Origin of the sequence: Bradyrhizobium jicamae (assembly GCF_018130695.1) — a bacterium.
Taxonomy (GTDB): domain Bacteria; phylum Pseudomonadota; class Alphaproteobacteria; order Rhizobiales; family Xanthobacteraceae; genus Bradyrhizobium; species Bradyrhizobium jicamae_B.
Genome location: NZ_JAFCJX010000015.1, coordinates 50,001 through 161,875, shown reverse-complemented (window position 1 = coordinate 161,875; position 111,875 = coordinate 50,001). Strand labels below are relative to the sequence as shown.

Sequence of the window (111,875 nt, the reverse complement as noted above, 5' to 3'; positions counted from 1 at the left end):
GCCGGCGATCCTGCCGCATGTCAGAAGCGGCGCGCTGCGGCCGATCGCGCTCGGCGCGCCGGAACGTGCGGCGACCGCGCCCGACGTGCCGACCACGGCCGAGCTCGGCATGCCCGACGTCCGTGCCGAGAACTGGTACGGCATGATCGCTCCAGCCGCGACGCCGCCGGCCGTCATCGCCACGCTGAACAAGGCCGCAGCGACGGCGCTCGCCGATGCGGGCGTCAAATCAAAGCTCGCCGAGCAGGGCATGACCCCGGTCGGCGATACGCCCGATCACTTCCGCGCCTTCATCGCCGGCGAGACGGCGAAATGGGCCAAGGTGATCAAGGATTCCGGCATCGCGACGACGAAGTAGCGTCAGCGCTGAACTTCAGCGCGCAGATAATCCACCAGCTGCTTCGCCGGCCGCGGCAGCGCCTTGAAACTGCGGGCGCAGATGGTGAGCCGGCGATTGGCCCAGCCGTCGCGGATCCGGATCGCGACGATCGGCATCGATCGCGCGCATCGGCGTGCCGCGGTCTCCGGCACGACGGCAACGCCGACATCGGCCGCGACCATCTGGCAGATCGCATCGAAATCGCGCAGGCGAGCGCGGAAACGCAGGCGGGCGCCGAGCTTGGCGGCGTGGCGGGAGATGTGAACCTGCAGCGCGGTCGAGGCCGTGAGCCCGACGAAATCGCGCCCGACCACCTCCTGGAAGTCGATCTGGCGGCGATTGCCGAGATCGCTGCGCTTCGCGGCCACCAGGGTCAGCCGGTCCTCGCTGAACAGAAAGCGCTCGACACTGTCGGGCAGCGCGTGCTCGGCGGCGAAGCCGAGATCGGCGGCACCGCTGGCGATCGCGGCCGCGATATCGGCGCTCTCGCGCTCCTCGACGTCGACATTGATGTCGGGATGCGCGTGCAGGAAGGCGGCGAGCGCGCGCGGCAGATGCTCCGACAGCCCCGAGGTGTTGGCGAGCAGCAGCACGCTGGCGCGAACGCCGGTGGCATAGGCCGACAGATCGCCCTGCAGCGCCTCGACATTGTGGATCACGATGCGGGCGTGATCGAGCAGGCTCTCGCCGGCCGCGGTCAATTCGACGCCGCGGCGGCCGCGTTTCAGGAGCGCGACGCCGAGCGCGTCCTCGAGCCCCTTGATGCGCTCGCTGGCGGAGGCCAGCGCCATGTTGGCGCGCTGCGCGCCTTGCGTGATGCTGCGCGCGTCCGCCACCGCGATGAACAGCTGCAAATCGACCAGATCAAACCGCATGTCCGCTTTCTGCCTACGGAGGAACCGAAGGCTCGCTCCGTAACCTCCAGATTGTGCCGATCCGCTCCTTCGGTCAATGTGCTGACATGATCGACCACATGCTGATCCTGATCGCCTTCGCCTTCCTGCTCGCCGGCTTCGTCAAGGGCACGCTGGGGCTCGGGCTGCCGACCGTCTCGATGGGCCTGCTCGCGGTCACCATGCCGCCGGGCCAGGCGATCGCGATCGTGATCGTGCCGGCGATCGTCACCAACATCTGGCAGACCTTCGTCGGCCCGTATCTGCGCGACATCGTCAAGCGGCTGTGGCCGTTGATGCTCGGCACCGTCGTCGGCATCTGGCTCAATGCGGGACTGCTGACCGGTCCCTATGCGCCCTACGGCACCGTGGTGCTCGGCGCGCTGCTCGTGATCTACGCCGTCGTGGGCTTAAGCAAGTTCAGCTTCAAGGTCGCGCGGCGCGACGAGAAGTGGATCGGCGGCATCGTCGGCGTTCTCACCGGACTGATCTCGGCCGCGACCGGTGTGCAGGTGATTCCCTCGATGCCCTTCATGCAGGCGATCGGGATGGAGAAGGACGAGTTGGTGCAGGCACTCGGCGTGTTCTTCACCACCGCAACCGTCGCACTCGCCTTCAACCTGACGAGCTCGGGCCTGCTGACGGCCGCAACCGCGCTCCCGGGCGCGGTCGCGATGGTGGCGTCGTTCGTCGGCATGTTCATCGGCCAGTCGGTGCGATCGCGGATGCAGCCCGAGGTATTCCGCCGCTGGTTCCTGATCGCGATGATCCTGCTCGGCCTCTACCTCGCCGGCAGCGCGCTGCTGAAATTGCACGGTTAGCTTTTTGGTTTTGACGCGTTTTCTTCACGCGAACCGGAAGCCACTTCGCTCGAAAACGCTATTGTCAGCGCGCTTCGAGCAGCGCGACGCGGATACCGAGATAGACGAACAGGCCGCCGAGCGTCCGGTTAATCCATGCGATGGCATTGCCGGAGTTGCGGATGCGGCTGGCGGCGCGGGCGGCAAACGCTGCCACACCGAGGCACCACAGCGTGCCGTTGAAGATGAAGATCAGCCCGAGCAGCAAAAACGCCGCCGTCTTGTGCGGCGAATCGGCGGCGACGAATTGCGGCAGGAAGGCGAGGAAGAACAGCGCCACCTTCGGATTGAGGATGTTGGTGAGCGCGCCCTGCCAGAACACCCGCGAGATCGAGGTCTCGCCACGCTGACTAGCGGCATCCGCGATCGGCTGCGTGCGCGACAGCAGCATCTGCAACCCCGTGATCACGAGATAGGCCGCGCCGACCAGCTTGACGACGGTAAAAGCCGCCGACGACGCCATCAACAGCGCCGACAGGCCGATCGCCGCGCCAAACACATGCACCAGGCAGCCGCAGCAGATCCCGATCGCGGCGGCCGCGCCGCCCCGCCAGCCGAGCTGGACGCTGCGGCCGATGATGTAGGCGGTATCCGGACCCGGCGTGATGTTGAGCAGCAGACCGGAGAGGGCGAACAGCCAGAGTTCATGGATGCCGAGCATGGGGCGCCATTAGCACAGGGAATCACCAGCCGGAACGGCTTTCCGGCCACGCTGCGCCATGCCGGCGACATATCAATTCATTAGTATCCCGGCGGATAAGATCATTCGCCGCAGGCGAATTCCTGTTAGAATGCAATAAGGTTGCGTCCGGGCCGGACTTCCGCCAGATACAAGATGTCTTGGAAGGATTGGAATCGGTCGTTGCGGCTCGCGTGACCCGCTCCGGGACCTAAGGGAATCATGGAAAGACGGCTCGCCGCCATCCTCTGCGCTGATATCTCCGGCTATTCCCGCATGATGGGGGCCGACGAGGCGGGCACGCATGCCTCTTTCAAGGCCCATCGCAGCGCGATCTACCCGATCATCCTCAATCATGGCGGCCGCATCGTCAAAAATACCGGCGACGGCTTCCTGCTGGAGTTTCCGAGCATCATCGGCGCGATCGAAGCCGCGGTGGCGATGCAGACCGTGATGGCCGAGCGCAACGAGCATCTGCCGGCCGATCGTGCCATGCACTTCCGGATGGGCGTCCATATGGGCGACGTCATGGCCGACGAGGACGAGGTGTTCGGCGACGACGTCAACATCGCCGTCCGCCTCGAGACGGTGGCTGCACCCGGCGGCATCGCGGTATCGGACAAGGCCTACACCGAGGCCGGCAAGCGTCTCGCGGTGACGCTGGTCGACGCCGGCCCGCACCGCTTCAAGAACATCAGCGAGCCGATCCATGTCTGGACCTGGATGCCTGAAGGCACCGACGGCCACGAGGAAGCCCCGAAGGACGGACCGCATCTGCCCGGCCAGTACCGGACCGCGATCGTCGGCGTGCTGCCGTTCGACAATCTGAGCGGCAGCGCGGACGAGTATTTTTCCGACGGCCTGACCGAGGACCTGATCCACGCGCTGTCGCTGCAGTCCTTCTATCGCGTGCTGAGCCGCAACTCGACCTTCGCGTTCAAGGGCAAGAATCTGAGCACGCGCCTGATCGCGCGCGAGATCGACGCCACCTATCTGATCCAAGGCTCGGTGCGGCGCGCCGGCAGCAAGATCCGCGTCACCGCCGAACTGATCGCACCCGAAAAGGGCGAGCAGCTGTGGACCGGCCGCTACGACCGCGACATGGGCGACCTGTTCGCGATGCAGGACGAGATCACGTCCAACCTCTCGGCCGCGATCGCACAGGAAATCTATCGTGCCGAAGCTTCTGCGCCGGCGCGCTCGCCATCGTCGGAGCTGACGGCCTGGGATCGCTTCCTCAAGGGCCTGTCGCACTATTACCATCAGACCAAGGATGATTTCGAAGCCGCGATCGCGCTGTTCAAGGAAGCGATCGCACTCGATCCTGCCTTGTCGATCGCGCGCGCCTATCTCGCGACCATCCAGATCCAGGGCGCCCAGTTCGGCTGGATCGCGAGCACGCGCGACTTGTGGGCCTCCTCGGTCGCCCTGGCCGAAAGCAGCGTACGGCTCGATCCGCGCTCGTCCTTTGCGTTCTCGCTGCTGGCCTATCTGCACGCGATGCAGGGCCATTACGAAGCGGCGATGGACGCCATCAAGCGGGCGATCGAGCTGAACCCGTACGACATGGGCGCGCGCGGCGTGCTCGGCATCTGCAACATGGTGATCGGCGACCACCGCAAGGCGATCGAGCTGTTCTCGATGGCGGTCCAGCAGCGCGGCAACAGCGACCCGCGCTATCAGTGGGCGGCGCTGAGCGCGTTCAGCCATTATCTGCTCGGCCAATATGATGCGTCGCTGTCCTGGTCGCGCGAGGCGCTGGTTCTCAACCCGAACCATCTGCAGGGACTGGCGGTGCGCGCCGCCGCGCTCGCGCAGGCCGGCCGGACCGACGAGGCCAAGGAAGCCGTGCAGTCGCTGCTCGGCAATTATCCCGACCTCACCGTCGAGCGGCATTTGCGGAACTTCCATTGGAAGAACCCCGCCGACATCGCGCATTATCGCGATGGCCTCTTGAAAGCCGGCGTGCCCTACGGCAAGCTATCTCTGGTTGCACCGGTGATAAAGCTCGCTGCAGAATCCTGACGGCCGCCTAACCCATCGGTAACGCATTGCTTTCTATAGAGAATGCTTTTCTGGATGTGGTTTCATGCAAGACATCGCGACAAACCGGGCGCCGGCTGCGCCGGTCGAGGTTTCACCCGATAATCCCTGTCCGTTCCTGCGTGGGCTGGTGGCCAACGGCTATGTCGGCGGCCACATCGTGCCGCTGCCGGAGCTGACCGACACGATCAAGCGCGCCACCGGCAAGACCGGCCTCGCCGCGCTGTTCGCCGGCGCGCAGATTTTCGGCGTCGCGATGATTGCGAATGGCGCGCCGTTCCGGAGCCTGCGCGAAGGCGCGATCCTCGACCAATTGCGCAACGGGCCGCTCGACAAGCACGGCGCCGGCTCGCGCATTCTCGATCAGCACGCTGTTGTCCACGAGGACGAGATCGCGCGGCTCGCGACGTTCGGCAGCGATTACAGCAATCCCGACGGCGGCACCGAACGCGGATTGAACGCAGCGGAGATCAAGACCTTCATGCGCGCCAACTTCCAGCGCGCCAAGGATGACCATCCCTGGTACTGGGGAATCCTGCACGGCTACTACCGCATCATGATGCTCGGCGAATGGCCGGTGCTGCTCGACATCCTCGGCAAGGGCGACGGCAAGGACCGCTATCTCAGCGTCGCCGAGGTGAAGACGCTGTTCGTCGAGCGCAGCTTCCCGGCGCGGATCGTCGCGCTGCTCGATCGCAAATAAAGCTGTTTGATCAGAGAGCCTATTTGAACAGCGGCGTGCCCGGCACGAAGGCGTCGAACGCCGCCCAGAACTGCGCGCGATAGCGATCCTGCTCCTGCAGGATCTCGTGCTTGGAGCCGGCGATCACCAGATGCGAGCCGGCGCGCAAATGATAGGCGAACTCCTCGATCGCCGCTGTCGACACCACCTCGTCATTGCTCGCCGCCAGCATCAGGATCGGCTGGCGGATGTCGGACGGATAGGAGGCGCCGCGGAAGGTCCGCATCGCGCTGAACGCCGTGTCGGCCCAGGCCACCGTCGGCGCGGCGATGCCGAGCGTCGGGTCCTCCTCGAGGATCGCGGCGTTGCGCGCATAGCGCACGGGATCGCTGGTCAGGGGATTGTTGACGAAGGAGGAGATGCCGGTCAGCTCATCGCTGCCGCCGGGCACGTAGCGTCCGCCCTGCCCGGCCAGCCGCAGGATCCGCAACAGCGCGGTCGGAACGAACGAGGTGCGCCGCCGCGGCAGGTCGATCATCGGCGCCGACAGCACCATGCGGTCGAACCAGCGCTTGCCGGCATGCGCGACGCGCAACATCACCGCGCCGCCCATCGAATGCGCCAGCGCGAAGTAAGGCGGCGGACAATCCGGCAGCACCACCTGCTGCACGAAGGTCTCGACGTCGGTCTCGTAGTCGGCAAAGGAGCGCACATAACCTTTGCGGGAATCGCGCAGCCGCCGCGACGAGTGGCCCTGCCCGCGCCAGTCGATCATCGCCACCGCAAAGCCGCGGTCGCGCAGATCGCGCACCGTCTCGAAATATTTCTCGATCATCTCGCCGCGCCCGGCGAATACGCACACCGTGCCCTTGCGGCCGGGCGGCGGCGCCCAGCGCGCGAAGCGCAACTCGGCGCCATCGGGAGTCTTGATCGTGCCGCTGACGACGTCCTCCGGAACCGGATTTGCGGGAATCGAGACGAGCGTCATGCAGGGGACCGGCTTAGGTGGAACAGGCTGGGAATCAAGGGCGTGCGCGCCAAAAAGGGACGTTGTTTCCGCCTCTTGAACGGATGATCACCCCTCCCATATCACCTCAGTGCAGGCCGCTACCAGTGTTTCGGAACCGGAACATCAGGCTGCACACATCTAAGCCCGGCCCGATGGCGGGCGGGTCATTGAAACAGTCGCTCAAGAGAGGACTTCCCTATGCGTAGCTACGATCTCACCCCGTTTTATCGTTCCACCGTCGGCTTCGACCGCCTCTTCAGTCTGCTCGACCAGGTCACCTCGGACGGCAGCCCCGGCTATCCCCCCTACAACATCGAGCGTACCGGTGAGAACGCCTACCGGATCAGCGTCGCGGTCTCCGGCTTCTCGCAGGCCGAGCTCTCCATCGTCGCGAAGGAAAACACGCTGACGATCAAGGGCGAGAAAGGTGCCAACGAGAATACCGGCGCGACGTCCGAAGTGCTCTATCGCGGCATCGCCTCGCGCGCCTTTGAGCGCGTCTTCCAGCTCGCCGACTTCGTGCAGGTGAAGAACGCCTCGCTCGAGAACGGCCTGCTCCATGTCGATCTCGTCCGCGAGATTCCCGAGGCCAAGAAGCCGCGCAGCATTCCGATCGGTTCAGTCGAGAAGGCCCCGCAGGTCGTCGACAGCTCGGCCGGCAAGGTCGCCGCCTAACCACGCCCCCCGCGTCAGCAGATATTGGCTGAACGCGAAAACGCCCCGGGAAACCGGGGCGTTTTTTATTTGTGTGGTAGCCCGTAGCCCGGATGAAGCGAAGCGCAATCCGGGGCCGCTTCATCCGCGGATGGAGTTTCCCGGATTTCGCTGCGCTCCATCCGGGCTACGCGGTCGTATGCGTTACTCCAGCCCCTGCACCTTCGGCATCTCCTGCGTCGGCAGTGGTGACGCTGCGGCGACGGGCGCCGGCGTTGGCGCCTGACCGATGGTCGGAGCCGCAGCTTGCGGTGTCGCCTGCGCCTCGACCGGCTTTGGCGCGACCACGGCGGCCTGCTGCGTGGGCGCCGGCTGAGCGGGCGCAGGTGCGGCGGCCTGTGCGGGCGCAGGAGCGGGCGCCGCCTTGCCCGCCAGCGGGCTCGGCTTCGGCACCGGCACGCTGCGGCTTGCGACATGGGGCACCGCACCCGGCGGACGCGGCGCGCGGGCATGGACCGGCGGCAGCAGTGCCGACGACGGGCCGGGGACGACGCTCACGTCGAGGTCGTCATTGAAGCCTGCGCCCATCCGGTAGGCCGGCACGAAGCGGATGATGCGGCCATTGCGGGCATCGATCACCAAGCGGCCGTCGTCGCCGCCGCGGTCGATCACCGAGATCACGTAGACAAAACCGCGCTGGCGCGGGATGCCGAGCGGCGAGAAGCCGGCCTCGCGCAGCACGGTGTAGACCTCCGTTGGCGGCAACAGTGTCGGGCCGTAGCCATAGCGCGGCGGCGGTGCAACCTCCGGCGGCGGCATCGCTGCATAGGGTCCGGGTCCCGGCCCCTCGAAGTCGGAGGTCCGGGTGATCTGCTGCGCCTCCGCGCCCGTCGCGGCGAGCGCCAGAGCGGCGGCTGCAACCCATCCTGTGAATAACTTCATCCTGTCACTCCTGTCTGCCCCAGGGGCCTGGAAGCGTTCCCGCTCTCTTGCCGGCCATCCCTGACCAAAATTTCATTTTGAATTCCGGCGGTCCTTGGCCAATCCTTAGGCCGGATCGCGGCGCGTTTGCTAAGAATCCGGGGCGGCAGACCGGGCCGAGAGGCCGGTTCGAGCATGCAGGCGAGGACTTGCGCGCGCTTGTGTGTTAGACAAAAATTTGGCAAGGTCGGAGTTAGGACAGCAAGACTGTCTCAATTTCGGGGCCATCCCGGCACAGGGATTGCAACGAAAATCGGCGCTAAAGGCTCCGAGAAAGCTGCAGGCAGGGGCCGTTCCTCAGGGACGTCGAACGCCCCTCGCCTGAATTAAGGAAATTTGCGGCTCGCGGCGGACGAGCGGTGGCCCAGCGGGTGCCGCAACGCCCAAGGTGCGCCAAAGTCGGTGAGGCCCTTACGAAGGGGAGAGGACACATGAGCGGGTCGGAATTCGAGCGCGAAATCATCGTGGCAGGCAACCTGTCGGCGACCGCGGACTCGAAAGCCACCGAGCCGAAGCGCGAGCTGCATACGTGGCGACCGCAGGCCGAGGGCCTCTACGACCCGAGCATGGAGAAAGACTCCTGCGGCGTCGGCTTCATTGCCAACATCAAGGGCAAGAAGTCCCACCAGATCGTCTCCGACGCGCTGAACATCCTCTGCAACCTCGAGCATCGCGGCGCCGTCGGCGCCGACCCGCGCGCCGGCGACGGCGCGGGCATCCTGGTGCAGATCCCGCACGCCTTCTTCGCGCGCAAGGCGACCGAGCTCGGCTTCAAGCTGCCGGCGCCCGGCGAATACGCGATCGGTGCGCTGTTCATGCCGCGCGACGCGGCGTGGCGGAACGTGATCAAGAGCATCATCGCCGACGAGATCAAGAACGAGGGCTTCAAGCTGCTCGGCTGGCGCGACGTGCCCAGCGACAACTCCTCGCTGGGCGTCACCGTGAAGCCGACCGAGCCCTACCACATGCAGGTCTTCATCGGCCGCAACGGTGTCGGCAAGACCGAGGACGAGTTCGAGCGCAGGCTTTACATCCTGCGCAAGTCGATCTCGCAGGCGATCTATCAGCGCCGCGACCGCGGCATGGCCGGCTATTATCCGTGCTCGATGTCGTGCCGCACCGTGATCTACAAGGGCATGTTCCTCGCCGACCAGCTCGGCAAGTACTATCCTGATCTGCACGAGGCTGACTTCGAGAGCGCGCTGGCGCTGGTGCATCAACGCTTCTCGACCAACACCTTCCCGACCTGGTCGCTGGCGCATCCGTACCGGATGATCGCCCATAACGGCGAAATCAACACGCTGCGCGGCAACGTCAACTGGATGGCGGCCCGCCAGGCCTCCGTGCATTCGGAAGCCTACGGCAAGGACATCAGCCGGCTGTGGCCGATCTCCTATGAGGGACAAAGCGACACCGCCTGCTTCGACAATGCGCTCGAATTCCTGGTGCAGGGCGGCTACTCGCTGCCGCACGCGGTCATGATGATGATTCCGGAAGCGTGGGCCGGCAATCCCTTGATGGATGAGCAGCGCCGCGCCTTCTACGAATATCATGCCGCGCTGATGGAGCCGTGGGACGGCCCCGCCGCGATCGCCTTCACCGACGGCCGCCAGATCGGCGCGACGCTCGACCGCAACGGCCTGCGTCCGGCGCGCTATCTCGTGACCAAGGACGACCGTATCGTGATGGCGTCCGAAATGGGCGTGCTGAAGATTCCGGAGGAGCAGATCGTCACCAAGTGGCGGCTGCAGCCCGGCAAGATGCTGCTGGTCGACCTCCAGCAAGGCCGCCTGATTCCCGACGACGAGATCAAGGCCGACCTTGCCAAGAGCCATCCCTACAGCGACTGGCTGCATCGCACCCAGATCGTGCTCGAGGAGCTGCCGGCGGCAGCCGCCAAGAGCGCGCGCTCCAACCTGCCGCTGCTCGATCGGCAGCAGGCGTTTGGTTACACCCAGGAAGACATCACCATCCTGATGACGCCGATGGCGGCCACCGGTGAGGAAGCCGCGGGCTCGATGGGCAACGACACGCCGATCTCGGCGCTGTCGGACAAGCCGAAGCAGCTGTTCACCTACTTCAAGCAGAATTTCGCGCAGGTCACCAACCCGCCGATCGACCCGATCCGCGAGGAGCTCGTGATGAGCCTCGTCTCGATCATCGGGCCGCGGCCGAACCTGTTCGACCTGCAGGGCCTCGCCTCGACCAAGCGCCTCGAAGTGCGCCAGCCGATCCTGACCGATGCGGACCTGGAAAAGATCCGCTCGATCTCCGATGTTGCCGAGACGCATTTCCGCTCGCGCACGCTGGACACCACCTTCCACGCCGGCCTCGGCGCGTCGGGCATGGACCAGGTGCTCGACGAGCTCTGCGCGCGCGCCGAGGGCGCGGTGCGCGAGGGCATCAACATCATCATCCTGTCCGACCGCATGACCGGCACCGACCGGATCCCGATCCCGTCGCTGCTCGCCTGCGCGGCCGTGCACCATCATTTGATCCGCACGGGTCTCCGCACCTCGGTCGGCCTCGTGATCGAATCCGGTGAGCCCCGCGAAGTGCATCACTTCGCCTGTCTCGCCGGCTACGGCGCGGAAGCGATCAACCCCTATCTCGCGTTCGAATCCATCCTCGCGATGAAGGACAAGCTGCCGGGCGCGCTCGACGACTACGAGATCGTCAAGCGCTACATCAAGTCGATCGGCAAGGGCCTGCTGAAGGTGATGTCCAAGATGGGCATCTCGACCTACCAGTCCTATTGCGGCGCGCAGATCTTCGATGCGGTCGGCCTCAAGGCGGACTTCGTAGCCAAGTATTTTGCCGGCACGCATACCCGCATCGAAGGCGTCGGTCTCGCCGAGATCGCGGAAGAGACCGTGCGCCGTCACACCGACGCGTTCGGCGACGTGCAGATCTACAAGAACGCGCTCGACGTCGGCGGCGAATATGCCTACCGCACCCGCGGCGAGGACCACGCCTGGACCGCCGAGTCGGTCTCGACGCTGCAGCACGCCGCGCGCGGCAACTCGCTGGAGCGCTACAAGGCGTTCGCCAAGATCCTCAACGAGCAGTCCGAGCGTCTGCTGACGCTGCGTGGCCTGTTCAGGATCAAGACCGCCGAGGACGAGAAGCGCAAGCCGGTGAAGCTCGAGGACGTCGAGCCCGCCAAGGACATCGTCAAGCGTTTCGCCACAGGTGCGATGAGCTTCGGCTCGATCTCGCGCGAGGCCCACACCACGCTTGCGATCGCCATGAACCGGATCGGCGGCAAGTCGAACACCGGCGAAGGCGGCGAGGAAGCCGATCGCTTCAAGCCGCTGCCGAATGGCGACAGCATGCGCTCGGCGATCAAGCAGGTCGCCTCGGGCCGTTTCGGCGTGACGACGGAGTATCTCGTCAACTCCGACATGATGCAGATCAAGATGGCGCAGGGTGCCAAGCCCGGCGAAGGCGGCCAGTTGCCCGGCCACAAGGTCGACGCGACGATCGCGCGCGTGCGGCATTCGACGCCGGGCGTCGGCCTGATCTCGCCGCCGCCGCATCACGACATCTACTCGATTGAAGACCTCGCCCAGCTGATCTACGACCTGAAGAACGTCAATCCGGACGGCCAGGTCTCGGTCAAGCTGGTCTCCGAGGTCGGTGTCGGCACGGTTGCGGCCGGTGTTGCCAAGGCGCGCGCCGACCATGTCACCATCGCGGGCTTCGAGGGCGGCACCGGTGCGTCGCCACTGACCTCGATCAAGCATGCGGGTTCGCCGTGGGAGATCGGGCTTGCCGAAACCCACCAGACGTTGGTGCGCGAGCGGCTGCGCAGCCGCATCGTGGTCCAGGTCGACGGCGGCTTCCGCACCGGACGTGACGTCGTGATCGGCGCCCTGCTCGGCGCCGACGAGTTCGGCTTCGCCACCGCGCCCTTGATCGCGGCCGGCTGCATCATGATGCGCAAGTGCCACCTCAACACCTGCCCGGTCGGCGTCGCGACCCAGGATCCGGTGCTGCGCAAGCGCTTCACCGGCCAGCCCGAGCATGTCATCAACTACTTCTTCTTCGTCGCCGAGGAAGTGCGCGAGATCATGGCGCAGCTCGGCTACAAGAAGTTCAACGACATGGTTGGCCAGGTCCAGATGCTCGACCAGACCGCTCTGGTCTCGCACTGGAAGGCCAAGGGCCTCGACTTCTCCAAGCTGTTCGTGCGGCAGAAGGAGGAGAAGGGCCAGAAGATCTATCACTCGGAGCGCCAGAACCACCATCTGGAGGCCGTGCTCGACCGCCGTCTGATCGAGAAGGCGCAAGCCGCGCTCGATCGCGGTGCGCCGGTCAAGATCGAGGAAGAGATCAACAACACCGACCGTTCCGCCGGCGCGATGCTGTCGGGCGCGGTGGCGAAGATCTACGGCCATAATGGTCTGCCGCTGGACTCCATCCATGTCAGCCTGAAGGGCACCGCCGGGCAGGCTTTCGGCGCCTGGCTCGCCAAGGGCGTCACCTTCGAGCTCGAGGGTGAAGGCAACGACTATGTCGGCAAGGGCCTCTCGGGCGGCCGCATCATCGTCAAGCCGCCGAAAATCTCCGGCATCGTGCCGGAGGAGTCGATCATCGTCGGCAACACCGTGATGTACGGCGCGATCGAGGGCGAGTGCTACTTCCGAGGCATCGCCGGCGAACGCTTTGCCGTGCGCAATTCGGGCGCGGTCGCGGTCGTCGAGGGCGCCGGCGATCATTGCTGCGAATACATGACCGGCGGCATCGTGGTCGTGCTCGGCAAGACCGGGCGCAACTTCGCGGCCGGCATGTCCGGCGGCATCGCCTATGTGCTGGACGAGGCCGGTGACTTCTCGAAACTGTGCAACCTCGCGATGGTCGAGCTCGAGCCGGTGCTGTCGGAAGAGCTGATCAACGCCGGCACCTATCATCACTCCGGCGATCTCGAGGCGCATGGCCGGGTCGACGTGTTCCAGAACCTGCTCGACTCCGACGTCGAGCGGCTGCACGTCCTGATCTCGCGTCACGCCAAGCTGACCGGCTCGGCGAAAGCCGTCGAGATCCTGGCGAACTGGAAAGCCTGGCTGCCGAAATTCCGCAAGGTGATGCCGGTGGAGTACCGCCGCGCACTGAAGGAAATGAAGAAGGCCAACGCCGACGCCGAGCCGAAAATCGCGATCGGCGCGTAAGCTTCACGAGCCCGTCATTGCGAGCGCAGCGAAGCAATCCATAGCACCACACGCTGAACCATGGATTGCTTCGTCGCTACGCTCCTCGCAATGACGGAGGATGACGGAACAGAACAGACGAACGCTTAAGATGCAGGGGCATCAGGTTTAATGGGCAAGATCACAGGTTTTCTCGAGATCGAGCGGCACGACCGCAAGTATGCGCCGGTGGCCGAGCGGCTGAAGCACTTCAAGGAATTCGTCGTTCCCTTGAGCGAGAAGGACACACGCGACCAGGCGGCGCGCTGCATGAATTGCGGCATCCCCTATTGCCACGGCACCGGCTCGGCACAGCCGGGCACGCCGGGCTGCCCGGTTAACAACCAGATCCCCGACTTCAACGACCTCGTCTATCAGGGCAACTGGGAAGAAGCCTCGCGCAACCTGCACTCGACCAACAATTTCCCGGAGTTCACCGGCCGCATCTGCCCGGCGCCGTGCGAGGCGTCGTGCACGCTGAACATCGACGACAACCCGGTGACCATCAAGACGATCGAATGCGCGATCGTCGACCGCGCCTGGGACAATGGCTGGCTGAAGCCGGAGATCGCGCCGAGCAAGACCGGCAAGAAGGTCGCCGTGATCGGCGCCGGCCCCGCCGGCATGGCCTGCGCGCAGCAGCTCGCGCGCGCCGGCCACGACGTGCATGTCTACGAGAAGTACGCCAAGGCCGGCGGGCTGCTGCGCTACGGCATTCCCGACTTCAAGATGGAAAAGGGCGTCATCGACCGTCGCGTGACGCAGATGGAAGCCGAGGGCGTCACCTTTCACTATGGCAAGGCCGTCGGCGGCACCTCGCCCGGCGCCATCGATCCGCGCGACCTGCTCAACGACTATGACGCGCTGGCGCTGACCGGCGGCGCGGAAGCCCCGCGCGACCTGCCGATCCCCGGCCGCGATCTCGCTGGGATTCATTTCGCGATGGACTTCCTGCCGCAGCAGAACCGCCGCGTCTCCGGCGAGTCCCTGAACGGCACCGCCGACATCCTCGCTGAAGGCAAGCATGTCGTCGTGATCGGCGGCGGCGACACTGGAAGCGACTGCATCGGCACCTCGTTCCGCCAGGGCGCGGAGTCCGTGACCCAGCTCGAGATCATGCCGGCCCCGCCCGAGCACGAGAACAAGGGCGTCACCTGGCCGAACTGGCCGCTGAAGATGCGCACGTCCTCGAGCCAGGCCGAAGGCGCCGCGCGCGAATTCGCCGTGCTGACGACCAAGTTCGAGGGCGTCGACGGCAAGGTCAAGAAGCTGCACTGCGTCAAGGTCGACGACAAGTTCAAGCCGCTGCCCGGCACCGAGTTCAGCCTCGACGCCGAGCTCGTGCTGCTGGCGATGGGCTTCGTCCACCCCGTGCACGAGGGCCTCTTGAAGACGCTCGCAGTCGACCTCGACCAGCGCGGCAACGTCCGCGCCAATCTGCAGGACTACCTGACCTCCCGCCCCAACGTCTTCTCCGCCGGCGACATGCGCCGGGGACAATCGCTGGTGGTCTGGGCGATCCGCGAAGGCCGCCTCTGCGCGCGGTCGATCGACACGTTCCTGATGGGGAAGACGGACCTGCCGCGGTAAGCCCGCGGCTAGTCCCACATTTTCACTGTCGTCACCCGCCTCCTTGTGCGGGTGACCCGGTATTCCAGAGACCACGGAAGCGCCGCCGCGTACTGCATGTCAACAAAAGGCCCCGGTCGATGCCGGGGCCTGAGTTGCTGGAGAGAAATAGCGGTCAGTAGCGAGCCGTGACCGGCGCGTTGTAGCCGCCGAAGCGGTAATTGAAGCGTATGGTGAGCATGTCGACGTCCTGGCTGATCCGGCTATTGAGGAAGCCGACAAGGCGCGGATCGGTCGCGGTGAAGGAGTTGTTCGCATCCCCCATCCACAGATGGTCGTATTCAAGACCGACCGACCAGTTCGGCGCGAAGCCGTACTCAAAGCCGACGCCGAGAACACCACCCCAGCGCGTGGCACTTGCCGAGGCCAGACCAATGCCGGTGGCCGTATCGAATATGTCGAGACGATTGCTGGTCACGGCCGCGCCGCCCTTGACGTAGAGCAGTGCCGCGTTCCAGGCCCAGCCGATCTGGCCCGTGAAGAGGCCGATGCCGTCGGTCTTCACCCGGGTTGAGAGCGTCGCATCGAACAGGCTGACGCGCGTGTTGCTGAGATCAGCCCAATCGCCTTGTGCTTCCAATCCGAACACGAACTGATTGGACTGCCAGCGGTAACCAAGTTGCCCGCCGATAACGCCTCCGGAACGATCGCGGCAGCCGCCGACGACTGTTCCCGCAAGCGTAACGAAATCGACGCAATTGTGGCTCTCACCCCAACCACCGTTGCCGCCGATGTAGAAGCCGCTCCAGTTGTAGATCACGGGAAGCGGTGCCGGCGGCGGAGCCTTGACGGCCATGTCAGCGGCCAGGGCAGGCGTGGCGATCGTCGCGGCCATGGCTACGGAAGTTAAGAATTTCTTCATCATCGATGTCCCTCCAATTCCTCATCCCAAGTTCTGACAGTGACAGGTCCCGTCCAAATCAGTGTTGCCAACGATAGGCATGGCTCGCGAAAGGCCATGTGCCAAAATGGCAACATCCAGAAACAATCGGGCAATAATCGTATTTTCGGTAATATCTAACCGCGCTGATCTTCGTTGCTCTCGATTTGCTCTTCCAGCCAACCCGCAACGTCGTGGGAAAGGATCAGTCGCTTGGGGGAGTATGGATTGATCGTGCCGGCAAATACGACCAGTCCCTCTTCCAGTTTCATGCCGGCGAATCTCTTGGCTTCGGCTTCGGTCGCAAATGTTCGGGTTTCGCGGGGGCTACGCTCTCGCTTTTGCAGCAGACCGCGTTTACGGATTTGAACAGTCACAAACCAGGTGGGCAGCACCACGACACCGAGCTGGATCGACCAACACGGACGATGTGGCAACGGACGTGACGTATCGCGTTTGATCTATGTCAAACGACGTTCGCGCAGAGCGCCTTCTGCACCGGCCTTTCGCGTGTGACCATCAGTTTCGCGCATTGCCGTGATTGTCATCGTATCCGCGACGCTGTTCACGCTCACGGGCATATCCATTTCAAACGCATTCACGGGATCGACAGCGATAGCGGTATCCCGCTGCATCTGCTTGCGCGATGTCTTTCATCCCCGCGGTAACGCTTAATTCTGCAGCCGCACGCCCAGCATCACCACCGTCGCGTTCGAGCTCGATCCCGGTGACGACGAATCCAGCCAGTCGCGCCGCACGGTGCCTTTGACCCAGAGGCTGCGGGTCATCTTGTAGATGAGGTCGCCGGACAGCGAGTAGATCTTGTCGGTGCGGTTGTCGCCCTGGTAGTCGAGCGTGCCGTAGGTGAACTTGCCGATGCCGGTCAGCCAGCGGCGGAAGTCGTGGTCGACCTCGACCGTGTAGGTGCGCGACAGCACGCCCGAGGTGCCGGGCAGCGTGGTCTCGCCGAGCTGGGTATCGGAATAGAATTTTGCCGTGGTCAGCGGCGTCGCGGTCCAGGTCAGCGAGGCCGTGGTCAAGAGGCCTTCGAGACGGCTCAGCCGCGTGTCGGCATAGTCGCGCGCGGCGTAGCCGATCGAGACTTCGCCAAACAGGAGGCGGGTGAACTCGAAGGAGGTACCGGCCTTGACGTAACCGCCCGACGAGTCGCGCGCATAGCCGTTGCGGTCGAGCCTCAGATCATGCACGCGGCTGTCGCCCTGCACCTCGACGAACGGCTTCACCGCCGGGGTCAGCTCGTAGCTCATGCGGCCGACGCCGCCATACTGGCTGAAGTTGCGGTCGTCATTCGAGGTCGAGGTGCCGTCGGTCAGCTTCGACCATTGATAGTCGGTGCGGTCGACGGTGGCGCCGGCGGAGATCTGCAGGCGGTTGAAATTCTGGTCGATGCCGAAGGTCCCGCCGACCGTCGAGTAGAGCGGATATTTTGCAAGGCCCGCCTGCACGTTCGGGCTGCCGGGATTGTCGGTCGCGACAAGGAGGCGCGCCTGCCCGGTCAGCCGTGTGTCTCGGCTCACGTCGAGGCGGCCATCGATATGGCCGGTGAAGTTCGGACGGTCGACATCGAGCGGCGCCGACAGCGCCGTGCCGTCAGCGTTCGGCGTCAGCTGGCCGCCATAGCCGGTGAAGGAGCCACGCAGATCGGCGACCACGGCGTGGCGCTGCCAGTCGGAGACGGCGAGGAATTCCGGCGCGACGACGTAGAGCGGCCTGCCCTGCGGCGAATTCAGCCGGCCCGGATTGGTGTCATAGCCGCCCATGAACTCGACGGCGGACTTCACCATGAAGCCGCCGACGTAATCGCCGACCGCGCCGAAGGGATCATTGTCGATCGGGAGCCGCTTGCGCGCCGGCTGGCCTGGCACGGTGCCGGCCATCGACGGCGGGATCGGCGATTTGTTGGCGGTCTCCGACGGCGGGATCGACAGCCGCAGTGCGCCGGTGACGTTGCGCTGCGGCGGCGTGGGCGCCGGCGTGCCGGGACCGGGCGACGGCTTTGGCTTGGCCTGCCCAGGATAATATTTCGGCTTCTGGCCCTTGCGGTTCAGCGAGTCGTAGCCGGAGGTCGAAGCGCCGTTGGCGGCGGGCAGCCCATAGGTCGGTACCTGGCCGGCGCGGGACGGCGCGCGGCGCTCGCGATCGGGATCGCGCATCTTGTAGTCGTTGAGGGGGTCGGCGGCCTCGGCGGTGGTCCGCCGCAGCGGCGAATCCGGGCTGACGATGACGCTCTGCCGGTTCGGGCTGAACAGATCGGGGGTGACGGTCTGGGCCCAGGCCGGGCCGGCCATCGCGGTCAGCGCAAGGCATGGCAAGGCCACGCGAACGAGGCGTGCGCGCCTGCTTCGGCCCTCGACTGGACCTCGACCCACGATGGAAATACTCCAACAAATTCATCGACTTGCATGACGAACTCCAGCCGGACCGGAAATCGTCGTTAATGGAGTTAAAACAATTATGGTTAATGACCGGTTGAGGGCCGCCCGCCGCGCGTCGCATCGCTGCCGGGGCCGTGCTAAGGGAGACGCCCCGGGCGCATCGCGCCTCCCTGGAACCCGACATGGCCAAACCGAAACCGCTGATGACCAAATCATCCGGCCGCAACGACGATGCCATTCAATCGGCGCTCCGCACGCTCGATGCGGAAGGAAGCGGCGTCGCCGCGATCGCGGCGGCGCTGCAGTCCGATCTCGGCGCGCCCTTCACGGCGGCCACCGATCTCGTCCGCAAGGCCAAGGGTCGGCTGATCGTCACCGGGCTCGGCAAGTCAGGTCACATCGGCCGCAAGGTCGCCGCGACGTTTGCCTCGACCGGCACGCCGGCGTTCTTCGTCCATGCGGCGGAGGCGAGCCACGGCGATCTCGGCATGATCACGCCCGACGACGTGATCCTGGCGCTGTCATGGTCCGGCGAGCAGCCGGAGATGCGCAACCTGATCGCCTATGCCGCACGTTTCGGCATTCCGCTGATCGCGATGACCGCGGACAAGGACTCCACGCTGAGCAAGGCCGCGGACGTGCAGCTCACGCTGCCGAAGGCGCGCGAGGCCTGCCCGCACAATCTGGCGCCGACCACCTCGTCGCTGATGATGCTGGCGCTCGGCGATGCGCTGGCGATCGCGCTGCTCGAAGGCCGCGGCTTCACCTCAACGGATTTCAGCGTGCTGCATCCCGGCGGCAAGCTCGGCGCGATGCTGAAGTATACGCGCGATCTCATGCATGGCGGCGACAAGGTACCGCTGAAGCCGCTCGGCACCAAGATGTCGGAGGCGCTGGTCGAGATGAGCGCGAAAGGCTTTGGCTGTGTCGGCATCGTCGACGCCCGCGGCCTGATCGCCGGCATCATCACCGACGGCGATCTGCGCCGGCATATGCGGCCGGATCTGATGACGCTAACCGTCGACGAGGTCATGACAAGAGATCCCAAGACCGTCGGCCGCGATACGCTCGCCGGCGAGGTGGTGGAGATTCTCAACTCGGCAAAGATCACCACGCTGATCGTGACCGACGCGAAGAAACCGGTCGGGATCATCCATTTGCATGATCTGCTGCGTGCGGGCGTGGCGTAGGCCTTGTAGGGTGGGCAAAGGCGCACTTGCGCCGTGCCCACCATCCCCGGCGTGCTCGTGATGGTGGGCACGCTTCCGTCTTCGCTCGTTGAGCTACGGCGTGACGGGGTCGCTTTGCCCACCCTACGAATTCACCTTGGAAACCGCGCCGCCCCCTCCTCCAGCGGCAGCGCCAGTGCGTTCGCGAGATACGACACCGTGCGATAGAAGCCGCAGAGCTGGATGATCTCCAAAATCCTGTCCGCATTATAATGCGCCGAGAGCGCCACGAACTCGGCCTCGCTCAACGTCGACCGCGCATGCAGCGCATCGACGGCTGCGATCATCGCCTGCTCCGCCGGCGACCAGCAGGCATCGGCGGCGTCGCTTAACACCGTGGCGCGAACTTGCTTCTCGGTGAGCTCGGCGGCCTGGCCAAACGCCCTGACATGCACGCCCCATTCGTACTCGCAGCGGTTCAGCGCACAGGTGCGGTCGATCACGATCTCGCGCTCCCGCAAGCTCAGCGGCCCGCGGTCCAGCAGGCTGCCGCCGCGAAACTTCTCCCAGGCGCGGGCGTGCCCGGCCATGACGCGGAACAGCATCAGCGGCGGCGCACCGCGCATGATGCGGTCGAATTGCTGTTGAATGTCGGCGGCATAGGGCGGCTCGAGCGGCGCGATGCGTGACATGGCCAGATCCTCTTGCTACAAATACTGTAGCAACACGCTACAATATCTGTAGCGGCGCGCAAGAGGGATCTTCATGGCCAAATCTGTCCGCGGCTCGCGCTCCGGCCGTCCGATCATGGCGCTGCTCGACCTGCTCGGCCGCCGCTGGAGCTTGCGGATCATCTGGGAATTACGTGAAGCGGCGCTGACCTCCCGCGCGCTGCGCACCGCCTGCGACGAAGCCTCGCCGACGATCCTGCAGACGCGGCTGACGGAACTGCGCGAGGCCGGGTTCGTGGAGCTGGCGGACGATGGCTATCGGCTCACTGATCTCGGCCGGGAGCTATTCCAGACGTTCACGCCGTTGCATCGCTTCGCGGAGCGATGGAGCAAGGCACAGCTCTAACCATTCCCCTCTCCCCGTTCTTCACGGGGAGAGGGTTAGGGTGAGGGGCTCTCTCCGCGCAATGATTTATCGCAATTGGCGTTCGTGGTTCAGCGAGTCGGAGGGGTCATCTTTGCGGCGATGCCCCGCCATGCCCCTCACCCGGATCGCATCTGCCGATGCGATCCGACCTCTCCCCGCAGAAGAGCGGGGAGAGGTGAAGAAGCTAAGCCGCAGCGACCGTCAGGCTCGCACCATCGGCACGAACGATCTTCACCCGGCTTCCTGCGGGCGCATCGGGGCCCGCGACGCGCCAGATGGTGTCGTCGATCCGCACCGTGCCGGAGCCGTCGACGATCGGCTTTTCCAGAGTGAACTCACGGCCGATCAGGGCCTCGGTGCGCTTGTTGAGGAACGGGTTGCTCTTGCTGGCCTGCCGCGTGCTACGCGCAAAGTGCCGCCATAGCGGCACCGCGGCGACGGCAAACACCGCGAACATCAACAGCTGGGTCTGCCACGATGGCGTGATCGCGAATGACACGAGGCCAACCAGCAACGCGGCCAGCCCGAGCCAGAACATGAACACCCCGGGCGCCGCCAATTCCAGCGCCATCAGGATGAACCCGAAGATCAGCCAGTTCCAGGTACCCAATGTCGAAAACATCTCGGCCATGACACGACCTCTGCAAGTGCGATGCTATCACGTCCTCGGCGGCACCGCTGGCGGCGTCGGGCCCGTGGGCGGCACCGAGCCGCGACGCGCAGCGGCGGTCGCGGAAGCAGAGCTCTCGCCAAACGTGGCGCGGGCGATCTCGCCGATGCCGGCGAGCGAGCCGAGCACGCTCGAGGTCTCGATCGGCAGCATCAGCACTTTCTGGTTCGGCGACTCCGCGAGCTGGCCAAACGCCTTGATGTATTTGTCGGCGATGAAATAGTTCAGCGCGGCGACGTCGCCCTTGGCGATCGAATCCGAGACCATCTGCGTCGCTTTGGCTTCGGCTTCGGCAAGACGCTCGCGCGCCTCGGCGTCGCGGAAGGCGGCTTCGCGGCGGCCCTCGGCCTGCAGCACCTGCGCCTGCTTGGCGCCCTCGGCGCGCAGGATCTCCGACTGCCGCTGGCCTTCCGCCTGCAAAATGTCGGCGCGCTTGACGCGCTCGGCCTTCATCTGCCGGCCCATCGCCTCGACGAGATCGGCGGGCGGCACGATGTCCTTGATCTCGATGCGGTTGACCTTGACGCCCCAGGGCGACACCGCGGCGTCGACGACGCGCAGCAGCCGCTCGTTGATCTCGTCGCGATGCGACAGCACCTGGTCGAGATCCATCGAACCCATCACCGAGCGGATGTTGGTCATGGTCAGCACGGTGATCGCCTGGTTGAGGTTGGCGACCTCGTAGCTCGCCTTCGCGGCGTCGAACACCTGGTAGAACGCGACGCCGTCGACCGTCACGGTGGCGTTATCCTTGGTGATCACCTCCTGCTCGGGAATGCTGATCACCTGCTCCATCATGTTGATCTTGCGCCCGATGCGATCGAAATAGGGCACGATCAGGTTGAGGCCGGGAGACAACGTGCGGGTGTATTTGCCGAACCGCTCGATGGTCCAGTCGAACCCTTGCGGAACGGTCTTGACGCCGGCGAACAGGGTGATGATGACGAGCAGGACAAAGGCAATCGCGAAAATATCAAAACCAGTCATAAAGTCCTCCAGGGCCGGCAGAAAGCGTCGCCGGTCATACGGTCGTGCATTGGTCTGCAGGACCGTTCCGCCGGTTCAGCCGGCTGTTCTTCTAACACTTACGTAGGAAGCGGTCTCGCCGGCCGCCAGATGGTTGGCGGCTGAATGGGCGGTCACAGACCCGTTAACGATTAGACCCAACCCTGCAGCTCGCGCAGCACCAGCTGCCGGATCACGTCCATGCCGGGCTCGCTGTCGTTCAGGCAGGGGATCGCGGCGAACTGCTCGCCGCCGGCATGCTTGAAGATCTCGGCGTTCTCCTGCGCGATCTCCTCCAACGTCTCCAGGCAGTCGGCGGAGAAGCCGGGCGTCACCACCGCGATACGCCGCACGCCGTCCTTCGCCAGCTTCTCGATGGTCTTGTCGGTGTAAGGCTGCAGCCACTCGTCATTGCCGAAGCGCGACTGGAAAGTGAGGATCAGCTTCGACGGATCGAGCCCCAGCCGCTTGCGCAGCGCGTTGGTGGTGGCGATGCACTGCGCCTCGTAGGGATCGCCCTTCTCGACATATTTCTTCGGCATGCCGTGGAAGGACGCGACGATCAACTCCGGCTGGAACGGCAATGTCGCCAGATGCGCATTGATCGAGACTGCCAGCGCCTCGATGTAATCGGGGTCGTCGTAGTAAGGCGGCGTCACCCGCAGGATCGGCTGCGCGCGCATCGCGGCCAGCACGCGAAACACCTCGTCGCAAACCGTCGCCGAGGTCGCGGCGGAATATTGCGGATAGAGCGGCACCACCAGCAGGCGGGTGCAGCCCTGTGCCGCCAGCGCGGCGATGCGCGCCTCGATCGAAGGATTGCCGTAGCGCATCGCCCAGTCGACCACGACGTGCTTGTGATCGGCGATATCGGCGGCCAGCTTCTCGGCCTGCGAGCGCGTGATGGTCTTCAGCGGCGATTCGTTGTTCGCGGTGTTCCAGATCTTCTGGTAGTCGCGCGCCTTGCGGCCGGGGCGGACGCGCAGGATGATGCCGTTGAGGATCAGCTTCCACAGCAGCCCCTGGTCCTCGATCACCCGCGGATCGGACAGGAATTCCTTGAGATAGACCCGCACGCCCGCGGCATCGGCCGTATCTGGCGTGCCGAGATTGACCAGCAAGACGCCGACACGCTCCGGCCTCGCTTCCGCGGCCGCTTTCGCGCTCTCGAAGGGAATGACCGTGCTCATGATGCTCAGGGCTTCGCGCGGTTGCGCAACCTTGTCAAGCCGCGTCCGGGTTGGTTAGGTTGGCTCCCAAAAATGAGGGGAACCATGACGGTTGCCGAATGGTGTGTGTTCGGGGCGGTACTGCTCTATCTGCTGACGCTCGCGGCGGCAAAATTGACGGCGATCCGCCGCTTCGACAATGCCAACCCGCGCGATCCCGCTTTCTTCCAGGATCCGGTTCGGGCGCGTGCGCTCGGCGCACACCAGAACGGCATCGAGACCTTTCCGTTTTTCGCATTCGCGGTGGTGCTCGCCGAATTCCGGCTCGGTTCGTTGCGGCTGATCGACGAACTCGCGGTGCTGTTCCTGATCGTGCGGATCGCCTACGTCTTCACCTATGTCGGTAACCGCCCGACGCTGCGCTCGATCCTCTGGAACATCGGCTTTGCGATCAATGTCGCCATCTTCTTCCTGCCGGCGATCAAGGGCTATCTGCCGGCTTGATCTAGAAGCACGTCACTCGCTCGGCGGCGACGTAGCCGAGCAAGAGCCCGATCCCGAACAGCAGCACCAGGCCGGCAGCACCGAATTCGAGGCCGCGCATGATCAGCATGCCGCCACCGTCGCGGGCCGCGCTCAGTCTCTCCGCCATGCCGCGCGCCGAGACGGCGACGATGGCGATCGCCGCCACCGTGATCGCGGTGCCGAGCCCCATCACGAAGGTCGCGGCGATGCCGGCCCAGAACAGGCCTTGCGCCAGCGCGAACACCAGCACCAGGATCGCGCCCGAGCAAGGCCGCAAGCCCACGGCAAAGATCGCGCCGAGACCGCGCTGCCAGCCGCCGGGACCAGCGAGCTGATCCGGCGTCGGGCCGTGTGAATGGCCGCAATGCTCGTCATGGACATGGTTCGCATCGTGCGCATGCGCATGGTCATGCCCGTGATCATGGTGGGCGTGATCGTGATGATCATGCGTGTCACGATGGTGATGATGGTCGTGGTGGTGATGATCGTGACCATGGTGATGATCATGGCCGTGATCATGCCGATGCCCGGCCACCGCCAGCGCCGGGCGCGGCACCTGCAGCGCGCGGATGAAGCCGCCGCCCTTGACCCAGACCAGCCGGGCCCCGAACGCCGCGATCAGGGCGTAGCTGGCGATCTCGATCGCCTTCTCCGCCCCGCACATGGTTTTCGCCGTGGCATTGAGCAGCCAGGCGCAGATGCCGACGACGATCACGGCGACCAGCGACTGCAGCAACGCCGAGGCGAACGACAGCACGATGCCGCGCCGCGCGGTCTCGCGGTTGGCGACGAGATAGGACGAGATCACCGCCTTGCCGTGACCGGGCCCGGCGGCATGGAATATCCCGTAGGCAAAGGAGATCGCGAGCAGCGTCCACACCGCCGAGCCGTCGGTCTTGGCGGCGCGGATGGTCGAGGAGATCTCCCGATAGAATTCGGACTGCTTTGCCAAGAGCCAGCCGACGATGCCGCCGGCCTGCGGCTCGGCGGCTGCACGCGGTGCGCCGAACGGATTCTGCGCCAGCACGGCATGCATGGCGCTGTCCAGCACGACCATGGCGGCCAGCACCGCAACGGACGCCGCAAGACCGCGAGCGAAGCGCGAGGACATCATCATGGGCAATCCACCACGATCTTGTTGGCGAACATGAGGCCAAATCCGCCGCCGTCGCCGCCGGCAAAATTCTGCTCGCCGAGCTTCTGCGCGGCGGCCGTGCCGTCGCCTGGCCGGATGAACTGCATCTTGCAGTCCGCCGGCACGCCGGTGAGTTTGATCGGATCCTTGTCGGCATATTTGAAGTCGATGAAGAAGCTCGGATCGAACACTTCGAGCGACAGCTGCTTGGCCTTGAACGGCGTCTTCGCCGGCAGGGTGAAGTGCAGGGTCAGCGCCGTATCCTTGTATTCGAGGTAGTAGTCGACCGGCTCGGAGAACTTCTGCTTCTTCCCGTCAGCCTTGGCGAAGGTGAAGTAGGCGAACTCCTTCAGCGACTCCACATTGGTCTGGGCCAGCGGCGCCAGCTCCTCGCGGGTGTAGACGCCCTTGGTCTTGGACTCCGTGCCCTGCAGCGCATAGGTCGCGAACATCTCGTCGAAGGTCCAGGCATGGCGGACACCGGTGACGGTCCCGTCGGGTGCGTAGATCACTTCGCTCTTGGCGGTGATCCAGACGTGCGGATGGGCCTCGGCCGCCACTGCGCCGAACACGAGGGCCGCGGCGATGCCGAGCAGGCCGAGCAGGCGGCGAACGACCGGCCGCACGTCAGGCGGCCTCTGACGTGTCGAGCAGACCGCGCCGGCGCAGCAGCGCGTCCGGCTCCGGCTCGCGGCCGCGGAAGGCGACATAGGCCTCCTCCGGATCGCGCGAGCCGCCCGAGGAATAGATGTCGTCGAGCAGCCGCTTGGCGGTGGCGGGATCGAAGATGTCGCCGGTCTCCTCGAAGGCGCCGAACGCGTCGGCGTCCATCACCTCCGACCACATGTAGCTGTAATAGCCGGAGGCATAGTGGTCGCCGGAGAAGATGTGGCCGAACTGGGTCGGCCGGTGCCGCAGCGAGATCTCCGCGGGCATCCCGATCTTCTCCAATTCCTTCTGCTCGAACGCCCGCACGTCGCGGCTGGCTGACGCCGGCTGGGTGTGGAATTCGAGATCGACCAGCGCCGAGGAGACGAACTCCACGGTGGCAAAGCCCTGGTTGAATTTGCGCGCGGCGAGGAAGCGCTTCAGCAGGTCGTCCGGCAGCGGCTCGCCGGTCTGGAAGTGTTTTGCGAAGCGCTGCAGCACCTGCGGCTGCTCCTGCCAGTGCTCGTAGAGCTGCGAGGGCAGCTCGACGAAGTCGGTGAACACAGAGGTCCCCGACAGCGAGGGATAGGTGACGTCAGACATCATGCCATGCAGGCCGTGGCCGAATTCGTGGAACAGGGTCCGCGCCTCGTCCGGCGACAGCAGCGAGGGCGCGCCGTCGGCACCCTTGGCAAAGTTGCAGACATTGATGACCAGGGGCGCAATCTCGCCGTCGAGCTTCTGCTGGTCGCGCAGCGAGGTCATCCAGGCGCCGGACCGTTTCGAGGGACGGTTGAAGTAGTCGCCATAGAACAGCGCCTTGTGCTTGCCGTCCCTAGCCTTGACCTCCCACACCCGGACATCCGGGTGCCAGACCGGCACGTCCTTGCGCTCTTCGAAGGTGACGCCGAACAGGCGGGTGGCGCAGTCGAAGGCCGCCTCGATCATGTGGTCGAGCACCAGATAAGGCTTGATCGCGGCGTCGTCGAAATTGGCCCGGCGCTGGCGGAGCTTCTCGGCGTAGTAGCGCCAGTCCCACGGCGCCAGGGTGAAATTGCCGCCTTCTTCTGCGATCAGCGCCTGCAGCGCGCCGCGGTCGGCGAGCGCGCGAGCCCGTGCCGGCTTCCAGACCCGCTCCAGCAGGCCGCGCACGGCCTCCGGCGTCTTCGCCATGGAATCTTCCAGGCGATAGGCGGCGTAGGTCGGGAAGCCGAGGATTTTTGCGCTCTCCTCGCGGAGCTTAAGAATCTCGACGATGGTCTCGTTGTTGTCGTTGGCGTTGCCATTGTCGCCGCGGGCGGTGAAGGCCTTGTAGACCTTCTCGCGCAGGTCACGCCGGGCCGAGCTCTGCAGGAACGGCTCGGTCGAGGAGCGCGACAGCGTCACGATCGCCTTGCCGGCCATACCGCGCTCTTCCGCCGCAGCCTTGGCGGCCGCCACAAATGTGTCTGATAGCCCGGCGCGGTCGTCCTCACCGAGCTCCATCGACCATTCCTGCTCGTCGCCGAGCAGATGGTGGCTGAAGGAGGTGCCGAGGTGGGCGAGCCGCTCGTTGATCTCGGCCATCCGTGTTTTTGCGGACTCGTCGAGGCCGGCGCCGGCGCGATGGAAGCGGGTGTAGCTCCGCTCCAGCAGCCGCTTCTCCTCAGCGGTGAGGCCGAGCTCGGCGCGCTTCTCGTGCAGCATGGCGATGCGGCCAAACAGCACAGCGTTCATCATGATCGGATTCCAGTGCCGCGCCATCCGCAGCGACACTTCCTTGTCGATCTCCAGGATCGCCGGGTTGGAGTGCGCCGAGACCAGGTCGTAGAACACGGCCGCGACCCTGGAGAGCAGCTTGCCGGAGCGCTCCAGCGCGGTGATGGTGTTGGCGAAGTCCGGCAGCGCCGGATCATGGGTGATCGCGGCGATTTCGGCGGCATGGTCGGCAAAGGCCTGCTCGAAGGCGGGCAGGAAATGCTCCGGCTGGATCTCTGAAAAAGGCGGCGTCTCGAACGGCGTCTGCCACGGCTGAAGGAGCGGATTGGGCTTCGCCGGTGCGCTGGTTTCTGACATCAGATTTCCCGTATTTCGCCTCAAAAATGAGGGTCCATCTATATCATGCCGTACGGCATTTTTGGGCCTTTTGCGCTTGATAGATGGGCACTTTTCGGAGAGATTGCGGCCCCTGAACAGGACCCTATCTTATGAGCATGCAGCCCTCCACCACAGGCAAGAGCGAGATCATCTGGCCGAGCGTCATCACCGTGATCTCAGCGGCGATCCTGATCGGCGCCGAGGTGTTCGGCGCGGCCTTCGCCGGCGGCTGGGCGCTCGCGATTCTGCTCGGGCTCGACGACACCGCCGCGCACATCTTGCAGGCCGTGCTGTTCGGCATCGGTGTGCTGATCATGATCGCCTTCATCCGCGCTGCGCAGCGCGTCGAGCCGTTCACGCGCCGCGCGTGATTCAAGAAAGCGCTGCGGCACAGCGCTAAAACGCACACGCTTCGTTAGGCAATCTTAACAGCCGTTCATACTCGGCACGCGCGAGAGCGGGCCGCGCGCGAGATCGCAAGCTCGCGTTAGGGAAATTTATCCCCACGCTAAAAAAATTCTTGCGAAGCAGAGTCAAAAGACTTATTTCCTCGCTTGCCCAATTTCGCACGTGCCTGTGGTCGTGTGTCAGTCGGTAGGTATCCGGACAAGAGGCCGGACAGCCGCCAAGGGGTGGAAGAACCGAGGGTCGCTACCGTCCGTCAGGACACAAGAAGCGGCCAGCATCTCTCTCCAGGGATGCCGTTGAAGGTCTCACCACCATTTGCAACCGTGACTGGCAGCCGGAGGCGAACCGGCGCACCCCGCTCTCAACGGGGGACGCGACTTAAAGCAACGACGGATCGGGCTTTTTTGGTCTCTACCGGCAGTCCAAAGCCGGCGCGGGCTACTGAAAAGGCTTGTCCTTCATTGCCAGGTGTGCGGGCGGGAAACTCTCCCAACCAATCCACGGCAGCACAGTCTGGTTTGAGTCTTTTGGCTCCGTTGCGCCTCCATCGCGCGATGTGGCCGGAGCGCTCTTATCCGACGTCACGTTGATGCGGTTCCGTCGCTGGGGCCGCTGGAGAGTGCCATGACTGAACGTATCCAGGAATTCCTGCGCAACCGCCGCAGCGAGGGTCTCGACACCGAGCCGTGCCTCGTCGTCGACCTCGAAGTCGTGCGCGACAACTACCAGACCTTCGCGAAGGCGCTTCCCGACAGCCGCGTGTTCTACGCGGTGAAGGCGAACCCGGCGCCCGAAGTGCTGGCGCTGCTCGCCTCCATGGGCTCCTGCTTCGACACCGCGACCGTCGCCGAGATCGAGATGGCGCTGGCCGCCGGTGCGACGCCGGACCGCATCTCCTTTGGCAACACGATCAAGAAGGAGCGCGACATCGCGCGCGCCTTCGCGCTCGGCATTCGGCTGTTCGCGGTCGACTGCGCCGCCGAGGTCGAGAAGATCGCCCGCGCCGCTCCCGGCGCCAAGGTGTTCTGCCGCATCCTCTATGATTGCGCCGGCGCCGAGTGGCCGCTGTCGCGCAAATTCGGCTGCGACCCGGAGATGGCGGTCGAGGTGCTCGACCTCGCCAAGCGTCTGGGCCTGGAGCCGTGCGGCATCTCGTTCCATGTCGGCTCGCAGCAGCGCAAGGTGAAGGCGTGGGACCGTGCGCTCGCGATGGCGTCGACCGTGTTCCGTGACTGCGCCGAGCGCGGGATCAGCCTGACCATGGTCAACATGGGCGGCGGCTTCCCGACCAGGTACCTGAAGGACGTTCCTCCGGTCGTGCAGTACGGCCGGTCGATCTTCCGTGCGCTACGCAAGCATTTCGGCAACCAGATCCCGGAAACGATCATCGAGCCGGGCCGCGGCATGGTCGGCAATGCCGGCATCATCGAGACCGAAGTCGTTCTGATCTCCAAGAAGAGCGACGAGGACGAGGTGCGCTGGGTGTATCTCGACATCGGCAAGTTCGGCGGCCTCGCCGAGACGATGGACGAGTCGATCCGCTACGCCATCCGCACCCCGCATGACGGTGCGGACATGACGCCGTGCGTGCTCGCAGGTCCCACCTGCGACAGCGCGGACGTGCTGTACGAGAAGCTGCCGTATCCGCTTCCGGTGACGCTCGAGATCGGCGACAAGCTGCTGATCGAAGGCACCGGCGCCTATACGTCGACCTACTCGTCGGTGGCGTTCAACGGCATCCCGCCGCTGCGGACCTACCACATCTGACGCCTCTTCCAGAGGTCTGACGAACCGGGAGTCGGGCAACCGGCTCTCTCCCTGACATTGCTGTTTTTCTGACAACGCTTGCCGTGGCGTCTCATCACGCCGTGGCAAGTGGGGACTGACGTGCCATGACTGCAAAACGGAACACCGCCGTTGCCATCATTCGAAATGCCGCTCCGTTCGCGATCCGTGCGGAGCGGGCTTCGGACGTCGTCGCGCGCGAAGCGCTGCTGGATGCCTGCTTTGGCGACAACCGCCATACGCGCACCTGCCAGCGCCTGCGCGATGGACGCGCGCCCGCCGCAGGCCTGAGCCTGTCGGCGGTGCGCCAGGACGGCCGGCTGGTTGGAACCGTGCGGTTGTGGCACGTCAGCGCGGGGGGCCGCGACGCACTGATGCTGGGGCCGCTGGCGGTGGACCACACCTGCCGCGGCCTCGGCGTCGGTGCCGCCCTCATGCAGCGGGCGATCGAGATCGCGCGCACCCGCGGCCATGGCGCCGTGATCCTGCTCGGCGATGCGCCCTACTACATCAGGTACGGCTTCTCTGCCGCCGGGATGGGCGAGCTGTCGCTGCCCGGCGCGTTCGAGCGCGAGCGCCTGCTCGGCCTCGAACTGAAGGCGGGCGCGCTCGACGGCGCCTGGGGCATGATCGTCCCGACCGGCGCCCCGCTGCCCAAGACGAAGGCAGCGCGCACCCGGAAGGCACCGCTCGCCGTGCCGCACGCAGCATAGCGAGCATCGCCATGTCCGAGCACCTTGCCGAGACCGACGACGTCGCGCGCCCGCGTCTGCGCAGCGTCATCACCACGATCATGCTGGTGCTGATCTCCGTCATGATCGTCAGGGACATCCTGGTGCGGCGCTGGGCCGGCTCCCCGCCCGCGCCGCCCGATACGACCCAGCAGTCCCGCTAACGCCGATTCGAGGGTTGCGCGGGACGGCAAAATGCCCCTAAACCGCGCTCAATTCCCCTTCAGTCGAGAATCCAGAACCATGTCCCGTCGCCTGATTTCAACCGGCTCGCCGTTCGAGAAAACTGCCGGCTACAGCCGCGCCGTGATCGACGGCGACTTCGCCTTCGTCGCCGGAACCACCGGTTATGACTACACGACGATGACCATGCCTGATGATGTCACGAGCCAGTCACGGAACTGCTTCAAGACCATCGAGGCGGCTCTCAACGAGGGCGGCTTCGCGATGGCCGACATCGTCCGCGCGACCTACTACCTCGCCGACGTCAAGGACGCCGAGGCCCATTTCGCCGTCTGCGGCGAGGTGCTCGGCGAGATCCGCCCGGCGGCCACGCTGCTGATCGTCGCGGGACTCTACAAGCCCGAGATGAAGGTCGAGATCGAAGTCACCGCCAAGCGCCGTACCTGATTCAACACCAACGACCAAGCTGCTTCTCTGGAGATAATGATGTCCGCGCAGATCTACGCGAAAATTACCGGCCCGATCGTCATGGTCGGCTTCGGCTCGATCGGCAAAGGCACGCTGCCTTTGATCGAGCGGCATCTCGATTACGACAAGTCGCGCGTCACCGTGATCGATCCCAAGGACGAGGGCCGCAAGGCGCATTGCGAGAAGCACAATGTGCGCTTCATCCAGAAGGCCGTGACCAGGGACAATTATCGGGAGTTGCTGACCCCGTTGCTGACCGAAGGCGGCGGCCAGGGCTTTTGCGTCAATCTCTCGGTCGATACCGGCTCGACCGACATCATGGAGCTCTGCAACGAGCTCGGCGCCCTCTACATCGACACCGTCAACGAGCCCTGGCTCGGCTTCTATTTCGATTCGACCAAGGGCCCGGAAGCGCGCTCCAACTACGCGCTGCGCGAAGTGACGCTGGCCGCCAAGAAGGCGCGCCCGGCGGGCTCGACCACTGCCGTATCCTGCTGCGGCGCCAATCCCGGGATGGTCTCGTTTTTCGTCAAGCAGGCGCTGCTCAATGTCGCCGCCGATCTGAAGCTCAATGCCCCGAAGCCCAAGACCAAGGCTGAATGGGCCGACCTGATGCGACAGGCCGGCGTCAAGGGCATCCATATCGCCGAGCGCGACACCCAGCGCTCCAAGAAGCCGAAGGAGCCGGATGTCTTCGTCAACACCTGGTCGGTGGAAGGCTTCCTGTCGGAAGGCGTGCAGCCGTCCGAACTCGGCTGGGGCACCCATGAAAAATGGATGCCCGAGAATGCACGCACCCACGAAGCCGGCTGCGGCGCGGCGATCTATCTGATGCAGCCCGGCGCCAACACGCGCGTGCGCACGTGGTGCCCGACCCGCGGCGCGCAGTACGGCTTCCTCGTCACCCACAATGAGTCGATCTCGATCTCCGATTACTTCACGGCGCGCGACGCTTCGGGCAAGGTGATCTATCGGCCGACCTGCCACTATGCCTATCATCCGGCCGACGATGCCGTGCTGTCGCTGCATGAGATGTTCGGCCGCGCTGCCAAGATGCAGGAGAAGCACCACATCCTCGACGAGAACGAGATCGTCGACGGCATCGACGAACTCGGCGTGCTCTTGTTCGGCCATGACAACAACGCCTACTGGTACGGCTCGCAGCTTTCGATCGAGGAGACCCGCGCACTCGCGCCCTATCAGAACGCCACCGGCCTGCAGGTGACGTCCGCCGTGCTCGGCGGCATGGTGTGGGCGCTGGAGAACCCGAACGAGGGCATCGTCGAAGCCGACGAGATGGATTTCGATCGTCTCTTGGAAATCCAGCTGCCCTATCTCGGCCCGGTGAAGGGCTTTTATACCGACTGGACGCCGCTTACGGATCGTCCAGGACTGTTCCCCGAGGATATCGATACGAGCGATCCCTGGCAGTTCCGGAATATTCTGGTGCGCTGACCGGCCGCGCTCGCGTCCGGAGCCGCCGGCCCCAGCCATCGCAATCCACAGCCCGGGATAATGGCGATGATGACGAGCGTGTCGTCATCGCGTTATCCTTACCCTGGGGTGGTGATCGGTCGGGGCGCGACATGAAGCATGCGTTACTTCTCAATCCCTTCAGTTTGAGCCAGGAGGCCGGCGCGCCGGCGCCGCCCCGGGCCGCCAACCGCCAGACCTCCCGATCGACGCCGGTCTGCTCGGCCTGCGGGACCGACGACATCATCACCCATGCGACCGCGCAGTGGAGCAACGAATCGCAGGAGTGGGTGCTGGCCTCGACCTTCGGCCGGCCGGCGCACTGCAATCAGTGCAACGGCGCTTGCGAGATCACCTGGCTGCCGCTGTGGTGACAGCGCGGGAGCGCACGGCTCCTGCCTTGCGTCTGCAATAAAATCGAAAAACAACCCCATGCAAAGTAGCCGTCAAGGGGTCAGCAATCTACTATTTTTCCGAATTTGACTTGACGCGTCGGGCAAATCAGGGGCAAGATGCCATCGTCGCACTGATCGGGTAATCGCCCTCGATCCATCACAAGGCCCGACTTCGCGCCGGGCTTTTTCGTTTTTGGACCTCCTCCACAACGTCAATGGACGGCGTGAAATTGGAACTCGCGGAGCGTCCCGAGAGGATCTTCAACGGAGAGAGTCGCGGTCGTCCCGTCTTCAACGATCATCATTCGCGGCGTGGGCTCCTTGTACCAGTGAATCGAGTTCGTGACGCTCCGCGACACGCCAGGCCATTTCACGCCGACCATATCGCGCTCAAGCAAGCGTTCGCCGGACTTGCTGAAGACAACGAGCTGGTAGGGATTCCAAAGCATGACGTTGGAGATGCCTACGACGTAGTTTGAATCCGGCGAAATCCAGATGTACGTCAGCGCGGGCACGGGACGGCGAAACAGTTCTGCGCCCGTCGCCTTGTCGCGCAACCGCAGATACGAATAGTCGTTGTCGGCGGTAAATGGGTCTTTAGCCGTCGAGATCATCTTCCATCGCGCGGCGTGGCTTGCGCCGCTCCAATCGTGATGATGCTCGGCGCGCAAGCCGCCGACTTCAGTCGATAAATCGACTACCTTGCTGTAGCCGATCACGTCAGCATGCGCCGGCCCGATCGCCGCAACCGACAGCCAGAGTGCGATATGCAAGATAACCGAGAGCGAGCGCTTCGATAGAGGCATGTCTCCACAAGGCTCGCGCCGTCACTTCGCCATGTAGTCGAACGCCACGCTGCCGAGCCCCAGCGTCAGGTCCGCCCTGAAATGCAGTGCGGAGACCACCTCGCGGACCGGCAGGCGGGCGACGTCGCAGAGCGCGTGGGGGAACAGGCCGAGCGCGGCGGGGCCGGTCCAGGCTTCCTTCAGCGTGATGTCCTCGAGATGGAAGCGCACCAGCTCGCAGATCCGAGGGCTGCCGTCGACATGCGGAATGATCTTCAGGATGAAGTTTGGCGCCGTCATCGACTGCAGCACCACGTCGTGGTCGACCTTGCGGTGCTTGTAGCCCATCGTCGCCGAGGCGCAGAGCACCGAGCCGTAATGCAGCGAGCCGACCAGCACGTCGCTCTCGACCTCGATTTTCGGCCGCGCCAGCTTCTTCGGAAAGCCCCACAGCTCGCGGCCGCCGGCGATCGGTCCCTCGTCGTCGAGATACATCGCGTGGGTGTAGGCGCCGAGCTCACCCTTGAAGCGGACCGGGATCACCTGCCCGGTCTCGGTGTAGTCGCCGAAGCCGGTCGAGTCGGGCATGCGGATGAATTCGTACTTCACCACCGGCTCCGCCACCTCCAGCGGCTCCGGCACGAGGGCAGCGAGCGCCTCGGGATCGGTCTTGTAGGTGATGATGAAATATTCGCGGTTGAAGAATCGGTAGGGGCCCGGCGGGAATGACGGGTTGTTGAGCGGCATCGAATAGGCGTTGCGGCGGACGTCCTCGATTTTCATGGCGAACCCCATTTATCGTTCGGTGACGTCAGATTATGGGGCGGATGGAACCGGGAGGCGAGAGCGTAAATTCGGCACCGCTGTCACATGCACGTCAGGCGGCTGCACGTCAGGCGGCGCGCTACTTCTGCTTGATCGGCGGCGCGGTCTTTTCGGCCGGCGCCGGCGGCAGCACCGGCTGGGCGCCGGCCTTCTGCGCATCGGCATCGGGCCGCGCGGGCTCCGGCGCCGGCGTGGTCGGACGATCGCCGCCGGGTCTGGATTCCGCCGGCGTCGGACTCGACTGCGGCGACGGCGTGCCCTGCAGCGGCTGGGTGGCCTGTGCGATATGCTGCGGCGGCGTCGCGTTGATCGCGTTCACTGCGAGGCCACCGATGGCGAAGCCGGTCACCACCAGGGCGGAGGCGATCAGCAGATCCTTCCGCAGGGTTCGTTCCATCGGGTTCGCAGCCATCTCGTCCATCCGCGCTTTCGTTCGCGGAATCAACGATCCTGCCATCCCATCGTTCCCGGACATCACGCCGCGGGAACCGGGCTCAGTCAGTCGTGCTGACCTCCCACGTCGCATGGCGTACGCCGGGCTGACGCTGAAATTCGACGACCACGGCGTTCAACTCGTTCGGATCGATCGCGGTACTGACCAGCGTCGCGACGATCTCCAGAATGTCATCGCCGATCTCGACCACGTTGACGTCAGCCACCGGATATTTCGCGGCTTCCAGCTTCTCCACCAGACGGTCGCGCATGTCGGGCAAGGCTTCGGTGGTGACGGTGAGCTTGAAATAGTAGGTCGCCTCCGAGGCCTTCTCGTCCAGCGGAATGCGGTTGATGGCGTTGACCAGCGGACGCAGCAGCGTGTTGCCCGCCAGCACGAACAACGTGAGCGCCACCGCCTGCGCCACCATATCGGCGCCGGCGCAGGAGCCGACGGCGGCGGAGGCCCACAAGGTCGCAGCGGTGTTCAACCCGCGGACGTCCATGCCCTGCTTCATGATGACACCGGCGCCGAGGAAGCCGATGCCTGAGACGACGTAGGCAATCACCCGCACCGCGCCATCGGCGCCGGCCAGGTGCATCGACAGGTCGACGAAGGCGGCGGCACCGACCGCGACCAGCACGTTGGTGCGTAGCCCCGCGGTGCGTTGGCGATATTGCCGCTCGGCGCCGATCAGCGTGCCGAGCACGAAGGCTGTGGCCAGGCTGACCAGCGTGTCGATGAAGTCGGCGGTCTGGAATGTCGTCAGGAATCGCATGGCGCTGTACCGAATGGACGCGGCGATCTCTTACATTTCCAGAATGCCGCCGTCACCATCTTCCGTGCCGAAGGCGAGCAGCGTGCCCTTGGCGTTCCAGCCGAGCGCCGTCACCGGCGCGCCGGCATTCTTGCGCACCAGGATCTCGGCGCCGTCGTCGAGGCGGATCATCAGCACCGTGCCGTCGCCATAGCCGGCGACCATGATGTCGCTCTTCGGATGACAGGCGACGACCGACACGCGCGCCGGCAGCGGCGCCAACATCGCGGGCTCCTTGCCCATCGGCCCGTCCTTGCTGGCAAACGGCCAGACGATCACGGTATCGGCGCCCGAGGTCGCGAGCCCCTTGCCGCCCGCGCTCCATGACATCGAGCGGACGCGGCCGGGATAGCCGCTCATCCGCATGTGGCGGTTATCAGCGAGCCGCCAGCCATGCATCGCCGGCTCGTGCATCGCGGTGACCAGGAATTTGTTGTCCGGACTGAAGGTGACGGCGAGGTGTGAGCCGGCCCATTCCAGAAATTCCGGATTGGCGGCCATGTTGGGAAACCACAGCGTCACGCCGCCGTAATGCGCGACCGCGAGCCGCAACCCCTTCGGCGCAAACGCCAGCCCGCCGACGGTCGACGGCACCTCGAACGTCTTGGCATCGCCTTTCGCACCTTGCACGAACGCGGTCTTGCCGGCCGACCACGCCACGGTGCCGTCGGTATGGAGCGCGACATTGTCGATCCAGCGCCGCTTGGCGTCGGTCGCCAGCGTCATCGTCTCGCCCTTGGCGTCGAGCGCGAGCAGCTTGCCGTCGTCACCGCCGGTGACGATGCGCTTGCCGTCCGAGGCCGCGCACAGGATCGCGCCGAAATGCACCGGCGCCTGCGTCACCTCGCCGTCAGCGGTCGCGATTGCAATGTTTTCCTCGGCGCCGACGAAGTGCGCGCGGTCGCCGAGGAAATGCACCGAACTGACGGCTCCGCCAAGCGCCAGCGGCTTGACGCGGTCGGTGATGGATACGATGGAGGGCGCCCCGCCCGGATCGAACTCTTTCATCACGCGGGAATGCAGGCTTCGAAGCCGTCGCGGATCTGCTGTTCCGGCAGATCGCGACCGATGAAGACGACGCGGCTTTCGCGCTTCTCGCCGTCTTTCCATTTCCGCTGGTGATCGCCCTCGAGCATCATGTGGACGCCCTGGAACACGTAACGGTCGTCATCGCCGGCGAAGGCGAGGATGCCCTTGGAGCGCAGGATCTTCTGTCCCTCGCTCTGGACGAGATTCTGCAGCCACGGCATGAACAGGCTCGGGTCGAGCGGCTTGTCCGAGCGCAGCGACAGCGACTGCATCTCCTCGTCGTGATAGTGCTTCAGTCCACCATGGCCGTGATCATGGTGGTGATGATGGTCGTGGCCGTGGTGATGATCATGGTCATGATCATCGGCCTCCAGGAAGGCCGGCTCGATTTCGAGGATGCGATCGAGATCGAACGCGCCGCGCTCCAGCACGTCGGTGATGCCGACCTGGCAGCGTTCGGTGCGATGCAGCTTTGCATAGGGATTGATGCCGCGGATCCGCGCCTCGACCTCGGCGAGTTCGGGCTTGGTGACCAGGTCGGTCTTGTTCAGCACGATGACGTCGGCGAAGGCGATCTGGTTCTTGGCCTCCGGCGCATCCTTCAGGCGGTCGCTCAGCCACTTCGCATCGGCAACAGTCACGACCGCATCGAGCCGGGCGTTCTTCTGCACGTCTTCGTCGACGAAGAAGGTCTGCGCCACCGGCGCCGGATCGGCGAGGCCCGTGGTCTCGACGATGATGGCGTCGAACTTGCCCTTACGCTTCATCAGGCCGTCCATGATGCGGACGAGGTCGCCGCGCACCGTGCAGCAGACGCAGCCATTGTTCATCTCGAAGACTTCTTCATCGGCGCCGATGATCAGGTCATTGTCGATGCCGATCTCGCCGAATTCGTTGACGATGACGGCGTATTTCTTGCCGTGGTTTTCCGACAGGATACGGTTCAAGAGCGTGGTCTTGCCGGCGCCGAGATAGCCCGTCAGCACGGTCACAGGAATTTTTTGCGATGCTTCAGCCATAACAACTCCGAAAGGAACTTTTTGAGGCACTCTGGCCCGGCAGGGAGGCCCCTGCCCTAGTTGGCGAGCGCGCTGGTCAGGGCCTTTATATTGTGCCTGACCATATCAATGTAAGTGGGTGCATCGCCCTTTTCGCCCGTCAGACTATCCGAATACAGGGTGCCGCCGACCTTGGCGCCGGTCTCGGCCGCGATGCGCTGGATCAGGCGCGGATCGCTGATATTTTCGAGAAAAACTGCCGGAATTTTTGCCGTTTTCACCTGGGTGATGATGGCCGCGACGTCGCGGGCGCTGGCCTCGGATTCCGTGGAGACGCCAATCGGCGCAATGAAGGCGATGCCATAGGCAGCCGCGAAATAGCCGAAGGCGCCGTGGGTCGAGATCACCTTGCGCCGCCCCTCCGGTATTTTCGCAACGGCCTCCCGCACCTCGCGGTCGAGCGCATCGAGCTTGGCCAGATAGCCCACCGCATTGGCCTTGAAGGCCGCGGTATCGGCTGGTGAAACCGCGATCAGAGCGTCGCGGATGTTTTCGACATAGACCTTCGCATTGGCGAGGGATTGCCAGGCGTGCGGATCGGCTTCGGTGCCGAGCTTCAGCGGTGCGATGCCCTTGGTGGCCACCGCGATCGGCGCCTTGCTGCCGGAGGATTGCAGCAGCCGCGGCAGCCAGCCTTCCAGGCCAAGGCCGTTGATGACGACGAGCCTGGCGTCGGCGATCCGCTTGGCGTCCGCCGGCGTCGGCGAATAGACATGCGTGTCGCTGTCGGGGCCGACCAATGCGGTGACGTTGATCCGATCACCGCCAACATTGCGCACGATGTCGGCGAGGATCGAGAAGCTGGCGACGACATTGGTCTGCGCCTCGGCATGCGCCGCGCCGATCACGCACACCAGAGCAACCAACCAAACCCAGCACAAGGCCATTGCATATGATGAGCGATGTGCCGCGGCATCGGCGCTGCGCCCCCTCTCCCGCTTGCGGGGGAGGGCTGGGGTGGGGGTGTCTCCGCATTGGAACTCCCTTTGTGGGGAGAGCCCCCACCCGCCACGCTCTTCGAGCGCGTCGGCCTCCCCCGCAAGCGGGAGAGGCGAAGTGAGCCCGCGGATACTCCGAACCCAGCGCCGCATCGTCATGCCTCGAGATGCCGGCCGGGGAACAGCTGCCGCACCAGGCCGCTGACATTGCCGAACAGCAGCGACACGATGTAGATGCCGGCCGCGACCAGGATGATCGCCGGCCCTGAGGGAATCCGCGTCTGGTACGACAGCACCAGCCCGGCATAACCCGACACCACGGCGCTCGCGACCGCGATGCAGATCATCCCGGTGATGTCGCGCGACCAGAACCGCGCGATGCCGGCGGGCAGGATCATCAGCCCGACGCCGAGCAGCGTGCCGAGCGCGTGGAAGCCGTTGACGAGGTTGATCACGACCAGCGCGAGGAAGGCCAGATGCGCCGGCGCGCCGGCGCGGCTCACCGTGCGCAGGAACACGGGATCGACGCATTCGATGACGAGCGGCCGATAGATCACCGACAGCACCAGCATGGTGATCGTCGCGTTGAAGGCGATCACCAGCAGGGTCTGGTCGTCCATCGCGAGGATGTTGCCGAACAGCACGTGCAGCAGGTCGATATTGGTGCCCTTCACCGAGACGATTGTGACGCCGAGCGCCAGCGAGACCAGATAGAAGGTCGCGAGCGAGGCGTCCTCCTTCAATTCGGTGGTACGCGCGACGAGGCCTGCGAGCAGCGCCACCGTGAAGCCGGCGATCAAGCCACCGGTCGTCATCGCGAACAGATTGAGCCCGGAGATCAGGAAGCCGATCGCAGCGCCCGGCAGGATCGCGTGCGCCATGGCGTCACCGACCAGGCTCATCCGGCGCAGCATCAGGAACACGCCGATCGGCGCGCCGCCGAGCGAGAGCGCGATCACGGCCGCGAGCGCGCGGCGCATGAACTCGAACTCGGTGAAGGGCGTGATCAGGACGTCTGCGAGCATCGGCGTCAGGCGGCTCGCGAGCGGGGACCTGTGACGCAGGCGGCGGCGCTGTCGTCGAACGCCTCGCACATCCGCATCGCCACCATCAGGTTGTCAGGGGTCAGCGCCTCGCCGGTCGGGCCCCACGCGACGGGACCGCGGGCGAGCAGCAGCGTCTCCGGGAAATTGGCGCGCACCATGTCGAGATCGTGCAGCGCCGCCAGCACGGTGCGCTCCTCGCCGTTCCAGCGCTTCACCAGCGCCAGCAGATCGGCGGTGGTCTTCGTATCGATGGCATTGAAGGGCTCGTCGAGCACGATCAGCCGGGCGTCCTGCAGCAGCACGCGCGCGAACAGCATGCGCTGCATCTGGCCGCCGGACAGCGTGCCGATCGGCCGGTTCTCGAAACCGTTGAGGCCGACGGCTGATATCGCCGCCAAAATCCTGTCGCGCGCAGCCTTGCCGATGCCGCCGAACAGGCCGGTGGCGCGCCACAGGCCGGTGCCGACGAGATCGAACACCGAGATCGGGAAGCTGCGGTCGATGTCGGCCGACTGCGGCAGATAGGCGATGTCGCGATGATGCAAGCCCCCGAGATTGATCGCGCCCGACAGCGGCTTCAGCACGCCGGCGATGCCGCGCAGCAGCGTCGACTTGCCGGCGCCGTTCGGGCCGATCACCGCGACCAGCGCGCCGCGCGCCACCTCGCCGTTGAGGTGATGCACCGCCGGGTGGCGGTCATAGCCGAGGGTGACGTCACGGAATTGGACTTGCGCACCCATCATTCACCTCATCGCCAGCCAGACGATGCCCCACAGCGAGAGGCTCACGCCAACGGCCACCACGAGCCGCGCCGGCACGGTCATGCGCAGGATCGACCAATGCGCGACCTGGGCCGGATGCGGCGTCGCCGGGTCATGGTGGTGGCCATGGTGAGCGTGGCTGTGATCGTGGCTATGGGAATGGGCGTGGGCCATGGTCATTAGTGTTATATTATAACATAACGTGTGTCCATCCGAAGACCCCCTCACGGCTTGCCGATCAGCATGGCCAAGGCGGCGGCCAGGAACGGGAACGGCAGCGAGACGGCGGCGCGGAACCAGACGAAGCGGGCCGGCATGAACGGGATCTCCCAGAGGATCAGCCGCTGGAACGCGAACAGGGCCCAGGCGACCACATAGGCGATCACCTGGGGCGGTCCGCCGCCGGCCTTCATCGCCACCGCGCCGATGGAAAAGCCGACCACTGGGCCCCCCGGCGTCGCCGCGCCGGCGATCGTGGCCGTCAGGACCCCGAGCCAGCCGCTGTTCGGGCCGAGCCAGCCGGTGATGATCTCCTGCGGGATCACGGCCGCGATATATCCGGAGCCGATCACGCCGAGCGCGATGCGCGGCACGATGTTGATGAACTCCAGCGAGCCCTCGCGGAGCGAGGAGAGCAGCACCGTTCGCCCGCGCTGCCAGGCGATGAAGCCGACGGCGACGACCGAGCCCCACAGCAGGATGTCGATCAGCAGCGAGGCACTCATTCGGACGGCGCCCCCTTGGGATAGACCCGAACGAATACGAAGCGGCCGAGCGCGCCGGCGAGCACCGGGATCGGCAGCGAGAGCACGATCCGCCACAGCGTGAAGTCGGTGCCCATGATCGGCAGCTCCCACGCCACCGCACGGCCATAGCCGATCAAGGTCCAGCTCACGACCATCGCGATGGTCGCGCCGAAATCCGCACCGACCGTGAGCAGCGCCGCCGCCACCGGATAGGCGGTGAAGGGACCGCCCGGCAGGATCGCGCCGAAGGCGGTGCCGATCAGCAGGCCCTTGAGGCCGGAGTTCGGCCCGAGTGCGCGCGAGACTTTTTCGTGCGGCAGAATTTCCGCGATGAAGGCGCCGAGCAGACAGCCCGCCAGTACGCGCGGCAGGATGCCGCCGAACAGCGAGACGTCGTGCAGAAAGATCTCGGTGACCCCGTCGATGCCGTCGCGCCGCCACACCAGCGTGGCGCTGACCACGACCAGCACCAGGATCGAGATCAGCGACCAGCCAATCGGCTTGCGCACGCGCTTCGGCCGCGTCTCGTCGTCGGCAGGCGCCGGGTCTGTATGGGGTGAGGACAAGGTGGTGGGTTCGAGAGGTGATGCGGTGTGTTCTGCTTAGTCCTGCGAGGAAGGTGAGGCAAACGGAAGTGGCGATGGATCCATGCGCGAGTTGAGGATGGGTATGCGATCTCACCCCATCGTCGCCCTGGCGAAAGCCAGGGCCCATAACCACCGAATTTGGTTGTGAACGGGATCGCGGCCACAGCGTCGCGCAGCAATTTGCATTCGTGGTAATGGGTCCTGGCGTTCGCCAGGACGACGAATGTGTTGCGCATTCAATTTCAACAACTCACAGCTTCGCATTCTCGCGACATGATTTGCCCGAGTTTTCCATCTCGTTCCGCCCTCGCTCGGTAGCGAGGGCGCAGGGAAGACCGGGTGCACGCCGCACCCGCGGTCTCGCGTGCAATCGTGCACAAAAAAGTGCGCACGCGAGCATACAGGTTCGGCGGAGGCATCCGGCCTTCCCTGCGCGATGGTCTTACGGCTTATACGTGCTCGCCCTGGTGAGACTCTGCTTTTGTGCCACCATCATCCACGATCGGCTTTGGACCTCTCGCAGACTTGCCACCAACATCGGGGCGGCAAGCCCACACGACTTCGCCGTCCGCCTTGCGCACACACGCCTGTCGCACGCCCAGCGGCCACCGCATCGTCACCCACGTTCGTGGCGTTCGCGAGCGCCCCTCGTGTCGGGTGAGACGGGCATATTGTTAGCATAATCGGAAGTTCGTGTAAAGCACATTATTTTCGCCTGACGACCTTGCGCCGTCGGGCAAATCAGCGGTCTAATGTCAGCGGGAGCGTTGCGACCGCGTGAGGGACGCACCATGGAAGGGTTCCCTCTCCCCTTGCGGGAGAGGGTTAGGGAGAGGGGTCCACTCGGGTGGTCTCTCCATTGACCTTGCAACGACGCGCGATCGAAAGATTGCAAGAGCGACGAACACGTCCATCATCTCGCCCGGGGCCACCCCTCTCCCCTCCCTCTCCCGCAAGGGGGGAGGGAGCCCGACCAGCCTGCTCACCTCACATCGCGCGCGCTTCTGCGCGTCACGTCAGCGAGCGGATGATCGCAAGCCCCGCGAACAGTCCCGCGATCGAGAGCACCACCGAGCCGAGCACATACAGCGCGGCGAGGCCGAGTTCGCCGCGCTCGTAGAGAAGTGTGGTGTCGAGCGAGAAGGCGGAGAAGGTGGTGTAGCCGCCGAGGATGCCGGTCATCAGGAACAGCCGCCAGGGCTGCGAGGCTTCGCCGCGGAAGGCGAGATAGCCGGCGATCAGGCCCATCACGGTCGAGCCCGTGATGTTGATGATGAAGGTGCCGTACGGAAACGCGGTGCCAAGGCAGCGCGCGCAGGTGAGGTTGATCAGATGGCGCAGCGTCGCGCCCATGCCGCCGCCGAAGAAGACCAGGAGATAGCTTGTCGCGCTGCCCACCCATTGCCCCCGCTGGTGTGGTGAGAGGACGTGAGTCCCCAAGTGACTGTGGCGTTTGAAGTCACCCTCCCCTGAAAGGGGAGGGTCGATGCGAATGGAATGAGCGGCGGGGCGGGGTCAGGTCTCTCCATTGAGAGACTGTTCGTGTGGAGAGAGTTGACCCCTCCCCGGTTCGCATGGCGCTGCGCTTCATGCGAACCGACCCTCCCCTTTTCAGGGGAGGGTGGAAAGAAGGCTTAGCCGGCCTTGCCGAACATCTCGTCGACATAGTCCCAGTTGACGAGGTTCTCGACGAACGCCTTCAGATAGTCCGGACGGCGGTTGCGATAGTCGATGTAGTAGGAGTGCTCCCAGACGTCGCAGCCGAGGATCGGGGTGGCGCCATGCACCAGCGGGTTCTCGCCGTTCGGGGTCTTGGAGATCTCGAGCTTGCCGCCCTTGACCTGCAGCCAGCACCAGCCGGAGCCGAACTGACCGACGCCGGCCGCGGCGAAGTCGGTCTTGAACTTCTCGAAGCCGCCGAGGTCCTCGTTGATCTTCTTCTCGAGGCGGCCGGGCAGCTTGGTGCCGCCGCCATTCGGCTTCATCCACTTCCAGAAGTGGACGTGGTTGTAGTGCTGGCCGGCATTGTTGAAGACGGGTGCGTTCTTGCCGAACGAGCCCTTCACGATCTCCTCGAGGGATTTGCCCTCGAATTCGGTCCCCTTGATCGCGTTATTGCCGTTGGTGACGTAGGCCTGGTGATGCTTGTCGTGGTGAAACTCCAGCGTTTCCTTGGACATATAGGGCGCAAGGGCGTCGTGGGCATAGGGCAGATCGGGGAGCGTGAAGGTCATGGGGTGATGTCCAACAGTGGTGGGAGACTACACTTAACGGACACCCCTTATAGAAGGTTCCATCGGGATGAAACACCGCATTTTGGCAAGGGCGCCTTGCCCTTGCGGCGCCGGCGGCGGCGCGGTGTATGACAGTTCGGCGAAAGCGTGAGGCCAAAAACATGAGCATCGAGATCGACATCCTGAACGGCGACGCGTCCTGGCCGAAGGCCGAGCCGCTGCACCGGGCGGTGTGGGGGCCCGACGCCACGGGTCATCGGCCTTGGGCGCACATCAAATGGGCGAATGCGGATTTGCGGGTGTTGCTGGACGCGCCCGATGGCACCGGGCTGGCCTGCCATGTCGGCATCTACTTCCGCACCGTGATCTGGAACGGCCACAAGGTGCATGTCGGCGGGATCGGAGGGGTCGCGACCCGCGAGGACTGTCGGCGGCGCGGCTATGCGAGTCTCGCGCTCGACGCCGCCGTGCACACGATGCGGGCCAATGACGCGGTGAAATTCGCGATCCTGTTCTGCGAGCCGCACAATGAGGCGTTCTACCAGGCGCGGGGCTGGCATCCGTTCTCGGGCGAGATCACCTGCCAGCAGCCTTCAGGGACGATCAAGTTCGACGCCATGGCCCCGTTCGTGTTCGACATCGTCCGCGCCCCGCGACAGGGCAAGATCGACCTATGCGGCCTGCCGTGGTGACCCCTGCGCGGGCCGCGGTGGCTTGCAATGGCGGCATCGCATAATATGTTGGTCATCATCTATTCTCCGCAAACGGTGACGCATGACCATTGATGCCCCGATCGATCTGCGTCCCGCCGATGTGCCGGCCTCCCCGGCCAATCATCTGGTGACGGCGCCGATCCTGCCGACGCTGCTGCGGCTTGCGGTGCCCAACACGATCGCGATGGCCGGCAGCGCGCTGGTCGCGATCGCCGAGACCTCCTATATCGGCCGGCTCGGCACCGAGCCGCTCGCCGGCATCGCGCTGGTGTTTCCGTTCGCGATGCTGACGCAGATGATGTCGGCGGGCGCGATGGGCGGCGGGGTCTCCTCCGCCATCAGCCGCGCGCTCGGCGCCGGCAATCGCGACCGCGCGGCGGATCTGGCGTTTCATGCGGCGATGATCGGCGCCTGCGCCGGCCTGTTCTTCACGGTGATGATGCTGGGCTTCGGCCGCAATTTCTATGCCCTGCTCGGCGGCCGTGGCGGCGTGCTCGAGCAATCCCTGCACTATTCGCAGGTGCTGTTCTCCGGCGCGATTTCGATCTGGCTGGTCAACACGCTGGCCTCCGTGGTGCGCGGCACCGGCGACATGCGCACGCCTTCGGCCACGCTGATCATCGTCTCGATCGTGCAGATCGCGGTCGGCGGCACGCTCGGGCTCGGGCTGTTCGGCCTGCCGCATCTCGGCATGCGCGGCGTTGCCGCCGGCCAGCTCACCGCGTTCACGTGTGGCGCGATCTTCCTCGCCTGGTACCTGCTCAGCGGCCGCAGCCGGCTCGATCTGGATTTCTCCCGCTTCACATTCCAGCGCGCGATGTTCGCCGACATCCTCAAGGTCGGCGCAGTCGCCTGCCTGTCGCCGCTGCAGAGCGTGCTGACGATCCTGATCTTCACCAAGATCCTCGCGGGCTTCGGCACCGAGACGCTGGCCGGCTACGGCATGGGCTCGCGGCTGGAATTCCTGCTGATCCCGATCGCGTTCGCGGTCGGCATCGCCTCGGTGCCGATGGTCGGCATGGCCATGGGCGCGGGCCTCGTCACCCGCGCGCGGCATGTCACCTGGACCGCGGCGGCGGTGACGGGCGTCGCCGTCGGGCTGATCGGCATCGTGGTTGCGATCAAGCCGGCGCTCTGGGTGTCGCTGTTCACCAGCGATCCCGGCGTCACCGCGGCGTCGTATTCCTATTTCGCCCTCGCTGGGCCGGGCTTCGGCTTCTTCGGGATCGGCGTGTGCCTGTATTTCTCCTCGCAGGGTGCGGCCAAGGTCGGCGGTCCCGTGCTCGCCGGCACGATTCGCTTGCTGATGGTCGGCATCGGCGGCTGGTGGCTTTCGACCTCGGGCGCGGAAGCCTGGACGCTGTTCGCGCTCGTCGGCGGTGCCATGGTGGTGCTCGGCCTCGCCACTGCGCTGTCGATCAAGCTGACGAAGTGGGGCAATTGATCGCGCGAATATGACGTTGCACAAATCTGATTTGTTGCTATGCAGGCCCGCTTTTTGGGGAATGACCATGGCCTGCAAATTTGGATTTGTGTTTGCGATCACAGCGATGCTGTTTGCGGCACCGGCCGCTCATGCGCAGAGCGCTGAGCCGACCGGCGTCTGGCAGACCCAGGCCGGCGATGCCCGCGTGAAGGTCACCAAATGCAGCGGCGGCATCTGCGGCGTCGTGGTGAGCCTGCGCGATCCCATTGATCCCGCGACCGGCCGACCGCAGGTCGACAACAAGAACCCGAACCCGTCGCTCGCCAGCCGTCCGATCATCGGGCTCACGCTGTTCTCCGGCATGCATCCGGTCGCATCGAACAAATGGTCGGGCCAGATCTACAACGCCGATGACGGCGGCACCTATGCCAGCAACATCACGGTGACCGGCGAGAGCACGCTGCGCGTCGAGGGTTGCGTCGGCGTGATCTGCGGCGGCGAGACCTGGACGCGGGTGGGGAAGTAGCAGCGAGCGCACGCTCTCTCATTCCCCTCTCCCCGTTCTTACGGGGAGAGGGTTAGGGTGAGGGGCATCTCTCCGCGCGGCGCGCTTTCTCAATATGACTGAAGTGATGTCGATGAGTCGGATGGACCGGCCCTGCCGCAAACGTACTGCCATGCCCCTCACCCGGATCGCATCTGCGATGCGATCCGACCTCTCCCCGCGGAAGAGCGGGGAGAGGTGAACTACACCGTCGCCGCCTTCAACGCGGTCGCGGCCGACGCGTAGCCGCCTCTGGCGCCGTCGATGAAATGGACGTGGTCGCTGCGCATCACGGAAGGCGTGAAGCAGGTCATCATCGCGGCGTCCTGGCGGTGCAGGCCGTAGCGCACGATGCATTCCGATGCGGCGGCGGCGAGGCGCTGCTCGAGCTCGGCGGCGAGCTCCGGCGTGCAGTCGAGGATCATGCGCAGGCCGTCGTCGAACTTGCGGAAGTCGGAGTTTTCCACGACCTGCTGCAGATAGATCTTCGGCACGAAGCCGCCGACCCTGATGCCGAAGCGCATGATGACAAAGGCCCACAGCGAAAACGCCAGCACCACGGCGCGGCGTGCAGCCAGCGGACCGCGGCGGCCGGCGCGGGCCTCATACTCCATGCCCTGCGGCGGCCAGCGCAGCGGCGGCCCGCCGGCCTGCACCGGACGACCGGCATCCGGCGTCTTCTCGACGCGAATGATGATGTCCTCGATCACCTTGCGGAAGGCCAGCGGATCGCTGCCCTTCGGCATCACCAGCACCGACAGGATGACGCCGCGGGTCGCCGGAATCTCCTCGAAGCGGCAGGAGAGACCGGAAAGGTCAGGCTGCGTGCCCGGCGGCGCCGGCTCGACCTTGAACTCGCCGCGCTTCATCGCGGCATCCGCATAGGCGAGCCCGCCGCCGGAGAACATCGCATAGGACAGGTTTTGCGACGGCCCGAAGCGCGCGACGCGAACGTCGAGGCCCGCGGCGCGGATCGCGGAGACCGGGATCAGCGCCACCCGCATCGCAAGATCGAGGTCGTCGCGCACCCAGCCGGCAGTTGCGGCCAGCGCGTCGCGCGTGACGTCGAGATCGGCGGGCGCGATCGCAAAGCTTGCGCCATCGCCGCCGAACACGAAGGGAAATTCGCGTCCCTCCAGCGCATTGGTGACGGCGGCGATCACGGCGGCGCCCGCCATGTTGACCGCCTTGTAGCGCTGCGCGGCAATCGCCTTGGTGGAGTCGACGATGTCGGCGACGCCGACGGTCCAGTCGTCGGGCAGCGGCGCATACAGCGCCGGGTCCATCAGGCTGGCAAAGCCGCGGAACACCGGGATGGCGCCGTAGAAGATCTCGCTGCCGCCGCTGCCTGCCATGAGTGTTGCCCGGTTTCCTCGCGTCTTCCTGTAACAGATACGGCCGATTTTGGAATCGGGTTCTCGGTGACCGTGCTGCAGGTGCGAGAGTTCACGCAAATGTGGGCCAGTTCACGCGCCCGTTGCATCTCTGGTTGTACGGTCAGGACGATACGCGTCTACCTCATGAAAGGATTGCGCCGTGACCCTCGTCTATGGATTCGTCAAGACCAAGGTGACTTCCGAACCGAAGCTGAAGCCGTCGCATCACGGGCATGAGACCCAGTTTCACCTGCACTGCAATCTCGACGTCGACGGCGACAAATGGGACGTCGCGATCAATGTCGGTACCAACGACGCCGACGACTTGCTGAAATACAAGCTGGTGTTCGACTTCCGCCACCCGATCATCCAGACGCTCGCCGCGGCCGAAGCCGGCGCGCATGAATTGACCGATCGGCACGCGCTGCCGGCGCTCGACTTCCTGCGCAGCGATCTCCTGGAAAGCACCGGCAAGTGGCGCGACAGCGACGTGATGGACGGCAGTGACGATTCCGAGCCGGCGCTGTCGCTGAAGCGATTGCTGTCACGCGCGCATCAGAACAATCTGGACGTCTACATCTTCGGCCGCTTCTTCGACCAGGGCGACGGTCTGCACGATGTGCACATGAACCAGGGTTCGACCAAGCAGTTCATCCATCGCCCGGGCGATGATTCCAACGACCACAACGACGTCTGGCAGGACGGCGCCGTGATCGTCGATGTCGGCGCGCCGGAATGGGCGGCGTATTTCTCCGCCTTCAACCAGCAGCTGGTGCCGACCGACGATCTCGGCAATCCCCTGCCGAACGCGGCGACGATTTGAGAGCGGCGGCGCTTACCCCCTGACCAACCCGCGCAGCACCAGCTGGTTCAGGCGGCTCGCGAACGCGGCCGGATCCTCCGGCAACTCGCCGTCGAGGATCTGCGCCTGCTCGAGCAGCAGGAAGGCGACGTCGCGCGCCTGATCCTTGTCGGTCGCAAGCGCGGCGACCAGGGGATGGCGGAGGTTGATCTCGAGGATCGGCTTTGTCACCGCGCCGCGGTTCTGCTGCGCCAACAAACGTTCGAGGGCGCGGTCGCGGGAATCGCCGCCGGCGACGAGGCAGGATGCGCTCTCGGTCAGCCGCTGCGAGGCGCGGACGTCGGAGACGCGCTCGCCGAGCGCCTCCTTGATCACGGCGATGGTGGTCGCTTCATCCGCGGCCGGCTGATCCTTCTTCTCCTCGGCCTTGTCGTCGGTGAGCGGGATCAGGTTGAAATCGATATCGCCCTGGCTCAGCGACTTCAGCGGCTTGCCGCCGAAATCGAGCGGCGCCGAGGTCCAGAACGCGTCGACGGGATCGGTGAGCAGCAACACCTCGATGCCGCGGGCGCGCGCCGATTCCAGCTTCGGGTTGGACTTCAGCCGCTCGATGGTCTCGCCGACGAGATAATAGATCTCGGTCTGGTTCGGCTTGAGGTCGTCGACATATTGCTTCAGCGAGCGCTTCTCGCCCGCGGTCGTGGTGAAACGCGCCAGCGCCAGCAGTTTCTCGCGGCGCTCATAGTCTTCCCACAGGCCTTCCTTGATGACGGGGCCGAACCCGTCCCAGATTTTGGCGAACGCCTCCGGCTCCTTCTCGCCGATGCTCTCCAGCTCGCCGATCACGCGGCTGGTGACGGCCTTGCGGATCTGGGCGAGCTGCGGATTGTTCTGCAGCATCTCGCGCGAAATGTTCAGCGGCAAATCCTCGCTGTCGATCACGCCGCGGATGAAGCGCAAGTACGCCGGCAGGAGATCGGCGTCATCGGCGATGAAGACGCGGCGGACATACAGCTTGACCTTGCCCTTGCGTTCCGGCTGAAACAGGTCGAACGGCTTGGCCGACGGCGCGAACAGCAGCACCGCATAGGACTGCCGGCCCTCGGCGCGGTAATGCAGCGTCATCGCCGGCTCATCGAAAGCGCCGGCGATCTGCTGGTAGGCCTGCTTGTAATCCTCCGCCGTGAGCTCGGATTTCGAGCGCTGCCACAGCGCGCTCGCCGAATTGATCTGGCGCGGCTCGCCCTCTTCCGCCACCAGCTCGATCGGAAACTGGATGTTATCGGAATAGTCGCGGACGATGCGCTCGATCTCGTAGGTCTCGAGATATTTGGCGTGGTCTTTCTTGAGATGCAGCACGATCTCGGTACCACGGCTGACACGCGCGGCGGCCTCCTCCGTCGCGGGCGCGATCTCGAATCCGGAGCCGCCCGACGAGGTCCAGGTCCAGACTTCGCTCGCGCCGGCGCGGCGGCTGGTGACCACAATGGTCTCGGCGACCATGAAGGCGGCATAGAAGCCGACGCCGAACTGGCCGATCAGATTGGCGCCGTCCTTGGCCTCGGTCAGCTTCGAGAGGAACGACTTGGTGCCCGAGCGCGCGATGGTACCGAGATTGTCGATCAGCTCCTGGCGGTCCATGCCGATGCCGGTGTCGACCACCGCCAGCGTGTTGGCCGGCTTGTTCGGCACGATGCGGATTTTGGGCGACGCACCGTCGGCGATCAGGTCCGGCGCGGCGATCGCCTCGTAGCGGAGCTTGTCGCAGGCATCCGAGGCGTTCGAGATCAGCTCGCGCAGGAAGATATCGGTCTCGGAATAGACCGAATGCACCATCAGGTGCAGCAATTCGGCAACCTCGGCCTGGAAGGGCTGGGACTCGGCGGCAGTCGTGGTCGTCATCGGGAACTCGGCAATGATCCGGAGGGGCTGGAAAGCCCTGATATAGCGTGAAGATTTCCGGTGGCAAGATTACTTGGTCACAGCCTGACGGCGCAGCCCTACCCCGCAACCGCTCCGGAATCCTACGGAGTTCCCCGTTTGGAACTTGGTAATATAGTCTGACTTATGGAACTTGGACGGTGTCCCCGCACCGTTCGCGACCGAGAAATATGGCCGCGAAAGACCCCTTGTTCCGAGTGAGCCACGACGTGAAGCACCTTGTTGCTGCCCTGGTCGCGCGATTTGCCCGCGACCGCAACGCCAATATCGCCGTCATCTTTGCGCTCGCTCTGGTCCCGCTGCTCGGCCTCGTCGGGGTCGCGGTCGATTATTCCGTCGCCAACAAGAAGCGGACCAAGCTGCAGGAATCGCTCGACCTCGCCATGCTCGCCGGCTCCGCCGCCGGCAAGCAGTCGCTGGATTCCGGCGCGACGCAAGCCACCGCGATCGCCGCCGCTCAGACCGCCGCCACCGCGCTGTTCAACGGCAATGCCAATACGATCACCGGCACCACCAACACCAGTTTCACCGCGACCTTCACCGCCAGCGGGCTGACGCTGACCGGCACCGGCACCGCCAATACCACGATGGCAACCACCTTCCTCGGCGCGATCGGCTACCGCACGATCAAGATGTCGGTCTCGTCAGGCTCGAGCTCGACCACGCAGCCCTATCTCAACGTCTACCTGCTGGTCGACATCTCCTCCTCGATGCTGCTGCCCTCGACGCAGGCCGGCATCACCCAGATGATCAACGGCACCGGCTGCGCCCTGGCCTGCCACGAGAACACCAGCGGTACCGACTCCTACAGCTGGGCGCTGAACCAGGGCATCCAGCTGCGCTACCAGGTGGTCAACCAGGGCGTCCAGAACCTCCTAACCTATCTGAACAGCAGCTCGACCTTCCGCAGCCACGTCAAGGTCGGGCTGTGGTCGTTCGACAGCTCGCTGACCCAGATGTCGACGCTGACCTCGAGCTTCACCTCGGTGGCCTCGAACTTCCCGGCGCCGGGGCTTGCCACCGATGACGCCGCGGCGGCGACGCCGTTCAACAACCTGATCGGCAGCTTCGTCTCGACCGTCGGCACCGCCGGTGACGGCTCGACCTCGGCCAGCCCGCAGAAGCTGGTGATCATCGCCACCGATGGGGTCAACGATCCGACCCGCGCCTGGACCTCGCAGACCTCGCTGCGCTCGCAGGTGAAGGTGTTCGACACCTCGTTCTGCACGACGCTGAAAAGCAAGAACGTGACGGTCGCGATCATCAACACGCCCTATTATCCGATGACCTGGGACTGGGGCTACAACGCCACGCTCGGCCAGCCCGGCAGCCTCGGCGGCGCCACCCGCGTCGACGACATCCCGATCGCGCTGAAGGCCTGTGCCGGCAACAACTTCATCCTGGCCTCCGACGTCGCGACGATCCAGTCCGCCTTCACGACGCTGTTCATCAAGGCCTCGCCGGTGCGGCTGTCGAACTGAGGCGCCGCGACAGGGGCGCGACGGGCCAATAGCTCAGCCGGCGATTTCATTTGCGCTTCTCCGGGGTCTTCGCCACTTCGCGCGCGCAGTCGATGAAGAGCTGCGCGACGGGGCTGAGCATGCGGGTCTTCAGCGTGATGATGCCGTTCGGCACGCGGGCCCTTGGCAGTTGAACGGGCAGCGCCTTGATCTCCGCGCGCAGGGCGGGAAATTTCAAAGCCGATGCCGGAAGAATCGTGACAAAGCGCCCGCTCGCCAAAAGACTCATCCGCGCGTGGGGGGAATCCGTGACCACCGTGGTGCGAGGATAGTCGACGCCGTTGGCGCGAAAAGCTTCCATTGCGATCGACGCGATCTCGCTTCCGGGCGGCGGCAGCACCCACGATTCTTCCAACAGCTCGGCAAACACGATCCTCCGCCGCCGCGCCCACGGACTTTGCGCGCCCACTGCAACGACGGACGAGTCGTCAAAGAGAAACTCGAATCCCAGTCGTTCCTCTGCGACGGGGCCAAATCTCCGAGCGATCAAGAGATCGACGTTGCGTTCGCTCAGTTCGCGGTGCAGCGTCTCCACATATCCCGTCACGAGATGAAACACCATGTGCGGATTGCGCCGGGAGAGCCGCTCGATGACGGCCGGAACGAAGCTCGCAGCCAGCAAGGGGGTACACCCGATCCGCACTTCTCCGGCTGTGGGGTCGGCGAGAAATGCGATATTCCTCACCGCCTGCCGCAGGCCGTCGAAGGCGGCCACGCCGCCATCGAGCAAGGCGCGGCCGTAAGCGGTCGGCTCGATGCCATGGGGGCTACGCTCGAGCAGCCGCATGCCAATGGTCCGTTCCAGGACCGCGATCGATCGGGAGACCGCCGGTTGTGTTGTGTTGAGAAGCCTGGCCGCCTTGCTCATGCTGCCGGCCTGCACGACAGTCATCAGCACATGGAGGTCGTGCAGCTTCAACCGGAGGCCGGTGCGATCGCTCAAATGCATGGCACCGACCCATTGCAAGAGTGATATGGCGGTATCAAAACCTAGCATTATGCGCGCATAGGCGCATCTCGTATCGTCGCTGTTGCGCGGGCAGATTGGCCCGCGACCCCAAAGCGGGCGTCACGAAAGCTCGGACGAGGACGATGCCATGCCCCTGCTGCGCCGCCAGTTCCTGCAGATCGCAGCGGGTGCAGTCGCGCTTCCGGCCGTGTCGCGCGTGAGCTGGGCAGAAACCTATCCGTCGCAGCCGGTGCGTGTGATCGTCGGCTTTGCTGCCGGCGGCCCCAACGACATCCTCGCGCGCCTGATCGGTCAGTGGCTGGCGAAGCGGCTCGGCCACCCGTTCGTCATCGAGAACCGCCCTGGCGCCGGCAGCAACATCGCCACCGAGGCTGTCGTGCGCGCGTCCCCCGACGGTTACACCTTGCTCCTGGTCGGCTCGCCAAACGCCATCAATGCGACGCTCTACGAGAGACTCAATTTCGATTTTCTCCGCGACATCGCGCCCGTCGCAAGCTGCATGCGCGGCGCTCTGGTCCTGGTGCTCCACCCGTCGGTACCGGCCAAGACGCTTCCTGAGTTCATCGCCTACGCCAAGGCGAATCCCGACAAGCTCTCCTACGGTTCAGGCGGTGTCGGCGGGATCACGCACATCACGGCCGAACTGTTCAAGATGATGGCCGGCATCGACATGGTGCATGTGCCCTATCGGGGCATAGCGCCCGCGCTGACCGATCTGCTGGGCGGACGGGTGCAAGCCCTCTTCGCCAACCCGGCTCAGTCGATTCCCTACACAGGGGCCGGCCGGCTGCGCGCCCTGGCTATCACCACCGCCAGTCGCTCGGAGGCGCTACCCGACATCCCCGCCGTGAGCGAGTTCGTTCCGGGATATGAGGCAAGCTCCATCTTTGGCTTCGGCGCGCCCAAGGACACGCCCGCCGAGATCATCGACAGGCTGAACAAGGAGATTGCTGCCGTCGTCGCCGAGCCGGAGGTCAAGGCTCGGATTGCCGCCCTGGATGGCACGGTGCTTGTCGGCTCGCCCGCCGATTTCGGCAAGGTCATGGCCGAAGAGACCGAGAAGTGGGGCAAGGTGATTCACGCGGCCAACATCAAGACCGAGTGATATCCCAACGCGCGGATATTCGTGGCCTAACCAGCCGGATCCGAGATCGCTTCGATATAGCGCTGCACGGAACGGTCGAACGCGGCCCTGGCGCCATCGGCGATGTTCTTGCCCCACCAGGCACCATAGATGCGATCGAAGGCGAGCGGCGCGATCGCTTGCGCGATGCCGCGCACGGCGGTGGCGTTGAGCGGGATGTAGTTCGGATAGCTGTACATGAAGCTGACCGAGCGGCGATCCATCGCCACCATCGCGATGTCCCCGGTGAGGAGCGCGCCGCGGCCCTCGGCGCCGCGCCGCCAATGCAGCACGGTGGCGCCGGCGAAATGGCCGCCGGCGCGCACCAGCAGGATGTCGTCGGAGATGCGCTGGCTGTCGCCGCGCCAGGGCACGATCGACGGATAGGACCGCGTCACCCATTGCGCGTCGTCGCCATGCAGATAAACCGGCGCGTCAGCGAAGGCCGCGCTCCAGTCGGCGGCCGCGCCATAATAATGCGGATGCGAGACCGCGATTGCCGTCAGCCCGCCGAGCGACCTGACATGAGCAATTGCTTCTGCAGTCGCCAGCGGCACGCAATCCCACATCACGACGCCGCCGCCATCGGGCACCAGCAGTGCGCGTTGCCCGATCGCGAACGACGGCTCCAGCGAAAGCCCGACGAGGCCGAGATCATCGCGAAAGCCGAGCTTGCAGCGCTGCGCGAGCTTCTCGCGGGTCAGCCACACCTGTCCCCTCCAGTTCACGAATTGCCGCTCGTCCTCGCAGATCGCGCAGGACGGGGGCGGCGCCGCGGCGTCCGGAAATTGCGCGCCGCATTGTTCGCAGGTCCAAAGGGGCATGGGGAATCCTCCACGGAGAAGGTAATGCAAAAAGACGCGCCCGCCAGAGGAAGGGCGGCTCGTTAAGAGCCGCGTGATCGTCGTCACGCTGCAAACGGCCTGGCCCCTCTATGTTCTCTGTTGAACCCTGGATATGGCAAGATCGACCAATCCGTATTCCCAGATCTCGATCATGCTGGCAGCAACGAAGATGGCCATGACACCTCCCTACGACGCAAAGCGCCAACCAATGGTCACGGACGAGTCCCTCGTCCTCGCCATCTATGTGCTGTACGGCGTCGGCTATTTCACCGGGATCTCGGCGCTGATCGGCGTCGTCATCGCGCATGCCAAGGTCGACGATGCCGAGCCCGCGCTGCAGTCGCATTTCCGGTTTCAGATCAGGACGTTCTGGATCGGCCTGCTGTACCTCGTGATCAGCATTCCCTTGAGCGCCGTGCTGATCGGCCTTCCGCTTCTCGGCTGGTGGTTCGTCTGGTCGCTGGTCCGCATCGTCAAGGGCGGCCTGCTGGTCACTGAGCACAAGTCGATCGCCAATCCGCAGTCCTGGCTGTTCGGGTAGCGCGGCGTTTGTTCGCCGCAGCATAATGCTTGCGGCCAAGCTCCATCTGGGCTGAGCGGCCACGTCCTTCAAACGACGAAGCATTCGCGCGGCGCGACGAGGCTGCTTCATATTGGTTCCCGCATAGCATCTGGAATTGGCGCCACTTGCCAGAACGGCCCATCCTATTGGCTAACGAGCCAAATCCCGCCCCACACTAGAGCAAGGACCAACATTCCTGAAAGGCCCATCATCGTACGAGCCCCGGGACCATATTTTATCGGCTTATCTTCATCGAGGCCGCTCATGGCAACCTTGAACGAGATGTACGCGCCATTGATCGCGCAGAAGCCGATAAAGTGTACCCAAACTTTGCCTATGATATTCATGCTGCGCGGATGTCCCATCAGAAATGACATAACGAGACCGATGGCAGTGATGCCGAGTAACAGGAAGATCACAAGCCACGCCGTATCCTCGGTCTTACTCATTTGGCTCACCTTCAAATGCCGCTGTCAGGCCTAGCGTAGCTATTTGGAGTATCCTTCGGATAGGTGCTTCTTCTTAAGCGTCAGGTGTCCTCGCGAAGTACGACCGAGCAGTGTGCGACGCGCCGCTTGTCAAGATGGTTGCCGAGGGAGCATTATACACGTCTTGTTCGGAATGGCTCGAATTTGAACGCGCACGTCTCATGATTCTGGATTTGTCCCAGCTTAAACGTGAAGGCTATTTGCTCCTCAGTGAGGTTGACGAAGGCGATTTGGCCGGCACAGCTCAAGAGTTGGGGCCGTTGAGGGTCGATCCGCGAAGTCCTGAACCAATTCGCGACATTCGGCCCCAAGATTTGGAGTCGGCTAAGCAGAACACGCTGTCCAGTCGGTACGGTACTGGCGCATTCCCGTTTCACACCGATGCAGCGCATTGGGATCACCCGGCCCAGTATCTGGGCTTGTATTGCGTCGATCCGGGTGAGGGGAGGCGCGCCACCATGCTTATAGACTCCCGGGTCTGGGCACTTGACGATGATGAACAAGACTTGGCCTGTCGCGCGTTGTGGGCGACCGGTCACGTGCGGCCCCGTCTCTGCACTTTTGCGAAGGAAACTGGCAGTGGTCTCGAAATCCGTTACGATATGGACTGCATGAAGCCGATGACTAGAGAAGCGCACAGCCTGAAAGCGTTACTCGAAGCTCGAATACAAGATTGCAAAACGACGCAAATTCAGTGGAAGCCGAAAGATCTTCTTATCATCGATAATCGGCGCATGCTTCACGCTCGGGCAAGCAGCGCGCGGCCAGATACAGGTCGCCTTTTGAAACGTATGCTTATTGGGGGAGATCGGAATGCAGTCTTGGAACTCTGACGGGCTTTGGCTTAAGGCAAAGTTCTTTATGGATAAGGCAAGCGAGTCAGAGCACGGCTCGTCCGAGTTTGCCTTCAATGCGGCATTGGCGATCGAATGCCTCGGAAGAAGCGCCCTGACAAAAGTGCATCCGGTCTTAAACGCCGATCCACGCGATGATGCGAACATACTCTATGCCTGCGGCTATGCTTTCGCAAAGCCAAGGTCCTTACCCGCTCATTCGGTTTTCATTCGATTAGAAAAAATAATTGATCCGTTTCAGAAGCAGCATCGCGAAGTATGCGAGTTTCTGGCGCTACGACGAAACGCACATCTCCACACGGCGGATTTGCCTTATGAGAACTTGAAAACGAGCACGTGGCTTGCGCGATTCTACGAAACAGTTGCGATAATTCACGATTTTCTGCAGAAACCGTTGGATCAATTCCTAGGTAAAAAGGGTGCGGAGGCTGCTGTCGCATTGATCAAGACGTTGAATGCAAGCGTATTGAGTGCGGTTAAAAGCAAGATCGCGGCTCACTCGGCAGTTTTCGCAGCAAAACCTGCAGCCGAACAGAAGAAGCTTCACGAAGCGGCGAACTCAATCATGGCAGGGCCGGGTTACAATGAAGAAGCATGCATGTGCCCTTCGTGTACGGGCAACGGAAAGCTGACGGGATCTAGGTTCAAGGAATTGCCGGAGCAGTATGCTGATGGTGAGCTTTACAACGACGTCGAGTACCTCAGCACATCGTTTTATTGCCAATCATGTAACTTGTCGCTCGGCTCTATCGAAGAAATTGCTCATGCGGGACTGCCAACGCACTTCACAAAAGGCGAGTCTACGAGTCTGCACGATCTGTACGAGCCTGAGCACTTTCGGGAATACGACAACATGTAGATTCCAGGACATGTCTCGGAGCTGACTTTGCATTATAGGCGACGGGCCGCCCGTCTACTTCAACCGCTTGTCGGCCGCGATGAAATCAATGAACGTCCGCACCTTGGCGGAGAGATATTTGCGGCTCGGATAGACCGCGAACAGTTTCCCTTCGAAGACGATCTGCCGGGGGAACACATGTTCGAGACGGCCGGCGGCGACGTCGTCCGCGATCAGCCATTTCGGCAGAAAGGCGAGGCCCATGCCTTCGAGCGCCGCCATATGCAGCAGCGTTTCGTTGCCGCTGCGCAGCACCGGATTGAACTTCACGGTCTCGCTGCCCTGCTCGCCCCGCAAAGTGAAGCTGGTGCCCGGCGCATACAGTGCGTAGTGAAGCAGTGCCTGGCCGGACAGATCGGCCACACGCTTAGGGCGGCCGATGCGCTTGAGATAGGCAGGCGAAGCCACCATGTGGAATGGCACCATGGTGATCGGCCGCGCGATCAGGGCCTCATCAGGCGACCCGGTTGCGCGGAGGGCGAGATCGAATCCCTCCTCGACCAGATTGACCAGCCGTCCGCTGAGATCGACGTCGAGCTGCACCTCGGGGTGGCGCGCCTGATAATCGGCGAGGACTCTTGCGAACAGCGGATTGGCCATCCAGACCGGCGCGGTGAGGCGCAGCATGCCGCGCGGCACCACGGTCGCCCTGCTGACGGCGGATTCGACCTCGTCGAGGGATTCGAGCATCTGCCGCGCCTGCTCGAAATACAGCGAGCCGCTCTCACTGAGGCTGACGCGGCGGCTGGTGCGGTTCAGCAGGCGGGTGCCCAGCCGCTTCTCGAGTTGCATCACATGCTTGCTCGCCATCGCGGCCGAGATGTGCGCCCGCTTGGCCGCGGCGGCAAAGCTCTTCAGCTCGGCCACTAGGCAAAACACCCTCATGCTGACCAGCGTGTCCATGAGATCATCAACATCTGGGAAATGAACTGTCCATGAAACCGATAATGATCAAGGAACAGGAAAGTATCAACTGGTGGGGACCGCAAACCCTTCATGGAGTTACGATGTCGACCACCACCCTCGCCTCCGCCGCCCCGGGACGCCCGCTCCGCGCCGGCCTCTGGATTGCGCAGATCCTGATCTTCCTCGCGTTCGGGTCGGCCGGGCTGGTGAAACTGCTCACCCCGATCCCGCAGCTCGCCGCGATGATGCCGTGGGCCGGCGAATATCCGGAGACGTTCGTGCGGCTGATCGGCGTCATCGATCTCGCCGGCGGCGTCGGCATCCTGCTGCCGGCGCTGACGCGGATCGTGCCGAACCTGACGGTGCTCGCCGCGCTCGGCTGCAGCGTGCTGCAGGTGTTCGCGCTCGTCTTCCATCTGTCGCGCGGTGAGGCCGCGGTCACGCCGTTGAACCTGGTGCTGCTGGCGCTTTCCCTGTTCGTGCTGTGGGGACGCGGCCGCAAGGCGCCGATCGCCGCGCGGCAGTTCTGAGCGGCCGATGACGGCGCCTCCGATCGCGCGCTCGCGCCGCGCACTGCTCGCCGGCGCAACGCTCCTCACCGCGGCGAGCTGCGCTCCCGCCGCGACGCCGAAGAGAGATCGCCTGGTCGACGGGGTCGTGATCCTGATCGACAGCAACGAGGCCTACGTCGCTGGACATGCAATCAGCTACTCGGCCAATCTCGCCAAACACTTTGCCGCGCGCGGCAAGCGGGTGCTGATCGAGGTCGTTGCCAATGGCAAGGGCATCGACCTGTTCCGCGCTGACAGGACCATGCTCGCCGAACCGCTGGCGACGCTGCGGCAATCCGTGCCTGATCTCACCTACAGCATGTGCGCGTCGTCGAAGGCGATCGCGGAAGCCAAGGAGCAGGTGCGGATTTCACTGATCGCCGGCGCAGGCCTGGTGCCCTTCGGCATCGGACGCGTCGTCGATCTGCAGCACGAAGGTTGGGCCTATATCCATGCGTGACGATCCGGCATTCAGCCGACGAACCATCCTGCTGGCGGCACCCGCGCTGATTGCGGCATCACGCGCGGATGCGCGCAGCGATGATCCCTGGCCGCCGACCTTCGAGACCGGACGAAGCCAGTTCACAGTGGTGCGTCCGCGCGCGCCGATGCCGCAGCTGAGGCTGCGCGACCTGCATGGCAAGGACGTGTCGCTTGCGGCAAAGCCGGGCCGCGTCCTGCTGATCAATTTCTGGGCGACCTGGTGCGCGGCCTGCCGGCTGGACCTGCCGGTGATCGCCGCCCTTGCGCGATCGCGCGCGGACCGGCTCGACGTCTGCGCGATCTGCACCGATGTGCGCGAACCCGGAAAAGTCCGCGACTATCTCGGTCACACGAATGCAGCGGGGCTGACGAGCTACATCGATGCCTACGGCGTCGCGGCCGATCCCAAGACATCGTCGGACGCCGTCTTCCAGCTCGTCGCGATGCCCATCACCTACCTCGTCGGCACCACTGGCCAGATCGAGGGCTACATCACCGGTGCCGCCGACTGGCTCTCGCCTGCGGGCGCGGACCTGCTGCAATTCTATCGGCAGCAGGCCCGCTGAAGCGCGATCAATCACAATGGCGCTTCGGCTCGCCCCCTACTGCGACCGGTCCGAGGTCCAGCCCTTGTAGTCCTTGACGTTGTCGCGCGTGACGAGCTTTGACGGCAAGAGCTCGACGGGCGATGCGGGCTTCTTGCCATCGAGGATGCTGACGCCGACCTGCACCGCGCGGCGGGCCATGAAGAACGGATCCTGCGAGGCCGAGGCCTGGATCTGCGGCGACTGCGGATCCTTCAGCGCGGCCTCGATGTCGGGCGCGCCGTCGACCGCCGTGATGACGATGCCGCTGCGGCCCTGCTGACGCGCGGCGAGATCAGTGCCGATCGCCTGCGGATCGTTGATGGCGAAGATCGCGTCGATCTTGGCAAAGCGCGTCAGATAGCCCTGCGCCACCGTCAGCCCGCCCTCGCGCGAGCCCTTGCCGTCCTGATCGCTCGACAGCACCTTGATGCCGGCATTCTTGCCGAACACATTCTTGCAGCCGACCACGCGGTCGATCACCGCGGAGACCTGCGGCCCGTTCTCGATGATCACGTCGCCTTTGCCGCCGAGCTTGTCGACGATGTACTGACAGGAGATTTCGCCCGCTTGCACGTTGTTGGTCGTCACGGTGGCATCGGCGCCTTCGGCCGCGGTGTCCACGGCGACGACGATGATGCCGGCGGCCTGCGCCTTCTTGATCGCGGGGCCGACCGCCTTCGGGTCACCCGGATTGAGCAGGATCATGTCGACGCCGGCGGCGATGAAATTGTCGATCTGGGTGACCTGCTTGCCGAGATCATATTCGAAGCCGACGGTGGTGATCTTCACATTCGGATTGGTCTTCTTGGCCTCGAACTCGGCGCCCTTCGACAGCGCGACGAAGAACGGGTTGCCCAGCGAGCCCAAGGAAATGCCGATCGACTTGAGCTCCTTGGCTTGGGACGGCGCGGCACTCAGGACGAGCGCCATCGCGGCGCCGGCAAGCAGAAACGTCTTCAACATTGGCTTCCTCCCTGGTCTGTTTGAATTTCCACCACGGCGACCAGTTGCCGGAGCGGATCCCCTCGATAGTTAGGTCCGCGCCGAGCCCTGCAGCCGGTAGCGGTCGAGCGCGACCGCGCCGATGATGACGAGGCCCTTGATGACATATTGCCAGACGTCGGAGACGCCGATCAGGATCAGCCCGTTCGACAGCACCGCGATGATCAGCGCGCCGACCAGCGTGCCCCAGATCGAGCCGATGCCGCCGACGAAGGAGGTGCCGCCGAGGATCACGGCGGTGATGGCGTCGAGCTCGTAGGACTGGCCGAGTTGCAATCCGTTCGCCGCATAGAGCCGCGCCGCCTGCATGGCGCCGCCGAGGCCCGCGAGCAGGCCGGAGACCGCATAGACGAAGATCAGCACCGCCCAGACCTTGATGCCGGCGAGCCGCGCCGCGCTCTCATTGCCGCCGACCGCATAGATGTGCACGCCGAGCACGGTGCGTTTGAGCACCAGCCACGACACCAGGATCACGAGCACCGCGATCACCCAGAGCCAGGGGATCGTGAGCAGGCCGGGAATGAGCGTGAGCGAGCCGTTGCCGATGAAGGCGTAGGGGATCGACGGGTTGAACACCGTGGTATCGGCGCCGAGCAGCCGCGCCACGCCGCGCACCGCCGTCAGCGATCCCAGCGTGACGATGAAGGGCGGCAGCCGCAGGAGCGCGATCAAGCCGCCATTGAGGACGCCGAAAACGGCGCCGGTGAGCACCGCAGCCGGCAGCCAGAGCGGCCCGAGATCGGGGAATTGGGAGATGATCAGCCCGGCCATGGCTGATGCCGCGAGGATCGAGCCGACGGAAAGATCGATGCCGCCGGTCAGGATGACGAAGGTCATGCCGGCGGCGAGCACGGTGTTGACCGCGGACTGCTGCACCACGATGCCGAGGTTTTGCCCGGTGAAGAAGCGGCCCTCGGAGAGGAAATGGAAACCGAGGCACAGCAACAGCAGCACCGGCAGCATGCCAACTGCACGAATGAACGTCCGCGTGCGCTGACGCCTGGTCTCCTGCGCTGCTGCGAGCGCGGGCGCGGTAGCGGCTTTCGCGGCGGCTCCGTTCTCAGGCATCGACATGCTCCACTCCGGTGGCAAGCGCCATGATCTCCTCCTGACTGAAATGCGCGGCCGCCGTGCGCGTCAGCTCGCCGGCGATCCGACCCTCGCGCATCACCACGACGCGGTCGCAGATGCCGATGATCTCCGGCAAGTCCGACGAGATCACCAGCACGGCAGTGCCGGACTTGGCGAGATTGTCGATGATCGAATAGATCTCGGATTTGGCGCCGACATCGACGCCGCGCGTCGGCTCGTCGAGGATCAGAATCTTTGGCGTGATCGCGAGCAGGCGCGACAGCAGCACCTTCTGCTGGTTGCCGCCGGACAGCCCGCCGGCGGTAACGTTGATATCGGCGGCGCGGATGCCGAGTGCGGAAAACGCTTTCTTGGCGCGATCGCGCGCCTTGTCGCGATCGAGGATGCCGCCGAATTTCGCGTCACGCCCGAGCACCGCGAGGTTGATGTTGTCCTTGCAGGACATGTCGAGGAACAGGCCGAGCGCCTTCCGGTCCTCGGTGAGATAGGCGATGCCGGCGTCCAGCGCCTCACCGGGCGTGCGGATGGTCACGGGCTTTCCTTCGATCTCGACATGGCCGGACACCAGCTGCGCCGCACCGATGATGAGATGCGCCAGCTCGGTGCGGCCTGCGCCAACGAGACCGGCGAGGCCCACGACCTCGCCCGCATGCACCGTGAGCGAGCAGCCCTTGACGCGGCCTCCGTCGGCGAGGTCGACGGCGGCGAGCACCTGCGCGCTCTGCCGGGCCATGGAATCCTTCGTGGGATCGTGCTCCTTCTTGTAGAACGACGAGACATCGCGCCCGACCATCATGCGGACGATGGTGTCGGCGCGGATTTGCGGCTTGTCGAGCGCGCCGACCAGCGTGCCGTCACGCAGCACGGTGACGCGGTCGCCGAGCGCGTAGACCTCGTCCATGCGGTGCGATATGTAGATGATGGCGAGCCCCTCGGCGCGGAGCTGGCGGATCAGGACGAACAGCCGCTCGCTCTCGCCGGCTGACAGCGCCGTGGTCGGCTCGTCCATGATCAGGATTTTTGAGCGAGCGTGCAGCGCCCGCGCGATCTCGACCAGCTGGCGCTGGCCCATCGACAGGCTGGCCACCAATGTCGACGGCGCAAAATCGGCGCCGAGCCGTTCCAGGATCGGCCCGACGGCGGCCTGCATCGCATCGCGCGCCAGGAGGCCGCTGCGCGACACCTCGCGGCCGAGATAGATATTCTCCGCCACACTGAGGTTCGGCGCGAGCGAGAGCTCCTGATAGATGATCGCGATGCCGGCGGCGCGGCCGCCGAGCGGGCCGTGGATATGCACCACCTCTCCGTCGATGCGGATCTCGCTGCCGGGATCGGGCCGGTAGGCGCCCGACAGGATCTTCATCAGCGTCGATTTGCCGGCGCCGTTCTCGCCCATCAAGGCATGGATCTCGCCGGGATAGACGGTGAGGTCGACGTCGCGCAGCGCCTTGATACTGAAGAAAGACTTTGAGACCCGGCGCATCTCGAGGATGGGCTCGCTCATCATACCTCCCCGGCACGCCGTTGACGGCGTCACGTCCCACCCGCGTCTCGTTTTCGATTTTGCGCGAGTGTGCGCATTAAACAAAAGGCCGCGACGTAGGGCAATACCTCCCGGCACGTCGCAAACGCGGCGATCGAATTATCTTTTCGTGACGGAACCAATCGCGACGTTTTGCGTTTGCCGCGGCCGATAGAGACTACGCCAATGCGGGAGACGCGCGGCATAGGCCGAAGCGAGCGCACGGTCAGGCGCAAATGTTTCTACACGTTGCGGCGCAGTACAGACCGCGTCGACCGTCTCCCCGGTGACAGCCAGACGCGCCAACCGCGCCGCGCCGAACGCGGCACCGGTCTCGCCGTCGGCGAAGCGATGAACGGGAATGTTCAGGACATTGGCCAGCACCGCCAGCCAGAACCGCGAGCGCGAACCGCCGCCGATCACGTCGGCTTCCGTAACCGCGATACCTGTCTCGGCCAGCACATCCCGGCAATCCGCCAGTGCAAAGGCCACACCCTCGAGCACGGCCTGCACGATCGCGCTGCGATCGGTGGCATGGCTGATACCATCGAGCATGCCGCGCACCTCGGCATCGTCATGCGGCGTGCGCTCGCCGGAGAGATAGGGCAGGAAGCTGACCGGCGACGGCGCGCTCGGACGCATCCCCAGCGGTGCCAGCAATTCAGCCTCGGATGCGCCGAGCAGCCGTGCGGCCCAGGCAAGACATGAGGCCGCCGAGAGGATCGCGCCGGCCTGGATCCACATGCCGGGCACCGCGTGACAGAAGGTGTGCACGATCCGCTCCGGATTGGCGGCGACACGATCTGATGGAACGAGAAGCGCGCCGGAGGTGCCGAGCGAGATGAACGCCGCGCCGGGCCTGACCGCGCCGATGCCGACAGCCCCCGCCGGATTGTCGCCGGCCCCACCGGCCAGCATCGGGCGCTTGATCATCCCCCAGCGCTGCGCCAACGCCTCGCGCAGCCGCGCCGTTGGCGCCGAGCCCTCCACCAGGCGTGGCATCTGGCGGCGCGACAGGCCGGTCGCGGCAAGCCCCTCATCCGACCAATCGCGGCTGTTCACGTCGAGCCACAGCGAGCCCGAGGCATCGGAGACATCCTCGATCGCCGCGCCGGTCAGCACCAGGCGCAGATAGGCTTTTGGCTGCAGCACGAGCTGCGTCGCCGCAAATATCTCCGGCTCGTGCCTGGCGATCCACACGAGCTTCGGCGCCGTGAAGCCGGGCATCGCCTTGTTGCCGGTGGCCGCGCGCAGGCCCGGCCAGCGCCGCTCCAGCTCGGCGCATTCGGCGGCCGAGCGGCCGTCGTTCCAGAGGATGCACGGCCGCAGCGGTTTGAGATCGGCCCCGAGCAGCGTCGCGCCGTGCATCTGGCCGGATAACCCGATGCCCGCGACCGCGGCGAGCTCGCGCGGATGATCTGCCTTCAGCGCGTCGAGCGTCGCGAACGCGGCTTGGATCCACTGGGCGGGATCCTGCTCGCTGAAGCCGGGTTGCGGCGAGCCTGTTGTCAGGGCCTGACTGCGGCTCGCCACCACGCGCTGCGCGGCGTCGACCAGCACGGTCTTGACCGCCGAGGTGCCGAGATCGATTCCGAGATACATGCCGCCCGCTCAGTTGCCCGGCAACGGATGCAGCTTCGCCAGCTCGTCGATCGACAATTTGGCCTCGCGCGCCGAGAGCGGGAAACGCACGATCACGTCCTGGCGACCGATCTGGCCCCAGAGCCCTTCCGGCGACCATTTCTGCGGCTCCGGCCCGCGCGGCCCGTCGAGCCAGACGAAGTACCATTGCTGGGTCTGGGTCATGACGCGGTAGCCTACAACATCGGCGCAGAAATTGCTGCGTCCGAAGGCACGGCTCGCCTTCACCGCTCCGGCAGCGCGCGGGTTGTGGAGAGGCACGAGCCGCCCCTATCCTGTCCATGTTCAATCGCCAAGGAACCGCCATGAGCGACGCCGACCATCAAGATCATTCGCCCGACGACGCACGCTTCCTCAGGCAGTCCTTCGCGGTGGCGAAGCGGGCCGTCGGCCATGGCAATCATCCGTTCGGGGCGGTTCTGGTCGACCAAACCGGCCGGGTGCTGCTCGAGGCCGAGAACAGCTTAATGCCCTCGCATGACGGCACGGCGCATGCCGAGCGATTGCTGGCGACGCAGGCCTGCACGACGCTGCCGGCCGACGCGCTGAAGACCGCGACGCTGTATTCATCCGCCGAACCCTGTGCGATGTGCGCGGGCGCGATCTACTGGGCCGGCATCGGCCGCGTGGTCTATGGATTGAGCGAGCACCGGCTGCGCGAGATCACCGGCAACCATCCGGAGAATCCGACGCTCGATTTGCCTTGCCGCGTGGTGTTCGACAGCGGCCAGCGGCCGATCGCGGTGGTCGGCCCGCTGCTCGAGGACGAGGCCGCCGCGCTGCATGAGGATTTCTGGGCGAGGTAACTGCCCTCGCCTCACATAAAAATGTGGCGCCGCGTGGTGAGGACGCGGCGCCACAAGTATTCCACCCGTGGAACGGATCAGGTGGTCAGAACTTCACCGTCACGCCGCCATAGACGGTGGACTCGGTGCAGGAGTTGGTGCTCTGGCCGGTCGCCGCGACCGTGCAGACCCCGGGCATGGCGTTGTGGTCGAGGCCAAACTTGTTCTGCCAGTAGCGATAGGCAACCCAGAGATCGACGAAGTGCGAATACTTCGGACCGTAGAACGCCTTGCTGGCGTCGAAGGTCAGACGGATCGGCTCGCTGTTGAACTCGGTCTTCGAGGCCGTGCTGAAGCGGCCGATGCCGGACAGCGCAGGCAGGCCGTTGGAGTCGCCCTTCGGTCCATACCAGCCGGCGCGGCCGCTGATCGACCAGAACTGCATGTTCTCCGGCAGGAAGCCGAGATCCATGTAGTAGTTGACTTCGACCGCCCAGGTCGGGCGGTAGCTGACATTGCCGTCCGAATTGCAGCTCGTGCCGGGGATCGCGCCCGCGAACACCGTGCCGCACTGGGTGAAGGCGTTGTGATTCAGGAATTCCCAGTACAGCAAGGGCGCGACGTTGATGTAGCCCTTGTAGGGCAGGTCGAAGGCGAACTGCAGACCGGCGACCATGTCGCGCTTGGCGGGCGCCAGGAAATTGTTCTCGGTGTTGGCATCCATGCCGACCTCGAACGAGATGTTGTGCAGCGGCCCCATGGTGAAGGCCTTGGTGTTGAATATCTCGTTCCAGCCGAAGGTCGAGCGGAACAGGCCGTAGATTTCGGTCGCGCCGGCGCAATCGCCGGCTCCGAAGCTCGAGGTCAAGCCGGGCGCGATACAGGGCGAGGCCGGGTCGTTATGGCCGGACTTGAACATCGAGATGGTGAAGAAGTTGGTGCCGTAGGCCCAGGCGTCGAAATGGGTGAAGGAGTAGACCTGCTTGGGCGTCTTGCCATTGATCGAGCCGTTGGGCTGGACGCTCCACATGCCGGGATCGGTGCCCTTCGGCATCCAGGAGAACGACACGCGGTCGTCGATGACAAGGAAGAAGGGAAGCTCCGCCGGCGCCTTCTTGGCCTTGACCGGAAGATCGGCTGCCGCGGCGAAGCCAGCCGGAATCAGCGTGGCGAGCGACAAGGCAGCAGTCGCCAATGTTCTGCGAAGACGAGACATCCAAATTACCCCCAAGTTGAGTTCAAACGATCGAGCCCTTGAGCGCGACCCTTGCGCCGTTCGCGGCAACTGCGAAGCCTCAACTTTCCCCACGGCATGCTCTGCGTTTGATCAGGCAATTCCGCTCCGCGTGCGCTCTTCGCCGGAGCAAGATGTTGTCGCGGCAACCTTCGATGGAACCGCGAAAGTTCGGATTTTGCCGATTCTGATTGGGGATTCTGCGACGTTTGAGCGCAGGCGTTTGCACCGTCGGGCACACCATCACACCGTTTTCAGCGCGCGCAAACGGGGCGAGCCGTTCTGCTCAACTTCGCGTCAGCGCTGACTAGCGATGTTCGATTCGTGTGGACCGTCACAATTCTGCAACAGCGTTTTTCGGCAAGCCACCTCGACTCCGGCGCGCGCCATTCGTCCGCAACCCGGCGCAGCCAAACGGGAATTCTGCCGAAGGGTTGAGCAAGCGCTGGCGCTTTTTCCCCACTTACGCCGTCGCCAAAACTAGCCCAGTATTGAGGCAGTCATTCCCTGGGACGCTTTCGCAACGCATGTCAGACCTCTCGCCCGCCGCGCTGAACCCCGGCGCCGTGCCGCTGCTCCGGACGGTCGGCCTGACCAAGCGCTACGGCTCCTTCCTCGCCAACGACAAGGTCGACATCGATATCTGGCCGCAGCAGATCCATGCCCTGCTCGGCGAAAACGGCGCCGGCAAGTCGACCCTGGTCAAGACCATCTACGGCCTGATCCAGCCGAGCGAGGGCAAGATGCACTGGCAGGGCCAGCCGATGGTGTTATCGGGGCCGTCGGAGGCACGCGCCCACGGCATCGGCATGGTGTTCCAGCATTTCTCGCTGTTCGACAATCTGACGGTCGCCGAGAACGTCGCCCTCGGGCTCGACGGCGCGGAATCCTTCAAGGACGTGTCGGCCCGGCTTGAGCAGGTGTCGCGGACCTATGGCCTGCCGCTCGATCCCAAACGCGAGGTCTGGCAGCTCTCGGTCGGCGAGCGGCAGCGCATCGAGATCGTCCGCGCGCTGATGCAGGACCCGAAATTCCTGATCCTGGACGAGCCGACCGCGGTGCTGACGCCGCAGGAGGCCGACCAGCTCTTCATCGTGCTCGAGCGCCTCAAGGAAGAGGGCCGCGCCATCCTCTACATCAGCCACAAGCTGGAAGAGGTGAAGCGGCTGTGCGACACCGCCACCATCCTGCGCGGCGGCAAGAAGGTCGCGACCTGCAATCCGAAGGCGGAGACCGCGGCATCCCTGGCACGGATGATGGTCGGCGGCGAGATCAAGAAAGTGAAGGCCGCCGCAAGCCGGCAGATCGGCGTCCCCCGCCTCGTCGTCAACGACCTCTCGCTGCTTCCCGACGATCCCCACGGTGTGCGGCTGGAGCACATCTCCTTTGAGCTGCGCGGTGGTGAAATCCTCGGCATCGCCGGTGTGGCCGGCAACGGCCAGGATGAATTATTTGCAGCGTTGTCGGGCGAGCGGCTGTCGAAGGACCCGCTCACCGTCGTCATCGACGGCCAAAGCGCCGGCCATCTGTCGATCACCCAGCGCCGCAAGCTTGGCGCCGCCTTCGTGCCGGAGGAACGGCTCGGGCACGGCACGGCGCCGCGGATGCGGCTGTCCGAGAACGCACTGCTCACCGGACACGCCGCCAGCAACATGGTGCAGCATGGCTTTGTAAACACGGCGGCGACGCTAAAGACCGTCGATCGCGCGACTGAGACGTTCGACGTGCGGAAAGCAAAACGCGATCCGGAAGCCGCGAGCCTGTCTGGCGGCAATTTACAAAAATTCATCGTCGGCCGCGAGATCCTGCGCCAGCCCGGCGTGCTGGTCGTGAACCAGCCGACCTGGGGCGTCGACGCAGGCGCGGCCGCCGTGATCCGGCAGGCGCTGCTCGACCTTGCCGCGCGCGGCGCCGCGGTGCTGGTGACCAGCCAGGACCTCGACGAGCTCGCCGAGATCACCGACCGCATCGCCGTGATGTTCCACGGCCATCTCTCAGTGCCGCTGCCGACCGCAGAGGCCAGCCGCGAGAAGCTCGGCCTGTTGATGGGCGGCAGCAGCATCGAACCGACGACGGAGGCGCCGCATGCAGCTCGTGCTTGAGAAGCGCGCCGAACGCTCGACGGGAATCGCGCTGGTGTCGCCGCTGATCGCGATCGCGCTGACGCTTGTTACCATGAGCATCCTCTTTGCCATTCTTGGAAAGAATCCGATCGCGGCGCTCGGCGTCTATTTCATCGATCCCCTGACCGACAGCTATTCGCTGCAGGAGATCGCGGTGAAGGCGACGCCGCTGGTGATGATCGCGATCGGGCTGTCGCTCTGCTATCTCGCCAATGCCTGGAATATCGGCGCTGAAGGCCAGTTCCTGATGGGCGCGGTCGCCGGCAGCTGGCTCGCGGTGAAGACGCAAGGCACCGACGCCGGCCATTGGGTGCTGCCGGCGATGCTGCTGCTGGGTGCGATCGCCGGCGCGCTCTATGCGCTGATCCCCGCGCTCTGCAAGGTGAGGTTCGGCGCCAGCGAAATCCTGACCTCGCTGATGCTGGTCTATGTCGCCGACCTCCTGCTCGACTATCTCGTGCGCGGCCCCTGGCGCGATCCCAAGGGTTTTAACTTTCCGACCACGGCGGAGTTCGACCCGGTCGCCACCGTGCCGGTGCTGATCGAAGGCGGCCGGCTGCATTTCGGTTCGATCATCGCGCTGGCGGTGGTGGCTGCCGGCGCCGTGCTGCTCGGCCGGACCATCAAGGGTTTTGAGATCCGCGTCGTTGGTGCAGCGCCGCGTGCGGCGCGGTTCGGCGGCTTCAACGCCAACCAGCTGGTGCTCGTGACCTTTGCGATCTCGGGCGCACTGGCCGGCCTTGCCGGGATCATCGAGGTCGCCGGCCCCATCGGCCATCTGCAGCCGGGCATCTCGCCCGGCTATGGCTTCACCGCGATCATCGTCGCCTTCCTCGGCCGGCTGAACCCGGTTGGAATATTAATTGCAGGACTTTTCCTCGCATTGACCTTTATCGGCGGCGAGCAGGCCCAGATCGCGATGAAAATCCCGTTGGACGTCACCAAAGTCTTCCAGGGCATTTTGCTGTTCTACGTGCTCGCCTGCGATTCCCTGATCCTCTACCGCTTCCGGTTCATCTCCGCGTCGCCCAAGGTGCAAAGTGGGGCTCATTGAGGCCATCATGCTGTCGGTGCTGGCGGCCTCGACGCCGCTGCTGCTGGCTGCGACCGGCGAGCTCGTGACAGAGCGCGCCGGCGTACTCAATCTCGGCGTCGAGGGCATGATGATCGTCGGCGCCGCCTGCGGCTTCGGCGGCGCCTGGCTGTCAGGCTCGATCATCATCGGCGCGCTCTGCGGCATCGTCGCGGGCATTCTGATGTCGCTGATCTTTGCGCTGATGACGTTGGGACTTGCGGTCAATCAAGTCGCGACGGGCCTCGCGCTGACCATTCTCGGCATCGGACTGTCGGGCCTGATCGGGGCGCGCTTCGTCGGCGAGAAGATCACGCCCGCCCCGCACCTGCACATTCCCGGCCTGTCGGACATTCCGCTGGTCGGCCGCATCCTGTTCGGCGAGGACGGCTTCGTCTACCTCTCGCTCGCGCTGATCGTCGCGGTCTGGTACGTGCTCTATCGCACCCGGCCCGGCCTGATCCTGCGCGCCTGCGGCGACAACCACGTCTCCGCCCATGCGCTCGGCTATCCCGTGCTGCGCATCCGGATGTATGCCGTGATGTTCGGCGGCGCCTGCGCCGGGCTTGCCGGCGCCTACCTGCCGCTCGCCTATACACCGTTCTTCATTCCCGGCATGACCGCCGGCCGCGGCTGGATCGCGCTGGCGCTGGTGGTGTTCGCCTCATGGCGGCCGGGACGGCTGGTCGCCGGCGCCTATCTGTTCGGGGCGGTGACCATTTTGCAATTGCACGCGCAGGGCGCCGGCCTCGGCGTGCCCTCGCAATTGATGTCGGCGCTGCCTTATCTCGCGACCGTCATTGTGCTCGTGCTGATCTCGCGCGCGCGCAGCGGCGGCTCGACCGCGCCAGCGGCCCTCGGCACCGTGTTCGTACCCGATCGATGAATACCCCGCGCGCGCGGAAATGGGGCGTCGCGCGCCGGGGATTGTGTTTGTTAGCCCATAGGAGAAACCCATGAGAAAGATTCTCGCAGCAGTCGCCGCAGCGCTGCTCGCCACCGGCGCGGGCCTGTTCAGCGCCTCCGCCGCCGACAAGCTGAAGGTCGGCTTCATCTATCTCGGCCCGATCGGCGACCTCGGCTGGACCTATCAGCACGACCAGGGGCGGCTGGCGCTCGTCAAGGAGCTCGGCGACAAGATCGAGACCACCTATCTCGAAAACGTCAGCGAAGGCCCGGACTCCGAGCGCTCGATCGAGCAGCTCGCGCGCGCCGGCAACAAGCTGATCTTCACGACCTCGTTCGGCTACATGGAACCGACGCTGAAGGTCGCCAAGAAATATCCCAACGTGCATTTCGAGCACGCCACCGGCTACAAGCGCGACAAGAACATGTCGACCTATTCCGGCAAGTTCTATGAAGGCCGCTACATCCAGGGCCTGATCGCAGCCAAGATGTCGAAATCAGGCGTGCTCGGCTATATCGGCTCGTTCCCGATTCCAGAGGTGATCTCCGGCATCAACGCCACGATGCTGGCGGCGCAGACCATCAATCCGAACATCAAGGTCAAGATCATCTGGGTGAACACCTGGTTCGATCCCGGCAAGGAGGCCGACGCGGCGAAGGCGCTGATCGACCAGGGCGCTGACGTGATCATGCAGCACACGGACAGTCCGGCCGCGATGCAGGTCGCAGCCGAGCGCGGCAAGCTCGCCTTCGGCCAGGACTCCGAGATGATCAAGTTCGGCCCGAAGACCCAACTCACCTCGATCATGGACAATTGGGGGCCCTACTACATCGAGCGCGTCAAGGCCGAGCTCGACGGCAAGTGGAAGTCCGAGGACACCTGGGACGGCCTGAAGGAAAAGATGGTCGTGATGGCGCCCTACACCAACATGCCCGACGACGTGAAGAAGCTCGCCGAAGACACCGAAGCCGCCATCAAGGCCGGCACGCTGCATCCGTTCAAGTGCCCGATCATCGGCCAGGACGGCAAGGAGGTCGAATGCAAGGACGGCCATTTGGCGGACGGCGCGATCCTCGGCATGAACTTCTACGTGAAGGGCATCGACGACAAGATTCCGGGGAAGTGATCCCTTCACCTCTCCCCGCCCTTGGCGGGGAGAGGTCGAAATTCAAGCACAGCTTGAATTTCGGGTGAGGGGCGAGGCAGGCGGCTTCAACGCGCACAGCTCGCCGAAGACAGCGCTCCTAACACAATCGACAAATCATTTGCGGTGAGAGCCCCTCACCCCAACCCTCTCCCCGTGAAGAACGGGGAGAGGGAGCCAAGCCTACCCCGCATGCATCGCGCGCGCGGCCGCGCTGTGACGGCGGATCAAATCCGGCACGTCGAGCCCGGGAATCGCGCCGTCAATCACTACCCATTTCCCCGCGACCATCACCCGATCAGCCCGATGCGCGCCGCACAGCACGACTGCGGCGAGCGGATCGCCGTGACCGGAGAAGCGGAGATCATCGAGCCTGTACAGCGCCAGATCCGCCGCCTTGCCGACCGCGATCTCGCCGAGCTCGGGCCGGCCGACGCAGGCCGCCGAGCCCCTGGTGGCCCAGCGCAGCGCGTCCTTGTGGCTGATCTTCGCGACGCCATAGCGCGCCCGCTGCAACAGGAACGCCGCGCGCACCTCCTGCATCAGATTGGAGGCGTCATTCGAGGCGGAGCCGTCGACGCCGAGGCCGATGCCGACGCCCGCCTCTTCCATCTCGCAGACCGGGCAGCAGCCCGACGCCAGCAGCTGGTTGCTGCACGCGCAGTGGCTGATGGTGGTCCTGGCCTTGCCGAGCCGCTTCATCTCATCGGCGTTGAAGAAGATGCCGTGGGCGAGCCAGGTGCGCGCGTTGAGCCAGCCGCACTGCTCGAGATAGTCGAGCGGACGGCAGCCATACATCTGCTGGCAGAATTTGTTCTCGTCTTCGGTCTCGGCGAGGTGAGTATGCAGGCGGACGTCGAGCTGGTCGGCAAGATCGGCGGTGGCGCGCATCAGCGACGTCGTCACCGAGAAGGGAGAACATGGCGCCAGCGCGATCTGCACCATCGCATCCGCGCCGCGCTGATGATGCCTGGCGACCACCCGGGCGCTGTCGGCAAGGATCGTGTCCTCATCCTGCACCACGCTGTCGGGCGGCAGGCCGCCGTCGCGCTGCGACAGGTTCATCGAGCCGCGCGTCAGCAGCACGCGGACACCAAGCCGCTGGGCCACGCCGACCTCGATATCGACGGCATCTTCGAGGCCCGCGGGGAACACATAATGGTGATCCGTCGTCGTCGTACAGCCGGACAGCAGCAGTTCCGACATCGCCACCGTGAAGGCGAGCTCGAGCGCCTCCGGCGTCATCCGCGCCCAGACCGGATAGAGCGCCTGCAGCCACGGGAACAGCTCGCGGTCGAGCGCCGCCGGCAACGCCCGCGTCAGGGTCTGGTAGAAATGATGATGGGTGTTGATCAGCCCCGGCAGCACCACATGTGCAGAGGCGTCAAAGACGGCGGCGTTCGGCGTCGCGGGCTGCTGCCCGCGGCCGACCAGCTCGATGATTTTGCCGCCCTGGACCACGACGCCGCGCTCGGTCCCGTCGGCGAGGATGGCAAGGGGGTCCCTGATCCAGATCGGCTGCGTTTGGTCCATGATCTCTCCCGAGGCGCGATGCCGTTCCAATGCAAGGACTGTCCCAATTTCCAAAGAGCAATTTCAATGACAATTGGCGCCGGTCTTGCAAGACTTCATAATCAAGGATGCATCCGGTTGAAAGCGTTGGCGTATCGATGGACTTGAACACGATCACGGAGGTCGCCCACCCCACGGCGCGGGCCGAGCTGCCCGCCTGGGCGGCAGGCGATGCCTGGCTTGCGGGCGGGACCTGGCTGTTCTCCGAGCCGCAGGCGCATCTGACGCGGCTGATCGACCTCACCGATCTCAAATGGCCGGCGCTGACGATCGACGATACGCATCTGACCATTGCGGCAACCTGCACCGTGGCGCAACTCGACGGCTTTGCCTGTCCGCCGGACTGGATCGCAGCTCCCCTGATCAACCAGTGCTGCCGCGCCTTCCTCGCCTCGTTCAAGATCTGGAAGACCGCGACCGTCGGCGGCAACATCTGCATGTCCTTGCCGGCCGGCCCGATGATCTCGCTGACCTCGGCCCTCGATGGCATCTGCACGATCTGGCAGGCCGATGGCGGCGAGCGCACAATTCCGGTCGCGGAGTTCGTCACCGGCAATCAGGCGAACGTGCTGCAGCCTGGCGATCTGCTGCGACAGGTCGAGATTCCCTTTGCCGCATTGAAACGCCGCTCGGCATTTCGACAGATCTCGCTGACACCGGTCGGCCGCTCGGCCGCGCTGCTGATTGGAAGCGTCGATAGCAATGGTGTCTTTGTGCTGACGGTGACGGCATCGACCGTGCGGCCGATCAAGCTGTCCTTTGCCAGCATCCCAACATCCGATGAGCTGTGCGCTACAATCCTGCATCACATCACCGACGACCTCTATCACAACGACGTCCATGGCAAGCCGCTGTGGCGCAAGCACATGACGTTGCGGCTGGCGGAAGAGATCCGCGCCGAGTTGCAGGTGCGGCCATGACGTTCGAGATCAACGGCAAGATTTTTTCCGAGACGCCGCGCGCCGGGCAGTGCCTGCGCACGTACCTCCGCGACACCGGGCATTTTGGTGTCAAAAAGGGTTGCGACGCCGGCGATTGCGGGGCCTGCACCGTGCTGCTCGACGGCGAACCCGTGCATAGCTGCCTGATCCCGGCATTCCGCGCCGAAGGCCATGCGGTGACGACCATCGAGGGCCTCGCGCCCGATGGCGGCATCCATCCGCTGCAGCTGGCGTTCCTCGATGCGCAGGGTTTTCAATGCGGCTTCTGCACCTCGGGCATGATCTTGACCTGCGCGTCGCTGAACCAGGCGCAGCGCCAGGACCTCGGCGCATCGCTGAAAGGCAATATCTGCCGCTGCACCGGCTATCGTTCGATCGAGGATGCGCTCGACGGCAAGAGCAATATCGAGGATGTGCCGGCCGGCGAAGCTTTCGGCCGCAGCCTGCCGGCGCCGGCGGGTCCGCTCGTGGTGCGCGGCGAAGCGCGTTACACTTTTGACACAGCGATCGAAGGCCTGCTGCACGTCAAGCTGCTGCGCTCGCCGCATCCGCACGCCAGGATCGTCGCGATCGACAAGACGGAGGCGCTGAAGGTTGCAGGCGTGCACGCCGTGCTGACGCACGAGGACGCGCCGGACCGGCTGTTCTCGACGGCGCGGCATGAGCGGGACTGGATGGATCCCGACGACACCAAGATTCTCGACAGTGTCGTGCGCTTCATCGGCCAGAAGGTGGCCGCGGTCGTTGCCGAGACTGAAGCGGCCGCGGAGGACGCCTGCCGCAAGCTGAAAGTCGACTACGAAATCCTTCCCGCCGTATTCGATCCGGCCGCGGCGATGGCCGAGGGCGCGCCGGTCCTTCACGGCGACAAGACGACGGCGCATCGCGTCGCCAACTCCGCGCGCAACGTAGCCGCCGAAACCCATGGCGAATATGGCGACGTCGCCCGCGCGCTGGCGGAGGCCGCCGTCACCTACGAAGGCACCTTCACCACGCAACGCGTGCAGCACGCCGCGCTCGAGACCCATGGCGGATTGGCGTGGATCGACGCGGCGGGCATCCTCAACGTGCGCTCCAGCACGCAGGTGCCGTTCCTGACGCGGCGGACGCTGGCCGATCTGTTCAACCTGCCGTCCGAGAAAGTGCGCGTGTTCTGCGAGCGCGTCGGCGGTGGGTTTGGCGGCAAGCAGGAGATGTTCGTCGAGGACATCCTGGCGCTCGCAGCCCTTCGCACCGGGCGGCCGGTGAAGCTGGAATTGACCCGTGAGGAGCAGTTCATCGCGACCTCGACGCGGCATCCGATGCGCGTCGCGGTCAAGGCCGGCGCCGACAAAGACGGCAAATTGACAGCGCTGCAGCTCGACGTGATCTCCAACACCGGCGCCTACGGCAATCACGCCGGCCCGGTGCTGTTCCACGCGGTCGCCGAGAGTTTGAGCGTCTACAATTGCCCGAACAAAAAGGTCGACGGCATCGCCTGCTACACCAACACGGTGCCATCGGGCGCCTTCCGCGGCTACGGCCTGCCGCAGGCGCTGATCGCGGTCGAGGCTGCAATCGACGAGCTGGCAAGGCAGCTCGGCATCTCCCCGTTCGAGATGCGCCGCCGCAACGTCGTCAAATCAGGCGATCCCATGCTCGTGCCGCCCGGCTCGGAGTATCACGACGTGGTCTACGGCTCCTACGGGCTCGATCAATGCCTCGACCTCGTCGAGCGCGCGATGGCGGCCGATACATCATCATCGCAGTTCTCTGCCGACTGGATGATCGGCGACGGCATCGCGCTGACCATGATCGACACTGTGCCGCCGGCCGGGCATATCGCCGATTGCGCAATCGCACTGCGCGACGATGGCGGCTTCGAGCTCACCGTCGGCACCGCCGAGTTCGGCAACGGCACCAGCACGGTGCATCGCCAGATCGCAGCGTCCGCGCTTGCCACCACGGTCGACCGCATCCGCCTGAAGCAGTCGGATACCGCGCATGGCGGCCACGACACCGGCGCCTATGGCAGCGCCGGCGTCTTCGTCGCCGGCCGCGCCACGCAGGCGGCTGCCGAAAATCTCGCGCGTGACCTGAAGGCGCTGGCCTCGCACATCACCGACGCCGATCCTTCGTCTTGCGTGCTGGAGGACGGTCACGCGGTCTGCGGCACGCAACGTCTCTCCTACACCGAGCTCGCCCGATCGGCGCGCGGCAGCGGCCGCAGCCTGGCCGCGAGCGGCACGTCGGAAGGTTCGCCGCGCTCGGTGGCGTTCAACGTCCAGGGGTTTCGCGTCGCGGTGAACAAGGGGACCGGCGAGGTCAGGATCCTGAAAAGCGTGCAGGCGGCGGATGCCGGCCGCGTCGCCAATCCCATGCAGTGCCGCGGCCAGATCGAGGGCGGCGTCGCGCAATCGCTCGGCGCTGCGCTGTATGAGGAGATGGTGATCGACGATACCGGCCGCGTCATCAACGCCAAATTCCGCGACTATCATCTGCCGTCCTTTGCCGACGTGCCGCGCACCGAGGTGTATTTCGCCGACACATCAGACAGCATCGGCCCGATGGGCGCGAAGTCGATGAGCGAGAGCCCGTACAATCCGGTCTCCGCCGCCCTCGGCAATGCGATCGCGGATGCCACCGGCATCCGCTTCACCGAGACGCCGTTCAAGCCGGACCGGCTGTTTCCGAAGCTGCTGGAGAGGTTCGGATAGTCTCGTGCCCCGGACGCGGCGCAGCGCGTAGCGGTGCGCTGCAGAGCCGGGGCCCAATCTTGACGCGGCACCATGGGTCCCGGCTCTGCGGAGCAGCGCCATAGCGTGTCGAAGACGCGCGTAACCGCGCTGATGGCGCCGCACCGCGTCCGGGACACGAGATCATCCCCTCCCCACCGTGCATTCGATCTGGCCGTGCGGCTCATCCGTCGGCAGGAACACGTCGTTGTTGTTATCGAGCCCGAACGCCGACAGGTTCATCGGGATGAAGTGCATGTTCGGGCAGGCCATGCTGATCTCGGAAATCTCCGGCACCGCCGCGAGCGCCGCCTCGCCCATGCGGTAGAGGCTGTCCTGCACGCTCTTGCTGTAGGTCGTGGAAAATACTTCGAGCATGGTGTCGAGGATCTTTGCGTTGGTTGTCGGATAGCTCGCGGGCTTTCTCGACCACGTCCATGACGCCACCATGGAGGTTGCGCACATGCGATCGGCGGTCGGCGGGATCGTTGTGTAGGGATCCTTGACGTAATTCTCCCAGCCGGACTGGGTCGACTTCATGAAGGCAAAGCCGTCGATGCCCGACGCCAGCGTTGCCGCGCCGCCGCGCGCCATCGTGAGCTCGACGGTCGGCTTGCCATTGGCGTCGAGCACGAAACTGTGCGGATGCGGCTTGCCGCCGATCGAGAGCCGGCTCCATTTGGTCTCGTGCGAGGTGATCGCCACCGATGCGATCTGCGGATAGGTGTCGAGGTATTTTGTCGCCAGCACCTGGCAGAATTCCTCAGCGCTGAGAGCGGTGTTCTCGCGCGCGATCACGTTGACGATGTTCTTGATGGTGTCGGTCGACACCGTCATCGCATTGTCGCCATGGGTGTAGGTGCGGGCGAAATCGCCCTCGACCATCGCCTTGATGTTGAGCTGGCTGACCTCCTGCCGCTCGCCGTCGCGGTGAATCCGCATCACCCGGACGCGGCCCTTGCCGTAGCGATTCTTGATCAGCGGCATGGCGGAGCCTCCATTTTGTGCGTCGGTTGGCGGGTGATCCCGCAGTGGTCCCGCCAATATTGAGCAACGTTTGTGCCACCGGCAAGCTTGTGGCACGGGCCTTGTATCGGTTGAATGGCGGTCGAACGGCCGAATTGACGGGGGTCAATATGAGTGCCGAATTCCATCCGGTTGACGAGGTTCTTCCCGTCCCGCGCCTGCTGGCGCTCGGGCTGCAGCATGTGCTGGTGATGTACGCGGGTGCCGTCGCGGTGCCCCTGATCATCGGCCGGGCCCTGAAGCTGCCGCCGGAGGACGTCGCCTTCCTGATCAGCGCGGATTTGTTCGCCTGCGGAATAGCCACGCTGGTGCAATGCATCGGCTTCCCCGGTGTCGGCATCCGCCTGCCGGTCATGATGGGCGTCACCTTTGCCTCGGTCGGGCCGATGCTGTCGATGGCGGCGGCCCACGAGATCGGGCTGCTCGGCATCTACGGCTCGGTGATCGCAGCCGGAATCTTCGGCATCGTTGCCGCGCCCTTCCTCAGCCGGCTGCTGCCGCTGTTCCCGCCTGTTGTCACCGGCACCATCATCCTGGTGATCGGGATCTCCTTGATGCGGGTCGGGATCAACTGGGCCGGCGGTGGGCTGCCGACCCTGACCAGGGTGGTCGACGGCGTGCCCGGCGCGTTCCCCAATCCGGCCTATGGCCAGCTGCAGGGCCTCGGCATCGCCTTCTTCGTGCTGCTGGTCATCCTCGGCCTGATCAGATGGGGCTCCGGCTTCGTCGCCAATGTGTCGGTGCTGCTCGGCATCATCGCCGGCGCCGTGCTGGCGAGCCTGCTCGGCGTGATGCATTACGACAAGGTCGCCGCCGCCTCGTGGGGCGCGGTCGTGATCCCGTTCCGCTTCGGCGTCCCGCAATTTCATCTCGTGCCCATCGTGACCATGTGCATCGTGATGATCGTGGTCATGATCGAGTCGCTCGGCATGTTCCTGGCGCTCGGCGACATCACCGGCAAGGCGGTCGATCGTGACGCGCTGACCCGCGGCCTGCGCGCCGATGGCGTCGGCACGCTGCTCGGCGGGCTCTTCAACACCTTTCCGTACACCTCGTTCTCGCAGAATGTCGGCCTCGTCAGCGTCACCGGCGTGCGCTCGCGCTGGGTCACGGTGACCGGCGGCTGCATCATGCTGCTGCTCGGGCTGCTGCCGAAAATGGCCGCGCTGGTGGAGGCCGTACCGCTGGTCGTGCTCGGCGGCGCCGGGCTCGTGATGTTCGGCATGGTGGCCGCGACCGGCGCGCGGATCCTCGCCGGGGTCGACTTCAGGAATAACCGCTTCAACCTGTTCGTGGTCGCGATCTCCGTCGGCTTCGGCATGATCCCGCTCGCCGCGCCCGGCTTCTTCCGCAATCTGCCGCACGATCTGCAGCCGCTGCTGGAGTCCGGCATCCTGCTCTGCGCGCTGGTGGCGGTGATCCTGAATGCGTTCTTCAACGGCATCGGCGGCAAGGAAGCTGCGGAAGCCGATGCGGCCGCGGCGGCATCGGCGGCACAGCATGTGTGAGACGGTTTGATTTGTAGGGTGGGCAAAGGCGCTCTTGCGCCGTGCCCACCATCCACGGCGTGCTCGTGATGGTGGGCACGGCGCTGCGCGCCTTTGCCCACCCTACGCATTTGCGTTAACTCCCGCGATAGGTCGAGTAGCTCCACGGCGAGACCAGCAGCGGCACGTGCAGGTGGCTCTCGGGCTCGCCGACCGAGAAGCGCAGCGGAATGCGGTCCAGGAACGGTGGGTCTGATAGCGGCACCTCGCGTTTGGCAAAATAATCGCCGACGCTGAAAATCAGTTCGTAGGTGCCGATCGGAATCGGGCGGCCGCCGATCAGCGGCTGGTCGGTGCGGCCGTCGGCATTGGTGACGGTGCGCACGACCACGCGGCTCGCACCGTGCTCGGCGAGCTCGACCAGCTCGACGGCGACGCCCGCCGCCGGCTTGCCGCTGTGGGTATCGAGCACATGGGTCGAGAGCCGGCCGTGCACCGGCAATTTGTCATCGGCGTCGACCTGCTGATCGAGCCGGAGTGCGGCGATCCGGCAGATCTCCTCGATCGAGCGCTGCGTCTCGGCCGCGGCATCGTTCGGCAGCCGCTGCGCGAAATCACGCAGGATGGAATCCTTGGTGTGGCGGCGCACGCAGACGATATAGGGGAAGCCGAATTTGGAGCGGTAGGCATTGTTGACGCGCTCGAACGCATCGTACTCGGCATCGGAGAGACGATCGAGCCCGACGCTGGTCTGCTCGGCGGTGGAATCCGCGGTGAGGCCGGCGGCGCGCTGGGCCTTGTCGGCGAGGTCGGGATGCGCCTTGATCAGCGCCAGCCGCAATTCCGCCGGCGCCCGCTCGACCGCTCCCTTCATCGCCGCGAACAGCGCCGCGATGCCGGCGAACGGGCGCTTCATCGCGACCTGCTCGGCGATCCACGGCGAATGCTCGAAGACATTGGCAAGTGCGGCGACGAAGGCGTCGCGGCTCGCGGCGTTGAGGTCGGTCAGCGTGGTCGTCATCAGCCTGTCCGCGTTCGAATCCGCACTACGCGAGCTTCACCTCTCCCTTGGGAGAGGTCGGCGCGTCGCGCCGGGTGAGGGGTTACGGTCTCTCGTGAGCGCGGCGCCCCCTCACCCGATTTGCTGCGCAAATCGACCTCTCCCCGTTGGGGAGAGGTGAAGGGACACCGCGGTTCAACCGGTCCAACCAAAACTTAACCCCCCGCTAGCGCCGGTCATACGACCAGCCGAAAATCCCGCCGCGCGCGGGTTCCGGCTCAGGCGGCGGCGCGGTCTCCTTGACCTCGGCCTGCGGCGGCGGGGCTGGCACCGGCGGCGCGGGCAACCTCTCACATTTCATGGAATAGACCAGCTCGCCCTTCGCGGTCTGGCCGATCGGCGCGCAAGGATTGGCGGCAGCCTTCGACGCGCTTTTGGGCGGCGCCTGGGCAAACGCCGGCGACGTCATCAGCAGGACAACAAGCGCAACTCTCTTAATCGTCATCTCGAACCGTCTTGCGGGAGGCGATGGCCGCCGGTCCCGCATCCTAGCGGGCCGGCGCCTGAGCGGCTGCCGAATTTTTCGGCCGCGTCAGATTAATTTGCACGCTTTGCGGGCCGGGACACGCAGTCTCGTTCCCGCGACATGATCTGTCCGGGTCTTGCCGTTCGTTTCGCCCTCTTCGAAAGCTGAGGGCGCAGGGAAAGCCGGGCGCTTGCTTGCACCCGAGGTCTCGTGCGCAATGTGCACAAAAAAGTGCGCACACGAGCATACAGGTGCAGCGGGAGCATCCCAGCCTTCCCTGCGCGATGGGTTACGGCTTATACGCGCTCATCCCGGTGACCAGACCTTGTTGACACCGTCATCCCCGGAAAGCGAGCTCCCCGACGACAAGACGCCAGCCTTGGGGCGTCCGACCCACGCGACTTCACCGTCCGCGGCCTCGCGCGCAACGTCAATCGCGCAAGTCACGGCCACCGCATCTCGACCCACGTTCGTGACGACCGCGAAGCGCCCCTCATGCCGGGTGAGACGGGGCTATTGTTAGCATAATCGGAAGTTCGTGTAAAGTGGATTCTTTTGACAACCGGGCTTGCGGCGTCGGGCAGGTCAGCCGCCCGGTTGTGGGTGAGATTTGGATCTACGACCTTCAGGTGGTGAGGGTTATCTTTAGAACGGCAAGCTTTGACTTTCCTCATTTGTTTCCGTACGCATGCACCCATATGCCCCCTTAAAGCTTTGCTCGGTGACGGCGGCTTCGGGCAATCCGCCGCCGGAAGGCGGTAAGCATTCTTAACCGATCGCCCTCCGTTCAGGATGGCGGCTCGATCATCTCCCGCAGTGCCCACGGTCTCTCCCAAGTCACGCTCCGCGCGGTGCCCCAGGTCGAAGAAACATTTCCGTCACGCAATGTGCAGGAAGATGCGCCGATCTACTTCCCTTTCGTTATGCACATGTTGACCGAACCGGCGTGAGGACAGCTAAGGGATCGGCAAACCGTTGCAATGCAGTCGATCGGCGCGTCTCATCGACTCACTGACGGATATGATCTTTCCAGCCCTCGCCTGACCAGGTCGCGCCAGTTAACATTAGAAATGACAGTTGTGCTTGCGCGCACTTACGCTTAATGAAACATTAACATGACCTCAATAATATATCCTTTGCGGGGATATACTCTTAGGAAGCCATGGCCCACGTCCATTTAGCTGGATTCCAATGTGAGCGGTGCGGCCATCAGTGGCTGCCGCGCGAAAAAGGGCAACAACCTCGTGTCTGCCCGAAGTGCAAAAGCCCATACTGGGACCGTCCTAGACAACGGGCGACAAACGACCGCTCTACAAGAAGCGTTGGGGGCAAAGTGAGGAAGGCGAAACGCAAATGAGTAAATCGCCAAAGGCTTCTGGCTGGGAGTCAGAGGACGTTGATACCGACAGCTTGCTTCTCGATCCAGAGAATCCTCGCTTGGCGGACTACGGACTCACCCCGAGGGCAACTCAGGAAGAAATCGTCAAAGTGCTTTGGCAGAACATGGCCGTCGATGAACTCGCTTTGTCCATCGCCGAAAATGGTTTCTATCGCCACGAACCTCTTTACGCAGCGAAGGAGCGGGGCAAAAACTTTGTGATCGAAGGCAATCGTCGACTAGCAGCGGTGAAGCTGCTGCGAGATTCAAATCTTCGATCGAGGTTGCAAATTTCGAGCCTGCCGACCATCAGCCTGGCCGCGCGGAAGCAACTCGACACGTTACCCGTCATCTTTTGTAAGCGCGAGGAGGTGTGGGCCTACCTCGGCTTCAAGCACATCAACGGACCTCAAGCCTGGGAATCCTATCCGAAGGCCCACTACGTTGCTTGGGTGCACAATGAAGTAGGCGTTGCGCTGGAGGAAATCGCTCGACGTATTGGCGACAAGCATAGCACAGTCGAACGCCTCTATGACGGGCTGATGGTCCTAGAACAGGGCGAAGCCGCTGGTGTCTTCAGCCGAGAGGATCGATATCGCGAACACTTTTCGTTTTCGCATCTTACCACAGGGCTCGGATACACGGGAATTCAGGGGTTCTTGGGGCTGCCGAAGGGCGAGAAGACTATCGGCAAGAGACGCCCTGTACCGAAGGATCACGAGAAGCAACTCGGTGAGTTTTTGACTTGGCTGTATGGCAGCCGGTCGAAGAGTCTGCCGCCTGTCATTCAGAGTCAAAACCCAGATCTGCGTCGATTAGACGAGGTTTTGAAGAATAAGCAGGCTATTGCAGCATTGCGCAAGGGGTTGACGCTCAGTGTCTCGCTCGAAATCAGCAAAGGAGACGAGCGCGTCTTCCGAGAATCGATGGTGGAGGCGAAGCAGAATCTCCAAAAGGCACGCGGCACTGTGCTTACAGGTTACGATGGAAATGAAGACCTGCTTCAAACAGCCGAGGACTTGGTTGAACTTTCGCGGGCAATATTCAGTGACATGCAGCAGTCACGCTCAAAGAAATCTAAGTGATTAGTTCCGCATTGACATGCCTATCCCATTGCCCGCCGCGACCGACCCGACAGAAAGTCTAGCCGACTGGATGGAGTTGGAGGCTCTACGCTCAAAGGACAAGTCAACATCCGTCGCCAGTTTGGTCAAATTGCTTCGGCGAACGGGAAGCACCGACGCGATTGTGAGTGCGGGCGGCGATAGTGGCTCGCAGGTCACTCAGTCGATCGCACAGGATGCCTTTGGCGAAATCGAAAACCGAGTGAAGGCTTGCGGAAAGGATCGATATCCCTTCGAGGTGACAAGAGGCGCGTTGAACGTTCGGCCCAAGCCCGAGGCATTTACCTACACAGCCCTGCTGCTTATGTCGATAAATAAGCCAACAGCGGGGCACGAAGGTACTTCTGCGCTCTTCGAGAACATTTGTGCTAGGGCAACGCTCGGATATCTTGGCGGCTCAGCAAACGGCGTCGTATCCGTTAGATTCGGGTCACCCCGCAAGTCACCTTTAGCGCGCCTTAATCAAGCAATCGATGACTTGTGCTTGTCGGTCGGCGAAGGCGACGGCTGTCGCAGACCACAGCTGGCAACACACACCGGCGATGATGGCCTAGATATTGTTGCATGGCGGAGCTTCCCTGACGGAAAGCAAGGCAAACTGATCGCGTTTGGGCAATGCGCAGCAGGCGCGTCCGACTGGCAAGATAAGCTTGCAGAGATGGATGCCCGGTCTTTTGTCAAAAAATGGATGCGGGCTCCGTTGCTGGTTGACCCGGTACGGCTTTTCTTCATTCCGCGCCGCGTGTCATCGAGAGATTGGGAGTCCGCCGGCATCGACGGAGGAATTTTGTTCGATCGTTGCAGGATAGTAGCGTGCTATCACTCCGAGCCAACGTTAGAGAAGCGGTGCCTTGATGCATCGAAAATAATGTTGAAGGGCTTGAAATAAGATGCGGCATCGGATGCATGCTCTTTGTTCTTACTTCGCGATGTTTCCTGAGTCTTTCGCGGAGCATTGGTTGTCAAAACTGACGGCGCCGGGCGATACCGTGCTTGACCCGTTTTGCGGTAGGGGCACGCTACCATTCCAAGCGTTGCTGATGGGCCGCGAGGCGATTGGCTGCGATACGAATCCAGTCGCGTATTGTATTTCTCGTGCAAAGACGAATGCGCCTTCGAAGAGAGCCGTGTTAGCTCGCATCAATCAACTTGAAGAGAGCTTTGAGGCCGACAGGATCGTGGGCGAGCAGCTTTCCGAGCTGCCAATCTTCTTCAAGCACGCCTATCACAAGCACACGCTTATGCAGCTTGTTTATCTGCGCAATACGCTGCGGCACCGAGCAACGATCGTAGACGGGATGATTGCTGCGTTGATACTTGGCTCTCTGCACGGCGAGACTGATCGCTCTGAGAACTACTTCAGTAACCAGATGCCCCATACCATCAGCACTAAGCCGGACTATTCGGTTAGATTCTGGAAAGAGCGGCAGCAAAGGGCTCCGAAGAGGGACGTATTTGGCATCCTGAGAAGGCAGCTAGACTATCGCTATGTAGAGAAGCCGCCAGCTGGAAGGGCATCAATCTTCAACACAGATATGCGCAATCTTCCCAGGTTGAAGAGTAAGTTTAATAGTCCCATTCGGTGCGTGGTAACGTCGCCGCCGTATTTCGATGTTACCAACTATGCTGAGGACCAGTGGCTCCGTCTGTGGTTCTTAGGCGGCCCACCGCAGCCGAGAAAACAGCAATTTTCTCAAGACGATCGCCATAGTGATGTCAACCAGTATTGGACCATGCTTGCGGACATGTGGAGAATGCTCTCGCTCGTCCTCGACAAGAAGTCCGACATTGTAATTCGAATCGGAGCTACTCGGTTGGCGCCGGAGCAGTTGGTTTCTGGACTTCATGCCGTATCCAAGGTGGCAAGCCGTCGTGTCCGCCTGGTTGATTCACACGTCAGCGAGATCGTGAAGCGTCAAACCGAGGCATTTCGTCCTGGCTCCCGTGGATGCCGGGTGGAAGTTGATTGCCATTTTCGTTTGATCTAACCGTCGAGGGCGCGCTTTGCGTCAGTCAGGTAGCCCCCAATTTCGTTCCGGGTCGTTCCGGCGATTCGTGGGCCGAGTTGCTCCGCTTCCTCCGGTGAACTTGCGCCCGCTGGCCGACGTGTAGGTGACGGTCCAATATTTCGTTTTGCCCGAGTTGGATGAGACCGCTGTTGCTGAGCGGCTCCAGGGTTCACCGTCGAAGAGGAACCGGTCCATGTTTGCGTACATCCACTTGAGAAGAGCGCGGTCACTTTTTTCCTTACCGGAGTAAGTGACCCGGCCCCATGTCCACCAAGCCTCCTCAATATCGTGATAGTCCACCTGGGTCCCCTCGTGAAAGTCCGCTGCACTCAAGAACATGCGATGCCGGTGATATCAATACCGGTCTTGATGCGGCTATCGTCGAACGTGGACACCACAACCCGGGCAAGTTCGTGTCGACTTCCCGTTCTTGTACTCCGCGAACGGCCGGAGCAGGCTGGAGACGTTATGTGCTCACCTAAAAGCTGGAGCGGCGGAAGGGGCGCACCACGCCAGTGCACGCTATTCTTGAGTTGGTGAGTGGCGTGGTGACGGCCGTCAGTTAAGTGCACTCAATTGGCTTACCCCTCACTGCTCCGGCAACCCCGCCTTCCCGAGAATCTCCACCCACCTCACCACCTCCCGCTCGACCAGCGCCTGCATCGCTTCGCCTCCGCGGCGCTCGGGCTTGGGGACGGTCGCGCCGATCTTGAGAAAGCGGGCTTGCACCTGCGGCTCGTCGAGCGATTTGGCGACGGCGTCGCGGAGTTTGGCGAGGATGTCGGGCGGCACGCCCTTGGGGGCGTAGAGGCCGGTCCAGGTCTCGGCGGCGAAGTCGGGCATGCCGGCTTCGGTTGCGGTCGGCACGTCGGGGAGGATCGGCGAGCGTTCCGGCGCAGCAACAGCGAACGCCTTGACGGAGCCCGCCTGCACCTGGCCGCTGACGGAGGCGACGAGATCGCAGCTGCCGTCGATTGCGCCCGACAGGATGTCATTGATGGTCTGGCCGAAGCCGCGATAGCTGACATAGGTCGGCTCGGCGCCGATCAGCTGGAACAGCAGGATGCAGGTGATGTGCGAGGCGGCGCCGATGCCGGAGTGGCCCATCTTGAGATCCCCGCCCTTCACCCGCGCGTAGGCGGCGAATTCGGCAAGCGTCTTCGCCGGGAAATCCGCTCGAACGAATACGATGTTGGGCGTGGTCGAGACCAGGCCGAGATAGTCGAAATCCTTGCGCGGGTCGTAGCCGAGCCGCGCATTGGCGCCGACCGCGGCGGCATGCGTGCCCATGTGGCCGAGGCCGATGGTGTAGCCGTCGGGCTGCGCCTTCTTGCCCCTCAGCGAGCCGATCGCACCACCGGCGCCGCCGACATTCTCGACGATGACAGGACGGCCGAGATGCCGCGCCATCGCATCCGCCATGATCCGGCCGGTGGTGTCGGCCGCGCCGCCCGCGGCGAACGGCACGATCAGGGTCAGCGGACGCGACGGATAGGTCTCCGCGGACGCCGAGGAGGCCGATATCGCCGACCACAGGGCCAGGCAGCCGAGCGCGAGACTGTTTCGGAAGAAATGGCCCATACCGCATCCACCCCGGTCGACATTTGCATTTCTATGTCTTAAAGACCAATCTGGTCCGTCACGCAAGACGTTCCTCCGTCACGCGACAGGACGCGCCCGCGCGCCAAAGCCAACTGAAGGGGTTCCCCATGCGCATCATCGTCATGCCCGGAGACGGCATCGGCCCCGAGATTACCGCCGCCGCGCTCGAGGTGACCGAGGCGGCCAGCCGCACATTCGATCTCGAGCTGAGCTTCGACCATGAGGACGTCGGCTTTGCGAGCCTTGCGAAGCACGGCACCACGCTGCGACAGGACTTGCTGGAGCGCGCCAGGACGTATGACGGCATCATCCTCGGCACGCAGTCGCATGCCGACTATCCACCGGCCGCGGAAGGCGGGCGCAATGTCTCCGCCGGCTTCCGCGTCGGGCTCGATCTCTTTGCGAACGTGCGGCCGGCGCGCACGCGCGCGGGCGTGCCGCACAACATGCGCGAGGGCCGCAGCATGGATCTCGTCATCATGCGCGAGGCGACCGAGGGATTCTACGCCGATCGCAACATGACGCGCGGCAGCGGCGAATGCATGCCGAGCCCGGACATGGCGCTCGCCACCCGCAAGATCACCCGGCATTGCAGCGAGCGGATCGCGCGCGCCTCGTTCGAGCTGGCGCGGACGCGGCGCAGGAAGGTCACCGCGATCCACAAGGCCAACTGCTTTCACATGACCGACGGCCTGTTCCTCGAGGCCGTGCGCGACGTGCACAAGGAATTTCCCGATGTCGCGCTGGACGATCTGCTGGTCGACGCCTCGACGGCGCATCTGGTCAAGAATCCGGAGCGGTTCGACGTGCTCTGCTGCACCAATTTCTTCGGCGACATCCTGTCGGATCTCGCCAGCGAGCTCTCCGGCGGCCTTGGACTTGCCGGCTCCGTCAACGCCAGCGCGACGCATTGCTGCGCGCAGGCCCAGCACGGCTCGGCGCCCGACATTGCCGGACAGAACGTCGCCAACCCGACCTCGATGATCCTCTCGGTCGCGATGCTGCTGAACTGGATGGGCACGCGCTACGCCAAGGCGGCCTTCCATCGCGCCGCAGCGGCGATGGAGACCGCCGTCGACAGGGTGCTGGCTGATCCTGCCGCGCGCACCCGCGATCTCGGCGGCACGACAGGCTGCGACGCCTTCGGGCGCCGCGTGGCCGGAGAATTAAGTGCAGCATAATTCTGCGTGGGCTGAGACCCGCCGCTATTCACTCCGCCCGAACTCGCAGCCGGTCACGGCATAGGACGCGCGGTGGACGCCGTATTCGTCGCGCGCGAAGGTCGGCTTGCAGAAGGCGGTCCATTTTTCGTTTTCCTTCGCGCGCGCGATCGCATCCCGCCGGTCCTGCTCGGGATCGCGGACCGGGTCCGGCAGATGCGTCCAGGTCGTCAGGCAGTTGCTGTAGCCGTAGGAGCCCGAGAACTTGCAGCTGCTCGCCCGCATATAGGTGCCTGCGAGCGACGGCGATGCCCACACAACGAGTGCCGCGGCCAGAACGAGCTTCCTCACAGGCATTCTCCATTTCCTCCGCAGTGTCGCAAAATCGGACATACGGGACAATACAACTGTGCCGGACGATGCAGAACCCTTCCGGCGCTTCGCGTCATTTGCGGCCAAATCGCAGGGAAAGCGGACTTTTTAGCTCCTGTGCAACCGGTCGCGCGCGACGCCTCGCGGAAATTGCAATAACCGGTCCAGCTCGCACGGCGCGCGGGGTTCGAGGGCGCGATGGCGACAGCGCCAAACAAAAATGGCCCGCGTGATGCGGGCCATTTTCTTCATCGGAACCGGTGATGTCCGAACTTGGTTGCGGGGATAGGATTTGAACCTATGACCTTCAGGTTATGAGCCTGACGAGCTACCGGGCTGCTCCACCCCGCGTTAAACCGTTGCATGCCCTACAAGAGGGGAGCCTGAGACGTGCCGGCCAACGCATGACGCGCCGGGCGATCCTGGTCAGGGCTTCCTGAGAAGGCGACCCGGGCCGAAGCCGATCGGGTGCGGGGCGTATGTATCAACGCAAGGCTGGTTTGGAAAGCCCCGCGAGGTGGGTTTTTGAGGTTTTTGTGACGTCGAAATCGGGGCTTTTCTGCCCGGTATCGGGTGCTGGAACTGGGCCTTGCCAGAATGGGCGCAAAAGCGGAGCTTTCGACGCCAATAGCGGGGCGAGAAAATAAACGTGACTGACACATTCGATTTCATCGTCGTCGGCGCCGGCTCGGGCGGCTGCGCGGTGGCGGGACGGCTGTCGGAGGATGCGGCGACGACGGTGGCGCTGCTCGATGCCGGCGGGCGGAACGACAATTGGCGGATCACCACGCCGTTCGGGCTCGCTTTGCCCTATCGCGCGGCCAACTGGGCCTTCGATACGGTGCCGCAGAAGGGCTTGAACGGCCGCATCGGCTATCAGCCGCGCGGCAAGGGCCTCGGCGGCTCCTCGGCGATCAACGCCATGGTCTACATCCGCGGCCACAAAAGGGATTACGACCACTGGGCCGCGCTCGGCAATGCCGGCTGGTCCTATGCGGACGTGCTGCCCTATTTCAAGCGCTCGGAGAACAACGCCGATTTCGACGGCGACTATCACGGCAAGGGCGGCCCGCTGCATGTCAACCGGCTGCGCTCGGACAATCCGATCCATGACCTCTTCCACCAGGCCGCGCGCGAGGCGCAGTTCCGCATCCGCGATGACTTCAATGCCGAAGACCACGAAGGGCTCGGCAGCTACCAGGTGACGCAGCACAATGGCGAGCGCTGGAGCGCGGCGCGCGCCTATGTGCACCCCTTTATCGATGCGCGTGCGAACCTGCGCGTCGAGACCGGGGCGCAGGCCACGAAGATCCTGTTCGACGGCGGCCGCGCCGTCGGCATCGAATATCTGCAGGGCAGGCAGACGAAGCAGTTGCGCGCCCACCGCGAGGTGATCCTCGCCGCCGGCGCCTTCCAGTCACCGCAGCTGTTGCTGCTGTCGGGCATCGGCGACGGCGAGGCGCTTCGCGCGCACGGCATCGGCACCGTGCATCATGTGCCCGGTGTCGGACGCAACCTGCAGGACCATCCGGATTTCGTGTTCGTCTACGCCTCCGACTATCCGCACTTCGTGCACGCCTCGCTCGGCCGCTTGCCATCCCTGCTCCGCGCCATCCAGCGCTATCGCAGCGAGAGACGCGGGCTGATGACCACCAATTTCGCCGAGTGCGGCGGCTTCCTGAAGACGCAGCCTCACCTCGACGTACCGGACATCCAGCTCCACTTCATCATCGCGATGCTCGACGACCACGGCCGCAAGAAGCACAAGGAGGCGGGTTTCTCCTGCCATGTCTGCCTGCTCAGGCCGAAGAGCCGCGGCAGCGTCTGGCTGAAAAGCGCCGATCCGCTCGCCGCCCCCATGATCGATCCGAACTTCTTAGGGGAGGCCGAGGATCTCGAGACGATGGTCGCGGGCTTCAAGACCACGCGACGGCTGATGGAGACGCCCGCGATGCGCGCGCTGCAGAAGAAGGACATGTTCACGGCTGATGTGAAAACCGACGACGATATCCGCAACATCCTGCGCAATCGCGTCGACACCGTCTATCACCCCGTCGGCACCTGCAAGATGGGCACGGATGCAATGGCCGTGGTCGATCCGACGCTGAAAGTGCACGGCGTGGACGGCTTGCGCGTCGTCGACGCCTCGATCATGCCGACCCTGATCGGCGGCAACACCAACGCGCCGACCATCATGATCGGCGAGAAGGCCGCTGACATGATCAGGGCGGAGATGCGGACGTAGGTGCGTAGAGCGTAGGGTGGGTTAGCCCTGCGGCTGCGCGAAGCGCAGTCGCTTGGCGTAACCCACCATCTTCGTCACCGATGCATGGTGCCGAGATTGATGGACCGGCGGCGGGTTACGCTAGCGCTAACCCGCCCTACAAAAGTCGCGCGTCGCGACCACGATTTCTTTACCGACATGGACTACGCCGGACACGCGCCGGGTCCGGAATCGTCCATGAACATCTTCGATATCGCCGTCCTGCTCGGGTTGGCCTTCGCCGTCGTGGCGGGCTTCACGACCGGCCTGATCCGCAGCGCGGTCACGATCCTCGCCTACCTCGTCGCGATGCCGATCGCGGTCGCCGCGATGGCGATGATCGGGCCGGCCATCGCACACATGCCATCGTCACCCCTGCCGGAGAACTGGACGCTGTTGTTCGGGGTTTTCCTGCTGGTCGGCGCGCTGTTCGGAAGGCTGTTCCGATCGATGCTCGACGACACGATCGGATCCGACATCGCGATCTTCGACCGGCTCGGCGGCGCGGCGCTTGGTGCCGTCAGGGCCGGCCTGGTCGCGATGTCAGTCGTGCTGGTGTTCGACCAACTGGTGCCGCTGGCCCGCCAGCCGCAATTCCTCAACGGGTCGCAATTGCGGCCGCTGTTGTCGGCGGCAGGTCAGCAGGGATTCCGATCGCTGCCGCCCGACGTCGTGATGACGATCGAGCGCCTGCGAAGGGAACGGCACATCTAGCCGACTTTCGCAGCCGGCATGCACATATGCATTGCCCGGCCCTTATCGGCGCGGCGGAGCTTGGCTACAATGTCGCCATCGAACTCTGACAAACTTACCCGACATAACAGGGAGTGAAGCCGTGGATCTCGGAATCAAGGGCCGTCGCGCCATCGTCTGCGCATCGAGCAAGGGACTGGGGCGCGCCTGCGCCATGGCGCTGGCGGAGGAAGGCGTCCATGTCACGCTGACCGCGCGCGGCGCCGAGGCGCTGAAAAAGACTGCCGATGAAATCCGCAAAGCGTACCCCGGCGTCACCGTCACCGAGATCGTCGGCGACATCACGACGCCGGCCGGCCGCGCCGACGTGCTGAAGGCCTGCCCGGATCCGGACATCCTGATCAACAATGCCGGCGGCCCGCCGCCCGGCGATTTCCGCAACTGGACCCGCGACGACTGGATCAAGGCGATCGACGCCAACATGCTGACGCCGATCGAGCTGATCAAGGCCACCGTGGACGGCATGATGGCGCGCAAGTTCGGCCGCATCGTCAACATCACCTCGGCCGCGGTGAAGGCGCCGATCGATATCCTCGGCCTCTCCAACGGCGCACGCGCCGGCCTCACCGGCTTCATCGCCGGCCTGTCGCGCAAGACCGTGATCAACAACGTCACCATCAACGGCCTGCTGCCCGGCCCGTTCGAGACCGACCGCCTGCGCAGCACCGGCAAGGCCGAAGCCGAGAAGCGCGGCATCCCGGTCGAGCAGATCCTGGCTGAACGGGCCAAGCTCAATCCGGCCGGCCGCTTCGGCGATCCCGACGAGTTCGGCCAGGCCTGTGCGTTCCTGTGCAGCGCCAAGGCCGGCTTCATCACCGGCCAGAACATTTTGCTGGACGGCGGCGCGTTCCCGGGAACGTTGTGAGGGCGGTCTGGTACGAACGCACAGGCGCGGCGCCGACGGTGCTCACCGTCGGCGAAATGCCGACGCCTGACGCTGATACAGGCGAGGTCCGCGTCAGGCTCGAAGCGTCCGGCGTCAATCCGGCCGATGTCGGCCGCCGCGGCGGCACCTATCGCGCGCTGGAATTTCCGCGCGTGATTCCGAACAGCGACGGCGCCGGGATCGTCGACCAGGTCGGCGACGGCGTGACGAAATTCGCGGTCGGCGACCGGGTCTGGCTGTTCAACGGCCAGCGCAACGGCCGCGCGTTCGGCACCGCCGCCGAATACATCACGATCGCCGATTACCTGGTGACGCCGCTGCCGGAGGACGTCTCGTTCGCGGCGGGCGCCACCCTCGGCATCCCCTGCATGACCGCGTGGTGCGCGCTGTTCGCGGACGGGCCGATCGAGGGGCAGACAGTGCTGGTCACCGGCGGCGCCGGCGCGGTCGGGCACTACGCGGTGCAATTGGCGAAATGGGGCGGAGCGCGCGTCATCGCGACGGTGAGCTCGCCAGCGAAAGACATGGAGGCGCGGCTCGGCGGCGCCGATCTCGTGATCAACTATCGCACCGAGGATGTCGTCGCCAGGGCTATGGCGTTCACCGAGCACCGCGGGGTCGATCGCGTGGTCGACGTCGATTTCGGCGGCAATCTTGCGACCACGCTGAAGCTGATGGCTGTCAATTCGACGATCGCGATCTACGCCACCAACGGCAATCGCACGCCGACACTGCCGGTGCGCGAGCTGATGGAAAAATGCATCACGGTGCGCTCGCTGGTGCTGTTCGCCCTGCCCCCGCCGCTGCTCGCGGCGGCGCAACAGGACATCTCGCGCTGGCTCGCCGCCGGCACCCGCGTGCACAACATCGCCGGCCAGTTTCCGCTCGCGGAGACCGCGCAGGCGCATCTTGCCGTCGAGAAGGGCGACAAGATGGGCACCGTGATCGTCGATTGCGCGCGGTAGCGTCTTCACCTCTCCCCGCCCTTCTGCGGGGAGAGGTCGGATCGCATCGACAGATGCGATCCGGGTGAGGGGCACGGCGAGCGGTGGCCGCAGAGAAAGCCTGTCCGACTCGCGAATGTAATTGAGGCGACGGCGAGAGCCGGACTCGTGGAGGCTCCCCCTCACCCGGATCGGCATTGCGCTTCGCTGCATGCGATCCGGCCTCTCCCCGCAAGCGGGGCGAGGCGAAGAGATAGAAGCGCCGACTTGATCCATTGCGCTCGCTAGCGGAAACCCGCATGCTTCAGCCACAGAGCAACAAGAAGCAAAAGGAAATGCCGGATGCAATGGACGGTCGGCAGGGTCAGGATCACCAAGGTCAATGAGCTCGAATCCGTCGGCGGCACGCGGTTCGTGCTGCCGCAGGCGAGCCGGGAGGAAATCCAGAAATTGCCCTGGCTGATCCCGCATTACGCCAATGACGAGGGCCAGTTGAAGATGTCGATCCACTCGCTGCTGGTCGAGACGCCGCAGCATCGCATCATCGTCGACACCGGACTCGGCAACGACAAGCAGGGTCGCGGCGTGCCGATCTGGAACAATCGCACCGAGCCTTTCCTGGAGTGGCTGACCGAAGCCGGCTTCGCGCCCGAGACCATCGACACCGTGCTGTGCACGCATCTGCATGTCGACCATGTCGGCTGGAACACCAGACTGGTCGGCGGCCAGTGGGTGCCGACCTTTGCGAAAGCGCGCTACGTGTTCGGAAAGGCGGAATACGATTATTGGCGCGACAACAGCATCGAGCCGGCACACGCCGCGGTGTTCGCCGATTCCGTGAAGCCGATCGTCGATGCCGGCAAGGCGGAGCTGGTGGCGAGCGACCACCGGCTGACCGAGGAGATCACCCTGATCCCGACGCCCGGCCACAGTTTTGGGCATATGAGCGTCCACATCAAGTCGGACGGCCAGGACGCCCTGCTGACCGGCGACGTCGCCCATCACCCCTGCCAGATGGCCCATCCCGACTGGTCGGCGACGCCGGATTTCGACCAGAAGCAGTCGGCCGCGACAAGACGCGAACTGTTCTCCCGCTTTGCCGATACGCCGACGCTGGTGATCGGCGGCCACTTCGGCGCCGGCCATCTCAAGCGCGATGGCGATGCCTTCAAATATGTCGCACTGGCCTGATCAGGAGGGTGGGCCGGCGCAAAGCGCCTTTGCCCACCCTACCCTGCGCTTTCCGCAGTTGAATTTCTCGCGCCCCTGTTCCAAGAAGCGAACCGAGGAATACCAGCAAGAACCCCGTAGGGAGTGATCCAGATGAAGCTTGTTCGTTATGGCGAAAAGGGTGCGGAAAAGCCCGGCCTGATCGATAAATCCGGCCAGCTGCGCGACCTGTCGGCGCATGTGAAGGACCTCACCGGCGAGGCCTATTCGCCGGAGTCGCTGAAGAAGCTCGCCGCCCTCGACACCGCCTCGCTCCCCGCCGTCTCGGGCAAGCCGCGCTTCGGCGCCCCCGTCACCGGCATCTCCAAGTTCATCGCGATCGGCCTGAACTACAGCGATCACGCCAAGGAGACCGGCGCGGCCATCCCGACCGAACCGATCATCTTCATGAAGGCCTCGACGTCGCTGTGCGGCCCGAACGACGCCACCGAGAAGCCCCGCGGCTCGACCAAGCTCGACTGGGAAGTCGAGATCGCCGCGATCATCGGCACCCGCGCCAAATATGTCTCGGAAGCCGACGCGCTGAATTATGTCGCCGGCTATTGCGTCTGCAACGACGTTTCCGAGCGTCACTTCCAGGCCGAGCGCCTGGGGCAGTGGACCAAGGGCAAGTCGCACGACACCTTTGGCCCGGTCGGCCCCTGGCTCGCCACCAAGGACGAGATCGCGGACGTTCAGAACCTCTCGATGTGGCTCGACGTCAACGGCCAGCGCCGGCAGACCGGCAACACCAAGACCATGATCTTCTCGATGGCCCACTGCATCTCCTACCTGTCGCAGTTCATGACGCTGCTGCCCGGCGACATCGTCACGACAGGCACCCCGCCCGGCGTCGGCCTCGGCATGAAGCCGCCGACCTTCCTCAATGTCGGCGACGTCGTGACCTTGGGCATCGAAGGCCTCGGCGAGCAGCGCCAGGAGATCATCGCGGCGTAAGGCAAAGCTACGCTGTCACGGTCATTGCGAGGAGCGATAGCGACGAAGCAATCCATTGATCCGCGTACTCGGAGGCAATGGATTGCTTCGCTTCGCTCGCAATGACGGGGCGAATGTCATCGCGAATTTCTGAGGCCTCCCATGAAACTGACCTTCTCCCCCGCCTCCCCGTTCGCCCGCAAGGTGCGCATCGCGGCGATCGAGCTTGGGCTGATCGACAAGATCGAGCTGGTGCCGGCCACCGTCGCACCGGGCACGGCCAATGACGAATACTCAAAGATCACGCCGCTGAAGAAGCTGCCGGTGCTGATCCTGAAAGATGGCAATGTCATCCTCGATTCCATCGTCATCGTCGAATATCTCAACGAGCTCGCCGGCGGCCGGCTGATCCCCGGCTACGGCCCGCGGCGCTGGCAGGTGAAGAGCGATCACTCGCTGATCAACGGCATGCTCGAGTCCATGCTGCTGTGCCGCTATGAGAAGATGGTGCGGCCGCAGGGCCTGCAGTGGCAGGCATGGTCGGACGATCACTGGAACCGGGCCTGGACCGGCATGGCGCGGTTCGAGAACCGGCCTGATGTGCTCAACGCTCCGCTCGACATCGCCCAGATCAGCCTCGTCTGCGTGCTCGGCTATGCCGACTTCCGCTTCGCCGATTGCGGCTGGCGCAAGGCGTTTCCGAAGCTCGACGCGTTCCATCAGAAGATGCTGGAGCGTCCCTCGGTGAAGATCTCGGTGCCGCCGCCGGCGTGAGCCGCTGACAAGGACGGGAGGATGACGATGCGCGACCGCCTCTCCCGTCTCACCATTCTCGGCGCGAGCCTCGTTCTCGCGCTCTCCGTCTCAGCCAACAACCTGAGGGCCGAGAGCATGTCGCCCAGCCAACGCAACCTCGCCTGCGGATCGCCATCGTCGATCGATGATGGCTGGGTGACCGCCTCGCCCGACAGCGTCGGCATGGACGGCGCCCTGCTCTGCGGCATCGCCGCGCGGCTGGAGCAGCGCGCGACCAAGGTGCATTCGGTCGTCGTCGTACGCCACGGCAAGCTGGTCTTCGAGCAGTATTTCGGGGGATACGACCAGCCCTGGGGAGATCCGGACGGCCCCTACGAGTTCACGGCGACGACGAAGCACGACATGCGCTCGGCATCGAAGAGCGTGACGTCGCTGCTGGTCGGCATCGCGATCGATCGCAAGCTGATTCCAGGCGTCGACGAGCCCGTGATGACATGCTTCCCCGACTACGCAGCAGTGAAGCAGGCGGGATGGGAAGCGATCACGCTCCGCCATCTGCTGACGATGTCGTCAGGGATGAAATGGGACGAAAACCTGCCCTGGACCGATCCGAAGAACGACGAGCCGCATCTCGGCTTCGAGCCGGACCCGGTCGGCTACGTGCTGTCGCGTCCGGTCGCCGCACCGCCCGACGTGATGTGGAGCTATAACGGCGGCGGTACGGACCTGCTCGGCAGCATCCTCGAACGTGTCTCGGGCAAGCCGCTGGAAGCCTTCGCACGCGAGGCGGTGTTCCAGCCGCTGGGAATTTCCGATCTCGAATGGAAGGCCTATCCGAAGAACGGCAAGATCGCCGCGGCCGCCGGGCTCAGACTGCGCCCGCGCGATGCCGCCAAGATCGGCCAGCTTGTGCTCAATCGCGGGCAGTGGAACGGCCAGCAGATCGTCTCCGCCGAGTGGATCGCGCAATCGACCACGCCGCGCTTCCAGGCGATCGGCTATTTCGGCAGCACGCTGTTCTACGGCTATCAATGGTGGATGGGCCGCTCGCTGGCCGGCGGCAGGGAAGTCAAATGGATCGGCGCTTTCGGCTGGGGCGGGCAACGCCTCTTCATCGTGCCCGAGCTCGATCTGGTCATGATGACGACCGCAGCCCAATACGGCCAGCCGAAGGAAGGCGTGGCCGCGATCGACATCCTCTCCAATATCGTCATTCCGTCGGTGCGTGACGCGCACTGATTGCAAGGGAAGTTAGCATGAGCCTGAAATTCTCGGTCGGCGACCTCACTATCCACCGCATCATCGAGCAGGAGACGAGTTTTGTACCCGCGCTGGAGATGATCCCCGGGCTGACGCCGGAGCTGCTGGCCGAAAACCGCGCCTGGATGAAGCAAGCGAACGCGCTCGACGATCAGGACGTGCTGATGCTGTGCTTCCAGTCCTACATCGTGAAGACGCCGCACCACACCATCCTGATCGACAGCTGCATCGGCAACGACAAGCCGCGGCCGAACCGGCCGAAATGGAACATGAAGACCGACGACACTTACGCGCGCGCATTGGCGGCAGCGGGATTTTCCGTCGACGACATCGACTACGTCATGTGCACGCATCTGCATGTCGACCATGTCGGCTGGAACACGCGGCTGGTGAACGGCCGCTGGGTGCCGACCTTTCCGAATGCGCGCTATGTGTTCGACAGGACCGAGTTCGACTACTGGACCGAGACCAACGCAAAGACGCCGGTGCCGCCGTTCGGCGACAGCGTGCTGCCCGTGGTCGAGGCCGGCAAGGCCGAGATCGTGCGCAACGATTTTGGAATCGGCGACCACGCCCGCATCCTGCCGACGCCCGGCCACACGCCGGGCCATGTCGCCTTCGCCTTCGGCCGCGGCAAGGACGACGCGGTCTTTTCCGGCGATCTCATGCACTCGCCGCTGCAGACGCATTATCCGGAATTGTCGATCAAGTTCGACATCGACCCCGCGCTGGCCGCAAAAACCCGCCGCAGCTTCCTGGAGCGCTATTGCGACACCGACACGCTGTGCTGCACCGCGCATTTCCCCTCGCCATCGGTCGGCAAGATCAGGCGCAAGGGCAGCGGGTTTGTGTGTGAGGCGGTCTGACCCTTCACCTCTCCCCGCCCTTCTGCGGGGAGAGGTCGAAATTCGCACAGCGAATTTCGGGTGAGGGGCGAGGCAACACCTCGCCGCAAAGACAACTTATCCGACTCGTCGCTTCACGAATGCGAATTGAGACAGCCGTTGCTTGGTGAGAGCCCCTCACCCTACCCTCTCCCCGTGAAGAACGGGGAGAGGGGAAGAGAGACTTCCCTCAATCGAACAGACTCGGCGTGTGGTTCACCACCGCGCCTTCGATCGCCAGCATCTTCAGCTTGGTCACGACGCCGCCATTGGCGGAGAAGCCGCCGGGCTTGTTGCCGGCTGCGAGCACACGGTGGCAGGGCACGACGATCGGGCACGGATTGCGGCCGAGCGCCTGGCCGACATCGCGCGACAGCTCGACACCCCCGAGCTGCTTGGCGATGTCGCCATAGGTCACGGTCTTGCCCGGCGGAATCTTGCGCGCGATGTCGTAGACGCCGCGGTTGAACTCCGGCACGCCGTCGAGATCGAGCACGATGTCGGCGAGGTCATTCGGCTTGCCGGCGAGCAGCTCGATCATGCCGTCGATGGCGTGCTGCACCTCGGCCGGCGGCGCGGCCTCGATGACGTCGCCGTTGCGCTGCAGAATCCGCTTGCGGGTCTTGTCCTCGCTGCCCATCGGCAGTTGCACGCCGCTCACCCCGCGCTCGCCCCAGACCACGCCGCAGGCGCCGATCGGGGTTTCGAAGATCGCATAATGCTGGCCAGTCATGGCTCGCTCCAAGAGATATCGGCTCTGTTCCTGAGCCTGATGCTGCCCCGGAATTTAGGCTTGGAGAATGTTGCTATCCACCCGAATCCTGTGGGAACTTCCGCCCAATCAACAATATCTGCAGGCCCCCATGCAAAGTCTCCCCGTCAACGGTTTCGATATGCCCTATCTCGACGTCGGTGAGGGCCCGCCGCTGGTCTGCGTGCACGGTTCGCTCTGCGATTTCCGGATCTGGTCAGCGGTGCTGGGCCCGCTCACCGCGAAGCATCGCATCATCGCAGTCAGCCTGCGGCATTTCTTTCCGGCACGCTGGGATGGCCTCAGTGACACCTATTCGATCGCCCAGCATGTCGACGATGTCATTGCCTTTATCGAGGCGCTCGATACCAAGCCGGTCGATCTGATGGGCCACTCCCGCGGCGGCCATATCGCATTGCGCGTCGCGCAGCGGCGGCCGGACCTGCTGCGCAGGCTGATCCTGGCCGAACCCGGCGGCGAGCTCGACGGCACGCTCGATCCCGACTACCAGCCCGGCCCCTCGCCGCTGGCGGCGCGGATCGCGGCCTCGGCGGAGGTGATCGCCAGGGGCGATGTCGACGGTGGCCTGCAGATCTTCATCGACGCGCTGGAGGGCCCCGGTGCCTGGAAGCGGCTGCCCGCGGTGCCGAAGCAGTTGCTGCGCGATAATGCCACGACCTTGATCGGCCAGATGCGCGACAAGCGTCCGCCATTCTCGAAGGCCGATGCGGAGGCGATCAGGACGCCGACGCTGTTTATTGGCGGCGCGAACACCAAGGGCATGCTGCCGAAGGTGCTGCATGCGCTGGCGGCCAATGTGAAGGGGTCGCGCACGGAGATGATCCCCGGCACGACGCATCCGATGTTCGAGCAGGCGCCGCAGAAATACTGCGAGATCGTGCTTGAATTTTTAGCCGCATAGGCAGTGCACCTCTCCCCTTGTGGGAGAGGTCGGATTGCATCGACAGATGCAATCCGGGTGAGGGGTATTTCTCCACGCATTCCGACGTATGAGTCTGCGGAGGCATACCCCTCATCCGGCGCTGCGCGCCACCTTCTCCCACAAGGGGAGAAGGGGCACCGAGCGTGTGGCTCGAAGTGCGATCACACCTTCCACACGCCCACCGGCTGGCGCACGGCGACGTTGAGCCGGTTCCAGACGTTGATCGCAGCGATCGCGAGCACCAGCGAGGCTAGTTCGTGCTCGTCGAAATGCTTGTCGGCCTCGTTCCAGATTGCATCCGGCACCGGATCCTCGCGATCGGCAAGCCGCGTCAACGCTTCCGTCAGCGCCAGCGCCGCACGCTCGCCTTCGGTGAAATACGGCGTATCGCGCCAGGCGGCGACGGCGAAGAGGCGCTCGTCGGTTTCGCCGGCCCGTTTGGCGAGCTTGGGATGCATGTCGACGCAGACGCTGCAGCCGTTGATCTGGCTGGCGCGCAAATGCACCAGTTCCAGCAACTTTTCCGGCAGGCCCTGCTTGGTGGTTTCGCTAAGCGCCTGCAGCGCCTTCATGGCATCGGGAACCACCGTCACCGGATGGTTCATGCGGGCCTGCATCTGATTGTTCGCGGTCGTTTGCAACATGTCATTTCTCCATTTGATTTTGACGCCCCATGCCGATCTCCTGTCACAACGGCCGGGTTTCGTTCGTCATGGGCATGACGGAGCACGAACGGAGAATGTGACCGATGGACGAAAAAAACTTTCTGGCCGAGCAGTTCGAGGCCAATCGGGGCCGTCTGCGCGCCGTGGCCTATCGCATGCTGGGCTCGACCGCCGAGGTCGACGACGCCGTACAGGAAACCTGGCTGCGGCTGAGCCGCACCGATGCGGCTGCCGTCGATAATCTCGGCGGCTGGCTGACCACGGTGATCGCCCGGATTTGCCTCGACATGCTGCGCGCGCGGAAATCGCGGCGCGAGGAGCCGATGGGGCCGCATGTGCCGGAGCCGCTCGCGGACAACGCCAACGAGCGCGAATCCGAGATGGCGGATTCCGTCGGCGCTGCGCTGCTCGTGGTGCTGGAGACCTTGGCGCCGGCCGAACGGCTCGCCTTCGTGCTGCACGACATGTTCGCCGTGCCGTTCGAGGAGATCGCGCCGATCGTCGGGCGAACGCCCGCAGCAGCACGGCAGCTCGCAAGCCGCGCGCGACGCCGTGTGCAGGGCACGCCGCCGGCGCCGGATGCCGATCTCGGCGGACAACGCAGGATCGTCGAGGCCTTCCTCGCGGCGTCGCGCAACGGTGATTTCGAAGGCCTGCTCGCGGTGCTCGATCCCGATGTCGTGGTCCGCGCCGATCACACCGCGCAGCGGCTCGGATCACTGCCGGTGATCCGCGGGGCTGCTGCAGTCGCCGAAGCCTTCAAGGGCCGCGCGCAGGCAGCAAGACCCGCGATGGTCGATGGCGAACTGGGTGTCGCCGTCATCTTCGGCGGCCGGCTGCGCATCGTGCTGCGCGTTACGATCTCGGGCGAGCGGATCGCCGCGATCGAGGCGACCGCCGATCCCTCGCAGATCGAGACATTCGATGTCGAGGTGCTCGATCAGCCGTGACGCGACTGGAGGCAGCGGCAACGCGATGCTAGTGTCCTCGTTCAGGACGGGAGGACGTAAATCATGACAGCATCAGTCAAACGGCTCGCATCGGTGAGCCTGCTTTCGCTCGCCCTCACCTCCGCGGCCTTTGCGGCCGACGAGAAGCTGCGCACGGCCGCCGAGCAGGCCCAGCCGGCGGTGATCGATTCACTGCACGAGATGGTGATGATCGAGTCCGGCTCGAGCGACCTCGACGGCCTGCAGAAGATGGCCGACTTCACGGAAGCACGTTTGAAGGCGCTCGGCGCCAGGACCGAGCGGCGCAAGACCACGCGTGGCACAGGCGCCGACATCGTGATCGGCACGTTTGAGGGCACGGGTACGAAGAAGCTGATGCTGATCGCGCATATGGATACCGTCTACGAGCGCGGCATCCTGGTCTCGCAGCCCTACAAGATCGACGGCAATCGCATCTACGGGCCCGGCATCGCCGACGACAAGGGCGGCATCGCCGTGATCCTGCATTCGCTGAAGATTTTGAACGACGCCGGCTGGCGCGACTACGCAAAACTCACCGTGTCGTTCAACCCCGACGAGGAGGTCGGCTCGATCGGCTCCGGCGAAATCATCGCCGGGCTCGCCGACCAACATGATGTCGTGCTGTCCTGTGAGCCGACCACGGCGGCGCCGATTGCCAGGAACGACAGCCTGCTGCTCGGCGCCAGCGGCACTGCGACCGGCGTCATGGAGGTGAAGGGCAAGGCCTCGCACGCCGGCGCCGCGCCGCAGCTCGGGCGCAACGCGCTGATCGAGCTCGCGCATCAATTGCTGCAGACCCAGGACGTCGCGAAATCGATACCAGGCACACAGCTGAACTGGACCACCGCGAAGGCCGGCACCGTGCGCAACCAGATTCCCGAACTGGCCACCGCCGGCGCCGATATCCGCGTCACCGTCCCCGACGGCGTGCAGAAGCTGCAGGCCGCGCTCGACGAGAAGATCAAGAACCGGCTGATCCCGGACACCGACGTGACCGTGAAGATCACGGCGGGTCGCCCACCGTTCATCGCCAATGATCGCGGCCGCGCGCTCGCCAAGGACGGACAGGCGATCTACGCCGAGATCGACCGCAAACTCGACATCGCCGAGATGACGGGCGGCGCGACCAACGCCGGTTTCGCCAACCGCTCAGGCAAGGCGATCGTGGTCGAGAGTTTTGGCCTGGCCGGCTGGGGCTATCACGCCCGCGACGAATACATCGACACCAGCTCGATCGTGCCGCGGCTCTACCTGATGACGCGGATGCTGACGGAGCTGGGGAAAAGGAAGTAGAGAACAGCCCGAGCCAGCTAGGCCGCCTCTTCGACGCTGACGATCAAGCGCTTACCGAGCGCCCGCAGGGCTTCGACCATGGTGGGAAGTTTCGTCGGGTGCTTTGGATCGAGCACCCGACGGATTTCCTTCTCGTCCTTCCCCATGCGCCGGCCGAGCTCGCTCTTTCCGATCCCGGCTTCCTTGAAGGCTTCCAGAACCGCGAGCTTTGCAGCGACGCCGGGTGCCACCGTGATCAGTGTGAAGCCTTTGCCCTTGGCACGCGCCTTCGGCAGCGACATGCCCCGCTCAGGATAGGTTAGCAAGGCCAGGCCTAATGCCTCTTCTGCCTGCGCGCGCGCATCAGCCATGTCGTCACCCTGCGTGATGGCTTCCGGGACATCGGGAAAACTCACGACGATGCCCTGCTCATCGCCTTGCTCGAATTTCGCGGCATAGGTGAATGTCCGCATCACTCTCGTCCTTTTCACTTGCGCATGATCGCGCAGCCTATCCTTATTCCGCCAGTCCCAACTGCTTCCTGATCTTGCGTGCCGTCTTGGGATCGATCTCGCGACTTGGCAGCGTGGTGAGCTTGTCGCCGACATAGACCATGGCGTGCCCGCCTTTGCCTTTGCGGTAGTCGACTCGAAAGCTCAGGCCCAGCTCACGCGCTTCTTGTCTGATCTCCGCGATGAAGCGGTCTCTCATCCATCTGCGCGCCCCGCCCTCACCAAATTTCGGGCATTTTTGTCCGAAAGGCAAGAAAATTCGGACAAAATTGCCCGATGTCAGATGCAACCCGCCTCTTGACCGTGCCCCCTGACAGCAGTAGCGTCATCTCGAACACGGAATTCCGTATTCCATTTGGATGATTGGCCATGATCCCGTTGGACCCGCTTCCGAACCTGATCGACCAGGTCTATGCGCGGATTTGCGACGCGATCATCGACCGCTCGCTGCTGCCGGGGCAGCGCATCACCCAGAATGAATTGGCCGAGAAGCTTGGCGTGTCGCGCCAGCCGGTGTCGCATGCGCTGCATCTCTTGCATCGGCAGGGCCTCGTCGCCGAAAGCGGCAAGCGCGGCTTTGAGGTGACGCAACTCGATCCGAAGCGCATCCGCGAGCTCTACGAGGTTCGCGGCGCGCTCGATGCGCTGGCGGCGCGGCTGGCGGCTCAGCGCGTCTCGAGCGATCCGGCGGGCCGCGCGCGGCTGGAGAATGCGCTCGAGGCCGGCCGCGAGATCGATCGTCCGACGCCGCTGGCGCAGCTGATCGCGCTCGATGTCGACTTCCACAGCGCGATCTATCGCCTCGCCGGCAATTCGGCGATCGAGGAGATGATCGCGCCGCAATGGCCGCATATGCGCCGCTCGATGGCGACAGTGCTCGCCGAGCTCAATTATCGCGGCAGCGCCTGGGCCGAGCACGAGACGATCGCCGCGAAGATTTTTGCGGGCGATGCCGCGGGCGCCGAAGCCGCGGCGCTGGCACATGCGCAGAACGCCGGACGAATGACGGAAGAAAAACTGAGGGCGACCCAAGTCGCCGCATAGCGTTCGGCATGCCGGCCGTGACGAACGAACAAACAAAGCAACAAGGAGGAAGCCCCATGAAACTGACGCCGCAGCAGATCGAGCATTTCAATCGCGAAGGCTGGCTGTTCCTGCCCGAGCTGTTCAACCAGGAAGAGGTCGACTTCCTCGCCCGCGAGGCGGTCAGCATCTACGACGCCAACCGGCCCGAGGTGTGGCGCGAGAAGAGCGGCGCGCCGCGCACCGCCTTTGCCGCGCATCTCTACAACGAAGCCTTCGGCACCCTCGGCGCGCATCCGCGGATGATCGAGCCGATCGAGCAGATCTTCGGCGAGAAGGTCTACATGCACCAGTTCAAGATCAACGCGAAGGCGGCCTTCACCGGCGACGTCTGGCAGTGGCACCAGGACTACGGCACCTGGAAGCGCGACGACGGCATGCCCGAGCCGCGCGCGATGAACATCGCGATCTTCCTCGACGAGGTGATGCCGATCAACGGCCCACTGATGCTGGTGCCGCAGAGCCAGACCGCCGGCGATCTCAAGGCCTCGCATGATCTGGAGACCACATCCTATCCGCTGTGGACGCTGGACGAGGAGACCGTGACGCGGCTGGTCAAGCAGGGCGGCATCGTCGCTCCCACCGGCAAGGCCGGCGGCATGCTGATGTTCCACGGCAATCTCGTACACGGCTCGGGCGGCAACATCACGCCCTACCCGCGCAAGATCGTCTATCTGACCCTGAACGCGGTCTCGAATTACATTCGTACCCCGACGCGGCCCGACTACATCGCGCATCGCGACTTCACGCCGATCCAGACAGTCGACGATGACGCGTTGCTGCGGCTGGCAAGGGCGCCGCGGCAGGCGGCGGAGTAACTCTCCTGCCCCGGACGCAGCGCAGCACGAAGTGATGCGCTGCTGAGCCGGGGCCCACATCTTGCTCATCTCTCTCACGGGTCCCGGCTCTGCGGAGCGGCACTTCGCGCCGCACCGCGTCCGGGACACGATAGTTCATCCCGGACACCCATCATGAACCTCCATCACCTCCTCCAAATCCGCGCGGCGGCCGGCAAGCCTGTCCGCGTGGCGCTGATCGGCGCCGGAAAGTTCGGCTCGATGTTCCTGTCGCAGGTGCCGCACACGCCGGGGCTGGAGGTGCCTGTCATCATCGATCTCGACCGCGATCGCGCACGCGAGGCGTGCCGCACGGTCGGCTGGGATGAGGAGCGGATCAGGAAAACCGCCTTCACCGATGACGGCATCCGCGCCATCGCCGGCGGCGCGATGGATGTGGTGGTGGAGGCGACCGGCAATCCCGCGGTCGGCATCCGCCATGCCCACGCCGCGATTGCCGCCGGCAAGCATGTCGTGATGGTCAATGTCGAGGCCGACGTGCTCGCCGGACCGCTGCTCGCGGAAGAAGCGCGGAAAGCGGGCGTGGTCTACTCGCTCGCCTATGGCGATCAACCGGCGCTCACCGCGGAGATGGTCGACTGGGCGCGCGCAACGGGTTTTCGGGTCGTCGCTGCCGGCAAAGGAACAAAGTATCTGCCGGCCTATCACGACGTGACGCCGGAAGGCGTCTGGCAGCATTACGGGCTCACGGCGGGTGAAGCGCAATCCGCCGGCATGAATCCGCAGATGTTCAACTCCTTCCTCGACGGCACCAAATCCGCGATCGAAATGGCCGCGATCGCCAATGCCTGCAGCCTCGACGTGCCCAGCGATGGCCTGCTGTTCCCGCCCTGCGGCGTCGACGATCTGCCGCATGTGATGCGGCCGAGCGACAAGGGCGGCGTGCTGGAGAAATCCGGCGTCGTCGAGGTGGTGTCGTCGCTGGAGCGCGACGGCCGGCCGGTGTTTCGCGACCTGCGTTGGGGCGTCTATGTCGTGCTGGAAGCCCCCAACGATTACGCCGCCGACTGCTTCAGGCAATACGGGTTGAAGACCGACGCGTCCGGCCGTTATGCGGCGATGTACAAGCCCTATCATCTGATCGGACTTGAGTTGAACATCTCGGTGCTGTCGGCCGCGCTGCGGAGCGAGCCGACCGGGCAGCCGCACGGTTTTCGCGGCGACGTCGCTTCCGTTGCCAAACGCGATCTGCGCGCCGGCGAAATGCTCGACGGCGAAGGCGGCTACACGGTGTGGGGCAAATTGATGCCGGCCGCCGCAAGCCTTGCCGCCGGCGCGCTGCCGATCGGGCTGGCGCATCGGCTGAAGCTGAAGCACGACGTGCCGCATGGCGAGATCGTGCGCTGGAGCGACGTCGAATTCGACGCCAACAACGACACCATCAAGACCCGCAAGGCGATGGAGGCGGCGTTCGGCGCCAAGGCGCATTGATGGCCTTATGATGCGCCGAAGTGTCGCAACGAGCCGAGGCCTCACCGCCTCGCTCGCCAAAACTTAGACTTTTGTCATATGCGTTCGCGGCCGCGTTGGCCGCGGACCGCTTGATTATCGGAACCCGAGGCCTCATCCTCCGCTCGGAACCGGAACGCCCGGAATTCCCAAAACAAGAGCCTTCGCGAAGGCCTACGGAAACGCACAACCAAACAAACGCATAACCAAACACGTCGGTCATCGGCGAAGAGACGACATCAAGATCGTTCCCGAAGTCGAGGCATCGACACAACGGAGGGTACGCATGAAGCGTCGTGAATTCCTGAAGGCAGGCGGCGTCGGTCTGGCCGCGAGCGCAGTAGCTGCGCCCGCGATCGCGCAATCGATGCCGGAGGTAAGGTGGCGGCTGGCGGCCAGCTGGCCTAAGGCGCTCGATACGCTCTACGGCGGCTGCGAATTTTTCTGCAAGCGCGTCGCGGAGATCACCGACAACAAGTTCCAGATCCAGCCGTTCGCCGCCGGCGAAATCGTCCCCGGCCTGCAGGTGCTCGACGCCGTCTCCAACGGCACGGTCGAGATCGGCAACACCGCGCTCTACTATTACTGGGGCAAGAACCCTGCCTTCACCTTCGGTACCTCGCTGCCGTTCGGCCTCAACACCCGCCAGCATATTTCCTGGCTGCAATGGGGCGGCGGCACCGAGCTGCTCAACGATCTGCTCGCGGAATACAAATGCATCGGCATTCCGACCGGCTCGACCGGCGCCCAGATGGGCGGCTGGTTCCGGAAGGAGATCAAGTCGATGGCGGACTTCCAGGGCCTGAAATTCCGCGTCGGCGGCTTCGCCGGCACCATCATCTCCAAGGTCGGCGGCGTGCCGCAGCAGATCGCCGGCGGCGATATCTATCCCGCACTGGAAAAAGGCACGATCGACGCCGCGGAATGGGTCGGCCCCTATGACGACGAGAAGCTCGGCTTCGTGAAGGTCGCGAAGTTCTACTACTATCCGGGCTGGTGGGAAGGCACCGGCCAGGGCCACAACGTCGTCAACCTCGACAAGTGGAACGCTATCCCGAAGCACTATCAGGCGGCGATCCAGGCGGCCTCGGAAGACACCTTCACCTGGGTCACCGGCAAGTACGACGCCGTCAACCCGCCGGCGCTGAAGCGGCTGATCGTTGCCGGCGCGCAGCTGCGGCCGTTCCCGCAGGAGGTGCTGGAAGCCTGCTATGGCGCGGCGAACGAGATCTATGCCGATCTTGCCAAGAGCAACCCGCATTTCGGCAAGCTGTATTCGAGCCTGTCGGGCTTCCGCAATGAATCCCTGGTGTGGATGCAGGTCGCCGAGCTCTCCTTCGACACCTTCATGATGCGGATGCGAACGCGCACCTAGCAGTCACTTCTCCCCGCTTGCGGGGAGAAGTCGGATTGCATCGAAGATGCAATCCGGATGAGGGGGAGTCTCCACGAGACCATCTCTCACAATTTTTATCTTGCGGCGCGAGCCCCTCACCCCAACCCTCTCCCCGCGAAGAAGAGCGGGGAGAGGGAGAAAAAGCAAAAGCCCCGGAGACTTATTCTCCGGGGCTTCTTCACGCGCGCGCATAGTGATCAGTTGTCGTCGCTGCCGCCGAACTCATCCATCAGCTTGTCGTAGTTCTTGGCGACGAGATCGATGTTGCCCTTGTTCTCGATCGCGGGCGGCGGCGACTTCAGGGCTTCGTTGAGGTCGGCGAGCGCTTCCTTCTTGTCCTTGGCCGACATCTTCTTGTCGGCCTGGACCTGAGCGATCTGCGCCTTGATTACGGCTTCGGGGCCGACATATTTCTTGGTCTGCGGATCGAAGCCGCCGAGCACCAGCGAGATGTTGTCGACGACATTGTTGAAGTCGTCCATGCTCGCAAAGCCGTTTTTCTTGGCAATCCCCTCGAGCTGCGTCGTGATCTTCGGATCGGGCTTGGCATTGTCGGGGATCTTCGCCGTGATCGGATCCATTTCCTTGCTCGCGGCCAGCGCGCTGTCGACCTGCTTGTCGGTCAACGCGATCTGCTTGATCTGCGGCGCCTGGTCCTGCTGCGCTTGTGCGGGCGGCGGGGGCGCGGCCTGCTGCTTGGCGGGCGGGGCCATCTGCTGCTGCTTGGCCTGGGCGAACGCGCCGTCGTTCGAGAGTGCGGTCATCGCGACCGCGAGCGACGCAACGCTCAACGCAGCAAGCACGGGGCGGACGATCTCACGCATGGAAGTCTCCTCGTTTGGGCAGATTGCCGGGCTTTTTTGACCAGAATTGCAGGGATGAATGGGTACGGAAGTTGAAATGAACGGCCCATGAACTTTAGTCGCAGAGGATGGCGACCAATCATGGCCGAATGATCACAAACAGTTCAAGGACGGTTGATTGGTCAGCGGAGAGCCTTGCTGCGAATCGGACAACGATTCGCAGAAACCGCAGGTCGCGTTGATCGCAAAGCTTAGAGCGGAATCTCGCTGTGTGCCGCGGGCGCAATCGCAGCCTGCCCGCCCCGCGCATGAGCCATTCGCGGCACGCCGGCGACCTGCTGCAGATTCTCGTCGGCCTCGTGAATGCCGGTCACAATCTGTGGACAGCGCAGGCAGGCCGCGCGGCCTTCCTGGCGGAACCAGCGACAGTCGCGACGAATATTGCAGGGCGGCAGTTGGTCGACGACCGCCGGCAACATCTTTGTGATCCGGACCGCGAGCTGACAGCGCTGGCCGTCGAAATGCGTGCACTTGCGCTCTTCGCACCGTGCCGACAGGCGGAACACCTGCGACGGATCGAGGGGTGCTGCGAGCTCGAGCGTTTCCGGCGAGGCCGGCAACGCCTCGTCGAGATAGGACAGTCGCGGCGTGCCGCTGTCATGGGAGATGACGCCAAGGATCTGCGCGTCATCCATTCCCGCCTGGCCGCTCGGACATTTCAACGGCGCCTGCTGACCGTCGCGTGCCATCGCCGTCAGCCTTCGATCAAATTGACGTCGATCGGCGGCG

The 111,875-nt window shown here is 64.4% G+C and carries 110 protein-coding genes and 1 tRNA gene (2 of these 111 cut by a window edge); 57 read left to right on the top strand and 54 right to left on the bottom strand.

The window, feature by feature from the left end; genetic code table 11:
• Window positions 1–358, top strand: the 3' portion of a protein-coding gene (locus JQ604_RS22755) for a Bug family tripartite tricarboxylate transporter substrate binding protein (protein WP_212362020.1). Its footprint begins 611 nt before the window's first position; the window shows 358 of its 969 coding nt (coding positions 612–969); the start codon falls outside the window, past its left edge; the stop codon is at window positions 356–358.
• A 2-nt stretch (window positions 359–360) separates the two neighbouring features.
• Here the strand turns inward: JQ604_RS22755 and JQ604_RS22750 are convergent, their stop codons facing one another.
• Window positions 361–1,254: a LysR family transcriptional regulator gene (locus JQ604_RS22750; RefSeq protein ID WP_212362017.1), complete on the bottom strand. Its 894-nt coding sequence runs from the start codon at window positions 1,252–1,254 to the stop codon at window positions 361–363.
• 86 nt (window positions 1,255–1,340) lie between these two features.
• Here JQ604_RS22750 and JQ604_RS22745 point away from each other — a divergent pair, with 86 nt between their 5' ends.
• Window positions 1,341–2,093, top strand: coding sequence for a sulfite exporter TauE/SafE family protein (locus tag JQ604_RS22745; protein ID WP_212362014.1), 753 nt, complete (start codon window positions 1,341–1,343; stop codon window positions 2,091–2,093).
• Between the two features lie 64 nt (window positions 2,094–2,157).
• On the opposite strand, the gene JQ604_RS22740 is transcribed toward JQ604_RS22745, so the two are convergent.
• Window positions 2,158–2,793 carry a LysE family translocator gene (locus JQ604_RS22740; RefSeq protein ID WP_212362011.1) on the bottom strand — a complete coding sequence of 212 codons (636 nt, stop codon included), beginning with the start codon at window positions 2,791–2,793 and terminating at the stop codon, window positions 2,158–2,160.
• A 240-nt stretch (window positions 2,794–3,033) separates the two neighbouring features.
• Between JQ604_RS22740 and JQ604_RS22735 the strand changes: the two genes are divergently transcribed.
• Complete coding sequence (locus tag JQ604_RS22735) at window positions 3,034–4,836, top strand: adenylate/guanylate cyclase domain-containing protein (protein ID WP_212362008.1); 1,803 nt, start codon at window positions 3,034–3,036, stop codon at window positions 4,834–4,836.
• A 64-nt stretch (window positions 4,837–4,900) separates the two neighbouring features.
• Complete coding sequence (locus tag JQ604_RS22730; RefSeq protein WP_212362005.1) at window positions 4,901–5,557, top strand: hypothetical protein; 657 nt, start codon at window positions 4,901–4,903, stop codon at window positions 5,555–5,557.
• Between the two features lie 19 nt (window positions 5,558–5,576).
• Here the strand turns inward: JQ604_RS22730 and JQ604_RS22725 are convergent, their stop codons facing one another.
• Window positions 5,577–6,524: an alpha/beta fold hydrolase gene (locus JQ604_RS22725; RefSeq protein ID WP_212362002.1), complete on the bottom strand. Its 948-nt coding sequence runs from the start codon at window positions 6,522–6,524 to the stop codon at window positions 5,577–5,579.
• Window positions 6,525–6,743: 219 nt separating this feature from the next.
• On the opposite strand from JQ604_RS22725, the gene JQ604_RS22720 reads away from it, so the two are divergent.
• On the top strand, window positions 6,744–7,220 hold the full coding sequence (locus JQ604_RS22720; RefSeq protein WP_212361999.1) for an Hsp20 family protein: 477 nt from the start codon (window positions 6,744–6,746) through the stop codon (window positions 7,218–7,220).
• Window positions 7,221–7,403: 183 nt separating this feature from the next.
• Here JQ604_RS22720 and JQ604_RS22715 read toward each other — a convergent pair whose 3' ends face one another.
• A complete protein-coding gene (locus tag JQ604_RS22715; RefSeq protein WP_212361996.1) occupies window positions 7,404–8,141 on the bottom strand; it encodes a hypothetical protein in 738 nt (245 codons plus the stop codon).
• Window positions 8,142–8,611: 470 nt separating this feature from the next.
• Between JQ604_RS22715 and gltB the strand changes: the two genes are divergently transcribed.
• Both gltB and JQ604_RS22705 read left to right on the top strand, forming a co-directional pair.
• On the top strand, window positions 8,612–13,351 hold the full coding sequence (gltB, locus tag JQ604_RS22710; RefSeq protein WP_212361992.1) for a glutamate synthase large subunit: 4,740 nt from the start codon (window positions 8,612–8,614) through the stop codon (window positions 13,349–13,351).
• 150 nt (window positions 13,352–13,501) lie between these two features.
• Window positions 13,502–14,959 carry a glutamate synthase subunit beta gene (locus JQ604_RS22705; RefSeq protein WP_212361988.1) on the top strand — a complete coding sequence of 486 codons (1,458 nt, stop codon included), beginning with the start codon at window positions 13,502–13,504 and terminating at the stop codon, window positions 14,957–14,959.
• 154 nt (window positions 14,960–15,113) lie between these two features.
• On the opposite strand, the gene JQ604_RS22700 is transcribed toward JQ604_RS22705, so the two are convergent.
• The 3 genes from JQ604_RS22700 to JQ604_RS22690 form a co-directional block, all read right to left on the bottom strand.
• A complete protein-coding gene (locus JQ604_RS22700) occupies window positions 15,114–15,863 on the bottom strand; it encodes an outer membrane protein (protein WP_212361985.1) in 750 nt (249 codons plus the stop codon).
• A gap of 152 nt (window positions 15,864–16,015) precedes the next feature.
• Window positions 16,016–16,276 carry a hypothetical protein gene (locus tag JQ604_RS22695; protein WP_349631131.1) on the bottom strand — a complete coding sequence of 87 codons (261 nt, stop codon included), beginning with the start codon at window positions 16,274–16,276 and terminating at the stop codon, window positions 16,016–16,018.
• Between the two features lie 273 nt (window positions 16,277–16,549).
• A complete protein-coding gene (locus JQ604_RS22690; RefSeq protein WP_433996273.1) occupies window positions 16,550–18,268 on the bottom strand; it encodes an outer membrane beta-barrel protein in 1,719 nt (572 codons plus the stop codon).
• Between the two features lie 188 nt (window positions 18,269–18,456).
• Here JQ604_RS22690 and JQ604_RS22685 point away from each other — a divergent pair, with 188 nt between their 5' ends.
• Entirely contained in the window at window positions 18,457–19,464 is a 1,008-nt protein-coding gene (locus JQ604_RS22685; RefSeq protein ID WP_212361982.1) for a KpsF/GutQ family sugar-phosphate isomerase, read from the top strand.
• 131 nt (window positions 19,465–19,595) lie between these two features.
• Here the strand turns inward: JQ604_RS22685 and JQ604_RS22680 are convergent, their stop codons facing one another.
• Window positions 19,596–20,135, bottom strand: coding sequence for a carboxymuconolactone decarboxylase family protein (locus JQ604_RS22680; protein WP_212361978.1), 540 nt, complete (start codon window positions 20,133–20,135; stop codon window positions 19,596–19,598).
• Between the two features lie 73 nt (window positions 20,136–20,208).
• Here JQ604_RS22680 and JQ604_RS22675 point away from each other — a divergent pair, with 73 nt between their 5' ends.
• Complete coding sequence (locus JQ604_RS22675; RefSeq protein WP_212361975.1) at window positions 20,209–20,520, top strand: winged helix-turn-helix transcriptional regulator; 312 nt, start codon at window positions 20,209–20,211, stop codon at window positions 20,518–20,520.
• Window positions 20,521–20,725: 205 nt separating this feature from the next.
• On the opposite strand, the gene JQ604_RS22670 is transcribed toward JQ604_RS22675, so the two are convergent.
• The 3 genes from JQ604_RS22670 to hemH form a co-directional block, all read right to left on the bottom strand.
• Window positions 20,726–21,172 (bottom strand): NfeD family protein, encoded by a 447-nt coding sequence (locus tag JQ604_RS22670; RefSeq protein WP_212361970.1) that lies wholly within the window; start codon window positions 21,170–21,172, stop codon window positions 20,726–20,728.
• 27 nt (window positions 21,173–21,199) lie between these two features.
• Window positions 21,200–22,198, bottom strand: coding sequence for an SPFH domain-containing protein (locus tag JQ604_RS22665; protein ID WP_212361967.1), 999 nt, complete (start codon window positions 22,196–22,198; stop codon window positions 21,200–21,202).
• A 170-nt stretch (window positions 22,199–22,368) separates the two neighbouring features.
• On the bottom strand, window positions 22,369–23,406 hold the full coding sequence (gene hemH / locus JQ604_RS22660) for a ferrochelatase (protein ID WP_212361964.1): 1,038 nt from the start codon (window positions 23,404–23,406) through the stop codon (window positions 22,369–22,371).
• Between the two features lie 84 nt (window positions 23,407–23,490).
• Here hemH and JQ604_RS22655 point away from each other — a divergent pair, with 84 nt between their 5' ends.
• Window positions 23,491–23,889, top strand: coding sequence for an MAPEG family protein (locus tag JQ604_RS22655; RefSeq protein ID WP_212361960.1), 399 nt, complete (start codon window positions 23,491–23,493; stop codon window positions 23,887–23,889).
• A 1-nt stretch (window position 23,890) separates the two neighbouring features.
• On the opposite strand, the gene JQ604_RS22650 is transcribed toward JQ604_RS22655, so the two are convergent.
• The 3 genes from JQ604_RS22650 to JQ604_RS22640 are packed head-to-tail and all read right to left on the bottom strand — an operon-like array spanning window position 23,891 to window position 27,748.
• Window positions 23,891–25,021: a nickel/cobalt transporter gene (locus JQ604_RS22650; RefSeq protein ID WP_433996275.1), complete on the bottom strand. Its 1,131-nt coding sequence runs from the start codon at window positions 25,019–25,021 to the stop codon at window positions 23,891–23,893.
• Window positions 25,022–25,023: 2 nt separating this feature from the next.
• Window positions 25,024–25,671: a DUF1007 family protein gene (locus JQ604_RS22645; RefSeq protein WP_349631130.1), complete on the bottom strand. Its 648-nt coding sequence runs from the start codon at window positions 25,669–25,671 to the stop codon at window positions 25,024–25,026.
• 1 nt (window position 25,672) lies between these two features.
• Window positions 25,673–27,748 (bottom strand): M3 family metallopeptidase, encoded by a 2,076-nt coding sequence (locus tag JQ604_RS22640; protein WP_212361954.1) that lies wholly within the window; start codon window positions 27,746–27,748, stop codon window positions 25,673–25,675.
• Window positions 27,749–27,879: 131 nt separating this feature from the next.
• Between JQ604_RS22640 and JQ604_RS22635 the strand changes: the two genes are divergently transcribed.
• From JQ604_RS22635 to JQ604_RS22605, 7 genes are all read left to right on the top strand, one after another.
• Window positions 27,880–28,140 carry a hypothetical protein gene (locus JQ604_RS22635; RefSeq protein WP_212361951.1) on the top strand — a complete coding sequence of 87 codons (261 nt, stop codon included), beginning with the start codon at window positions 27,880–27,882 and terminating at the stop codon, window positions 28,138–28,140.
• Window positions 28,141–28,801: 661 nt separating this feature from the next.
• Entirely contained in the window at window positions 28,802–29,944 is a 1,143-nt protein-coding gene (locus tag JQ604_RS22630; RefSeq protein ID WP_212361946.1) for a type III PLP-dependent enzyme, read from the top strand.
• 125 nt (window positions 29,945–30,069) lie between these two features.
• Window positions 30,070–30,675 carry a GNAT family N-acetyltransferase gene (locus tag JQ604_RS22625; protein ID WP_212361941.1) on the top strand — a complete coding sequence of 202 codons (606 nt, stop codon included), beginning with the start codon at window positions 30,070–30,072 and terminating at the stop codon, window positions 30,673–30,675.
• Window positions 30,676–30,686: 11 nt separating this feature from the next.
• Complete coding sequence (locus tag JQ604_RS22620; RefSeq protein WP_212361937.1) at window positions 30,687–30,857, top strand: hypothetical protein; 171 nt, start codon at window positions 30,687–30,689, stop codon at window positions 30,855–30,857.
• A gap of 79 nt (window positions 30,858–30,936) precedes the next feature.
• On the top strand, window positions 30,937–31,323 hold the full coding sequence (locus JQ604_RS22615) for a RidA family protein (RefSeq protein WP_212361934.1): 387 nt from the start codon (window positions 30,937–30,939) through the stop codon (window positions 31,321–31,323).
• A 39-nt stretch (window positions 31,324–31,362) separates the two neighbouring features.
• On the top strand, window positions 31,363–32,799 hold the full coding sequence (locus tag JQ604_RS22610) for a homospermidine synthase (RefSeq protein WP_212361931.1): 1,437 nt from the start codon (window positions 31,363–31,365) through the stop codon (window positions 32,797–32,799).
• A gap of 131 nt (window positions 32,800–32,930) precedes the next feature.
• Window positions 32,931–33,191, top strand: coding sequence for a hypothetical protein (locus JQ604_RS22605; protein WP_212361927.1), 261 nt, complete (start codon window positions 32,931–32,933; stop codon window positions 33,189–33,191).
• A gap of 233 nt (window positions 33,192–33,424) precedes the next feature.
• Here the strand turns inward: JQ604_RS22605 and JQ604_RS22600 are convergent, their stop codons facing one another.
• The 14 genes from JQ604_RS22600 to JQ604_RS22535 form a co-directional block, all read right to left on the bottom strand.
• Window positions 33,425–34,018, bottom strand: a complete 594-nt coding sequence (locus tag JQ604_RS22600) for a hypothetical protein (RefSeq protein WP_212361923.1) — start codon at window positions 34,016–34,018, stop codon at window positions 33,425–33,427.
• A 21-nt stretch (window positions 34,019–34,039) separates the two neighbouring features.
• Entirely contained in the window at window positions 34,040–34,780 is a 741-nt protein-coding gene (locus tag JQ604_RS22595; protein ID WP_212361919.1) for an acetoacetate decarboxylase, read from the bottom strand.
• A gap of 121 nt (window positions 34,781–34,901) precedes the next feature.
• Complete coding sequence (locus tag JQ604_RS22590; RefSeq protein ID WP_249158562.1) at window positions 34,902–35,279, bottom strand: hypothetical protein; 378 nt, start codon at window positions 35,277–35,279, stop codon at window positions 34,902–34,904.
• Between the two features lie 37 nt (window positions 35,280–35,316).
• The gene (locus JQ604_RS22585; protein ID WP_212361916.1) at window positions 35,317–36,033 is read right to left on the bottom strand and encodes an MgtC/SapB family protein; all 717 of its coding nucleotides are present in this window, start codon (window positions 36,031–36,033) and stop codon (window positions 35,317–35,319) included.
• Window positions 36,034–36,063: 30 nt separating this feature from the next.
• Window positions 36,064–37,080, bottom strand: a complete 1,017-nt coding sequence (locus tag JQ604_RS22580) for a WD40 repeat domain-containing protein (RefSeq protein ID WP_212361913.1) — start codon at window positions 37,078–37,080, stop codon at window positions 36,064–36,066.
• Entirely contained in the window at window positions 37,080–38,120 is a 1,041-nt protein-coding gene (locus tag JQ604_RS22575; RefSeq protein WP_212361910.1) for a CobW family GTP-binding protein, read from the bottom strand. Before JQ604_RS22575 ends, JQ604_RS22580 begins: the two co-directional genes overlap by 1 nt.
• 56 nt (window positions 38,121–38,176) lie before the next feature.
• Window positions 38,177–39,256, bottom strand: a complete 1,080-nt coding sequence (locus JQ604_RS22570) for a metal ABC transporter substrate-binding protein (RefSeq protein WP_249158561.1) — start codon at window positions 39,254–39,256, stop codon at window positions 38,177–38,179.
• Complete coding sequence (locus tag JQ604_RS22565) at window positions 39,253–40,122, bottom strand: metal ABC transporter permease (protein ID WP_212361907.1); 870 nt, start codon at window positions 40,120–40,122, stop codon at window positions 39,253–39,255. Before JQ604_RS22565 ends, JQ604_RS22570 begins: the two co-directional genes overlap by 4 nt.
• 5 nt (window positions 40,123–40,127) lie before the next feature.
• Window positions 40,128–40,883, bottom strand: a complete 756-nt coding sequence (locus JQ604_RS22560; protein WP_212361904.1) for a metal ABC transporter ATP-binding protein — start codon at window positions 40,881–40,883, stop codon at window positions 40,128–40,130.
• A gap of 3 nt (window positions 40,884–40,886) precedes the next feature.
• Window positions 40,887–41,078, bottom strand: coding sequence for a hypothetical protein (locus JQ604_RS22555; RefSeq protein WP_433996274.1), 192 nt, complete (start codon window positions 41,076–41,078; stop codon window positions 40,887–40,889).
• Window positions 41,079–41,128: 50 nt separating this feature from the next.
• Complete coding sequence (locus JQ604_RS22550) at window positions 41,129–41,629, bottom strand: hypothetical protein (protein WP_212361897.1); 501 nt, start codon at window positions 41,627–41,629, stop codon at window positions 41,129–41,131.
• Window positions 41,626–42,216: a permease gene (locus tag JQ604_RS22545; RefSeq protein ID WP_212361894.1), complete on the bottom strand. Its 591-nt coding sequence runs from the start codon at window positions 42,214–42,216 to the stop codon at window positions 41,626–41,628. The genes JQ604_RS22550 and JQ604_RS22545 overlap by 4 nt, the downstream gene beginning before the upstream one ends.
• A 1,032-nt stretch (window positions 42,217–43,248) precedes the next feature.
• A complete protein-coding gene (gene crcB / locus JQ604_RS22540; protein WP_249158577.1) occupies window positions 43,249–43,590 on the bottom strand; it encodes a fluoride efflux transporter CrcB in 342 nt (113 codons plus the stop codon).
• Between the two features lie 281 nt (window positions 43,591–43,871).
• Window positions 43,872–44,471: a superoxide dismutase gene (locus JQ604_RS22535; RefSeq protein WP_212361886.1), complete on the bottom strand. Its 600-nt coding sequence runs from the start codon at window positions 44,469–44,471 to the stop codon at window positions 43,872–43,874.
• A gap of 161 nt (window positions 44,472–44,632) precedes the next feature.
• On the opposite strand from JQ604_RS22535, the gene JQ604_RS22530 reads away from it, so the two are divergent.
• The 3 genes from JQ604_RS22530 to JQ604_RS22520 all read left to right on the top strand — a co-directional run bounded on the left by JQ604_RS22530 (window position 44,633) and on the right by JQ604_RS22520 (window position 47,136).
• Window positions 44,633–45,163 (top strand): GNAT family N-acetyltransferase, encoded by a 531-nt coding sequence (locus tag JQ604_RS22530; RefSeq protein ID WP_212361882.1) that lies wholly within the window; start codon window positions 44,633–44,635, stop codon window positions 45,161–45,163.
• Between the two features lie 82 nt (window positions 45,164–45,245).
• Entirely contained in the window at window positions 45,246–46,628 is a 1,383-nt protein-coding gene (locus JQ604_RS22525) for an MATE family efflux transporter (protein WP_212361879.1), read from the top strand.
• Between the two features lie 67 nt (window positions 46,629–46,695).
• On the top strand, window positions 46,696–47,136 hold the full coding sequence (locus JQ604_RS22520) for a DUF2147 domain-containing protein (protein ID WP_212361876.1): 441 nt from the start codon (window positions 46,696–46,698) through the stop codon (window positions 47,134–47,136).
• 221 nt (window positions 47,137–47,357) lie between these two features.
• On the opposite strand, the gene JQ604_RS22515 is transcribed toward JQ604_RS22520, so the two are convergent.
• Window positions 47,358–48,509: a DUF3095 domain-containing protein gene (locus JQ604_RS22515; protein WP_212361871.1), complete on the bottom strand. Its 1,152-nt coding sequence runs from the start codon at window positions 48,507–48,509 to the stop codon at window positions 47,358–47,360.
• A gap of 181 nt (window positions 48,510–48,690) precedes the next feature.
• Between JQ604_RS22515 and JQ604_RS22510 the strand changes: the two genes are divergently transcribed.
• Window positions 48,691–49,353 carry a DUF2278 family protein gene (locus JQ604_RS22510; RefSeq protein WP_212361867.1) on the top strand — a complete coding sequence of 221 codons (663 nt, stop codon included), beginning with the start codon at window positions 48,691–48,693 and terminating at the stop codon, window positions 49,351–49,353.
• Between the two features lie 12 nt (window positions 49,354–49,365).
• Here the strand turns inward: JQ604_RS22510 and htpG are convergent, their stop codons facing one another.
• On the bottom strand, window positions 49,366–51,234 hold the full coding sequence (gene htpG / locus JQ604_RS22505; RefSeq protein WP_212361864.1) for a molecular chaperone HtpG: 1,869 nt from the start codon (window positions 51,232–51,234) through the stop codon (window positions 49,366–49,368).
• A 248-nt stretch (window positions 51,235–51,482) separates the two neighbouring features.
• Here htpG and JQ604_RS22500 point away from each other — a divergent pair, with 248 nt between their 5' ends.
• Window positions 51,483–52,754, top strand: a complete 1,272-nt coding sequence (locus JQ604_RS22500) for a TadE/TadG family type IV pilus assembly protein (RefSeq protein ID WP_349631129.1) — start codon at window positions 51,483–51,485, stop codon at window positions 52,752–52,754.
• Between the two features lie 46 nt (window positions 52,755–52,800).
• Here JQ604_RS22500 and JQ604_RS22495 read toward each other — a convergent pair whose 3' ends face one another.
• The gene (locus tag JQ604_RS22495; protein WP_212361856.1) at window positions 52,801–53,742 is read right to left on the bottom strand and encodes a LysR family transcriptional regulator; all 942 of its coding nucleotides are present in this window, start codon (window positions 53,740–53,742) and stop codon (window positions 52,801–52,803) included.
• Window positions 53,743–53,890: 148 nt separating this feature from the next.
• Here JQ604_RS22495 and JQ604_RS22490 point away from each other — a divergent pair, with 148 nt between their 5' ends.
• On the top strand, window positions 53,891–54,868 hold the full coding sequence (locus tag JQ604_RS22490; protein WP_212361853.1) for a Bug family tripartite tricarboxylate transporter substrate binding protein: 978 nt from the start codon (window positions 53,891–53,893) through the stop codon (window positions 54,866–54,868).
• 26 nt (window positions 54,869–54,894) lie between these two features.
• Here the strand turns inward: JQ604_RS22490 and JQ604_RS22485 are convergent, their stop codons facing one another.
• Complete coding sequence (locus JQ604_RS22485) at window positions 54,895–55,710, bottom strand: MBL fold metallo-hydrolase (RefSeq protein ID WP_212361849.1); 816 nt, start codon at window positions 55,708–55,710, stop codon at window positions 54,895–54,897.
• A gap of 133 nt (window positions 55,711–55,843) precedes the next feature.
• Between JQ604_RS22485 and JQ604_RS22480 the strand changes: the two genes are divergently transcribed.
• A complete protein-coding gene (locus JQ604_RS22480; protein ID WP_212361846.1) occupies window positions 55,844–56,272 on the top strand; it encodes a DUF4870 family protein in 429 nt (142 codons plus the stop codon).
• 164 nt (window positions 56,273–56,436) lie between these two features.
• Here JQ604_RS22480 and JQ604_RS22475 read toward each other — a convergent pair whose 3' ends face one another.
• Entirely contained in the window at window positions 56,437–56,742 is a 306-nt protein-coding gene (locus JQ604_RS22475) for a hypothetical protein (protein ID WP_212361843.1), read from the bottom strand.
• Between the two features lie 200 nt (window positions 56,743–56,942).
• Between JQ604_RS22475 and JQ604_RS22470 the strand changes: the two genes are divergently transcribed.
• Entirely contained in the window at window positions 56,943–57,614 is a 672-nt protein-coding gene (locus JQ604_RS22470; protein WP_212361839.1) for a TauD/TfdA family dioxygenase, read from the top strand.
• Complete coding sequence (locus JQ604_RS22465; protein ID WP_212361836.1) at window positions 57,595–58,494, top strand: hypothetical protein; 900 nt, start codon at window positions 57,595–57,597, stop codon at window positions 58,492–58,494. Before JQ604_RS22470 ends, JQ604_RS22465 begins: the two co-directional genes overlap by 20 nt.
• A 54-nt stretch (window positions 58,495–58,548) precedes the next feature.
• On the opposite strand, the gene JQ604_RS22460 is transcribed toward JQ604_RS22465, so the two are convergent.
• Window positions 58,549–59,436 (bottom strand): LysR family transcriptional regulator, encoded by an 888-nt coding sequence (locus JQ604_RS22460; protein ID WP_212361833.1) that lies wholly within the window; start codon window positions 59,434–59,436, stop codon window positions 58,549–58,551.
• Between the two features lie 104 nt (window positions 59,437–59,540).
• Between JQ604_RS22460 and JQ604_RS22455 the strand changes: the two genes are divergently transcribed.
• Genes JQ604_RS22455 through JQ604_RS22445 form a run of 3 tightly spaced genes read left to right on the top strand, consistent with a single transcriptional unit; the run spans window position 59,541 to window position 61,039 of the window.
• Window positions 59,541–59,969, top strand: a complete 429-nt coding sequence (locus JQ604_RS22455; RefSeq protein WP_212361830.1) for a DoxX family protein — start codon at window positions 59,541–59,543, stop codon at window positions 59,967–59,969.
• A 7-nt stretch (window positions 59,970–59,976) separates the two neighbouring features.
• A complete protein-coding gene (locus JQ604_RS22450) occupies window positions 59,977–60,450 on the top strand; it encodes a DsrE family protein (protein ID WP_212361825.1) in 474 nt (157 codons plus the stop codon).
• On the top strand, window positions 60,443–61,039 hold the full coding sequence (locus JQ604_RS22445; protein ID WP_212361821.1) for a TlpA disulfide reductase family protein: 597 nt from the start codon (window positions 60,443–60,445) through the stop codon (window positions 61,037–61,039). The genes JQ604_RS22450 and JQ604_RS22445 overlap by 8 nt, the downstream gene beginning before the upstream one ends.
• 36 nt (window positions 61,040–61,075) lie before the next feature.
• Here JQ604_RS22445 and JQ604_RS22440 read toward each other — a convergent pair whose 3' ends face one another.
• The 5 genes from JQ604_RS22440 to JQ604_RS22420 all read right to left on the bottom strand — a co-directional run bounded on the left by JQ604_RS22440 (window position 61,076) and on the right by JQ604_RS22420 (window position 66,578).
• Entirely contained in the window at window positions 61,076–62,023 is a 948-nt protein-coding gene (locus JQ604_RS22440; RefSeq protein ID WP_212361818.1) for an ABC transporter substrate-binding protein, read from the bottom strand.
• 69 nt (window positions 62,024–62,092) lie between these two features.
• The gene (locus JQ604_RS22435) at window positions 62,093–63,130 is read right to left on the bottom strand and encodes an ABC transporter permease subunit (RefSeq protein WP_212361815.1); all 1,038 of its coding nucleotides are present in this window, start codon (window positions 63,128–63,130) and stop codon (window positions 62,093–62,095) included.
• Window positions 63,123–64,658 (bottom strand): sugar ABC transporter ATP-binding protein, encoded by a 1,536-nt coding sequence (locus JQ604_RS22430; RefSeq protein WP_212361812.1) that lies wholly within the window; start codon window positions 64,656–64,658, stop codon window positions 63,123–63,125. Before JQ604_RS22430 ends, JQ604_RS22435 begins: the two co-directional genes overlap by 8 nt.
• 138 nt (window positions 64,659–64,796) lie before the next feature.
• On the bottom strand, window positions 64,797–66,278 hold the full coding sequence (gene xylB, locus JQ604_RS22425) for a xylulokinase (protein ID WP_212361807.1): 1,482 nt from the start codon (window positions 66,276–66,278) through the stop codon (window positions 64,797–64,799).
• Between the two features lie 9 nt (window positions 66,279–66,287).
• Window positions 66,288–66,578 carry a hypothetical protein gene (locus JQ604_RS22420; RefSeq protein WP_249158560.1) on the bottom strand — a complete coding sequence of 97 codons (291 nt, stop codon included), beginning with the start codon at window positions 66,576–66,578 and terminating at the stop codon, window positions 66,288–66,290.
• Window positions 66,579–66,622: 44 nt separating this feature from the next.
• Here JQ604_RS22420 and JQ604_RS22415 point away from each other — a divergent pair, with 44 nt between their 5' ends.
• Window positions 66,623–67,123 carry a nucleoside deaminase gene (locus JQ604_RS22415; protein WP_212361804.1) on the top strand — a complete coding sequence of 167 codons (501 nt, stop codon included), beginning with the start codon at window positions 66,623–66,625 and terminating at the stop codon, window positions 67,121–67,123.
• Between the two features lie 85 nt (window positions 67,124–67,208).
• On the opposite strand, the gene JQ604_RS22410 is transcribed toward JQ604_RS22415, so the two are convergent.
• The gene (locus JQ604_RS22410; protein WP_212361801.1) at window positions 67,209–68,318 is read right to left on the bottom strand and encodes a hypothetical protein; all 1,110 of its coding nucleotides are present in this window, start codon (window positions 68,316–68,318) and stop codon (window positions 67,209–67,211) included.
• 545 nt (window positions 68,319–68,863) lie between these two features.
• Between JQ604_RS22410 and JQ604_RS22405 the strand changes: the two genes are divergently transcribed.
• The 4 genes from JQ604_RS22405 (at window position 68,864) to JQ604_RS22390 (ending at window position 73,564) form a co-directional block, all read left to right on the top strand.
• Window positions 68,864–70,438: an ABC transporter ATP-binding protein gene (locus JQ604_RS22405; protein WP_212361796.1), complete on the top strand. Its 1,575-nt coding sequence runs from the start codon at window positions 68,864–68,866 to the stop codon at window positions 70,436–70,438.
• A complete protein-coding gene (locus JQ604_RS22400; protein WP_212361793.1) occupies window positions 70,422–71,513 on the top strand; it encodes an ABC transporter permease in 1,092 nt (363 codons plus the stop codon). Before JQ604_RS22405 ends, JQ604_RS22400 begins: the two co-directional genes overlap by 17 nt.
• Window positions 71,500–72,417, top strand: a complete 918-nt coding sequence (locus JQ604_RS22395; RefSeq protein ID WP_212361790.1) for an ABC transporter permease — start codon at window positions 71,500–71,502, stop codon at window positions 72,415–72,417. The genes JQ604_RS22400 and JQ604_RS22395 overlap by 14 nt, the downstream gene beginning before the upstream one ends.
• A 70-nt stretch (window positions 72,418–72,487) precedes the next feature.
• Entirely contained in the window at window positions 72,488–73,564 is a 1,077-nt protein-coding gene (locus JQ604_RS22390) for a BMP family ABC transporter substrate-binding protein (protein WP_212361787.1), read from the top strand.
• 201 nt (window positions 73,565–73,765) lie between these two features.
• On the opposite strand, the gene JQ604_RS22385 is transcribed toward JQ604_RS22390, so the two are convergent.
• Entirely contained in the window at window positions 73,766–75,115 is a 1,350-nt protein-coding gene (locus JQ604_RS22385; protein WP_212361784.1) for an 8-oxoguanine deaminase, read from the bottom strand.
• A gap of 137 nt (window positions 75,116–75,252) precedes the next feature.
• Here JQ604_RS22385 and JQ604_RS22380 point away from each other — a divergent pair, with 137 nt between their 5' ends.
• Window positions 75,253–76,074 (top strand): FAD binding domain-containing protein, encoded by an 822-nt coding sequence (locus JQ604_RS22380; RefSeq protein WP_212361779.1) that lies wholly within the window; start codon window positions 75,253–75,255, stop codon window positions 76,072–76,074.
• Complete coding sequence (locus JQ604_RS22375; protein WP_212361774.1) at window positions 76,071–78,791, top strand: molybdopterin-dependent oxidoreductase; 2,721 nt, start codon at window positions 76,071–76,073, stop codon at window positions 78,789–78,791. The genes JQ604_RS22380 and JQ604_RS22375 overlap by 4 nt, the downstream gene beginning before the upstream one ends.
• A 162-nt stretch (window positions 78,792–78,953) precedes the next feature.
• On the opposite strand, the gene pucL is transcribed toward JQ604_RS22375, so the two are convergent.
• Window positions 78,954–79,796 carry a factor-independent urate hydroxylase gene (pucL, locus tag JQ604_RS22370; protein WP_212361770.1) on the bottom strand — a complete coding sequence of 281 codons (843 nt, stop codon included), beginning with the start codon at window positions 79,794–79,796 and terminating at the stop codon, window positions 78,954–78,956.
• 149 nt (window positions 79,797–79,945) lie between these two features.
• Here pucL and JQ604_RS22365 point away from each other — a divergent pair, with 149 nt between their 5' ends.
• Window positions 79,946–81,343: a nucleobase:cation symporter-2 family protein gene (locus tag JQ604_RS22365; protein WP_212361765.1), complete on the top strand. Its 1,398-nt coding sequence runs from the start codon at window positions 79,946–79,948 to the stop codon at window positions 81,341–81,343.
• Window positions 81,344–81,458: 115 nt separating this feature from the next.
• Here JQ604_RS22365 and uraD read toward each other — a convergent pair whose 3' ends face one another.
• Together uraD and JQ604_RS22355 are read right to left on the bottom strand one after the other, a co-directional pair.
• Complete coding sequence (gene uraD, locus JQ604_RS22360) at window positions 81,459–82,343, bottom strand: 2-oxo-4-hydroxy-4-carboxy-5-ureidoimidazoline decarboxylase (RefSeq protein ID WP_433996272.1); 885 nt, start codon at window positions 82,341–82,343, stop codon at window positions 81,459–81,461.
• Window positions 82,344–82,548: 205 nt separating this feature from the next.
• Window positions 82,549–82,827, bottom strand: coding sequence for a hypothetical protein (locus JQ604_RS22355; protein WP_249158559.1), 279 nt, complete (start codon window positions 82,825–82,827; stop codon window positions 82,549–82,551).
• Window positions 82,828–84,201: 1,374 nt separating this feature from the next.
• Between JQ604_RS22355 and JQ604_RS22350 the strand changes: the two genes are divergently transcribed.
• Genes JQ604_RS22350 through JQ604_RS22340 form a run of 3 tightly spaced genes read left to right on the top strand, consistent with a single transcriptional unit; the run spans window position 84,202 to window position 87,338 of the window.
• Entirely contained in the window at window positions 84,202–85,311 is a 1,110-nt protein-coding gene (locus JQ604_RS22350) for a ParB N-terminal domain-containing protein (protein ID WP_212361761.1), read from the top strand.
• 16 nt (window positions 85,312–85,327) lie between these two features.
• The gene (locus JQ604_RS22345; protein ID WP_212361758.1) at window positions 85,328–86,239 is read left to right on the top strand and encodes a hypothetical protein; all 912 of its coding nucleotides are present in this window, start codon (window positions 85,328–85,330) and stop codon (window positions 86,237–86,239) included.
• Between the two features lies 1 nt (window position 86,240).
• A complete protein-coding gene (locus JQ604_RS22340) occupies window positions 86,241–87,338 on the top strand; it encodes a DNA methyltransferase (protein WP_349631128.1) in 1,098 nt (365 codons plus the stop codon).
• A gap of 609 nt (window positions 87,339–87,947) precedes the next feature.
• On the opposite strand, the gene JQ604_RS22335 is transcribed toward JQ604_RS22340, so the two are convergent.
• On the bottom strand, window positions 87,948–88,940 hold the full coding sequence (locus JQ604_RS22335; RefSeq protein ID WP_212361750.1) for a Bug family tripartite tricarboxylate transporter substrate binding protein: 993 nt from the start codon (window positions 88,938–88,940) through the stop codon (window positions 87,948–87,950).
• A gap of 128 nt (window positions 88,941–89,068) precedes the next feature.
• Here JQ604_RS22335 and JQ604_RS22330 point away from each other — a divergent pair, with 128 nt between their 5' ends.
• Window positions 89,069–90,142 carry an isocitrate/isopropylmalate dehydrogenase family protein gene (locus JQ604_RS22330; RefSeq protein ID WP_212361746.1) on the top strand — a complete coding sequence of 358 codons (1,074 nt, stop codon included), beginning with the start codon at window positions 89,069–89,071 and terminating at the stop codon, window positions 90,140–90,142.
• A 24-nt stretch (window positions 90,143–90,166) separates the two neighbouring features.
• Here the strand turns inward: JQ604_RS22330 and JQ604_RS22325 are convergent, their stop codons facing one another.
• Together JQ604_RS22325 and JQ604_RS22320 are read right to left on the bottom strand one after the other, a co-directional pair.
• Window positions 90,167–90,472, bottom strand: coding sequence for a hypothetical protein (locus JQ604_RS22325; RefSeq protein ID WP_212361742.1), 306 nt, complete (start codon window positions 90,470–90,472; stop codon window positions 90,167–90,169).
• A 295-nt stretch (window positions 90,473–90,767) separates the two neighbouring features.
• Window positions 90,768–90,844, bottom strand: a tRNA-Met gene (locus JQ604_RS22320).
• Between the two features lie 298 nt (window positions 90,845–91,142).
• On the opposite strand from JQ604_RS22320, the gene JQ604_RS22315 reads away from it, so the two are divergent.
• The 9 genes from JQ604_RS22315 to JQ604_RS22275 all read left to right on the top strand — a co-directional run bounded on the left by JQ604_RS22315 (window position 91,143) and on the right by JQ604_RS22275 (window position 100,366).
• Window positions 91,143–92,738 (top strand): GMC family oxidoreductase, encoded by a 1,596-nt coding sequence (locus tag JQ604_RS22315; protein ID WP_212361739.1) that lies wholly within the window; start codon window positions 91,143–91,145, stop codon window positions 92,736–92,738.
• A 216-nt stretch (window positions 92,739–92,954) separates the two neighbouring features.
• Complete coding sequence (locus JQ604_RS22310) at window positions 92,955–93,470, top strand: CvpA family protein (RefSeq protein ID WP_212361734.1); 516 nt, start codon at window positions 92,955–92,957, stop codon at window positions 93,468–93,470.
• 121 nt (window positions 93,471–93,591) lie between these two features.
• Window positions 93,592–94,374: an SDR family oxidoreductase gene (locus tag JQ604_RS22305; RefSeq protein ID WP_212361731.1), complete on the top strand. Its 783-nt coding sequence runs from the start codon at window positions 93,592–93,594 to the stop codon at window positions 94,372–94,374.
• Window positions 94,371–95,360, top strand: coding sequence for an NADPH:quinone reductase (locus tag JQ604_RS22300; protein WP_212361727.1), 990 nt, complete (start codon window positions 94,371–94,373; stop codon window positions 95,358–95,360). The genes JQ604_RS22305 and JQ604_RS22300 overlap by 4 nt, the downstream gene beginning before the upstream one ends.
• A gap of 321 nt (window positions 95,361–95,681) precedes the next feature.
• Window positions 95,682–96,530, top strand: coding sequence for an MBL fold metallo-hydrolase (locus JQ604_RS22295; RefSeq protein ID WP_212361724.1), 849 nt, complete (start codon window positions 95,682–95,684; stop codon window positions 96,528–96,530).
• A 132-nt stretch (window positions 96,531–96,662) separates the two neighbouring features.
• On the top strand, window positions 96,663–97,505 hold the full coding sequence (locus JQ604_RS22290; protein ID WP_212361721.1) for a fumarylacetoacetate hydrolase family protein: 843 nt from the start codon (window positions 96,663–96,665) through the stop codon (window positions 97,503–97,505).
• Between the two features lie 141 nt (window positions 97,506–97,646).
• The gene (locus JQ604_RS22285; protein WP_212361718.1) at window positions 97,647–98,258 is read left to right on the top strand and encodes a glutathione S-transferase family protein; all 612 of its coding nucleotides are present in this window, start codon (window positions 97,647–97,649) and stop codon (window positions 98,256–98,258) included.
• Between the two features lie 27 nt (window positions 98,259–98,285).
• Window positions 98,286–99,479, top strand: a complete 1,194-nt coding sequence (locus JQ604_RS22280; RefSeq protein ID WP_212361714.1) for a serine hydrolase domain-containing protein — start codon at window positions 98,286–98,288, stop codon at window positions 99,477–99,479.
• Window positions 99,480–99,496: 17 nt separating this feature from the next.
• Window positions 99,497–100,366: an MBL fold metallo-hydrolase gene (locus JQ604_RS22275; RefSeq protein ID WP_212361710.1), complete on the top strand. Its 870-nt coding sequence runs from the start codon at window positions 99,497–99,499 to the stop codon at window positions 100,364–100,366.
• A gap of 208 nt (window positions 100,367–100,574) precedes the next feature.
• Here JQ604_RS22275 and JQ604_RS22270 read toward each other — a convergent pair whose 3' ends face one another.
• Window positions 100,575–101,117, bottom strand: a complete 543-nt coding sequence (locus JQ604_RS22270) for a methylated-DNA--[protein]-cysteine S-methyltransferase (protein WP_212361705.1) — start codon at window positions 101,115–101,117, stop codon at window positions 100,575–100,577.
• A 130-nt stretch (window positions 101,118–101,247) separates the two neighbouring features.
• Here JQ604_RS22270 and JQ604_RS22265 point away from each other — a divergent pair, with 130 nt between their 5' ends.
• The gene (locus JQ604_RS22265) at window positions 101,248–102,057 is read left to right on the top strand and encodes an alpha/beta fold hydrolase (protein ID WP_212361702.1); all 810 of its coding nucleotides are present in this window, start codon (window positions 101,248–101,250) and stop codon (window positions 102,055–102,057) included.
• A gap of 182 nt (window positions 102,058–102,239) precedes the next feature.
• On the opposite strand, the gene JQ604_RS22260 is transcribed toward JQ604_RS22265, so the two are convergent.
• Window positions 102,240–102,695, bottom strand: a complete 456-nt coding sequence (locus JQ604_RS22260; protein WP_212362123.1) for a carboxymuconolactone decarboxylase family protein — start codon at window positions 102,693–102,695, stop codon at window positions 102,240–102,242.
• A gap of 131 nt (window positions 102,696–102,826) precedes the next feature.
• Between JQ604_RS22260 and JQ604_RS22255 the strand changes: the two genes are divergently transcribed.
• On the top strand, window positions 102,827–103,693 hold the full coding sequence (locus JQ604_RS22255; protein ID WP_212361697.1) for a sigma-70 family RNA polymerase sigma factor: 867 nt from the start codon (window positions 102,827–102,829) through the stop codon (window positions 103,691–103,693).
• 63 nt (window positions 103,694–103,756) lie between these two features.
• Complete coding sequence (locus JQ604_RS22250; protein ID WP_212361693.1) at window positions 103,757–105,007, top strand: M20/M25/M40 family metallo-hydrolase; 1,251 nt, start codon at window positions 103,757–103,759, stop codon at window positions 105,005–105,007.
• A gap of 17 nt (window positions 105,008–105,024) precedes the next feature.
• Here JQ604_RS22250 and JQ604_RS22245 read toward each other — a convergent pair whose 3' ends face one another.
• Both JQ604_RS22245 and JQ604_RS22240 read right to left on the bottom strand, forming a co-directional pair.
• Entirely contained in the window at window positions 105,025–105,459 is a 435-nt protein-coding gene (locus JQ604_RS22245) for a type II toxin-antitoxin system HicB family antitoxin (protein ID WP_212361689.1), read from the bottom strand.
• 43 nt (window positions 105,460–105,502) lie between these two features.
• Window positions 105,503–105,787: a hypothetical protein gene (locus tag JQ604_RS22240; RefSeq protein ID WP_212361686.1), complete on the bottom strand. Its 285-nt coding sequence runs from the start codon at window positions 105,785–105,787 to the stop codon at window positions 105,503–105,505.
• An 80-nt stretch (window positions 105,788–105,867) separates the two neighbouring features.
• Here JQ604_RS22240 and JQ604_RS22235 point away from each other — a divergent pair, with 80 nt between their 5' ends.
• The 4 genes from JQ604_RS22235 to JQ604_RS22220 all read left to right on the top strand — a co-directional run bounded on the left by JQ604_RS22235 (window position 105,868) and on the right by JQ604_RS22220 (window position 110,262).
• Window positions 105,868–106,542, top strand: coding sequence for a GntR family transcriptional regulator (locus JQ604_RS22235; RefSeq protein ID WP_212361683.1), 675 nt, complete (start codon window positions 105,868–105,870; stop codon window positions 106,540–106,542).
• A gap of 56 nt (window positions 106,543–106,598) precedes the next feature.
• Complete coding sequence (locus JQ604_RS22230) at window positions 106,599–107,399, top strand: phytanoyl-CoA dioxygenase family protein (protein ID WP_212361680.1); 801 nt, start codon at window positions 106,599–106,601, stop codon at window positions 107,397–107,399.
• Window positions 107,400–107,552: 153 nt separating this feature from the next.
• The gene (locus JQ604_RS22225; protein WP_212361677.1) at window positions 107,553–108,869 is read left to right on the top strand and encodes an NAD(P)H-dependent oxidoreductase; all 1,317 of its coding nucleotides are present in this window, start codon (window positions 107,553–107,555) and stop codon (window positions 108,867–108,869) included.
• Between the two features lie 304 nt (window positions 108,870–109,173).
• On the top strand, window positions 109,174–110,262 hold the full coding sequence (locus JQ604_RS22220; protein WP_212361674.1) for a TRAP transporter substrate-binding protein: 1,089 nt from the start codon (window positions 109,174–109,176) through the stop codon (window positions 110,260–110,262).
• Between the two features lie 218 nt (window positions 110,263–110,480).
• On the opposite strand, the gene JQ604_RS22215 is transcribed toward JQ604_RS22220, so the two are convergent.
• From JQ604_RS22215 to JQ604_RS22205, 3 genes are all read right to left on the bottom strand, one after another.
• Window positions 110,481–111,107 carry a hypothetical protein gene (locus JQ604_RS22215; RefSeq protein WP_212361671.1) on the bottom strand — a complete coding sequence of 209 codons (627 nt, stop codon included), beginning with the start codon at window positions 111,105–111,107 and terminating at the stop codon, window positions 110,481–110,483.
• Between the two features lie 230 nt (window positions 111,108–111,337).
• Window positions 111,338–111,781, bottom strand: a complete 444-nt coding sequence (locus tag JQ604_RS22210; RefSeq protein WP_212361667.1) for a hypothetical protein — start codon at window positions 111,779–111,781, stop codon at window positions 111,338–111,340.
• A gap of 59 nt (window positions 111,782–111,840) precedes the next feature.
• Window positions 111,841–111,875, bottom strand: partial view of a hypothetical protein gene (locus JQ604_RS22205; protein WP_212361663.1) — the final stretch only. The gene runs 307 nt beyond the window's last position; the window shows 35 of its 342 coding nt (coding positions 308–342); its start codon lies beyond the right edge, outside the window; its stop codon occupies window positions 111,841–111,843.

Excerpts from the sequence above, each read along its gene's own strand:
- JQ604_RS22750 (WP_212362017.1), bottom strand. The coding sequence starts at position 1,254 with ATGCGGTTTGATCTGGTCGATTTGCAGCTGTTCATCGCGGTGGCGGAC.
- JQ604_RS22745 (WP_212362014.1), top strand. The coding sequence starts at position 1,341 with ATGATCGACCACATGCTGATCCTGATCGCCTTCGCCTTCCTGCTCGCC.
- JQ604_RS22740 (WP_212362011.1), bottom strand. The coding sequence starts at position 2,793 with ATGCTCGGCATCCATGAACTCTGGCTGTTCGCCCTCTCCGGTCTGCTG.
- JQ604_RS22735 (WP_212362008.1), top strand. The coding sequence starts at position 3,034 with ATGGAAAGACGGCTCGCCGCCATCCTCTGCGCTGATATCTCCGGCTAT.
- JQ604_RS22730 (WP_212362005.1), top strand. The coding sequence starts at position 4,901 with ATGCAAGACATCGCGACAAACCGGGCGCCGGCTGCGCCGGTCGAGGTT.
- JQ604_RS22725 (WP_212362002.1), bottom strand. The coding sequence starts at position 6,524 with ATGACGCTCGTCTCGATTCCCGCAAATCCGGTTCCGGAGGACGTCGTC.
- JQ604_RS22720 (WP_212361999.1), top strand. The coding sequence starts at position 6,744 with ATGCGTAGCTACGATCTCACCCCGTTTTATCGTTCCACCGTCGGCTTC.
- JQ604_RS22715 (WP_212361996.1), bottom strand. The coding sequence starts at position 8,141 with ATGAAGTTATTCACAGGATGGGTTGCAGCCGCCGCTCTGGCGCTCGCC.
- gltB (WP_212361992.1), top strand. The coding sequence starts at position 8,612 with ATGAGCGGGTCGGAATTCGAGCGCGAAATCATCGTGGCAGGCAACCTG.
- JQ604_RS22705 (WP_212361988.1), top strand. The coding sequence starts at position 13,502 with ATGGGCAAGATCACAGGTTTTCTCGAGATCGAGCGGCACGACCGCAAG.
- JQ604_RS22700 (WP_212361985.1), bottom strand. The coding sequence starts at position 15,863 with ATGATGAAGAAATTCTTAACTTCCGTAGCCATGGCCGCGACGATCGCC.
- JQ604_RS22685 (WP_212361982.1), top strand. The coding sequence starts at position 18,457 with ATGGCCAAACCGAAACCGCTGATGACCAAATCATCCGGCCGCAACGAC.
- JQ604_RS22680 (WP_212361978.1), bottom strand. The coding sequence starts at position 20,135 with ATGTCACGCATCGCGCCGCTCGAGCCGCCCTATGCCGCCGACATTCAA.
- JQ604_RS22675 (WP_212361975.1), top strand. The coding sequence starts at position 20,209 with ATGGCCAAATCTGTCCGCGGCTCGCGCTCCGGCCGTCCGATCATGGCG.
- JQ604_RS22670 (WP_212361970.1), bottom strand. The coding sequence starts at position 21,172 with ATGGCCGAGATGTTTTCGACATTGGGTACCTGGAACTGGCTGATCTTC.
- JQ604_RS22665 (WP_212361967.1), bottom strand. The coding sequence starts at position 22,198 with ATGACTGGTTTTGATATTTTCGCGATTGCCTTTGTCCTGCTCGTCATC.
- hemH (WP_212361964.1), bottom strand. The coding sequence starts at position 23,406 with ATGAGCACGGTCATTCCCTTCGAGAGCGCGAAAGCGGCCGCGGAAGCG.
- JQ604_RS22655 (WP_212361960.1), top strand. The coding sequence starts at position 23,491 with ATGACGGTTGCCGAATGGTGTGTGTTCGGGGCGGTACTGCTCTATCTG.
- JQ604_RS22650 (WP_433996275.1), bottom strand. The coding sequence starts at position 25,021 with ATGTCCTCGCGCTTCGCTCGCGGTCTTGCGGCGTCCGTTGCGGTGCTG.
- JQ604_RS22640 (WP_212361954.1), bottom strand. The coding sequence starts at position 27,748 with ATGTCAGAAACCAGCGCACCGGCGAAGCCCAATCCGCTCCTTCAGCCG.
- JQ604_RS22635 (WP_212361951.1), top strand. The coding sequence starts at position 27,880 with ATGAGCATGCAGCCCTCCACCACAGGCAAGAGCGAGATCATCTGGCCG.
- JQ604_RS22630 (WP_212361946.1), top strand. The coding sequence starts at position 28,802 with ATGACTGAACGTATCCAGGAATTCCTGCGCAACCGCCGCAGCGAGGGT.
- JQ604_RS22625 (WP_212361941.1), top strand. The coding sequence starts at position 30,070 with ATGACTGCAAAACGGAACACCGCCGTTGCCATCATTCGAAATGCCGCT.
- JQ604_RS22620 (WP_212361937.1), top strand. The coding sequence starts at position 30,687 with ATGTCCGAGCACCTTGCCGAGACCGACGACGTCGCGCGCCCGCGTCTG.
- JQ604_RS22615 (WP_212361934.1), top strand. The coding sequence starts at position 30,937 with ATGTCCCGTCGCCTGATTTCAACCGGCTCGCCGTTCGAGAAAACTGCC.
- JQ604_RS22610 (WP_212361931.1), top strand. The coding sequence starts at position 31,363 with ATGTCCGCGCAGATCTACGCGAAAATTACCGGCCCGATCGTCATGGTC.
- JQ604_RS22605 (WP_212361927.1), top strand. The coding sequence starts at position 32,931 with ATGAAGCATGCGTTACTTCTCAATCCCTTCAGTTTGAGCCAGGAGGCC.
- JQ604_RS22600 (WP_212361923.1), bottom strand. The coding sequence starts at position 34,018 with ATGCCTCTATCGAAGCGCTCGCTCTCGGTTATCTTGCATATCGCACTC.
- JQ604_RS22595 (WP_212361919.1), bottom strand. The coding sequence starts at position 34,780 with ATGAAAATCGAGGACGTCCGCCGCAACGCCTATTCGATGCCGCTCAAC.
- JQ604_RS22590 (WP_249158562.1), bottom strand. The coding sequence starts at position 35,279 with ATGGCAGGATCGTTGATTCCGCGAACGAAAGCGCGGATGGACGAGATG.
- JQ604_RS22585 (WP_212361916.1), bottom strand. The coding sequence starts at position 36,033 with ATGCGATTCCTGACGACATTCCAGACCGCCGACTTCATCGACACGCTG.
- JQ604_RS22580 (WP_212361913.1), bottom strand. The coding sequence starts at position 37,080 with ATGAAAGAGTTCGATCCGGGCGGGGCGCCCTCCATCGTATCCATCACC.
- JQ604_RS22575 (WP_212361910.1), bottom strand. The coding sequence starts at position 38,120 with ATGGCTGAAGCATCGCAAAAAATTCCTGTGACCGTGCTGACGGGCTAT.
- JQ604_RS22570 (WP_249158561.1), bottom strand. The coding sequence starts at position 39,256 with ATGACGATGCGGCGCTGGGTTCGGAGTATCCGCGGGCTCACTTCGCCT.
- JQ604_RS22565 (WP_212361907.1), bottom strand. The coding sequence starts at position 40,122 with ATGCTCGCAGACGTCCTGATCACGCCCTTCACCGAGTTCGAGTTCATG.
- JQ604_RS22560 (WP_212361904.1), bottom strand. The coding sequence starts at position 40,883 with ATGGGTGCGCAAGTCCAATTCCGTGACGTCACCCTCGGCTATGACCGC.
- JQ604_RS22555 (WP_433996274.1), bottom strand. The coding sequence starts at position 41,078 with ATGGCCCACGCCCATTCCCATAGCCACGATCACAGCCACGCTCACCAT.
- JQ604_RS22550 (WP_212361897.1), bottom strand. The coding sequence starts at position 41,629 with ATGAGTGCCTCGCTGCTGATCGACATCCTGCTGTGGGGCTCGGTCGTC.
- crcB (WP_249158577.1), bottom strand. The coding sequence starts at position 43,590 with ATGGGCGCGACGCTGCGCCATCTGATCAACCTCACCTGCGCGCGCTGC.
- JQ604_RS22535 (WP_212361886.1), bottom strand. The coding sequence starts at position 44,471 with ATGACCTTCACGCTCCCCGATCTGCCCTATGCCCACGACGCCCTTGCG.
- JQ604_RS22530 (WP_212361882.1), top strand. The coding sequence starts at position 44,633 with ATGAGCATCGAGATCGACATCCTGAACGGCGACGCGTCCTGGCCGAAG.
- JQ604_RS22525 (WP_212361879.1), top strand. The coding sequence starts at position 45,246 with ATGACCATTGATGCCCCGATCGATCTGCGTCCCGCCGATGTGCCGGCC.
- JQ604_RS22520 (WP_212361876.1), top strand. The coding sequence starts at position 46,696 with ATGGCCTGCAAATTTGGATTTGTGTTTGCGATCACAGCGATGCTGTTT.
- JQ604_RS22515 (WP_212361871.1), bottom strand. The coding sequence starts at position 48,509 with ATGGCAGGCAGCGGCGGCAGCGAGATCTTCTACGGCGCCATCCCGGTG.
- htpG (WP_212361864.1), bottom strand. The coding sequence starts at position 51,234 with ATGACGACCACGACTGCCGCCGAGTCCCAGCCCTTCCAGGCCGAGGTT.
- JQ604_RS22495 (WP_212361856.1), bottom strand. The coding sequence starts at position 53,742 with ATGCATTTGAGCGATCGCACCGGCCTCCGGTTGAAGCTGCACGACCTC.
- JQ604_RS22490 (WP_212361853.1), top strand. The coding sequence starts at position 53,891 with ATGCCCCTGCTGCGCCGCCAGTTCCTGCAGATCGCAGCGGGTGCAGTC.
- JQ604_RS22485 (WP_212361849.1), bottom strand. The coding sequence starts at position 55,710 with ATGCCCCTTTGGACCTGCGAACAATGCGGCGCGCAATTTCCGGACGCC.
- JQ604_RS22480 (WP_212361846.1), top strand. The coding sequence starts at position 55,844 with ATGGCAAGATCGACCAATCCGTATTCCCAGATCTCGATCATGCTGGCA.
- JQ604_RS22475 (WP_212361843.1), bottom strand. The coding sequence starts at position 56,742 with ATGAGTAAGACCGAGGATACGGCGTGGCTTGTGATCTTCCTGTTACTC.
- JQ604_RS22470 (WP_212361839.1), top strand. The coding sequence starts at position 56,943 with ATGATTCTGGATTTGTCCCAGCTTAAACGTGAAGGCTATTTGCTCCTC.
- JQ604_RS22465 (WP_212361836.1), top strand. The coding sequence starts at position 57,595 with ATGCAGTCTTGGAACTCTGACGGGCTTTGGCTTAAGGCAAAGTTCTTT.
- JQ604_RS22460 (WP_212361833.1), bottom strand. The coding sequence starts at position 59,436 with ATGGACACGCTGGTCAGCATGAGGGTGTTTTGCCTAGTGGCCGAGCTG.
- JQ604_RS22455 (WP_212361830.1), top strand. The coding sequence starts at position 59,541 with ATGTCGACCACCACCCTCGCCTCCGCCGCCCCGGGACGCCCGCTCCGC.
- JQ604_RS22450 (WP_212361825.1), top strand. The coding sequence starts at position 59,977 with ATGACGGCGCCTCCGATCGCGCGCTCGCGCCGCGCACTGCTCGCCGGC.
- JQ604_RS22445 (WP_212361821.1), top strand. The coding sequence starts at position 60,443 with ATGCGTGACGATCCGGCATTCAGCCGACGAACCATCCTGCTGGCGGCA.
- JQ604_RS22440 (WP_212361818.1), bottom strand. The coding sequence starts at position 62,023 with ATGTTGAAGACGTTTCTGCTTGCCGGCGCCGCGATGGCGCTCGTCCTG.
- JQ604_RS22435 (WP_212361815.1), bottom strand. The coding sequence starts at position 63,130 with ATGCCTGAGAACGGAGCCGCCGCGAAAGCCGCTACCGCGCCCGCGCTC.
- JQ604_RS22430 (WP_212361812.1), bottom strand. The coding sequence starts at position 64,658 with ATGAGCGAGCCCATCCTCGAGATGCGCCGGGTCTCAAAGTCTTTCTTC.
- xylB (WP_212361807.1), bottom strand. The coding sequence starts at position 66,278 with ATGTATCTCGGAATCGATCTCGGCACCTCGGCGGTCAAGACCGTGCTG.
- JQ604_RS22415 (WP_212361804.1), top strand. The coding sequence starts at position 66,623 with ATGAGCGACGCCGACCATCAAGATCATTCGCCCGACGACGCACGCTTC.
- JQ604_RS22410 (WP_212361801.1), bottom strand. The coding sequence starts at position 68,318 with ATGTCTCGTCTTCGCAGAACATTGGCGACTGCTGCCTTGTCGCTCGCC.
- JQ604_RS22405 (WP_212361796.1), top strand. The coding sequence starts at position 68,864 with ATGTCAGACCTCTCGCCCGCCGCGCTGAACCCCGGCGCCGTGCCGCTG.
- JQ604_RS22400 (WP_212361793.1), top strand. The coding sequence starts at position 70,422 with ATGCAGCTCGTGCTTGAGAAGCGCGCCGAACGCTCGACGGGAATCGCG.
- JQ604_RS22390 (WP_212361787.1), top strand. The coding sequence starts at position 72,488 with ATGAGAAAGATTCTCGCAGCAGTCGCCGCAGCGCTGCTCGCCACCGGC.
- JQ604_RS22385 (WP_212361784.1), bottom strand. The coding sequence starts at position 75,115 with ATGGACCAAACGCAGCCGATCTGGATCAGGGACCCCCTTGCCATCCTC.
- JQ604_RS22380 (WP_212361779.1), top strand. The coding sequence starts at position 75,253 with ATGGACTTGAACACGATCACGGAGGTCGCCCACCCCACGGCGCGGGCC.
- JQ604_RS22375 (WP_212361774.1), top strand. The coding sequence starts at position 76,071 with ATGACGTTCGAGATCAACGGCAAGATTTTTTCCGAGACGCCGCGCGCC.
- pucL (WP_212361770.1), bottom strand. The coding sequence starts at position 79,796 with ATGCCGCTGATCAAGAATCGCTACGGCAAGGGCCGCGTCCGGGTGATG.
- JQ604_RS22365 (WP_212361765.1), top strand. The coding sequence starts at position 79,946 with ATGAGTGCCGAATTCCATCCGGTTGACGAGGTTCTTCCCGTCCCGCGC.
- uraD (WP_433996272.1), bottom strand. The coding sequence starts at position 82,343 with ATGACGACCACGCTGACCGACCTCAACGCCGCGAGCCGCGACGCCTTC.
- JQ604_RS22355 (WP_249158559.1), bottom strand. The coding sequence starts at position 82,827 with ATGACGATTAAGAGAGTTGCGCTTGTTGTCCTGCTGATGACGTCGCCG.
- JQ604_RS22350 (WP_212361761.1), top strand. The coding sequence starts at position 84,202 with ATGAGTAAATCGCCAAAGGCTTCTGGCTGGGAGTCAGAGGACGTTGAT.
- JQ604_RS22345 (WP_212361758.1), top strand. The coding sequence starts at position 85,328 with ATGCCTATCCCATTGCCCGCCGCGACCGACCCGACAGAAAGTCTAGCC.
- JQ604_RS22340 (WP_349631128.1), top strand. The coding sequence starts at position 86,241 with ATGCGGCATCGGATGCATGCTCTTTGTTCTTACTTCGCGATGTTTCCT.
- JQ604_RS22335 (WP_212361750.1), bottom strand. The coding sequence starts at position 88,940 with ATGGGCCATTTCTTCCGAAACAGTCTCGCGCTCGGCTGCCTGGCCCTG.
- JQ604_RS22330 (WP_212361746.1), top strand. The coding sequence starts at position 89,069 with ATGCGCATCATCGTCATGCCCGGAGACGGCATCGGCCCCGAGATTACC.
- JQ604_RS22310 (WP_212361734.1), top strand. The coding sequence starts at position 92,955 with ATGAACATCTTCGATATCGCCGTCCTGCTCGGGTTGGCCTTCGCCGTC.
- JQ604_RS22295 (WP_212361724.1), top strand. The coding sequence starts at position 95,682 with ATGCAATGGACGGTCGGCAGGGTCAGGATCACCAAGGTCAATGAGCTC.
- JQ604_RS22290 (WP_212361721.1), top strand. The coding sequence starts at position 96,663 with ATGAAGCTTGTTCGTTATGGCGAAAAGGGTGCGGAAAAGCCCGGCCTG.
- JQ604_RS22285 (WP_212361718.1), top strand. The coding sequence starts at position 97,647 with ATGAAACTGACCTTCTCCCCCGCCTCCCCGTTCGCCCGCAAGGTGCGC.
- JQ604_RS22280 (WP_212361714.1), top strand. The coding sequence starts at position 98,286 with ATGCGCGACCGCCTCTCCCGTCTCACCATTCTCGGCGCGAGCCTCGTT.
- JQ604_RS22275 (WP_212361710.1), top strand. The coding sequence starts at position 99,497 with ATGAGCCTGAAATTCTCGGTCGGCGACCTCACTATCCACCGCATCATC.
- JQ604_RS22270 (WP_212361705.1), bottom strand. The coding sequence starts at position 101,117 with ATGACTGGCCAGCATTATGCGATCTTCGAAACCCCGATCGGCGCCTGC.
- JQ604_RS22265 (WP_212361702.1), top strand. The coding sequence starts at position 101,248 with ATGCAAAGTCTCCCCGTCAACGGTTTCGATATGCCCTATCTCGACGTC.
- JQ604_RS22260 (WP_212362123.1), bottom strand. The coding sequence starts at position 102,695 with ATGCAGGCCCGCATGAACCATCCGGTGACGGTGGTTCCCGATGCCATG.
- JQ604_RS22255 (WP_212361697.1), top strand. The coding sequence starts at position 102,827 with ATGGACGAAAAAAACTTTCTGGCCGAGCAGTTCGAGGCCAATCGGGGC.
- JQ604_RS22250 (WP_212361693.1), top strand. The coding sequence starts at position 103,757 with ATGACAGCATCAGTCAAACGGCTCGCATCGGTGAGCCTGCTTTCGCTC.
- JQ604_RS22245 (WP_212361689.1), bottom strand. The coding sequence starts at position 105,459 with ATGCGGACATTCACCTATGCCGCGAAATTCGAGCAAGGCGATGAGCAG.
- JQ604_RS22235 (WP_212361683.1), top strand. The coding sequence starts at position 105,868 with ATGATCCCGTTGGACCCGCTTCCGAACCTGATCGACCAGGTCTATGCG.
- JQ604_RS22230 (WP_212361680.1), top strand. The coding sequence starts at position 106,599 with ATGAAACTGACGCCGCAGCAGATCGAGCATTTCAATCGCGAAGGCTGG.
- JQ604_RS22225 (WP_212361677.1), top strand. The coding sequence starts at position 107,553 with ATGAACCTCCATCACCTCCTCCAAATCCGCGCGGCGGCCGGCAAGCCT.
- JQ604_RS22220 (WP_212361674.1), top strand. The coding sequence starts at position 109,174 with ATGAAGCGTCGTGAATTCCTGAAGGCAGGCGGCGTCGGTCTGGCCGCG.
- JQ604_RS22215 (WP_212361671.1), bottom strand. The coding sequence starts at position 111,107 with ATGCGTGAGATCGTCCGCCCCGTGCTTGCTGCGTTGAGCGTTGCGTCG.
- JQ604_RS22210 (WP_212361667.1), bottom strand. The coding sequence starts at position 111,781 with ATGGATGACGCGCAGATCCTTGGCGTCATCTCCCATGACAGCGGCACG.